The sequence below is a fragment of the Kocuria sp. UBA5001 genome, from assembly GCF_002398425.1.
In the GTDB taxonomy this organism is placed as follows: Bacteria; Actinomycetota; Actinomycetes; order Actinomycetales; family Micrococcaceae; genus Kocuria; species Kocuria salsicia.
Map to the genome: position 1 here is coordinate 170,026 of NZ_DGYR01000009.1, position 113,477 is coordinate 283,502.

A 113,477-nucleotide genomic window follows, 5' to 3' on the forward strand; every position below is an offset into this window, starting at 1 on the left:
CCCTCGTCCCGGATCAGCTTGGTGATCTTCTTGGCCTGGTCCTGGGCGATGCCCTCCTTGACGGTGGACTCGATGCGGTACTCCTTGCCGGAGGCGTAGGGCTCACCGGAGTCCAGGGACTTCAGCGAGATGCCACGCTTGACCAGCTTGGACTGGAAGACGTCCAGCACGGCCTCCGCGCGCTCCTGCGAGTTGGCTTTGATGAGGATCTTCTCCCCGGAGAAGTCGATGTCCGCGCCCACGCCGCGGAAGTCGTAGCGCTGGGAGACCTCCTTCTGCGCCTGGTTCAGGGCGTTGGAGACCTCCTGCTTGTCGACCTTGCTGACCACGTCGAACGATGATTCCGATGCCACTGTCCACTCCTTGGTTGCTGGGGTGCCGTCCCCGGAACACGGGCACCGCGTGCTCACGCGCTCCAGAACTCCTTGACGCGGTCCGCGAGCTGTTCCGCCTGTGCGAGACCGGCTTCGAACGAGGGTATCCGACGCGCAGGATCCAGGGGATTCCTGCCGAACGCCGCGCGGCTGGCGCCGTCTGCGGTGATGTGGAACGCGTCGCCGGTCTCCTCGATCAGCAGCAGCGACTCGTCCAGGGTGGGGCCGAAGGGGCTCGTGCGCGGTTCGGGGTTGCACGAGATCACCAGCACCTTGTCGTGTCCGGCCGCGAGGTCCGCGTTGGTTGCGGAGCGCATCCCACCGTCCATGTAGGCGTGGCCGTCGATGTGCACCAGGGGGAACACCGTGGGAACCGTGCAGCTTGCCGCCACGGCCTTTTCCAGGAGCACGCTGCTGCGGGCATTGAAGACCGTGAAGGCGCCGTCCGCGCTGTCCACGGCGGTGAGTGCAAGCTCGCCCGTCGGCCAGTCGCGCGGCAGCGTGTGACCGATGCGCGCGAGCCACGCCTCCTCGGTCATGACCGCGGTCGATGCCGTCGCCCGCGCCCCGAGCCGCGCGCGGGCATCCTGCGGACCCGTGGCGCTCTCGGCAGCCGTTCCCATCAGCTGCACGAACTTCTCAGCGTCGAACGGCGGTGCGGCCGGTGAGGAGACGGGTCCCTGCGCGTCCGCGCTGGCCTGGGGAGACTCCGTGCGCGGGAAATGCGTGGTGAGGGCGTTGGCGCGCAGCTGCACCGCCACGACAGACCCCGCAGACGTACCCACTACGAGGTCCGCGGCCCCGAGGTCCACCCCAGAATCCAGGAGACCCGCGAGGAGACCGCTCTCCCAGGCGATACCTGCCGTTCCGCCACCGCCGAGCACAACAGCGCGGGTGGTTGATGTGCTGTTCTGCATGGTGTTTTCCTCCTGGCGACGATTTTGGGGCCCAAAGGCTCACCGTGTACTGTTGAGGTGCTTCGTCGCACACAGTACGTGTGCGTTGGATGCCTCGGCAGGTTACCCGAGCGGCCAAAGGGGGCTGACTGTAAATCAGCTGGCAACGCCTACGGGGGTTCGAATCCCTCACCTGCCACCGCCGCCGGCGTGCGTGACACCGGCAAGAGTGAAGGAGCCTTCCCGGACCGAGAGGTCCGGGAAGGCTCCTTTCGTGTAACCGGGTCCAGCCCCAGGGACCGTGACAACGCGGCGTCGCCCGGGGTTGCACGCACCGGCATCTCGGCGGGTGCGCACCCGCCGCATCTTCGCTCGTCGCCGCGCGCACCGTGGCCTCGCCAGGTGGCGGGGACGACGACGTCGCCCCGCCTGCTCGCGGCGGCCCCACCGGGGGTCCTTGAGCCGGCAGTGAACGGTCTGGAGTGCTGGGGAGGCGGCGTCCTATCGTGGACGCATGGCTACTGTAGAGATCACCCAGGACACCCTGGGCCAGACCATTTCTGACAACGACATCGTGTTGCTGGACTGGTGGGCAGACTGGTGCGGACCGTGCAAGCAGTTTGCGCCCACCTACGAGACGGCCTCCGAGAAGAACCCGGACATCGTGTTCGGCAAGGTGGACACCGAGGCGGAGCAGGGCCTGGCTGCAGCCGCCCAGATCTCCTCGATCCCCACCCTCATGGCGTTCCGCGAGGGCATCCTCGTCTTCTCCCAGCCCGGAGCGCTTCCGGCGTCCTCCCTGGAGGAGGTCATCGGGGCGGTCAAGAACCTTGACATGGACGAGGTCCGTGCCGAGGTGGCCAAGCAGGCCGCCGAGGGCGGAGCAGAGCCCGAGGCGCCTCAGAACTGACAGTTCCCCGCGCTGGCAGGTCTCCGGCATCGGCCGGTTCGTGGCCCTGCCGCAGCACATGAGCGGGCCACACCGAGCCCGTGAAGGACACGAACGAGGGCGGCTCCCCATTGGGGAGCCGCCCTCGTTCTGTGTTCAGGCGGGGTGCGTCACGCGGCGGAGACGCCCAGCAGGGAGCCGATCAGGAACGTGACGGCCAGGGCGATGGCGCCACCCACGACCACGCGCGTGGCGGCGCGGGCAACGTGCGGGGTCTCGCCGAGGCGCGCCCCCAGGGTTCCCGTGAGGGCCAGGGCGATGAGCACCGCCACGAAGGTGACGGGAATCCGCCACTCGGGTGGCGGGAGGAGGATCGCGAGCACCGGAAGCAGCGAGCCGACGAAGAACGAGAGCGCGGAGGAGATGGCGGCGGCCCACGGGTTGGCGATGTCGTCCTCGTTGATGCCGAGCTCCGCATCCAGGTGGGCCTTCAGTGCGTCCTTCTCGGTGAGCTCGAGCGCCACCTGGTGCGCCGTGGCCTGGCTAAGGCCGCGCTCGCGGTAGAGCTCCTCGAGCTCCTCCAGCTCGGCATCGGGCATCTCACGCAGCTCCCACTTCTCCCTCTCGATCAGCGCCTCCTCGGAGTCCTTCTGGCTCGACACCGAGACGTACTCGCCCAGGGCCATGGAGAGCGCACCACCGATCACGGCGGCGGTTCCGGCGACGAGGATGGGCCCGGTTGAGACGGTGGCACCGGCCACGCCCACCACGGTGGCGGCCACAGAGACGATGCCGTCGTTCGCTCCCAGGACGCCTGCGCGCAGCTTGTTGAGCCTTTCGCCGGAGGCCTTGGCGTGGGGTTCTGGAATGGTGTGCTGTGACATGTTCCGTAGTCTGCGCCGGATCCGCAGGCGTCGCCAGGCAGGACAGCCATACCTCAACCATCCCAGTGGCGGTGGCCTCAGTGGTGGCGATGGTCCGCCGGGGTCATCCGGGGTCCGAACGACGGCTTGCGGTGGCCGCTGGCCTTGATGAGTCGCACCACGCGCTGGCGGTGGCCGCGCCACGGCTCGAGCAGCTCGAGCATGCGGGCATCGGATCCCGGGGCACCGTCGAAGAACCAGCACACGTAGTCCGCCAGGTGGTAGTCGTACACGCTCACTCCGTCCGGATCCGCGTGGGTGCACTGGGTGATCTCTGCAGCCGTCCACGGCCCGATCCCGTCGATCGACTGCAGCGCCTGCCTCACCCGCGCCGGATCCGTGTGCTCCGCCAGCCGCTCCAGCGCCGAAGCCCGGTGGACCACGCGCATCACGGTCGCTGAGCGCGCCGGGTCCACGCCGGCCCGGTGCCACTGCCAGGAGGGGACGCGGCGCCACTGCTGCGCACTCGGCGGCACGCGCATCCCGTGCGGGGCGGGTCCGGGGGCGTCCTCGCCCACCCAGCGCAGCAGAGCCCTGTGCGCGCGCACTGCCTCGATGGCCGTGACCCGCTGCTCCAGCACGGACACGACGGCGCGGTCCAGCACAGTGCCGGTGGCCGGCAGCCGCAGCCCTGGGTGCTCGTGCCGGGCCCGGGTCAGGGATGCGGGCAGCTGCCCGTACGCGGGGGAGGACTCGAACGCCGTCCAGTCGTCGGCGGCTCCCACCCAGCGAGGTGCGTTCGGCAGCCATGCGAGCGCCCCTGGTCCCCAGGCTTCCGCCAGCACGTCCCGCTCGAGCGGCTTCGTCTCGCGCTCCTGCGGTACCCGGGAGAAGCGTGCACTGACCGGCAGCCCCTTCCACCGGGCCGTGATCCACACGCAGTCCTCTCCGAGCACGCGCACGGTGGGGTCCTCCGCCCCGCGCGCGAGCACACGCAGGGTCTGGGCCAGGTGCACCGGTGCGGCCGGCGTCCAGCGCGCGGTGGCGGCAGGTTCCTCGGGAACTCCGGCGCGCGCCGTCGTCCTCCGGGCGGCCCTGGTGCTCACGTGCGTCGTCATGACCCCAGAATCCCACCGCCCTCCGACACGCACACCGCGCCGTCCCGGCGGCACGGGAAGCCGCTCGACACGTCCGGCAGCAGCAGCGACGGTTCGACGACCGCGCGGTACCTTGACCGGGGGAGGCCCCACCGCCCGACCCGTGCACCGGTCCGGCGCCGCACCGACTCCCATGACGCTCCGCCACCAGCAACGCCCTCTCAGCAACTGCCATCCCCAACACCGCACCCCAGCGGTACCGCACAGATCCCGGACGGAGAACCGGTGACCCCGCAGCGCACATCCCCCCTGCAACCCACCGGGTCCGCCCGCTGGCTCCCCGCCCTGGTGGGCGTGCTCGCGACGGCCCTGTACTGCGCGCTGTCCTGGAGCCAGTGGATCAACTGGGAGGTGCCGTCGTGGGACAACGCAATCTTCACGCAGCTGCTCTCCTCCTACGCCTCCGGCCGCGGCCCCGAGGTGGACCTCAAGGGCCACGGCTTCAACCTGCTGGGCGACCACTTCCACCCGCTGCTGATCGTGCTGGCCCCCGTCTACAAGCTCTTCCCCTCCGCCCTGACGCTGATGCTCGTGCAGGACGTGCTGTTTGGCATTGCGACGGCGGTGGTCACCCGTTGCGCCACCCGGGTGCTGCGCGCGGCCCCCGCGGCGGCCGTGGGGGTGGCCTGCGCGCTGAGCTTCGGGCTGCAGAACGCCGTGGCCGTCCAGTTCCACGAGATCGCCCTGGCCGTGCCGCTGCTCGCGCTCTCCCTGAGTGCGTGGCGGGAGGGCAGGTGGGGTGCGACCGCGCTGTGGGCCGCTCCCCTCGCCCTGGTCAAGGAGGACCTGGGGATCACGGTCGCGGTGATCGGCACCCTGCTGGTGGGCCGCGCGGTTCTCCCGTTCGCCCGGCGGTGGGCTCCGGAGGCACGACGCCGCCTGGCAGGCCTCACCGCCGCGCTGCGGCAGCCGGACGCGGCGGTCCCCGGCGGCCCGGGAACTCCGGGAACTCCGGGGACCACAGGAACCACAGGACCGGCAGAAACCCTGGGACGCACCGGGGGCAGCGTCGAAAACCGGGGAAGCGGCGTCGTCGTCCTCGACCGCGCCCAGTGGCGCAGCGACCTGCGCGGCCTGCGGCGCGATCCCGTGCTCCTGTGGGGCGCGGTGCTCGCCGTGTGGGGCATGGGGGTGTCCGCGCTCGCGGTGGGTGTCGTGCTGCCGGCGCTGAACCCGGCGGGGGAGTTCGCCTACGCGGACAAGCTGGACCCGGCCGGCTTCCTGCGGGATCCCGCGTCCGCCGTGATCCTGCTGGTGGTCCCGGTGCGCAAGCTCGTCACGTGGCTGCTCGCGCTGCTGAGCGGTGCGGTGGTCGCGGTGCGCTCGCCCGTGCTGCTCGTGGCGCTGCCCACCCTTCTCTGGCGCATGCTCTCGCCCAACGAAGGCTACTGGGGCCCCGGCTGGCACTACAGCGCCGTGCTGATGCCCGTGGTCTTCGTGGCGCTCGTGGACGCGGTCGCCCGGCTGCGCGGGGACGCGGACCGTGCCCGACGCCGCACGGGCGGCACTGCGCCCACCTCGCCGTCCGCGCGGTTCGAGGCGCCGGTGCTCACCGTCCTGGCGGCCGGGGCGCCGTGGGCGGCGCTCGTGATCGCGCTGGTGGTGGGGACGGTGCAGCCGCTCGCGCAGCTGGTCACGCCCGCCGCGTGGCAGCCGGACCCGCGCGGGGACGTCAAGGCCGCGGCGGTCGCGGAGATCCCGGAGGGCGCCAGCGTGGCCACGGACCTCTCCCTGATGAACGCGCTGGTCAGCCGTACGCGCGTGCACTGGATCGGCAACGGCGAGGATCCCGCTCCGGAGTACGTGGTGGTGGACCGCTCCGGAGGCACGTGGGGGACCACGCCGCCGCAGGACGTGGCCGGGTACGCGCAGGACGTCTACGGGCACCGCTACACCGTGGTCAGTGACGAGGCGAACATCGTGGTGGCCCGCGAATCGTCGTGAGGCGTGACCGCCGTGCGATAGGATGGGGGTTCATCATCCCGGTTCTCTGTCCTTGCAGCACCGTTTCGCCGTTACCGGCACGTCGGTCCTGGACATCAGCGGTCGTTCCGCTCGCACCGGTGCCAGTCACTCCATTCCACCGAAGCGAGGTTCTTCCGTGCCCACTGAATCCACCCCCGACGACCACACGAACGCCCACACCGTGGCTCCCGCGAGCGAGCCGGGCGAGACCCGGATCGTGACCGAGGACGACGCCGCCGCCGTTGCGGACGCCGCGCCGGCCACCGAGCCGGGCGACGTCGCCGACGCTGCAGAGCAGGCACCCGCCGTCACCGACGCCCCCGTGAACCACGACGTCGAGACCCGCGAGGTCAAGACCCAGGACGTCGAGACCCGGGACGCGAAGAGCCAGGACGCAAAGACCCAGGGCGAGCCGGAGAAGGACGCCCAGGCACCCGCCAAGGACTCCTCCGACGAGCCCCAGCTGCCCACCTTCGCCGAGCTCGGCGTGGACGGGCGCGTGCTGGCCGCCCTCGACGAGGTCGGCTACGAGTACCCCTCACCCATCCAGGCGGCCACGATCCCCGCGCTGCTCAGCGGCCGCGACGTCGTCGGCCTCGCCCAGACCGGCACCGGCAAGACCGCCGCGTTCGCGGTCCCGGCGCTGTCCAAGCTCGCGGAGCTCTCGGACCTGCACGGCCCGCAGCGCAGCACCCGCGTGCTCGTGCTGGCCCCCACCCGTGAGCTCGCCCTGCAGGTCGCGGAGGCCTTCGGCTCCTACGCCACCCACCTGGACGACTTCACCGTGCTGCCCGTCTACGGCGGCTCCTCCTACGGACCCCAGCTGGCCGGGCTCAAGCGCGGCGCGCAGGTGGTCGTGGGCACGCCCGGGCGCGTGATCGACCACCTCTCCAAGGGCTCCCTGAAGCTCGACGACATCGCCTACGTGGTGCTGGACGAGGCGGACGAGATGCTGCGCATGGGCTTCTCCGAGGACGTCGAGAAGATCCTCGCGCAGACCCCCACCGAGAAGCAGGTGGCGCTGTTCTCCGCCACCATGCCCAAGGCGATCCGCCGCATCGCGCAGCAGTACCTGCGTGACCCGCAGGAGATCACCGTCAAGGCGAAGACCACCACGGGCACCAACACCCGCCAGCGCTACATGCAGGTCATGGGCCCCCACAAGCTGGACGCCATGACCCGCGTGCTGGAGGTCGAGGACTACGACGGCGTGATCGTCTTCGTGCGCACCAAGGCGGCCACCGAGGAGATCGCGGACAAGCTCAAGGCGCGCGGCTACACGGCTGCGGCGATCAACGGCGACATCCCCCAGAACCTGCGCGAGCGCACGGTGGACTCCCTGCGCGAGGGCAAGATCGACATCCTCGTCGCCACGGACGTGGCCGCCCGCGGCCTGGACGTGGAGCGGATCTCCCTGGTGGTCAACTACGACATCCCCCACGACACCGAGTCCTACGTGCACCGCATCGGCCGCACGGGCCGCGCCGGTCGCAAGGGCGAGGCGATCCTGTTCATGACGCCGCGCGAGAAGTACCTGCTGCGCGCCATCGAGAAGGCCACGCGCCAGCCGGTCGAGCAGATGCGCGTCCCGTCCACGGACGAGGTGAACCAGACCCGCAAGGACAACTTCGCGCAGCAGATCGAGGAGACCATCGAGTCCGAGGACCTCACGCTGTTCCGCGAGCTGGTGGAGCGCTACGAGTCCGAGCACGACGTCGACGCGGTGGAGATTGCGGCCGCACTCGCCGTGATCGCGCAGAACGGCCGTCCGTTCCTCGTGCAGGACCTGCCGGAGGTGCCCCAGCGCAAGCGCGACCGGGACCGTGACCGTCAGGACGGCGGCGGGCCCCGCAACCGCCGCGCCCCGGGCGAGGAGGCCGGCATGCGCACGTACAAGCTCGCCGTGGGCCACCGCGACCGCGTGGTGCCCGGCTCCGTGGTGGGTGCGCTCACGCACGAGGGCGGGCTGAACGGCTCGCAGATCGGCGCGATCGACATCCGCCCCACGTTCACCCTCGTGGGCCTGCCCGAGAACCTGCCGGCGGGCACGCTGGACAAGCTCTCCAACACCCAGATCAACGGTGCACCCATCCGCATCCAGGAGGACCGCGGACCGGGTGGCGCCCGCAGCGGCGGCGGTGGCAACCGCTTCCGCGGCGGCGACCGTGACCGTGCACCCCGCAACGACCGTGGTGGCTACCGCGGTGACCGGGGCGGATCCCGGGACGACCGCGGTGGGTACCGCGATGATCGCGGGGGCTACCGCGACGACCGCGGCGGCGGACGCCCGCGCGGCGGCGGCTCCTCCTACCAGGACCGTCCCCGCAAGAAGAGCTACGGCAAGAACAACGGTGGCTACTCCGGGCGCTGAGCGCCTCCGAGCCAGCACGCGGCCCCTGCTTCGCTGAGAAGTGGAGGCCGTGTGCTGTTCCGGGCCAGCTCGTCGGGAGACCCCCGGGGCGACCAGCGGCGTCGCCGTCTGGGCGGGCAACCGATGACCCGGGACCGATTTTTGCGCGGGGCCGTGATCCTGTTAGAGTATTCCGCGTTGCCCCGATAGCTCAGTGGTAGAGCGCCATCTTGGTAAGATGGAGGTCCCGGGATCGATTCCCGGTCGGGGCTCTCATGATGAGAACCCGCGGTTCTTCGTGGACTGCGGGTTTCATCCATGATGTGGCGGTGTAGCTCAGCTGGTTAGAGCGCACGACTCATAATCGTGAGGTCGACGGATCGAGCCCGTCCACCGCTACCGTTCAGGCGCCGTTCCCCTCGGGGAGCGGCGCCTTTTCTCGTTCTGGCCGCGAGATGGTGCCGTGCGATGAGGACGACGACGGCGCCGGGCGCCCGCGGGTCCCCGTGGCCGCGGACGGGACGCTCGTGGCCGGGGACGAGACCGCCCTGCCTGCCATCGCGCACTGGCTCGAGGAGTGACCCAAAGGGGGAGCGGGGCAAGGTCCTCATCGAGGTGGGCAGCTCGAGCCACCGCCAGGAGCCCACGATGCCCGAGGGCGTGGAGCACACCTGGCTCTTGCGTCACGGGGCCGAGCCCGGCACCACCACGGTGCTCCAGGACGCGCTCACGAGCACCGAGTAGTGGCCCGGCACCCCGTTCGCGTAGGTGGCGGGAGGGGCCGCCACGCTCGCTTCCCTCCGCCGCTGGCTGCGCAACCGAGAAGGGCCTGGGCCGAGAGCAGATGGAGGTCACCGGGTACTTGAAGCGCCCATCCACGACGGCCTCCGCGGCCCTCGTTCTCCACGACGTCCTCGACGCGCACGGCAGCCCTGCGGCGTACGGCCTGAGAGAGCTCGGGCGCGAGCTGCTCGACGAGCACCTGAGCGAGGACCTGGACCTGGATGGCGCGGAGGCCTGGGAGGAGACCACGGCCAGTTTCTCCCTGCTCGCGGCGGTCCGCGGGGGCGACGGCGCCCGCTCGGCCAGGGCGCGGACCCGCGCGGACCGGGCGGCCCGCCTCGAGCTCGCGGAGCTCTTCGTCCGGGAGCAGCCCGAGCGGCGGGTCACGGTGCTCGAGGAACCCGCAGAGCTGGAGGTCCTGCGCCGTCGGCACGCGCCCCACCCCCGGATCGACCACGCACCCCTGCCGGGCGACGAGGAGTGCGGTTCCCACGGCGCACCGCAGGAGTCCTTCGACGCGGTGGTCCTGGCCATGGAGCTCACCCCCCGCACGGACGAGCGTGCGCAGCGGCTGCTGGACGCGCACCGACGGACGATTTCGCGAGCTCCTGGCCACGAACGGGTACGAGCTGGTCTCCTGCCGCAACGTGGGCTGGAGCGGGCAGCTCTACACGGGGCACCCCGCGGGCGCGACCGGCCGCACCGGCTGAGCACCGGACCTCCCCGGATCGCTGACGTCCCCGGGCACCGTCGCGACCAGAGACCAGAGACCAGAGACCAGAGACCAGAGACCAGAGACCAGAGACCCAGCCCGGCCACCGGATAGGCTGGGCCCGAAACCCCGTGAGGAATCGAGGAGAAGATGGCCGTATCCGCAGACGTGGTGGGCAGGACCTACCCGTCCATCGCCCCGTACCAGGTGGGTCGCGAGAAGATCCGTGAGTTCGCCGCGGCCGTGAAGGCCACGGACCCCGCCCACCACGACGTCGCCGCGGCACAGGCCGCCGGGTACGCGGACCTCGTGGCGCCGACCACGTTCGCGATCGTCGTCTCCCAGAAGGCGGACGCCGCCCTGGTCAACGACCCCGAGGCCGGGATCGACTTCTCCCGCGTGGTGCACGCGGATCAGCGCTTCACGCACCACCGCCCGATCGTCGCGGGGGACGAGCTGACCGCCGCCGTGACCGTGGACGCCGTGCGCCCGCTGGGCGGCGGGGCCATGGTCACCTCCCGCGTGGAGGTCACCACCGTGGCCGGTGAGAAGGTTGCCACCACCGTGTCGTCCCTGCTGGTGAGGGGTGAGGAGCAGTGAACGTGGGGTTCGAGAGCGTCGAGAAGGGCCAGTCCGTGGGGGAGCGCACCGTGAGGGTGTCCCGTGCGGACCTTGTGGCCTACGCCGGGGCCTCCGGGGACCGGAACCCCATCCACTGGAACGAGGAGTTCGCGCGCTCCGTGGGCCTGCCCAACGTGATCGCCCACGGCATGTTCACCATGGGTGCCGCGGTGGGTCTGGTGACCGAGTGGGCGGGTGATCCCGGGGCCGTGGTGGACTACCAGACGCGCTTCACCAAGCCCGTGGTGGTCCCCAACGCGTTCGACACCACCGTCACCCCGAGCACGGGACTCACCGTGAGCGGCGTGGTGGGAGCGGTCGACGCCGAGGCCCGCACCGCCCGCGTGGACCTCACCGTCACCGCACCGGACCTCTCGGAGCCGGACGCGGACCCCGCCACCGCGAAGCCACTCAAGGTCCTCGTGAAGGCCCAGGCGGTCGTGAGGTTCCCCGGATAGAGTTGCTTTCATGAATGCTCTGCGCCTGTCCGACCTCACGACCACCGCCGTGGGCGGACCCGCCGCGGCACTCGTGGAGGCGGGCTCCGAGGAGGAGCTGCTGTCCGCGGTTGCGGCCGCCGACGACGCCGCGCAACACGTGCTTCTCGTGGGCGGCGGGTCCAACATCCTGGCCTGCGAGCAGCCCTTCGAGGGGATGGTCGTGCACGTGGCCTCGCGCGGCGTCGTCGTCGTCGACGAAGCTGACAGCCAGGTGCTCGTGGAGGTTGCCGCGGGGCACCCGTGGGACGACGTCGTGCGCGAGACCGTGGCGCAGGGGCTCGCCGGACTGGAGACCCTCGCGGGGATCCCCGGCACCGCGGGCGCAACCCCCGTGCAGAACGTGGGCGCGTACGGCGCAGAGGTCTCCCAGACCATCGAGAGAGTGCGCACGTGGGACCGCGAGGAGCGGCGCGAGCGCACCTTCGGCTTCGAGGAGCTCGAGTTCTCCTACCGCGACTCGGCGCTCAAGCGCAGCATGAACGCGGGGTCCCCCCGCTACGTGGTGCTGTCCGTGACGTTCCGGCTGCGGCGGCAGGACGAGTCGTTGCCTGTGCGCTACGCGCAGCTAGCGACCGCCCTCGGTGTGGAGGCGGGGCAGTGCGCACCGCTGGAGCTTGTGCGCGAGACCGTCCTGCGGCTGCGCGCGAGCAAGGGCATGGTCCTGGACCCCGAGGACCGGGACACCTTCAGCACCGGGTCGTTCTTCACGAACCCCGTGGTGGCGCAGGAAGAACTGACCGACTGGATCCCCGCGGACGCCCCGCGCTACCCCGTGCTGGACGCCCGGGGCCACGAGGTGCCCGGTGCGGTGAAGTTCTCGGCGGCATGGCTGATCGACCACGCGGGCTTCGGCAAGGGCTTCGGCCTGCCGGGAACCCGCAACGAGCTGCTGGACCTGGACGGCGCTGCCGTGGCGGGGGGCCGGGCCTCGCTGTCCACGAAGCACACGCTCGCGGTGACCAACCGGGGCTCCGCCACGGGGGAGGAGGTCGCCGCCGTGGCCCGCACCGTGCAGCGCGGGGTGGCCGAGGTCTTCGGGATCACCCTGGTGCCTGAGCCCGTGCTGCTCGGGCTGTCCCTGTGACGCCGGTGGGCCGGCCGTGAGCTCCGGGCTGCACGAGGAGATCGAACGCGGCGAGCAGGGCGGTCTCGTCCACCAGTTCGTGCTGCGGATGCGCGTGGCCTCGGACCGGCACCCCGCTCTGCGGGTGCTCCACAAGGCCACGGTGATCGTGCTCGGCACGGTGTTCGTGCTCGCCGGGATCGTGATGCTCGTGACCCCCGGCCCGGGATGGTTGTCCATCTTCCTGGGGATCGGGATCTGGGGCACCGAGTTCGAGTGGGCGCACCGCCTCAACCTGCGCATCAAGCGCGCGGCCCTGCGCGTGTGGCGGTGGTGGACCAACCTGGTCGCGGAGCGGCGCTACCGCCGGGCCCGTGACAGGCCCCGCACACAGAAGCAGGGGCCCCGGCACCTGCGTGCCGAGACCCCAGAAGCCTCCTAGCCCCTCGCCTGACGACGCCGTCTCGACGCCGTGGCGCTCGTCGACGCCCCCGGCCCCGGTGCTGGCGCCGCTCGGAACTCCGAGGTGCCCACAGCGCCCTCGTCCCGGGCGCGGGGCGGGTCAGAGCGTTCCGGTCGCGATCTTCAGCATGCGGCGCACGGGCTCCGCAGCACCCCACAGCAGCTGGTCGCCCACGGTGAATGCGGAGACGTACTGTGGGCCCATGCTCATGGTGCGGATGCGGCCCACGGGGATCTGCAGAGAGCCGGAGGCTGCCACGGGGGTGAGGTCTCGCATGGAGTCCTCCTTGGTGTTGGGCACCACGGTGGCCCACTCGTTGTCCGCGTCGAGCAGGCCTTCGATCTCCGCCACGGGAACCTCGTCCCGCAGCTTGATGGTGAGTGCCTGCGAGTGGGAGCGCATGGCGGCGATCCGCACGCACAGCCCGTCCACCGGAATGGTGCTGTCTGCACCGCGACCCAGGATCTTGTTGGTCTCCGCCTGAGCCTTCCACTCCTCGCGGGACTGGCCGTTGCCGAGGTCGGCGTCGATCCACGGGATCAACGACCCGGAGAGCGGCACCCCGAACTGGGTGGCGTCCAGCTCGCCGCTGCGCTGCTTGGCGAGCACCGCGCGGTCGATCTCAAGGATCGCGGAGGCCGGGTCTGCCAGCTCGTCCGCCACGGAACCGTGGATGTCCCCGAACTGCTGGATCACCTCGCGCATGTGCCGGGCACCGCCGCCGGAGGCCGCCTGGTAGGTCATGGACGTGGCCCACTCCACCAGGTCGTTGCGGAACAGCCCGCCCAGGCCCATGAGCATGCACGAGACCGTGCAGTTGCCGCCCACGAAGTCCTTCACACCGCGCTCCAGGGCAGAGTCGATGACGTCCCGGTTCACGGGGTCCAGCACGATCACGGCGTCGTCGTTCATGCGCAGGGTGGAGGCTGCGTCGATCCAGATGCCGTCCCAGCCGCGGGCGCGCAGGTCGCCGTGTACGGCCTTGGTGTAGTCTCCGCCCTGCGTGGTGACCACCACGGGGAGCTTCTCCAGCTCGTCGAGGTCGTACGCGTCCTTCAGAATCCCGGCGTCCCCGGCGCCCTCGACCGTGGGCGCGGCGCCCCCGGCGTTGGACGTGGAGAAGAACACGGGGTCCAGGCCCGCGAAGTCGTTCTCGGTGCGCAGCCGGTCCATGAGCACGGAGCCCACCATGCCGCGCCACCCGATGATACCTACAGTGGTGGGTTGTGAAGTCATGCCCACCACTCTACCGGCGGCGCCGGCTCAGCCCCGGGCCCCCGGGCCGGAACTGGTGACCAGCAGGTCCCGGTAGCCGGGGAAGCGGTCCATGTAGTCCTGGACGTAGCTGCACGTGGCCCGGACTTTCACCCCGCGCTCGCGGTAGTCGTCCAGCACCCGGGTCACGAGCGTGCGCGCGTAGCCCTGGCGGCCGAACTGCTCGGAGATGATGGTGTGCTGCAGGTCCACGGTGCCGTCCTCCAGCAGCTCCACGCCCAGGAAGCCGATGTACTGCTCCCCGTCCCACAGCTCGTAGCGGGAGGCGTCGTGGTTGGGGACGATCCGCAGCTGCGGGCTCGGGTTGACCTGCGGGGTATTCTCGCTCGTCACGGTGGGGCCTCCGATCGTTCGGGTGTGTGGAAGATCACGCTATCCCATGGGCTCGCGGTCGTACTCGTCGATCCGGAACCGGGTGCCGTTGCCGGCCCGAGTCCACCCCTCGACCTGCGTGCGGTGCCACGCGTCGTCGAGCCCGGGGGCGTGGGTGTCCCCGGGGACGTCCATGTCCACTGTGGTCACGAGCACGCGGGTCAGAGGCAGCTCCGGGTGCGCGGCGGCCTCGCGCCACACGCCCGGCCCCCCGATCACCCAGATCTCCCGGGCGGGTTCGGGTGCGTCTGCTCCATCACCGCCGCGGGGGCCGACGACGCCGCTCGTGGACTTCGCGACCCGGCCCCCGCCGGGGGAGCGGGCGCCGTCGTGCCCTGCCAGGGGATCCTCTGTGAGGGACACCGCCAGGCGCAGCGCGGTGGCGTAGGAGTCCACTGCCCAGACATGCTCGCCGTCCGCGGGGACGGACTCCGGGCGGGACGTGACCACGATGTTGGGGCGCCCGGGCAGCGGCCGGAAGCGCTCCGGGAAGGACTCCCACGTGCGACGGCCCATGACCACGGGGTGGCCGATCGTGGTTCGCGCGAAGAACTTGAGGTCCTCCGGGAGGTGCCACGGGATCCCACCGTCCACGCCGATCACCCCGCCCGGCGTCTGCGCCCAGATCCCCCCGATCAGGGGCGACCGTGACGTGTCGTGCGCGCTCACACCGCCACCGGTGCCTTGATGCCGGGGTGGTGCTGGTAGTCGAGCACCTCGAAGTCCTCGTAACGGTAGTCGAAGATGGACTCCGGCCGCCGGGCGAGCCGCAGCCGCGGGTACGGGTAGGGCTCACGGGAGAGCTGAGTGGCCACCTGCTCCACGTGGTTGGTGTAGATGTGGCAGTCGCCGCCGGTCCACACGAACTCGCCGGGCACCAGGTCGCACTGCTGGGCCACCATGACCGTGAGCAGCGCGTAGGAGGCGATGTTGAACGGCACGCCCAGAAACAGGTCCGCCGAGCGCTGGTAGAGCTGGCAGCTCAGGGCGTCCGGGCCCTCTTCGCGGGGCTGCACGTAGAACTGGAACAGGGCGTGGCACGGGGGCAGCGCCATCTTCTCCACCTCCGCCGGGTTCCAGGCGGTGACCAGGTGGCGGCGGGAGTCCGGGGTGGTGCGGATGGACTCCACCACGCGCGCGATCTGGTCGATGCTCTCGCCGTGCCCGGCCGGCCAACTGCGCCACTGCACCCCGTAGACGGGGCCGAGCTCACCGTCCTCGTCCGCCCACTCGTCCCAGATGCTCACGCCGCGCTCCTGCAGCCACCGCACGTTCGACGAGCCGGAGAGGAACCACAGCAGCTCCAGCGCCACGGACTTGAAGTGCACCCGTTTGGTGGTCAGCAGAGGGAAGGACTCGGAGAGGTCGTAGCGGATCTGGCGCCCGAAAACGGACAGCGTGCCGGTGCCCGTGCGGTCCGTCTTGCGGGTCCCGTTCTCGAGCACGTCCCGCAGGAGGTCCTCGTACGGGGTGGGAATGGTGGGCATGGGTTTCCTTTCAGGACGACGACGCCGCGGTGGCCGGGTCAGTCGTCGAACGGAGAGATGACCTCGAAGGCCACGGCGGGGGAGCGCTGCGCGCCGCGGGGCATGTGCAGCACGATCATCTGCCCGGGACTGAGGTACGGGTCCGCGTCCGGGAGCTGCTCCGCGAGGGCGGGTGGCATGTGCCTGCCGAGCACCCTCAGCACGGTGGGCAGCACGGGGCGGTGGGTGCACAGCACCACGGGACGGTCCGTCTCGAAGAGCTGCTCGGTGACCATCGCGGCACGCTTGGGATGCCGCTTGTGGGTGGCCTCCGTGAGCTGGGCCCGCTCCTTGACCTTCACGCCGTGCTTCTTGGCGTAGGGCACCACGGTGGACATGCAGCGAAGCCACGGTGAGGTGACCACGCGCTGGGGCTGCCACGACGCGAGCAACCGGGTCACGGCCAGGGCCTGGCGCTTGCCGGTGGCCGCGAGCGGCCGGTCCCCCTCGGCGCGCTGCCACGAGGAGCGCGGCTTGGCCTTGGCATGGCGGATCACGATCACCGGGCGGGTGGCCAGGGACCCGCTCGAGTGCAGCCGGACCAGCTCGTCCAGGGGAGCGACGTCGTCCTTGTTCGTCAGCCACTTCCGGGCGCGCTGCGCGGTGACCCACTCCATGCGGTCCACCTCGTCGTCCTCCGGCGCGGCCTTGACGCCGGGGGCGACCTCCGCGGCCCAGTAGCGCACGAGCTTGAGGTTGCGGCGCACCTTGTAGACGGAGTCCGCGAGATGCACGCCCAGGCAGATCCGCAGCCCGGTCTCCTCGTGCAGCTCCCGCACCGCCGTCTCGGGGAGGGTCTCGCCGTCGTCCTGCTTGCCCTTGGGCCAGGACCAGTCGTCGTAGCGGGGGCGGTGGATGACGAGCACCTGCAGCTCGTCGTCCACGACCCGCCAGCACAGGCACCCCGCCGCGAGGATGTCGTACTTGCCCGGGGGGGAGTTCTTTGCCATGTTCCGTTCTCCGTCGTCCGAGACCCAACACCCCCGCCCGCGAGCCGCGGGCGGGGATTTCGGTAATGATGCTATCCGCGCTCAGCCGCGGTACATGACGTCCACGTGCCAGCGCTCGAAGCCCAGGGACTCGTACAGCGCCACCGCCGAGGTGTTCTCAGCGTCCACGTACAGCATGACCTCGTCCAAGCCTTGCTCCGCCAGGTGGTTGATGCCCGCGGCGGTGAGCGCGCGGCCCATGCCCGAGCCCTGCTGCTCCGGGGCCACGCCCACGGCGTAGACCTCTCCCATCGCGGCACCGTCCCCCGAGGCCGGGTGGACCTTGGTCCAGTGGAAGCCCAGCACGGTGTCCGGGTCCTCGGCGCGCACGGCCAGCAGGAAGCCCGCGGCGTCGAACCACGGGGCGTTCTCCCGCTCCTGCAGGTCCCCCAGGGTCAGCCGGCCCTGCTCCGGGTGCTGGGCGAAGGCCTCCGAGTTCACGCGCAGCCAGGCCTGCTCGTCCCTGCCCACCTCGAACGGACGGATCTGCACGCCGTCGGGCAGCGTCACGTCCAGGGGAACGTCCTGTGCCCCGGCGACGGCGCGCTTGTAGCGGTAGAGGTCGCGCACCGGGCTGAGGCTGTAGAGCTCCGCGAGGCGCTGGGCGGCGGGCTGGTTGCCGTGCGCCCACGCCTCCACGGTGCCGTCCACCATGGCGCGCAGCTGACCGCCGATGGCCGTGGCCACCCCGCGGTTGCGGTGCTCGGGGTCCACCACGAGCTCCACGGTGAACGTGGAGGCGGCGTCCGGCTGGGGGACCACAACGGCCGCACCCACCAGGGTGCCACCGTCCGTGGCGGTCACGCAGCTCACGCCGGCGCGCCCGGAACGGAGGTCCACGAGAGTCTGGTCCGAGAACGGCGGCTCGCCGTCCACGCTCTCGGCCCGCTGGGCGAGGGCAACGAGGTCCTCCGGATCGGGGACGTTCTCGTACGGGGTTACTGTCACGGCCATGGTTGTCTCCTCGTTGTGGCGGGCTCGCGTGGTCAGGGGGTCTGTTCCCGGCCCCCGGCGAAGCTGTAGCCCACGTTACGCACCGTGGTGATCAGGTGCTCGTGGTCGGAGCCCAGTTTGGCTCGCAGCCGACGGACGTGGACGTCCACGGTGCGGGTGCCCCCGTAGTAGTCGTAGCCCCAGACCTCCGAGAGCAGCTGGTGGCGGGTGAAGACCCGGCCCATGTTCTGCGCGAGGAACTTCAGCAGCTCGAACTCCTTGAACGTGAGGTTCAGGGGGCGCCCGCCCACCTTCACGGTGTAAGTGTCCTCGTCGATCAGCACGGAGCCGGCGCGGATCACGCTGTCGTCATGGGTGGCGGCGCCCGCCCCGCCCCCGGCGCTCACGAGCCGCAGCCGCGCCTCGACCTCGGCGGGACCGGCGGTGCTCAGCACGACGTCGTCCACGCACCACGACGCCGCCACGGCCGCCATCCCGCCCTCGGTCACGGCGAGCAGCACGGGCAGCGTGCGCTCGCGGGCGGACAGCGCCTGGGCCGCGTTGCGCGCGGCCACGAGGTTGTGCGTGCCGTCCAGGACCACGACGTCCGGGCGGCGCGGGCCGGTGAGGCTGCCCGTGGCCTCGAGGGGGTGGACGTCCACCCGGTGCGAGAGCAGCTCCAGCGCAGGCAGCGCGGTCGCCGCGGCGTCGGCTGCGGGGCTGAGCAGGGCGATGTGGGACACGGTGGGATCCGCTCGGACGGGGGTGGCCGGTCCCGCGCGGGGCCAGCCGAGGACCGCTCCAGTATAGGAGCGGTAGCACGTGCCACCCGGTCGCCGGTGGCTTGCACCGGCGGGCCCGCGTCCGGGCCGAGGTGCGGTCCGTGGAACCGGGTCTGCCCACGGCCACCACCCCAGCGACCGCCTGATTACCCGGGTTGGTCCGGGCGGGGCGCCTGGCCCGGTGCTGGAGGCGAGGCCGTTAGGCTGAGGTGCAGCACAGCAACCCGCCCCGGCCCGAAGGACCCCCGCACATGACGTACGCGCGCATCATTGTCGCCGCCGTGGTGGCGCTCGTCCTCGCGCTGGGCGCCGCGGTGCTCGGGTCGTGGGCCCCACTGGTGGTGTCCGTGGGCATGGCTGTGACGATTGGCTTCGGCTGGCCCGCGGCGGCCGGGATCCAGGCGCGACGCCGCCACAACGTGCTGATCGCCGCCGCCGGGACCCTCGCGTGCCTGCTCGTGCAGCTCTACCCCTCCCAGCGTCTTGTCTGGCTTCCCGCGATCATCGGCGTGTCCTTCATGGCCGCGTGCGTCGCGGAGCTCGTGCGCGGCGAGGGTGCCAAGTACCGGCTGGAGTCCGCCTTGGCCTCCGTGACGGGTGTGCTGGCGGCCGTGGCGTCCTCGGGCTGGATAGCCTTCGCGGGGGTTGCCCACGAGCGGGGGCTGACCGGCTGGCTCACCGTGGCCGGGGTGGGGGCGCCGCTCACACTGATCCTCGTGGTGGCGGGCGCGCGCGTGATCTCCGCGGCCCCGGAGAACCTGCCGCGCAGGGGCATGATCACCCTGGGCGTGACACCCGTGGCGCTGCTCGGAATGGTCGCCGTCTTCACCGGTCAGGTGCTCGCCGCCGTGGTAGCGTGAGCCCATGCTTGGTCTCGAAATCTTCTACCTCGTCCTCCTCGGTCTCGCGGGTCTGGCCATCCTCGGCATCTCGCTCAAGGTCATCTTCAGCCTGTTCAAGGGGCAGATGTAAGCCGTGCCGATCGAGATCCCGTCTGATCTGACACCCGAACTCGTTCCCTTCGCGTGGCTCCTGGGCACGTGGGAGGGCAACGGCTTCATGGGCTACGGGGACGCCGAGCAGCGCGCCTTCCGTCAGCGGGTCACGTTCGAGCAGACCGGTCTGCCGTTCCTGGTCTACCGCGCGCGCACCACGCTCCTCGACGAAGAGGGCGAGCCGCAGCGCGAGGCCACCTACGAGCAGGGCTTCTGGGAACTGGCGCGCCCGCGCGAGGACGGTGACATCGGCCCCGGCATGCTGCCCCCGGACCCCGTGCCGGTCATCACCTCCGCGGAGGACGTCGAGAAGCTGCGCAACGCGGACGGCGGCTTCGACATCTCCGTGACCATCTCCCAGCCCGGCGGCATCTCCGAGCTCTACCTCGGCCAGATCAAGGGCCCCCGCGTGGAGCTGACCACGGACGCCGTGATCCGCGCGCAGGGTGCCAAGGAGTACCTCTCCGGCACCCGTCTCTACGGCCTCGTCAACAACCACCTCATGTGGGCGTGGGACATGGCCGCCCAGGGGCACGAACTGGCCACGCACGCGTCCGCCGAACTCACCAAACTCGAACAGGTCGATCCCGAACAGTGACTGACGCAGCACCCTCGTACACCTCCGCACTCCTGCAGCACCACGGAGCCGTGGGCGCGGGTGGCCTGGATGCGGGGGTCGCGGCCCACTACGGCGATCCCGTGCGGGAGCAGCGGGCCCTCGCGAGCGGCCGGGCGGTCGTGGACGAGTCCCAGCGCGGCGTCGTGACCGTGGCCGGACCGGACCGGTTGAGCTGGCTGACCACCCTCTCCTCCCAGGTGCTCACCGGGCTGCAGCCCGGGCAGAGCACCGAAACCCTCTTTCTCAGCGTGCAGGGCCGTGTGGAGTTCGCTCCGCACGTGCTCGACGACGGCGAGACCACCTGGCTGATCGCGGAGGCGGACGAGGCCCCGGGACTGGCCGGCTGGTTGGACTCCATGCGCTTCGCGCTGCGGGTGACGGTCACGGACGTCAGCGCGGACTGGGCGGTGCTCGCCGCCACGCGCGATCTCGGCGAGCAGCTCGCCACGGCCCTGGGCGACGTCGACGGCGCCGCCCCCGCTGTTCTCGTGTGGCACGACCCGTGGCCGGGCGTGGCCCCCGGCGGCCACCCGTACGCGGACACCGAGGCGCACCCCGGTGAGGACCGCTCCTGGTACGAGCACCTGGTGCCGATGTCCGCGCTGCAGCGGGTCGTCGCGGCGCTGGGGGAGGCTGGCATCGACCTCGCCGGATCGTGGGCCGCCGAGGCCCTGCGAATCGAGGCGTGGCGCCCCCGGTGGGGAGCTGAGACGGACGAGAAGAGCATCCCCCACGAGCTCGACTGGATGCGTACCGCGGTGCACCTGTCCAAGGGCTGCTACAAGGGTCAGGAGACAGTGGCCCGCGTGCACAACCTGGGCCACCCGCCCCGCCGGCTCACGCTGCTGGACCTTGACGGCTCCCAGCACACCCTGCCGGAGGCCGGTGCCACTGTGGAGACGGGCGGCAAGGTCGTAGGCCGCGTGACAGCGGCGCAGCTGCACCACGAGGCCGGGCCAATTGCCCTGGCCGTGCTCAAGCGGTCGGTGGACCCGGCTGCGGTGCTCACCGTGCGCGACGTGGTCGCACCCGCCACAGACGGCGCGGAGGGCAGCGAGGCGGAACCCGCGGACCTTTCCGGTGCGGCCGCCACCCAGGAGCCCACCGCTGCCGGGGCGGCCCGCGAGGAGTGGGCCGCGTCCCAGACCGTGATCGTGCCCCCGGACGCCGGCTCCGTGGTCGGACGCGCGCAGGGACTCATGCGGGGCCCGCGCGGCGGCGGAATGCGCATCTGAGCACACCGTCATGGACCCCGGCGGGGCGGTGACAAACCGAATGGCGGGCTGCGTGTCCCCGGGCTCCGGACACGAGCAGGGCCGGCCCTCCGTGGAGGACCGGCCCGTGAGACGTCGTCGGAATCAGCGGCCGAAGAGCACCTTGGCCTCGTCGTAGCGGTCCTGCGGGACCACCTTGAGGCCGTCGAGGGCCTCGGAGAATTCCACGCGCACGAGGTCCGTGCCGCGCAGGGCGCACATCTTGCCCCACTGCTTCTCGGTGGCCATGGTCACCGCGCCGATGCCCAGGCGCGTGGCGAGGACCCGGTCGAAGCCCGTGGGGGCGCCGCCGCGCTGGATGTGGCCGAGAATCGTGTTGCGGGTCTCGATGCCCGTGATGTGCTCGATCTCCTTTGTGACGAACTCGCCGATGCCGCCGAGCCGTGGGCGGCCGGACGCCTCGGTGCCCTTGCCCGCGATGGCCTCCTTCCGGTCGTCCGGGACGAAGCCCTCCGCGACGACCACCAGGGGCGAGCGGCCGCGGTCGTGGACCTCGCGGACCCACTCGGCCACCTGCTCCATGTGCACGCGGAACTCCGGGATCAGGATCGCGTGGGCGCCGGCGGCCATGCCGGAGTGCAGGGCGATCCAGCCCACGTGGCGGCCCATGACCTCGGCGACCATGCAGCGGTGGTGGGACTCGCCGGTGGTGCGCAGCCGGTCCATGGCGTCCGTGGCGATCGAGACGGCGGTGTCGAAGCCAAAGGTGTAGTCCGTGGCCTGGAGGTCGTTGTCGATGGTCTTGGGGACCCCCACCACCGGCAGACCAGCGTCCGCGAGGCGCTTGGCCCCGGCCAGGGTGCCCTCGCCGCCGATGGCCACCACGGCGTCGATGTGGTGGCGCTCCAGCACCTTCGCGATGTTCTCGGGGCCGCCGTTGGGGCCGTCGAACGGGTTGGTGCGCGAGGTGCCGAGGATCGTGCCGCCCTGGCGCGCGAGACCGCGGACGCTCTGGCGGGGCAGCTCCATGATGTCGCCCTCCACCACGCCGCGCCAGCCGTCCCGGAAGCCGACGAAGTCGTGGTCGTAGGACTTGATGCCGTGCAGCACCGCGCCGCGGATCACCGCGTTGAGTCCGGGGCAGTCCCCGCCGCTGGTCATAAGCCCGATTCGCATGTCTACCTCAGTGCTCCTGTGTGGTTCCGGGTGGTGCCTGGCTCCTCCATTCTAGTGAGCCACGGGCCCGACGGCGCGGTGCCACGGGGTGTTCGCGGGTGCGGGAACGACGTCGCGGGGCGGGACACTCGCGGGGTGGCGCCCGTGCGCCGTCGGGGGAGGCGGGGAACTAAGATCGGGACCGAGAACAGTGAACGAGACGTTCGCTCCGCCAGGTCACCAGGAGGACGCCATGACCGCCCAGCAAGAACCGGCGCGGGAGAACCTGCGCGAGTTCATCGACAAGCTCGTGGACCAGGGCTACACGGTGCGGGACGGGCAGTCGCCGGACCCGGACCTGATCGATCCGGGTGGAAGCGCCGTGGAGACCTGGCGCGAGGGGTACCCCTACGACGAGCGGATGTCCCGGGAGGACTACGAGCTCGAGAAGTACCAGCTGCAGATCGAACTGCTGAAGTTCCAGTACTGGGGCCAGGACAACGACCTCAAGCACGTGATCGTCTTCGAGGGCCGCGACGCCGCGGGCAAGGGCGGGACCATCAAGCGCTTCACCGAGCACCTGAACCCCCGCGCGGCCCGCGTGGTGGCGCTGAACAAGCCCTCGGACCGCGAGCAGGGCCAGTGGTACTTCCAGCGCTACATCCAGCACCTGCCCACCAACGGGGAGATCGTGCTCTTCGACCGCTCCTGGTACAACCGCGGCAACGTGGAGCGCGTGATGGGCTTCTGCACGGACGAGCAGTACGAGAGCTTCATGCTGCAGGCGCCCGTGTTCGAGAAGATGCTCGTGGACTCGGGCATCCACCTCACCAAGTTCTGGTTCTCGGTGACCCAGCACGAGCAGCGCACCCGCTTCGCGATCCGCCAGATCGACCCGGTGCGCCGCTGGAAGCTCTCGCCCATGGACCTCGCCTCCCTGGACCGCTGGGAGGACTACACCGTGGCCAAGGAGGAGACCTTCCGCCGCACGGACACGGACCACGCCCCGTGGATCACCATCAAGTCCAACGACAAGAAGCGGGCGCGGCTCAACGCCATGCGCTTCTTCCTCAACCAGTTCGACTACGAGGACAAGGACACCTCCGTGGTGTACCCGCCGGATCCGCTGATCGTGCGCCGCGGCCGCGACGCCGTGGACGACTGAGCGCCAGCCCCATGCTGCGGGCCCACGTGGCGGCACCAGTCGCGGCGTTCGTCCTCCTGCGCCACTCCGAGGACGGCTGGTGGCGCCTCGTGGCGGCCGCCGTGCACGTGCTCTTCACCGCGGTAAAGCTGCTGCGCGCGGTGCTCGTGCCGTGGCACGCGCTGCGCCCCGTTCCCCAGGCCCATCTCCTGCCCCCGCGCACCTGGTCACCGGTGCGCGTCATAGCCCGACGAGGACCGCCCGCTCTCTCGATCTGAGCGGTCCATTCCCGGTGCCACCCCGGACGCACTGTCCCCGGGGTGGCACCGGTCCGTTCTCGTCGAGAGGTGATTCACCATGTCCACGACCCTGAACGCGCGAGCGTCCGCGCGGGCCCGCCCGCACCCCACCACTGCCTGGCTGCTGCGCCGCCTGCACGTCTGCACCGGTATCCTCGTGGGTCCTTTCCTGGTGGTCGCCGCGGTCACCGGCACCCTGTACGTGTTCACCCCGAAGTTCGGGAGAGCGGTCTACGCGGACGCGTTCACCAGCACCGTCTTCTCCGAGCCGCGCACTCTGGACCGGCAGGTCGAGACGGCGCAGCGGGTCGTGGGCACGACCGAGTCACCGGTGAACGTGCGTCCCGCATCCGGTGGCGGAACCACACACGTGATGTTCGCGGACCCCGCGCTGGGCACCGGGGAGTCCCGCGCCGTGTTCGTCGACCCCCGGCACGGGTCGCGTAAAAAGTGGCATGACCGAGTACGGCACCAGCGGCGCGCTGCCCTTGCGCACCACCATCGACCGGTGCACCGGGACCTGCTGCTCGGGGGCCCCGGCCGGCTCTGCAGCGAGCTGGCGGCCACCTGGTTGTGGGCCCTCGCCCTGAGCTGGACCACTCCCAAGGTGGCCACGGACCTGGGCGGCGGGTCCGGCGGTTCCGGCGCGGCCCCCGTGGACGAGCACGCCGAGCACCACCACGGCCACCACATGCCGGCCGCGGCACCCGGTTCCTTCGACGCTGTGCTCGCGACGGCGCGGCAGGAGGGGCTGGAGGCGCAGACCGTGGAGATCAAGCCGGCCGCCTCGGACGGCGCGGCGTGGACGGTCTCCGAGAACGAGCGCTCCTGGCCCACCCAGGTGGACAGCGTGGCCGTGGACCCGCACCACCTGCAGGTCACCGACCACGTGCGGTTCTCCGAGTGGAGCCTGCCGGCAAAGCTCGCGCAGTGGGCCGTGGCCGCGCACATGGGGCTGCTGTTCGGGCTGCCCAACCAGCTCGTGCTGCTCGCGCTCGCCGCGGCGATTGTCGTGCTGGTGGTGAGCGGCTACGCGATGTGGTGGCGCCGCCGTCCCACCCGTTCCGCGGCGGCGCAGCTCGGTCCGCTGCCTCCGCGCGGTGCACTGCGGGCGGCACCCGCGTGGCTGTGGCCGGTCCTGGTCCTCGTGACCGTGGCCGTCGGCGTGTTCCTGCCGCTGCTCGGGATCTCCCTGCTGGGGTTCCTCGCGGTGCACCTGCTGCTCGCCGCCCTGGCACGACGCCGCACGGGGGCCGCCGCGCGCGGCTGAGCGGCCTCCGCGTTCGGGCTCGGCCCGATGTGGCATGAACAAGGCCGTGGGCCCCACCGTCCGGTGGGGCCCACGGCCTTGTCGCGCAGGGGAGCAGCTCAGGCGGCGTCGGCGAAGTTGTGCCGGTCCACCAGTGCCCAGGAGGCCCCCGCGTTCACGGCGGTGACGGCCAGGACGGACGGCCACGCGCCCATCTTCTTGGCGAGCGGGTGGGAGAGCCCGAAGCCCGCGATGTACAGGGTGGAGAGCCCCGCGGTGGTCGCCGGTCCAGCGGAGGCCAGCCACGTGCGCCCCGCGGCCACGCCGCACGCGAGCAGCGCCACGCCGCCCAGCGAGCGGACCTTGGTCAGACGGGCCACGCCGTAGCCGCCGATCAGCCCGGCGGCCACGAGAACGGAGCTCGGCACGGCCACCGGCGAGGGCAGCGCGGCGTCGAGGTTCTTCAGGGTGTCGGTGGTGCTCATCTCAGTTGTTCCCTCCCAGGAAGTTCTGCAGTCGGGCGAGTCCCTCGGCGAGGTCGTCGTCGCCCAGGGCGTAGGACAGGCGCAGGTAGCCGGACGGTCCGAAGGCCTCGCCGGGGACCACGGCCACCTCCGCCTTCTCGAGGATCAGCTCCGCGAGCTCGGCGGAGGTCTGCGGGGTGACGCCGTCGAACTCGCGCCCCAGCAGCGCGGTGACGTCCGGGTACGCGTAGAACGCGCCGGTGGGCACGGGGCAGTTCACGCCGTCGATGGCGTTGAGCCCGTCCACGATGGTGCGACGACGCCGGTCGAAGGCCTCGCGCATGGCCTCCACCTGGTCCATGGGCCCCTCCAGGGCGGCCAGGGCGGCGGCCTGCGCCACGTTGTTGACGTTGGAGGACAGGTGGGACTGCAGGTTGGTCGCGGCCCTCACCACGTCCTTGGGCCCCACGAGCCAGCCCACGCGCCACCCGGTCATCGCATAGGTCTTGGCCACGCCGTTGAGCAGGATCAGGTTCTCATGCAGCTCGGGCACGGCCTGGGCCATGGAGACGAACTCCACGCCGTCGTAGGTCAGGTGCTGGTAGATCTCGTCGCTGATCACGAAGATGCCCTTGGCGGCGGCCCACTCGCCGATCGCCCGGGTCTCCTCCGCGGTGTACACGGAGCCGGTGGGGTTGGACGGGGAGCAGAACAGCAGGGCCTTGGTGCGCGGCGTCCACGCCTGCTCAAGCTGCTCGGGCGTGACCTTGTAGTCGTTCTCAGCACCCGCGAAGACCTCCACGGGGCTGCCGCCGGCCAGTCGGATCGCCTCCGGGTAGGTGGTCCAGTAGGGGGCGGGCAGCAGGACGTCGTCGCCGTCGTCGACGACGGTCTGGAAAGCCTGGTAGACCGCCTGCTTGCCGCCGTTGGTCACCAGCACCTGCGAGTCCTCGACGTCCCAGCCGCTGTCCCGCGCCGTGGCGCGCGCGATCGCCGCGCGCAGCTTCGGCTGACCGGCAGCGGGGGAGTAGCGGAAGTTCGCGGGGTCCTGCAGCGCCTGGACTGCCGCGGCCACGATGTCGTCCGGAGTGGAGAAGTCCGGCTCACCGGCGCCGAAGCCGATCACCGGCCGTCCCTGCGCCTTCAGCGCCTTGGCCTTGGCGTCCACGGCGAGGGTCGCGGACTCGGCGATCGCCCCGATCCGGCGCGAGATCCGCTGCTGCGATGGTGACATGGTGATCAACTCTCCTGGCTGGCTGGATGTCGGGCCGCGGTGCCGGACCCGGACGCTGCCTCCACTCTAGGTCGCCCACCTCCGGCTTTGCACGGAACGGGGCGTGCGCGTAGCATGACTGGTTGGTGCCGCCACCCGTGCGGTCATTTCCGCGCGGGACCGTCGCTCGGGCGAACGCCCCGGTGATAGGCTCAGGCACCGTGTTCCGAGCAGCGAGGCACTCGCGGTGCGGGCACTGAAGGGCAGTGGCGCAATTGGTAGCGCAGCGGTCTCCAAAACCGCAGGTTGCAGGTTCGAGTCCTGTCTGCCCTGCTTCACGACCTATCCACGGCACACACACCACCGCCGAGCAGCTGCTTCACGCAGGGGAGAGCCGATGTCGCACACCGCCACGGGACAGACCCCTGGCCAGCCCACCGATGCGGACCGCAGGCGCGGATTCTTCGGCAGGATCTGGCTGTTCTTCCGGCAGGTCGTGGGAGAGCTCAAGAAGGTCGTCACGCCCACCCGGCGTGAACTGGTCAACTACGTCCTGGTGGTCCTGGTCTTCGTGGCATTCATGATGGTGCTGATCTCCCTGCTGGACCTCGGCTTCGGCCAGGTGGCCATCTGGCTCTTCGGTAACGGCACCCAGGCCCAGTGACCCCCTCCAGCACTTCACAGACGTCCACAGAAAGCAGGAATCCCCAGTGAGCGATCACGAGCTCGAGAACGACGCCACTCAGCCCGCACAGTCCGACGCCCCCTCGGCTGACGCTGCGCAGGACGAGTCGACGGAGAGCGTGAGCGCGGCGGAGACCGCCGGAACGGACGACGTCCAGGACGCCACCCCGGAGGCCGAGGACACCACGGCCCCGGAGCCCACTGCCGAGCAGTCCGTCCAGGAGGCGGACCTCGACGTCGCCGAGGGCGCCGTGGAGCCCGTGGCCGTTCCCACCGAGACGGTGGAGGTCACCGAGGAGACCGTCGAGGACGACGTGGACCCGGTGGCCGAGTTCAAGGCCAAGCTGCGCCGCCAGGAGGGCGACTGGTTCGTCATCCACACCTACGCCGGCTACGAGAACCGCGTGAAGACGAACCTCGAGACCCGCATCCAGTCCCTCAACATGGAAGAGGACATCTTCCAGATCGAGGTGCCCATGGAGGAGGTCGTGGAGATCAAGAACTCGCAGCGCAAGACCGTGCGCCGCGTGCGGATCCCCGGCTACGTGCTCGTGCGCATGAACCTCACGGACGCCTCCTGGGGCGCGGTCCGCCACACCCCGGGTGTCACCGGCTTCGTGGGCCAGGACGCGTACAACCCGGCGCCGCTGCGTCTGGACGAGGTCTTCGACATGCTCGCGCCCACGTTCGAGACCCCCGAGAAGGCCAAGGGCGTCGGCGAGACCGCCGGCTCCGCGTCCGGTGCCCAGGGCGGCGCCGCCCCGCAGATCACGGTGGACTTCGAGGTCGGCGAGTCGGTGATCGTGAAGGAGGGCCCGTTCGAGACGCTGCCCGCCACGATCTCCGAGATCAAGGTGGAATCCCAGCAGCTCGTGGTGCTGGTCTCCATCTTCGAGCGCGAGACCCCCGTGACCCTCGGCTTCGACCAGGTCACCAAGATCTAGTCGCCACAGACTTCGGATCTCCCCGGATGCGCTTTGGTCCGGGGCACTTCCGTCCGGTCGCCGCGCCACGGCGACCACCCGCCGTCGTACGCTCCTGTGCGGCGGTACGCACAGCCAGAAAGAGGACCATCACATGGCTCCCAAGAAGAAGAAGGTCGCAGGCCTCATCAAGCTGCAGATCCAGGCGGGTGCCGCCAACCCGGCTCCTCCCGTGGGTCCCGCGCTCGGCCAGCACGGCGTCAACATCATGGAGTTCTGCAAGGCCTACAACGCGGCCACGGAATCCCAGCGCGGCAACATCGTGCCCGTGGAGATCACGGTCTACGAGGACCGCTCCTTCACCTTCGTCACCAAGACCCCTCCGGCCGCCCAGCTGATCAAGAAGGCTGCCGGCGTGCCCAAGGGCTCCGGTGTCCCGCACACCACGAAGGTCGGCAAGATCACCATGGACCAGGTCCGTGAGATCGCCGAGACCAAGAAGGAAGACCTCAACGCCAACGACATCGACGCCGCGGCGAAGATCATCGCCGGCACCGCCCGTTCCATGGGCATCGAGGTCAACTGAGTCCCTTCCGGACTCACCAGCACGTAGACATTCGTGGCAGGGCCGAGCGCGGTCCGCAGACCACAACTGCACAAGGAGAAGAAGCAGATGGCAAAGCGCAGCAAGGCATACCGGGCAGCTGCCGAGAAGATCGAGGCGGGCAAGTTCTACGCCCCCGCCGAGGCGGTCGCCCTGGCCAAGGAACTGGCCGAAGGCAGCAAGTCGGACCCCACCGTCGAGGTGGCCATGCGCCTGGGCGTGGATCCCCGCAAGGCGGACCAGATGGTCCGCGGCACGGTGAACCTGCCCAACGGCACTGGCAAGACTGCCCGCGTGGTCGTCTTCGCCACGGGCGACAAGGCCGCTGCGGCCGAGGCGGCCGGTGCGGACTTCGTGGGCTCCGACGACCTCATCGCCAAGATCCAGGGCGGCTGGACAGACTTCGACGCCGCCGTGGCCACCCCGGACATGATGGGCAAGGTTGGTCGCCTGGGCAAGATCCTGGGGCCCCGCAATCTGATGCCGAACCCGAAGACGGGCACCGTGACCATGGACGTCACGAAGGCAGTCAACGACATCAAGGGCGGCAAGATCGACTTCCGCGTCGACAAGCACTCGAACCTGCACTTCATCATCGGCAAGGCGTCGTTCGACGCGCAAAAGCTCGCCGAGAACTACGCGGCCGCCCTGGAGGAGGTGCTTCGTCTGAAGCCCTCCGCCTCCAAGGGCCGCTACATCACCAAGGCCACCGTGGCCACCACGTTCGGTCCGGGCGTGCCCGTGGACCCGAACGCCACCGAGGTGATCCCCCAGGCGTGACCCGGTGGGGAGCGGGCGCCCATCCCGGTGCCCGCTCCTTCCGATCGTGGCAGCAGGGCCCGTGCCGTCCCAGGCCGGGCCCTGTTTCCATGCCCGGGCGTCGCACCGAGCGTCGTCCCGGGCACCTGGGCGCCCCCTGGCGATCCCGCCCGGCACCCGGGGATGCCCAGGCAATCGTGATGTACTTGAGGCCGGAGTCCGTGCAGATCCGTTGCCGCGGTGCCGTTCGGGCTCGAGAACGGCAGTGAAGGAGAGCACTGTGACGCACCCGTCACCCGTACGCATCGAGCTGCTGCGCATCCCCGATGCCTTCGACGACGACGCCAGGCACACCCTCGGCGGCCTCGCCTCCCTGGTGCAGTCGTGCCGAGAGCACGTCTGGGGGACCAGCCAGCTGAGCAACGACGCGCAGGACATCTTCCGTGACCTCAAGGATCCCTACGAGCGGGTCAACATCCTGTGCGCGTTCCTGGGCGACCGCCTGGTGGGCCGCGCGGAGGTGCGCATGCCGCTGCTCGACGACACGGACATGGCCCAGATCGTGGTCCACGTGGACCCTGAGGAGACCTCGGAGGGCATCGGCCGGGGCCTGCTCGGTGCTGCCGAGCAGCTGGCGCACGGTGAATCCCGCCGTTTCCTGCGCCTCGTGACGGAGCACCCTGCCTCCGAGGCGCGGGATCCCCAGGGCCCAGGGGACGGCAGCGTGGACGGCACCACGGACGGCGGTGTGGAGACCGCCGGGCCCGTGCAGTGGCTTGAGGCCGCGGACGGTTCCGGCCGGCTGCCGGCGAGCCACCGCCAGACCCGCTTCGCCCAGCACGCCGGCTACGAGCTGCGCACCGTGAGCAGCTTCGCCCTGCTGCCCGTCCCACTGGCTGGGGACCGGCTGGACCGGCTGCACGACTCCCTGGCGGACACCCCCTTCGCGGACCACTACCGCATGCACACGTGGGTGGGGGAGGCCCCGGAGAAGCTGCTGGAGCCGCTTGCCCGGCTGCACGCGAAGATCCCCACCGACTCGTTCGTGCGCCCCCTGGTGACCGATCCCGATCCGTGGGACGGGCAGCGGGTGCGCCGCACCGAGCAGCTGCGCCAGGAGGACGGCGACCGCTCCCTCATGGCGGTCGTGGAGGACGTGCGCACGGGTGAGCTCGTGGGCATGACCGAGCTGATCCTGGCCCAGCACCAGCCCGCCCTCGCCCTGCAGGACGAGACGCTGGTGGTGCGCGAGCACCGCGGCCACCGGCTGGGCATGCGTCTCAAGCTCGCGAACCTCGAGCAGCTGGCGGTGGTGGCCCCGGAGGTCAGCACGGTCTACTCGTGGACCCACAGCGGCAACGACCGCATGAACTGGGTCAACGCCCGTCTCGGCTTCCGCGACGCCGGCCAGTCGGCCATCTGGGAGCAGGACTTCAGCATCGTCTGACCGGCGCGCTGAGGGTCACGACGCCACAGCCTCACCGGGCCGTGCCTCGTCAGGGCAGTGCGGCCCAGGTCGCACCCACCGGTCAGCACTCGCCGAGACGGCACCCACCGGAGCAGTCCCCGCCCGAGTAGCCCCCATCCGAGCAGCCCCGGCCCGGCCAGCACTCACCGGGTGGCAGTCGTCGAGGCCGTGCCTGCCCAGGCACCGCCTCGGGCGCGGTACTCACCAGGGCAGCGGCAGCGCCGTCGTCGTGCCACCCGCAGACAGTCCGCCGCGCGGCACGCACAGCAGCCCGTCAGCGGCGCTGAGGCCGCGCAGCATGTTGGAGCCCACGGACCGGCACGGCAGCCAGCCGCCGTCCTCCGCACGCGCGGGCACGAGCCGCTCCGCGCGGCCGCCGGTGATGTCCGCCCCGGCGGTGACCGGCACGCCCGCCGCGGGTGCGCGGCCGAGGAAACCGGCCGTGAACGCGCCGCCGAGCGCCGTCATCGCTACGACCGCCCCCAGGGGATTGCCGGGCAGCGCGAGCACCGCCGCGCGCTCCGCGGCCGCGAGCAGGGTCGGGTGACCGGGCTGCATGTCGAGCTGGTCCACGAGCAGCCGCGTGCGCCGTTCGAGGAGCGGCCGGACCAGATCGGCCCGCGATCGCGAGGTGCCGCCCGTGGTGACCACGAGGTCGTGCTCGGCGCCCAGCTCCCGCAGGGCCGTCTCGAGGGCCGCGGCGTCGTCGGGCGCGCGACGGATCTCCCCCACCTCCCCGCCCAGGCCGCGCACCACGTGCGGCAGGGACATGCTGAAGGCGTCCCGCACGCGGCCCGGGCCGGGAACGCCGTGACTCAGGACCTCGGAGCCGGTGAGCAGCAGGGCCACGCGCGGAGCGCCGCGCAGGGGCAGAGCGTCCAGCCCGGCCACCGCGGCGAAGGCGGCGTGCGCGGGGGAGAGCACGGTGCCCGCGGTGAGGATCGTTTCGCCCTCCGCGCACTCCGTTCCGGCCGGGCGCACATGACGGCCCGCGAGCTCGGAGCGCGGGGCGTCGTCGGCGAGCGCCACGAGCTCCCCGTCACTCCGCGCGTACTCCTCGCGCACCACGGTGGTGGCGCCCTCGGGGATCACGCCCCCGGTGACGACGACGACGGCGGTCCCCGGCTCCAGCGCCCCGGCGGACGCGGCGCTCGGCAGGGGTGCGGACCCCTCCGTCTCATGGGCGGCGCGGTCCCCGACCAGGCGCCAGGGGCCCTCGCCGTTCACGGCGTAGCCGTCCATCGCGCTGGAGGCGTAGTGCGGCACGGCGCACACGGCCTGGACGTCGCGGGCGAGGATCCGCCCCGGGGCCTGGTCGAGCGGAAGGTCCCGGCAGACCGCCTCACCACGGGACGTGGCAAGGGCCGCCCCCGTGCGGTGCGCGTGGGCCGTGGCGGCCTCCCGGGAGGCGTGGTGCAGGGTGTGGAGCTCCTGCGCCCACGGGGGATTCGGCGGAGGTGTCATCGGGGGCTCTCTTCTCGGGGGACTGTCGGCGGGCCCGTTCTCATCCCCCCGCGAAGGGCGGCAGCACGTCCACGGTGGCACCGGGGGAGACCGGGACCTGGGGATCGCGGGCGGCCACCGAGTCCACGAGCCACGAGCAGCGCGGCAGCACCTGCGCGAGCGCGGGCTCCCCGGCGGGCGGGACGGGGTGCAGGGACACGAGCAGCTGCTGCAGCTCGTCCCGGGTGACGGCGGTGTGCGAGGCCACGTGCTCCTCGGGAACCCCGGCGGCGGCTGCGGCGGCGGCGAAGTAGCGGACCAGCACGGCTCAGCCCCCGATCGCGCTCATGCTGCGGTCCGGCTGCACGTAGTCCCCGGAGTCCAGACCGGTGTGGTCCATGCCGTGGGCGCGCGGCTTGACCCACATGGCCTCGCGCCAGCGCTGGGCCACGGCGTCGTCGGACGCGCCCTCGCGCAGCAGGTGCATGAGGTCGGTCTCGTGGTGGGAGAACAGGCACGAGCGCACGTGGCCCTCGGCGGTGATGCGCGTGCGGGTGCAGTCCTCGCAGAACGGCTCGGTGACCGAGGCGATGATCCCCACCGTCCCCAGCACGGGCCCGCCCCCGAGCGCCCGCACGAGGTACTTCTCCGCCGGGGCGCCGGCGCGGGGCGCGGTGTCCTCGGAGAGGTCGAACTGCGTGGCGAGACGCTCCCGGATCTCGGCGGCGGTCACCATGTCCGTGCGCGTCCACCCGTGGTCCGCGTCCAGGGGCATCTGCTCGATGAACCGCAGGTCGCACGAGTTCTCGAGCGCCCAGCGCAGCAGCTCGGGTGCCTCGTGGTCGTTGATGCCGCGCATCAGCACGGCGTTGAGCTTCACGGGGCTCATCCCCGCCTGCTGCGCCCCGGCCACACCGGCCAGGGCCTCGGTGAGCTTTCCCCGGCGCGCCAGAGTCCGGTAGGTCTCCGCGCACAGGGTGTCGAGGGAGACGTTCACGCGGGTCATCCCGGCGTCCACGAGGCCCTGCGCGCGAGCGGCCAGCCCGATGCCGTTGCTGGTCATGGAGATGGGCAGTCCCGGCAGGCGTTCGTGCAGCGCGCCCACGAGCTCCTCGAGGTCCGGGCGGATGAGGGGCTCACCACCGGTGAGGCGGATCTCGCGGACCCCGAACTCGCGCACGGCGATGGCCGCGAGACGCACCACCTCCGAGGCGCTGAGCAACGACTCCCGCGGCAGCCACTGCATCCCCTCGGCGGGCATGCAGTACGTGCAGCGCAGGTTGCACTTGTCGGTGAGGGAGATCCGCAGGTCCGTGGCGGTGCGCCCGAAGCGGTCCGTCAGCGGACCCTGCGTGGGCACCCCGCGCGTGGGAAGGACCTGGGGACTACCGAGGAAGACGGACATGCTCCCAGTGTAGGAGGGCTGTCCAACGGGTCGGCCGGGCCCGGGCGGTGTGGGCGGAGGCGGCCGTGCGGTGGGTGGCTACCCTGGAGGCATGGCCCGCAGCATCGAATCCCACCAGCGCGCCCTGCGCGCTCTGCTCGCCCGGACGCACGGCCCGGGCGACGACGCCGTGGCGCTGCCGCTCGCGCAGGCGGCCGGCCGGGTGCTCGCCGAGGACCTCCTGGCGCCCCTGGACCTGCCCCCGCACACGAACTCCCAGATGGACGGCTTCGCCGTGCGGGTCGCGGACCTCGCCGCCACGCCTGAGAGCGGGACGGCACCTGGGGACGGGACCGAGCCCGGTGCTGGGACCGCGCGCGGGAACGGCACCGCGGCCGGGTCTGGGATCGAGGGCGGCGGCTCCGTGACCCTGCCCGTCCACGGCACGCGGGCCGCCGGCGCGGGGCCCGTGCACCACGAACCGGGCACGGCGACCGCGGTGATGACGGGTGCCGTGATTCCCGAGGGCGCGGACGCGGTGCTCCCCGTGGAGAGGGTGGACCCGCCGCGGTTCGACACCCCCACCATCACGGTTCCGGCCGGGCTGGCGGACACCACGGCCGAGGGGACCTTCGTGCGCCCGGTGGGCAGCGACGTCGCCCGGGGAGCCGTGGCGCTGCCCGCGGGCACCCGGCTCGGCGTGGCCGCGATCGGAGCGTGCGCCGCCCTGGGGCTCGTCGCGGACGCCACGGTGCTCGTGCGCCGCGGTCCGCGCGTGCTCGCGCTCAGCGGCGGGGACGAGGTGGTCCCCGCCGGCGCCGAGCTGAAACCGGGGACCCTCTACGACGCGAACGGTCCGCTGCTGGACGCGTGGCTGCGCGAGGCGGGCGCGGAGGACGTCGCGTGCCTGCGGGTCAGCGACGACCCCGCGCTGTTCGTGGAGCGCTTGGAGGAGGCCGTCCGCTCGTTGCGCCCGGACCTCGTGGTCACGAGCGGCGGCATCAGCGCCGGGGCCTTCGAGGTGGTGCGCCAGGGGCTCGAAGCACACGGCGAGGACGCGTGGTTCGGCCACGTGGCCGTGCAGCCGGGCGGTCCCCAGGGCCACGCCGTCTTCCGCGGGACTCCCGTGGTGTGCGTGCCGGGCAATCCCGTGAGCACGTGGGTCTCGTGCGAGGTCCTGCTGCGTGACGCGCTCGCGGCGGTCTGGGGCTGCTGCGAGGCACCGCGCTGGGGCACGGCGGTGCTCACCGAGGAAGTCCAGCCCCTCCCGGCGCGCACCCAGCTGCGGCGGGGCCGCGTGACGGGTCACGACGACGCCGGGTCGGCTCGCGTCGCCCTCGTGGGCGGGGCGTCCTCGCACCTGCTCACGGCCGCCGCGCGCGCGGACGTCCTGGTGCGCATCCCGCACGGGGAAGCGCCCCTGCCCGCCGGAGCCGCGGTGGCCGTGCTGCCCGTGGCGGGAGGCGTCCTCGCGCTGGGCGGTGCGGGCGAGCCGTGCGAGCCTGGCGGGGACACGACGAGACCACGCGCCCGGTGCGCGAGCCCCGGGCTGGACCACGACACCACGCGACGAGCAGACGAGAAGGACGAAGGAGACGACGAGTGAGCGAGAACGACCCCCAGCACGACCCCCGACACGACCCTCAGCACGGCACTGACCAGGCTCCCACGGAGGCAGAGCAGGAGAGTGGCGGGCAGCAGCGGCTGACCCACGTCCGCGAGGACGGCACGGCCCACATGGTGGACGTCACGGACAAGGCGGTGACGTCCCGGGAGGCCACGGCGCAAGCCGTGCTGGTGACCCGCCCGGACGTCGTCGACCTGCTGAGCACCGGGGAGCTGCCCAAGGGGGACGCCCTCGCGGTGGCGCGCGTCGCGGGAATCATGGCCGCGAAGCGCACCCCGGACCTCGTGCCCCTGTGCCACCCCCTGCCGCTGAGCAGGGTGAGCGTGGACCTCACGCCGGGCGGGGACCGCGTGATCATCGAGGCGACCGTGCGGACCCGCGGGGTGACCGGTGTGGAGATGGAGGCGCTGACCGCCGCGAGCGTTGCGGCGCTGACGCTGTACGACATGATCAAGGCGGTGGACAAGGCGGCCACGATCACCGACACCCGGGTGCTCGCCAAGTCCGGCGGCAAGAGCGGCGACTGGAGCAGGCAGTGAGCGAGCAGGCACGAGCACACGTGGGCAGCGAGCGCCCTCCCCACCGGCACGAGGACGGCGACTTCCACCTCCAGGGGCGGCGGGCCGTGGTGCTCATCGTCTCCACGTCCGCCGCGGCGGGGACCGCGCAGGACCGCTGCGGGCCGCTGCTGGCCGCATGGCTCGAACGCCGCGGCGTCCACGTCGCGGTGCGGGTGCTCCCGGACGGTCCCGACGTCCTCGCGACCCTGCGCGAGCTCACCGCGGACTCGGCCAGCGCGGACGCGTCGCGCTTCGTCATCACCTCCGGCGGCACGGGCTTGAACCTGGACGACGTCACCCCGGAGGCGACCGCCCGGGTGGTGGAGCGGGAGACCCCGGGGATCATGCACGCGCTGTGGAGCAAGGGGCTCGAGAAGACCCCCACCGCCGTGATGAGCCGCGGCGTGGCCGGCACGGTGGGCCAGACGTTCGTGGTGAACCTCCCGGGCTCGCGCGGCGGCGTCAAGGACGGCATGGCCGTGCTGGACCCGCTGCTGGACCACATCAGCGCCCAGCTCGAGGACGTCCACGGTCACGGAGAGGACCGCCGCGTGGCGCAGTCCGCGGACGAGATCGTCCCCGCCGGGCAGGCCTCGGAAGCGGCGGGTGATGGAGCGGCCAGCGACCGCGCCCCCTCCCCCCGTACGGCGTCCCCCGGGCCCGCTGCACTGAGCACGGGCGTCACCAGCGCAGCCGCAACCGGCACCCCGGCAGCCGGACGGGCAACGACGGCGGGCGTCGTCGTGCTCTCGGCATTGACGGCGGACCCGCTCGACGCGGAGAAGGCCCAGCGCGCCGTCGCCGATCCGGCCTGCGGCGCCGTGGTCGGTTTCAGCGGCGTGATCAGGGACCACGACGGCGGGCGCACGGGCGTCACGGGCCTGGAGTACACGGCGCACCCCACGGCGCAGGAGGTGCTGCGCGACGTCGTCGCCCTGGCCGCCGCGGCGCACCCCGGCACGCGCGTGTGGGCCGCCCACAGGATCGGCGCGCTCGCCGTAGGGGACAGCGCCCTGGAGGTGGCCGTGGCCGCCGCGCACCGTCGGGAGGCCTTCGAGGCATGCGCGGACGTGGTGGACCGGATCAAGGAGTCGGTTCCCATCTGGAAGCGCGAGAGATTCCAAGACGGCGCCCACGCATGGGTGGGTCTGGACGACTGATGGCTGCCCGGATCATCGTGCCCGCCCGGGTCCGCACGTTCGACGCCCACGGCGAGGTCGCCGCCGGACCGGACCGGCTCGCGGGGGAGGAGCCCCTGGAGGTCCGGCTGAACGGTGAACAGTTCACCGTGACCATGCGCACCCCCGGGGACGACTTCGAGCTCGTCACCGGGCTGCTGCTGAGCGAGGCCGTCATCACGCGGATCTCCCACGTGGTGAAGATGGACTACCGCTCAGGCGTGGACCAGGACGGGCACCGCACCTACAACGTGGTGGACGTCCGCCTCGCCCCGGATGCCCCCGGCCCGCAGCGGGGGGAGCAGCGGCAGGTCTTCACATCCTCCTCGTGCGGCGTCTGCGGGACGCCCTCGCTGGACAGCGTGCTCAAACCCTCCGCGCACCCCGTGGCCCCGTCGCGCCCTCTCGTGGCGGCCGCGCGGATCGTGGCGCTGCCGGACGAGCTGCGGGAGCACCAGCGGGTCTTCGACGCAACCGGCGGGGTGCACGCCGCGGCCCTCTTCCCCGCGGCCGGGGGCGAACCGCTCGTGGTGCGCGAGGACGTGGGGCGGCACAACGCGGTGGACAAGGTGATCGGCTGGGCGGTGCAGCGCGAGCTGCTGCCGCTGGGGGACACGGTGCTGCAGGTTTCCGCGCGGGGCTCCTTCGAGCTCGTGAGCAAGGCGGCCATGGCCGGGATCCCCGTGCTCTCGGCCGTCAGCGCGCCCTCGGCGCTCGCGGCGGAGCACGGCCGGCAGCGGGGGGTGACGGTCGTGGGGTTCAACCGCCGCGGCACGTGCAACGTCTACACCCACCCGGAGCGGATCACCGGGGACTGACCCCGCAGCGTCGTCGCTCCCGTCCGCCGGGCATTTGGTCCGCTCCGCGTGCCTGGGGTACTGTGAAACCACCAAAGACCGCCGGTCATCATGCGCGCCTCGGTGCGCGTGGTCGAAGAGGTTCCCGGAGACGGGATCCGTCCAGCGCAGGTGAACCAGCACGAATCCTTCATCCGGACCCACCATGCTCACGCGTGGACGGTCGGACGTGGTCGAGCCCCGGGCATCTGCGCGGGGCTTTTGTCGTGCCACCCCTCGGGGCGCGCGGAGCCGGCATCCACATGTAAGGAAGGAGCACCATGGCGAATCCTGAAAAGGCTGCCGCGGTTGCAGAGTTGAAGACGCTGTTCTCCAACTCGCACGCTGCTGTCCTGACGGAGTACCGCGGGCTCACCGTGGCTCAGCTGAAGACGCTGCGTCGCTCTCTCGGTGAGAACGCCGAATACGCCGTGGTGAAGAACACGCTCACCGCCATCGCGGCGCGCGAATCCGGGATCGACGCGTTCGAGGGCCAGCTCATCGGCCCCTCGGCCATCGCGTTCGTCTCCGGTGACGCCGTCGAGGCAGCCAAGAGCCTGCGTGACTTCGCCAAGGACAACCCCCAGCTGGTCGTCAAGGGCGGTTACCTGGACGGCGTCGCGATGGACGAGACCGAGATCGAGAAGCTCGCGGACCTCGAGTCCCGCGAGGTCCTGCTCGCCAAGGTCGCCGGTGCCGCCAAGGCATCACTGTCCAAGGCTGCCGCGCTGTTCCAGGCCCCGCTGTCCAAGACCGTCCGCACCGCGGACGCGCTGCGGGCCAAGCTGGACGAACAGGGCGAGAACGCCGCCTGATTCCCTCGGGGATCCACCGGGCCCCGGGTTCACCCCCGGGAAAGCGCCCGTGTTCTTCTCACCACGCACACCTCGCCGGGGCCACCAGCGCCGGCACCACGTACAAGTAAGGAGCCAATACCATGGCTAAGCTGACCACCGAAGAACTCATCGAGGCCTTCAAGGAACTGTCCCTCATCGAGCTCTCCGAGTTCGTGAAGGCGTTCGAGGAGACCTTCGACGTCACCGCTGCCGCCCCCGTGGCCGTGGCCGGTGCCGCTCCCGCCGCCGGTGACGCCGGTGCCGCCGAGGAGGAGAAGACCGAGTTCGACGTCATCCTCGAGTCCGCCGGTGACAAGAAGATCCAGGTCATCAAGGAGGTCCGCGGGCTGACCTCGCTGGGCCTGAAGGAAGCCAAGGATCTCGTGGACTCCGCTCCCAAGGCCGTGCTGGAAGGCGCCACCAAGGAAGCCGCTGACAAGGCCAAGGAGTCCCTCGAGGGCGCCGGCGCCACCGTCACCGTCAAGTGATTCCCGGCGCCCCAGGCGCCACCCGCGCAGCGTGAGCGTCCTCGGACGCCACCTCGCACCACTCCAGAACCCCGCACTGCACGGTGCGGGGTTCTGTCGTGCCCGGGGGCGCCCGTCGCGGTGGCGCCCGTCCTCGGTGTGATGTGCGAAACTGGCCCTGACCATCTGGCCGCCACGGTGCGGCGGGAGAGCATGGCGGGTCGGGGGCTGGGAGGTCCGCGGCGGCGCCATCGCCGAAGGAGCAAACCCTCCCCGGGAACCTCTCAGGCACCCGTACCGCCGCCCCAGGCCACTCTGGAGAGTCCGTGACCCGCGTGGTCGCGGACGCCGTCGGGGCAGGTCGGCGTGCGCGCAGTACCGCGCGTCGGCGAAAACTCTCAGGTTGTGGAACAGAGCGGGGAGGACACGCAGGGCCACCGTGCCCACGAGCAGCCCAGGAGACTTTGCATGTCCTTCCTGTCACGCCACATCGGTCCGGACGCCGATGACCTCGCCACCATGCTCCGCGCCGTGGGCGCGGAGGACCTCGACCAGCTGATCGACCGCGCCGTTCCGGAGAGCATCCGCTTCCGGGACACGCTGGCCCTTCCGGAGCCCCTCGACGAGCCGGAGGCCCTGGCCGCCCTGCGCCGGGTCGCCGCGCGCAACACCGTGATGCGCCAGCTGATCGGACAGGGCTACCACGAGACGGTCACGCCCGCCGCGATCCGCCGCAACATCCTGGAGAACCCGGGCTTCTACACCTCCTACACCCCGTACCAGCCGGAGATCTCCCAGGGCCGCCTGGAGCTGCTGCTCACGTTCCAGAACGCGGTGATCGACCTCACCGGCATGGACGTGGCCAACGCCTCCCTGCTGGACGAGTCCTCGGCCGTGGCCGAGGCGGTGCTGATGATGCGCCGCGCCAACCGCCGTTCCAAGAGCACGCGGGTGCTCGTGGACTCCCGTTCCCTGCCGCAGACCCTGGCCGTCCTCACGGGCCGCACCCGGGCCGCGGGGATCGAGCTGGTCACGGCGGACCTGGGCGATCCCCAGGAGGTCGCCCGCGCGCTGGCGGACGGCGAGTACTTCGGCGTGGTCGTCGCGCAGATCGGCGCGGACGGGGACGTCCTGGACACCACCGCCGTCGTCGACGCCGCGCACGAGGCCGGCGCCCTCGTCACCGTGAGCACGGACCTGCTGGCCCTGACCATGCTGCGCAGCCCCGGGGAGACCGGAGCGGACATCGCCGTCGGCTCCGCCCAGCGATTCGGCGTGCCCCTGTTCTTCGGGGGTCCGCACGCCGCGTTCATGGCGTCCCGCAAGGGCACCGAGCGTTCGCTGCCCGGCCGCATCGTGGGCGTCTCCACGGATTCCTCGGGTGCCCCGGCCTACCGCCTCGCGCTGCAGACCCGCGAGCAGCACATCCGACGCGAGAAGGCCACCTCCAACATCTGCACCGCCCAGGCGCTGCTGGCCATCGTGGCCGCCGCGTACGCAGTGCACCACGGCCCGGACGCCCTGCGCGCCCTCGCGCTGCGGCTGCACGGCCTCGCCGCGAGCCTGGCCGCCGGGCTGCGGGCGCGGGGGGTCGACGTCGTCCACGACCGCTTCTTCGACACCGTCACCTTCTCGGTACCCGGGCGCGCGGACGGCGTGGTCGCCGCCGCCGCGGACCGCGGGATCAACCTGCGCCGCGTGGACCAGGACACCGTGGGTGCGAGCTTCGGCGAGCCCCACACCGAGCGCGACGTCGAGGACGTCCTGACCGCGGTCTCCGAGGCCTGCGGCGCGGCCGACGCCGCCGCGACCGAGGACGTCTCGACCTACGACCTTCCGGCCAAGTGGCTGCGCACGGACGAGTACATGACCCACCCGGTGTTCCACACGCACCGCTCCGAGACCTCACTGATGCGCTGGCTGCGCGAGCTCTCGGACAAGGACCTGGCCCTGGATCGCACCATGATCCCGCTGGGCTCGTGCACCATGAAGCTCAACGCCGCCGCGGAGATGGAGCCCATCTCGTGGCCCGAGTTCGCGAGCATCCACCCGCTCGCCCCCGAGGACCAGACCAGGGGCTGGAGCGAGCTGATCGACCAGCTGCAGTCCTGGCTCGCGGAGATCACCGGCTACGCGGCGGTCTCCGTGCAGCCGAACGCCGGCTCCCAGGGCGAGCTTGCGGGGCTGCTCGCCATCCGCCGCTACCAGGTGGACCGCGGCGAGCACCAGCGCAAGACCATCCTGATCCCGTCCTCCGCGCACGGCACGAACGCGGCCTCTGCGGTGCTCGCAGACCTGAAGGTCGTGGTGGTGGCCACGGCGGCGGACGGCACGATCGACCAGGGGGACCTCGCGGCCAAGATCGAGTCCGTGGGGGACGAGCTCGCGGGCATCATGGTCACCTACCCCTCCACCCACGGCGTGTACGACACGGACATCACGCAGGTGTGCGCGGCGGTGCACGACGCCGGCGGTCAGGTCTACGTGGACGGCGCCAACCTGAACGCGCTGATGGGCCTCGCGCGCCCCGGGCGCTTCGGCGGGGACGTCTCCCATCTGAACCTGCACAAGACGTTCTGCATCCCCCACGGCGGCGGCGGACCCGGAGTGGGCCCCGTGGCCGTGGCCGAGCACCTGGTGCCCTATCTCCCCGGCAACCCGGCGGACGCGGACCTGGACGAGCGCGGTGCAGGCTTCCCCGTGGCCGAGGCACCCCACGGTTCGGCGGGCGTGCTGCCCATCACCTGGATGTACATCGCCATGACCGGGGCGCAGGGGCTCACCGAGTCCTCGCGCACCGCCGTGCTGGGCGCCAACTACATCTCACGGCAGCTCTCGGACGTCTTCCCCACCCTCTACACCGGGGACGGCGGGTTCGTGGCCCACGAGTGCATCCTGGACCTGCGTCCCATGACCAAGGCCTCGGGCGTCACCGCCGAGGACGTCTGCAAGCGGCTCGTCGACTTCGGCTTCCACGCCCCCACCCTGGCGTTCCCGGTGGCGGGCACGCTCATGGTGGAGCCCACCGAGTCGGAGGGCCTCGCGGAGCTGGACCGTTTCATCACGGCCATGCGCACCATCCACGCGGAGATGCAGCAGATCGCGGACGGGGAGATCGCCCTCGAGGACTCCGCAGTCCGCCACGCCCCGCACACCGCTCAGGTGCTCACGGCGGACGAGTGGGAGCGCGCCTACCCGCGCTCGCAGGCCGCCTACCCGGTCCCGTCCCTGCGCCGGGTCAAGTACTGGCCTCCGGTGGGCCGCGTGGACAACGCCGCCGGTGACCGCAACCTCGTGTGCGAGTGCCCGCCCATCGAGGCCTTCGACGCCGCCTACAGCGCGGCAGCGGAACAGGAGAAGTGATGAGCGAGCGGCACACCGCACTGCATGAGGCCCACGAGGAGCTGGGGGCCAGGTTCACCGACTTCGGCGGCTGGTCGATGCCCGTGCGCTACGCGAGCGACACCGCCGAGCACCACGCTGTGCGCCGCGGGGCCGGGATCTTCGACCTCTCCCACATGGGGGAGGTGGAGGTCACCGGTCCCCAGACGGGGGAGTTCCTGGACCACGCGCTCGTGGGGGTGCTCTCAGGCATCGGGACCGGCCGGGCCAAGTACTCCCTGATCGTGGACGAGCAGGGCAGGATCCTGGACGACCTGATCACCTACCGGCTGGGGGAGGAGCGGTACCTCGTGGTGCCGAACGCCGGGAACCAGGAGGCCGTGGTGCGGGCTCTGCAGGAGCGCGCCGAGGGATTCGACGTCGTCGTCACTGACCGCGGTCCAGGGACCTCGCTGATCGCGGTCCAGGGCCCGCGCGCCCTGGAGGTGCTCGAGGCCACCGAGCTGACCCCCGCACAGGACGTCGCTGCGCTGAAGTACTACGCGTGCGTCCCGGCCGAGTGCGCGGGGGTTCCTGCGCTCGCCGCCCGTACCGGGTACACCGGTGAGGACGGCTTCGAGCTCTACTGCGACAACGAGCACGCCCCGCAGCTGTGGAGCGCGCTGCTGGCCACCGCGGAGCGGCTGGGCACCGAGGACGCCCCCATCGGTCCCGCGGGTCTCGCCGCGCGGGACTCCCTGCGGCTCGAGGCGGGGATGCCCCTCTACGGCCACGAGCTCTCCACGGAGATCTCCCCGGTGGAGGCCGGGCTCGGCAAGCTCGTGGAGGTTGCTCTGCGGAAGAAGGGCGAGGCGGGCACCGTTACGGTGGGCGGGGACGCGCTCACCGCCATGCTCGAGACCGCACCTCAGCGCACCCTGATTGGGCTGCAGGGCCTAGGACGCAAGCCCGTGCGCGCCGGCTACACCGTGGTGGTGGGGGAGCGCACCGTGGGCGAGGTCACCAGCGGACTGCCTTCGCCTACCCTCGGCAGGCCGGTGGCCATGGCGCTGGTTGCCACCGACGCGCTCGAGGAGATCGCGGCCGGAACAGTGGGCGTCGTGGACGTCCGCGGCCGGGCGGTGGACGTGGAGCAGACCCCGCTGCCGTTCTACAAGCGGGGCTGAGCGCAGGGAACGGACCCCCAGGGGTGTGCCAGGAGCGGGTCTGCCGGGAGTAGCCTTCCTGTAGACCCGCTGTCACGTGCCGGCCCGTCCGGGGCTGGCCTGCGGGCCGCGGAGAACATCCGTGCGTCGTCGCGGACGCAGGGAGAAGGAGAACGCCGTGTTCGTACGAGACGTCGCCCCAGGGATCCACATGATCCAGAACCACCACGTCAACTGCTACCTGCTGGAGGACTCCAGCGGTCTGACACTCGTGGACGCGGGGCTGCCGCGCGTCTGGAACGAGCTCGGCCACGCGGTGCGCGAGCTCGGGCGCTCACCGCAGCAGATCAGGGCCCTCGTCCTCACCCATGCGCACTTCGACCACGTGGGTGTCGCCGCCAGACTCGTGGAGCGGCTCGGCGTCCCCGTGTTCGCCCACCAGAGGGAGCGCCACCTCGCGGCGCACCCCTACAGCTACGCGCACGAGAGCCCCACGGCTCTGTACCCACTGAGGCACCCCCGGGCCATTCCGGTGCTGGTGTCGATGCTCGCCGGGGGAGCAGCGGGTGTGAAGGGAGTGACCGTCACCCGGTCCCTCGCCGTGGGCCAGACGGTTCCCGTTCCAGGCAGTCCACGGGTCGTCCTCACCGCGGGCCACACCTACGGGCACTGCGCCCTGCACGTCCCCGACGCGGACGCCGTGCTCTCCGGGGACGCGCTGGTGACCCTCGACCCCTACACCGGGCTCACCGGGCCCCGGGTCGTGGCCGGCGCGGCCACCGCAGATGCGCAGATGGCTCTCACGTCCCTGGACGCGATCGCGGCCACCCGGGCCACGGTCGTGCTGCCCGGACACGGCGACCCCTGGCGCCTCGGGGCGCAGCGCGCGGCGTACCAGGCCCGCGCCAACGGCGTCGCCTGAGCGGCGGCCGGGCATCTTACGGCCCGGGCGGGCATTCGTCCAGCACGGGTGTGGACAACACGCCGGGAGTGCCCTAAGCTAGTACTTTGCGTTGTCCCTTATGCATGCGTGCCTTCATATAGCGGTGGGCGCCGCAGGGGCGGTTGTCGACAGTCCTCGTCACCGGCCCCTTTTTCTCTCCCCGGGAACCTCGCGTATTCACTGCATGTCTGTGGAAGGATCACATCTTGGTCGCCTCGAGCACCGATACGAACGTCTCCGCCAACCACCCCACGAGCGACAACATTCCTCGCCGGGTCTCCTTCGCGAAGATCCACGAACCACTGGACGTCCCCAACCTGCTCGCGCTGCAGACCGACAGCTTCGACCGTCTGGTGGGCAACGAGCGCTGGCAGGCCCGCGTGGTCGAGGCCCAGGAAACCGGTGACACCAGCGTGTCCACCACGTCCGGGCTCTCGGACATCTTCGAGGAGATCTCCCCGATCGAGGACTTCCAGGGCACCATGTCCCTCTCGTTCTCGGAGCCGGAGTTCTACGACCCGAAGTACACCACGGACGAGTGCAAGGACCGTGACGCCACCTACTCGGCGCCGCTGTACGTCAAGGCCGAGTTCATGAACAACAACACGGGCGAGATCAAGCAGCAGACCGTGTTCATGGGGGACTTCCCGCTCATGACCGACAAGGGCACGTTCGTGATCAACGGGTCCGAACGCGTCGTCGTCTCCCAGCTGGTCCGTTCCCCCGGCGCCTACTTCGAGAAGGGCCAGGACCGCACGTCCGACAAGGACATCTACTCCGCCAAGATCATCCCCTCCCGCGGGGCGTGGTTCGAGCTCGAGATCGACAAGCGCGACCAGGTGGGCGTGCGTCTGGACCGCAAGCGCAAGCAGTCCGTGACCGTGCTGCTCAAGGCGCTGGGCTGGACCGAGGCCAAGATCCTCGAGGAGTTCGGCGAGTTCGACTCGATCCGCGCGACCCTCGAGAAGGACGCCACCGAGACCCGCGAGGAGGCGCTGCTCGACATCTACCGCAAGCTGCGTCCGGGGGAGCCGCCCACGGTTGACGCCGCCCAGTCCCTGCTGGACAACATGTACTTCAACCCGAAGCGCTACGACCTCGCCAAGGTGGGCCGCTACAAGCTCAACCGCAAGCTCGGTCTCGACAAGCCCTTCACGGACGCGGATGCCTCCGTGCTGTCCCTCGACGACATCGTCGCCATGATCCGCTACCTCGTGACCCTGCACGACGGCCGCTCCACCATGCCCGGAACGCGCGACGGCGAGGCCCGCGAGATCCATGTGGACGTCGACGACATCGACCACTTCGGCAACCGCCGTATCCGCGCCGTGGGCGAGCTGATCGAGAACCAGATCCGCACCGGGCTCTCCCGCATGGAGCGAGTGGTGCGCGAGCGCATGACCACGCAGGACGTCGAGGCGATCACCCCGCAGACCCTGATCAACATCCGCCCCGTGGTGGCCGCGATCAAGGAGTTCTTCGGGACCTCCCAGCTCTCGCAGTTCATGGACCAGAACAACCCGCTCGCGGGCCTGACCCACAAGCGCCGCCTGTCCGCGCTGGGCCCCGGCGGGCTCTCGCGCGACCGCGCGGGCATGGAGGTCCGTGACGTCCACCCGTCGCACTACGGCCGCATGTGCCCGATCGAGACCCCTGAGGGCTCGAACATCGGTCTGATCGGCTCGCTCGCCACGTACGCGCGGATCAACCCGTTCGGGTTCATCGAGACCCCGTACCGCAAGGTCGTGGACGGCACCGTCACTGACGACGTCGTCTACCTCACTGCGGACGACGAGCGCGGGCTCACGATCGCGCAGGCCAACGCACCGCTGACCGAGGACGGCCACTTTGCTGAGGACGCCGTGCTCTCGCGCGCCTCCGACGGCTCCGGTGAGGCCGTGCTGGTGGCCCCCGAGGACATCGAGTTCATGGACGTCTCCCCGCGCCAGATGGTGTCGGTGGCCACGGCCCTGATCCCGTACCTCGAGCACGACGACGCCAACCGTGCCCTCATGGGCGCGAACATGCAGCGCCAGGCCGTGCCGTTGCTCACGTCCGAGGCCCCGCTCGTGGGCACCGGCATGGAGCGCTACTCGGCGCTGGACGCCGGGGACTCGGTGCTCGCCACCAAGCCGGGCGTGGTCGAGGAGGTCTCCGCTGACCTCGTGACCGTGCTCAACGACGACGGCACCACCAAGCTCTACCCGATCAACAAGTTCGTGCGCTCGAACCCGGGCAACACGTACAACCAGCGCGTGATCGTCTCCGAGGGCCAGCGCGTGGAGCCCCGCACGGTCATCGCGGACGGTCCCTCGACCGACCACGGCGAGCTGGCACTGGGCAAGAACCTGCTGATCGCGTACATGTCCTGGGAGGGCCTCAACTACGAGGACGCCATCATCCTCTCCCAGCGCATGGTCTCCGAGGACGTCCTGACGTCCATCCACATCGAGGAGCACGAGATCGACGCCCGCGACACCAAGCTCGGTGCCGAGGAGATCACGCGTGACATCCCGAACGTGTCGGAGGAGGTGCTCTCCGCACTGGACGAGCGCGGCATCATCCACATCGGTGCCGAGGTCCAGGCCGGCGACATCCTCGTGGGCAAGGTGACCCCGAAGGGCGAGACGGAGCTGACCCCGGAGGAGCGGCTGCTGCGCGCGATCTTCGGCGAGAAGTCCCGCGAGGTCCGCGACACCTCCCTGAAGGTGCCCCACGGCGAGTCCGGCACGGTCATCGGCGTGCGCGTCTTCGACCGCGAGGACGAGGACGACGACCTCCCGGCCGGCGTCAACCAGGTGGTCCGCGTCTACGTGGCGCAGAAGCGCAAGATCACGGACGGCGACAAGCTCGCCGGACGCCACGGCAACAAGGGCGTCATCTCCAAGATTCTGCCCATCGAGGACATGCCGTTCATGGAGGACGGCACCCCGGTGGACGTCATCCTCAATCCGCTGGGTGTCCCCGGCCGCATGAACCTCGGCCAGGTGCTCGAGGTCCACACCGGCTGGCTCGCCAAGCAGGGCTGGAACATCGAGGGCGACCCCGAGTGGCTGAAGGGTCTGAGCAACTTCCCGAAGAGCACCGGCCCCACCAACGTGGCCACCCCGGTGTTCGACGGCGCCCGCGAGGACGAGATCTTCGACCTGCTGGACCACACCAACCCCACGCGTGACGGTCAGCGCCTGATCGGGCGCTCCGGCAAGGCGAAGCTGTACGACGGCCGCTCCGGCCAGCCGTTCCCGGACCCGGTGTCCGTGGGCTACCAGTACATCTTGAAGCTCCACCACCTCGTGGACGACAAGATCCACGCCCGCTCCACCGGTCCGTACTCCATGATCACCCAGCAGCCGCTGGGCGGTAAGGCGCAGTTCGGTGGTCAGCGCTTCGGTGAGATGGAGGTGTGGGCGCTCGAGGCGTACGGCGCCGCCTACACCCTGCAGGAGCTGCTCACCGTCAAGTCCGACGACGTCCACGGCCGCGTGAAGGTGTACGAGGCCATCGTCAAGGGCGAGAACATCCCCGAACCGGGTGTGCCCGAGTCCTTCAAGGTGCTCATCAAGGAGATGCAGTCGCTGTGCCTGAACGTGGAGGTCCTCTCCGCGGACGGCAACACGGTGGAAATGCGTGATTCCGAGGACGACAGCTTCCGGGCTGCCGACGAGCTCGGCATCGACCTCTCCCACTCCGAGCCCAGCTCGGTCGAAGAGGTCTGAGAACCCGCTCGTCCATAGCACAGCTCGTCACACTTCAGGATTTTTAGAAAGAGGGACAGGACCTTATGTCCAACGATTCTTCACTGGGTCTCATGCAGATCGGCCTGGCCACCGCGGATCAGATCCGCGGCTGGTCCTATGGCGAGGTCAAGAAGCCGGAAACCATCAACTACCGCACGCTCAAGCCCGAGAAGGACGGCTTGTTCTGCGAGAAGATCTTCGGTCCCACCCGGGACTGGGAGTGCTACTGCGGCAAGTACAAGCGCGTGCGCTACAAGGGCATCATCTGTGAGCGCTGCGGCGTGGAGGTCACTCGCGCCAAGGTGCGCCGTGAGCGCATGGGCCACATCGAGCTCGCCGCTCCCGTGACCCACATCTGGTACTTCAAGGGCGTCCCCTCGCGTTTGGGCTACCTGCTGGACCTCGCGCCGAAGGACCTCGAGAAGGTCATCTACTTCGCCGCGTACATGATCACCTCCGTGGACGAGCAGGCCCGCCACGACGACCTGCCCAACCTGCAGGCCGCGATCGACCGTGAGAAGAAGCAGCTGGAGGACACCCGGGACGCGGACATCAACGCGATCGCCCGCGACCTCGAGAACGATCTCGCGCGCGTCGAGGAGGAGGGCGGCAAGGCTGCCGAGAAGCGCAAGCTGCGCGACTCGGCGGATCGCCAGATGGCCAACGTGCGCAAGCGCGCGGACCGCGAGATCGACTACCTGGAGAAGGTCTGGGACCGCTTCAAGAACCTCAAGGTCAACGACCTCGAGGGTGACGAGGCCCTGTACCGCCAGATGGTGGACCGCTACGGCATGTATTTCGAGGGCTCCATGGGCGCCGAGTCCATCAAGAAGCGCCTCGAGAGCTTCGACCTCGAGGCCGAGGCCGAGTCGCTGCGCGAGACCATCGCCACGGGCAAGGGCCAGCGCAAGACCCGCGCCCTGAAGCGCCTGAAGGTGGTCAACGCTTTCCTGACCACGGACAACTCGCCGCTGGGCATGGTCCTGGACGCCGTGCCGGTGATCCCGCCGGAGCTGCGTCCCATGGTGCAGCTGGACGGTGGCCGCTTCGCGACCTCCGATCTCAACGACCTCTACCGTCGTGTGATCAACCGCAACAACCGCCTCAAGCGGCTGCTGGACCTCGGTGCCCCCGAGATCATCGTGAACAACGAGAAGCGCATGCTGCAGGAGGCCGTGGACTCCCTGTTCGACAACGGCCGCCGCGGCCGCCCTGTCACGGGTCCCGGCAACCGTGCGCTGAAGTCGTTGTCCGACATGCTCAAGGGCAAGCAGGGCCGCTTCCGTCAGAACCTGCTCGGCAAGCGCGTGGACTACTCCGGTCGTTCCGTGATCGTGGTGGGCCCGCAGCTGAAGCTGCACCAGTGCGGTCTGCCCAAGCAGATGGCCCTGGAGCTGTTCAAGCCGTTCGTGATGAAGCGCCTGGTGGACCTGAACCACGCGCAGAACATCAAGTCCGCCAAGCGCATGGTCGAGCGCTACCGTCCCCAGGTGTGGGACGTGCTGGAAGAGGTCATCACCGAGCACCCGGTGCTGCTCAACCGCGCCCCCACCCTGCACCGTCTGGGCATCCAGGCGTTCGAGCCGCAGCTCGTGGAGGGCAAGGCCATCCAGCTGCACCCGCTCGTGTGCGGCGCGTTCAACGCTGACTTCGACGGCGACCAGATGGCCGTCCACCTGCCGCTCTCCCCGGAGGCGCAGGCGGAGGCCCGCGTGCTGATGCTGTCCTCGAACAACATCCTCAAGCCGTCGGACGGCAAGCCGATCGCCCTGCCGTCGCAGGACATGATCATCGGTCTGTACCACCTCACCACCGTGCGTGAGGGCTGGGCCGGGGAGGGCAACAGCTACTCCTCGGTGGCCGAGGCGATCATGGCCAACGACTCCGGCGAGCTGCACCTGAACGCCAAGTGCAAGATCGAGCTCGAGGACTTCGTGCCGTACGCCGGCTGGGAAGCTCCCGAGGGCTGGGAGCCGGGTCAGCCCGCCGTCGTGGAGACCACGCTCGGGCGTGTGCTCTTCAACGAGACGCTGCCCGAGGACTACCCGTGGGACGAGAACGTCGCGGACAAGAAGCACCTTTCCGCTCTCGTGAACGACCTCGCGGAGCGCTACCCGATGACACGCGTGGCCAAGACGCTGGACAACCTCAAGGACGCCGGCTTCCACTGGGCCTCGCGCTCCGGGGTCACCGTGGCGATCTCGGACATCGCGACGCCGCCGGAGAAGCCCGCCATCATGGAGGGCTACGAGGCACAGGCTGCGCGCATCCAGGGCCAGTACGACAAGGGTCTGATCGACGACGACGAGCGCCGCTCGGAGCTCATCGACATCTGGTCCAAGGCCACGGACGAGGTCGCGCAGGCCATGCGGGACAACCTCACGCCCACCAACACCATCAACCGCATGGTGTCCTCCGGTGCGCGAGGCAACTGGATGCAGGTCCGTCAGATTGCCGGCATCCGCGGTCTCGTGGCGAACCCGAAGGGTGAGATCATGCCCCGCCCGATCAAGTCCTCCTACCGGGAGGGTCTGTCGGTGCTGGAGTACTTCATCGCCACCCACGGTGCCCGCAAGGGTCTCGCGGACACGGCGCTGCGTACCGCCAACTCGGGCTACCTGACCCGGCGTCTGGTGGACGTGTCGCAGGACGTGATCGTGCGCGAGTCGGACTGCCAGACCGTTCGAGGCCTGGTCCTGCCGCTCGCGGACGTGACGGACACCGGTGTGCGCACCCTGCACGAGGACATCGAGAACACGGTGCACGGCCGCGTGCTCGCCTCGGCTGTGGCGGACGAGAACGGCGAGGTGCTGGCCGAGGCTGGTGCCGACATGTCGGACGCCATGATCAGCACCCTGTACAACGCGGGTGTGGACGAGGTGCGCGTGCGCTCCGTGCTCACGTGCGAGTCCGCGGTGGGCGTGTGCGCCGCGTGCTACGGCCGGTCGCTGGCCACCAACCAGCTGGTGGACATCGGCGAGGCCGTGGGCATCGTTGCCGCGCAGTCCATTGGCGAGCCCGGCACCCAGCTGACGATGCGCACCTTCCACACCGGTGGTGTGGCGTCCTCGGACGGTGACATCACGCAGGGTCTGCCCCGTATCCAGGAGCTCTTCGAGGCCCGCACCCCCAAGGGTGTGGCCCCGATCTCCGAGGTGGCCGGCCGGATCCGCATCGAGGACACGGACAAGTCCCTGAAGATCGTCGTGGTACCGGACAACGGTGACGAGGAGTTCGCCTACCCGGTGCTGCGTCGTGCCAAGCTGCTCGTGGCGGACGGCGACCACGTCGACGTCGGCCAGCAGCTCGTGACCGGCGCGGTGGATCCGAAGGAGGTGCTGCGCATCCGCGGTCCCCGCGAGGCGCAGAAGCACCTGGTGGACGAGGTCCAGGGCGTATACCGCTCGCAGGGCGTGGGCATCCACGACAAGCACGTGGAGGTCATCGTGCGGCAGATGCTGCGTCGCGTGACCATTATCGAGTCCGGCGACACTGCGCTGCTGCCGGGTGAGCTGGTGGACAATGTGCGCTTCCTCGAGGCCAACCGCGGTGCGGTGGCCGAGAGCAAGCGTCCCGCCGCCGGGCGTCCGGAGCTCATGGGCATCACCAAGGCCTCGCTCGCCACGGACTCGTGGCTGTCCGCCGCGTCCTTCCAGGAGACCACGCGTGTGCTTACGCAGGCCGCCATGGAGGGCAAGTCGGACCCGCTGCTGGGTCTGAAGGAGAACGTGATCATCGGCAAGCTGATCCCCGCCGGTACCGGTCTCGAGCGGTACAACAGCGTGGACGTGGAGCCCACGGAGGAGGCCAGGGCCTCGATGTTCACGGATCCGTCCGCGTTCTCGGACTTCAGCTACGCGGAGGAGAACTCCGGCGGGCTGGGTTCCGAGTTCCAGGCGATCCCCCTGGACGACTACGACTTCGGCGGCAACTGAGCCGGGTCACCCGCGTGAGCTGCCCCGCGGGGCGGCGGCGCGACGTCGCCCTCCGGTGACGTGATTGACAGCGCCCGGGTGGGCCCCCGAGAGGGGGCCACCCGGGCTTCTTCGTGCCCACCGCTCCTAGACTGGGCGCAGCGCGGCCCGCGGGACGCGCACCGTGGGAAAGGGAGGGTGGCTGTGGCGAACTCGGCGTCCGGGGAGTCGCTCATCGAGCGCTTCGACCGTGTCCTCAGCGCCTTCGGTCCCGCGCGGCCCGAGCTGGGCTTCCGGGAGATCTGCCGCGCCACGGGGCTGCCGCCGTCCACCGCCCACCGGATCTTGGGGGACATGAAGCGCACGGGGTGGCTGGAGGTCGGGTCCGCGCAGACCTACCGGGTGGGCACGCGCCTGTGGGAGCTGGCCTCACGCTCCGCCTCGGCGGAGAGCCTTGCCGCGGCGGCCATCCCGTTCATGTCGGACGTCCATGCCGTGCTGCGCCAGCACGTGCACGTGGGTGTGGTGGAGGGCCGGGACGTGCTGTTCGCGGAGCGGATCGCCGCGAGCGGGTCCACGGTTCCGCTGCGCTCGATCGTGGCGGGGAGGCTGCCGCTGCACCGCTCGGCCACCGGGCTGGCACTGCTGTCCCAGTGCTCCGCCGAGGTCGTCGCGCAGTACCACCGCGCGGCCTGGGTGCCCGACGCCGCCGGGGACCCTGCCGCGCTCACGGCCACTGCGGAGCGCTTTGCCGCGGATCTGGCCGTCTTCGCGCGGCGCGGGTACGCGGTCCAGCGCGAGCGCATCGACCAGGGGACCGGGGGAGTGGCCGTGCCCCTGAAGGTTCCGCCCGGACAGCGCGGCGCGGCGCTTGGAACCGTGCTCCCGCTGGCGGAGATGCGGGACGCGGACCTCCCGGCCATCGTGCAAACGCTTCGGGTTGCGGGACACGGCATCTCCCGCGCGCTCGGAGCCCTCTGACAACACCATCCGGTTGTTCTCCGGGCCCCAGGCGTGCCCGCGGCAGCCACGGACCGGGGCGGGCGTCGTCGTCGCGGCCGCCTCGTGCACGGAGCGGGCACGGTCGCCGCGCGAGTCCGCCAGACGGGGCGGCGGAAGACCCGCCGGGCCAAGGGCTCGGCAGCACAGGGGACAACATCCCGTTCAACGGAACAGATGTGATGCGCGCCATGGCCCGCCTTCATAATGAGAGCCGGACGTGCGCTAGGAGGACACATGCTCGAGGAGCGAACGGTCGTCGAGACTGACGTCGCGATCGTGGGGGCGGGCCCTGCCGGCCTGATGCTCTCGCACCTGCTGTCGCGTGCGGGCATCGACACCGTGGTGGTAGAGATGCGCTCCCGCGAGGAGATCGCTCGAACCCACCGGGCGGGCATCCTGGAGGCGGGCACGGTGGCCATGCTCACGGACTCCGGTGTGGCCGGCCGGGTGCTCAGTCACGGCCACGAGCACGAGGGTACGGTGCTGCGCTTCAACGGCGAGAGCCGGCGCATCGACTTCCGGGAGCTGGTGGGGGAGTCCGTGTGGCTGTACCCGCAGAACGAGGTGTTCACGGACCTGGCCGCCGCGCGCGAGCGGGACGGCGGCGTCGTCCACTGGGAGGTCTCGGGCACCCGGGTGGACGAGCTGACCACAGAGCACCCCACCGTGCGGTGCACCACCGCGGACGGCGAGGACCTCGAGATCCGCGCCCGGCTGCTCGTGGGGGCTGACGGTTCGCGGGGCGTGTGCAGACGGCAGATCCCCGAGGACGTGCGCACGGACAACTTCACCGAGTACCCGTTCGCGTGGTTCGGGATTCTGTGCGAGGCGCCGCCGTCGGCCCCCGAGCTGGTCTACGCCACATCGCCCCGCGGCTTCGCCCTGATCTCCCAGCGCAGCGACACCGTGCAGCGAATGTACTTCCAGTGCCCTCCGGACACGGACGCGGCCGAGTGGGACGACGAGCGGATCTGGGACGAGCTGCAGGCCCGGGTGGACGGCCCGGACGGGCTCACTCTGAAGCGGGGGCCGATCTTCGACAAGACGGTCCTGCCGTTCCGCTCCTACGTGTGCGAGCCCCTGCGGTACGGGAACATGTTCCTGGTGGGGGACGCCGGGCACACCGTGCCTCCCACGGGCGCCAAGGGGCTGAACCTCGCGTTCTGCGACGTCCGCGTGCTGGCCCCGGCGGTCGTTGACTTCTTCGAGACCGGCGACGACGCCGGACTGGTCGGCTACTCGGCCCAGGCGCTGGAGCGGATCTGGAAGGCGCAGAACTTCTCCTACTGGGTCACGAACCTCATGCACACCCCACCGGACGAGAACCCCTTCGCCGCGAAGCGCCGTCGTGGCGAGTTCGAGGCGCTGACCGGATCGGTCCACGGGTCGGCGTACTTCGCGGAGTCCTACACGGGCTGGCAGGACCGGACCTGACGACACACGACGCCCACCCCGCCACCCACCCGAGGAGATGACCATGACCGTCGAGAACGACGACACGTTCGAGCCCCTGTACGCCAAAGGCGCCGACGACGCCAAGGACACCCAGGCGCAGCTCATCGACGAGATGGCGCGGATCAGCACGCAGCACGAGGCCTCCGGGGCGGTCGAGAACCAGCCCCGCCTGGACTACGCACCGTACCGCAGCTCGATCCTGCGCCACCCCACCAAGGACCCGCGCCACACGGACCCGGAGACCATCGAGCTCCACGCCCCGGCCTTCGGCCAGCGGGACGTCCACTCCCTGGAGTCGGACCTGACCATCCAGGACGGCGGGGAGCCCATCGGCGAGCGGATCCGAATCTCGGGGCGCATCGTGGACGGCAGCGGCCGCCCGGTGCGCAACCAGCTCGTGGAGATCTGGCAGGCCAACGCGGCGGGGCGCTACATCCACAAGCGGGACCAGCACCCGGCGCCCATCGACCCGAACTTCACGGGCGTGGGCCGCTGCCTCACGGGCGACGACGGCTCGTACTCGTTCGTGACGATCAAGCCCGGGCCGTACCCGTGGAAGAACCACCTCAACGCGTGGCGCCCGGCGCACGTGCACTTCTCCCTGTTCGGCACGGACTTCACGCAGCGGATGATCACCCAGATGTACTTCCCTGGGGATCCGCTCTTCGCCCTGGACCCCATCTACCAGTCCATCGTGGATCCGAAGGCCCGCGACCGGCTCGTGGCCACCTACGACCACGACCTCTCCGAGCACGAGTGGCTGCTCGGCTACCGCTGGGACATCGTCCTGAGCGGTTCGAACCGCACCTGGACGGAGGACGACAGCAATGACTGAGAACACCGAGCGCCTGGTGCCCACACCCGGCCAGACCATCGGTCCCTTCTACGGCTACGCGCTGCCCTACGAGGGCGGGGAGTTCCTGGTGCCGCTGTCGCACCCGAACGCCGTGCGCCTACAGGGCACCGTGTACGACGGCCACGGCGCCACGATCCCGGACACGATGCTCGAGATCTGGCAGGCGGACGAGAACGGCAGGGTCTCGAAGGAGCCCGGGTCCCTTAAACGGGACGGCTACACGTTCACCGGTTTCGGCCGGGTGGCCGTGGACAACGCGGGCCACTACGACTTCACAACGGTGAATCCCGGACCCACCGAGGCCGGCAAGGCGCCGTTCATCCTCATGACGGTGTTCGGGCGGGGCCTGCTCAACCGGCTGTTCACGCGGATCTACCTCCCCGAGGACACCGAGGCGCTCGGGAACGACCCCCTGCTGAGCTCCCTGTCCGAGGAGGATCGCTCCACGCTGATCGCCCAGCGGCTCGAAGACGGCTCGCTGCGCTTCGACGTGCACCTGCAGGGCGAGCACGAGACCGTGTTCCTGTCCTACCCGGGGCTGGAGTGATCGAGGCGGGTCTGCTGCTGCCGGGAGCGCACCGGGCCGCGGCCCTGGCGGACGACCGTGCCGTGGCCCGCGCGATCCTCCGGGTGGAGGACGCGTGGGTCACGGCGCAGTCCAGGGTGGGCCTCGTCCCCGCCGTTGCAGCCGAGGCCGCTCACGCCGCGGTGGACCGGGTGCCGCTCGACGAGGCCGCGCTCACAGACCTGGCTGTGGCCTCCGAGGGTGGTGGCAACCCAGTGATCCCACTGCTGGCGGCCTACCGCCGTGCGGTCGAGGAGGAGCACGGCCGCCCCCTGGGCGCGGTGCACGCCGGTCTGACGAGCCAGGACGTGATGGACACGGCCCTGGCGCTCGTGGTCGAGGACGTGCGCGGGATGCTCCTGGAGGGGCTTGACCGCACAGGGGACGCCCTCGTGCGCCTCGTGGTGCGCCATGGGGGCACGGTCATGGTCGGGCGCACCCTGACCCAGCACGCCCTGCCGGTCTCCTTCGGACTCAAGGCCGCGTCGTGGCTCGCGGGTGTGGACGACGCCGCGGACGACGTCGCCGCGCGCGCCCACCTGCCCGTCTCCTTCGGCGGGGCGGCCGGGTCGCTCGCGGCCACCGTGGCCCGCTGCGCCCACCCCGGGGACACCGAGGAGCGCACGTGGCAGCGGGTGAAGGAGCTCCTCGGGTACTGGGCCGAGGAGCTTGGACTCCGGCTGCCCGACGGTGTGTGGCACACCAACCGCGTGCCGGTGCTGCGGGTCGCGGGGAGTCTCGCGGAGACCACCGCCGCGCTGGCCAGGATGGCGAACGACGTCTTGACGATGTCCCGCCCAGAGGTCGGTGAAGTGAGAGAGCCCGCCGCAGAGGGCCGGGGCGTGTCCTCGGCCATGCCGCAGAAGCAGAACCCCGTGCTGAGTGTGCTCCTCAAGCGCACGGGCATCGCAGCGACGGCACTGCTGGCCCAGGTGGCGGCGGGAGCGAGTGCCGCGGACGACGAGCGGCCGGACGGCGGCTGGCACGCCGAGTGGCCGGCGCTGCGCGAGCTCGCGGTGCTGACGGCCGCGGCGTCGTCGCACGCGGCGGAGCTGGCCGCGGGGCTCACCGTCCGCGAGGAGCGCATGGCCCGCAACCTGGCGGACGCTGGAACGGGCGTGATGGCCGAACGGCTGAACACCGCGCTGGCCCCCGTGCTGGGGGAGCGGGACGGGCGCAGCGCCAAGCAGCGCATCCAGGCCGCCGTGCGCGCCGAGCCACAGGACCCGGAGGTGCTCGCCGCCGCGCTCGCGGCGGAGGTGCGGGCGGGGGAGGACGTTGAGCTGCCCGAGGGGGTGGCCGCCTCCGAACTGACCGGTTGGATCCGCAGTCTGCTGGACCCGCGAGGATACCTGGGGGTGGCTCCGCAACTGTGCGAGCGTGCAGCCGCCCGGCACGACGAGAGGAAGAGACGATGACCGTTCCCGAATTGGGGCTCGTGGAGTTCACGCGCCTGCAAGACCTCCCCACAGACGCACGGCTCGTGGTGCTTGGGCCCGCGCTGGGAACCTCCGTGACGAACCTGTACGCCCCGCTCGTCCCCCTGCTCTCGGGCCGCTTCCATGTGGTCGGCTGGGACCTTCCCGGCCACGGCGTGAGCGCACCGGCGCAGGAGTTCACGGTTGCCGACCTCGCCGAGGGCGTGGCTCGCGCGGTCACGCAGCGCGTGGGGCCGGGAGCGTGGCACGCGATGGGGACATCGATCGGCGGGGCCGTGGTGCAGCAGCAGCTTGCCGCGGGCTCCTCCCACTTGGCGTCCGCCACGCTCGTCGCCACGGCCAACTACTTCCCGGACCCGGCCTCCTGGCGCGAGCGCGCCGAACTCGTGGCGAGTGCCGGGACTCCCACCCAGGTGGTCACGTGCGCGAAGGCCTGGTTCGCGGCTGACTTCCTGGCGCGGCACTCCGAGCTCTGCACGCCCCTGCTGCACGACCTCCAGGGCGCCGACCGCGTCAGCTACGCCGCCGCGTGCCGAGCGCTCGCGGACTACGACCTGCGCGGGGTGACGGCCCCCGCCGCCGTGCCGTGCGCCGTCGTCACCGGTACCGAGGACGCCATGGTGGGGCCCGACGTCGCCCGGCCACTCGCGCAGGCGCTGCGGGCTCGCTGCGAGATCGTCGACGGCGCCGCCCACCTGGTGCCCCTCGCAGCGCCGGAGCTGCTCGAGCGGCTCCTCACGGATCTGATCGCCGCCGCGCGCTGACGCGCCGCACCCTCCCGCCCGCGCAATGACGCGCGGCACTACGAAGCCGCACTATGACCCCGCACTCCGACCCGGCAGGCGCCGGTGCGCCGTACCCCGCGCACCGACTCGCCGCCCGTCCATCGACAGCAGAGCAGAGGACAGCATGAACCGACACCCCGAACGCACCGAGGCGCAGGCCCACGACGAGGGCATGACCGTGCGCCGCGAGGTCCTCACGGACGAGCACGTGGACCGTGCGGAGGCAGGCAAGACGGAGTTCACGGAGGATTTCCAGGACTTCATCTCGCGCTACGCGTGGGGCGAGATCTGGACCCGCCCGGGGCTCGACCGGCGGATGCGCAGCGCGTGCGTGCTCACGGCGCTGATCGCCGGGGCGCACTGGGAGGAGTTCGAGATGCACGTCAAGGCGGCCCTTCGCAACGGGCTGAGCACGGTGGAGATCAAGGAGGTCGTCATGCAGTCCGCGATCTACCTCTCCGTCCCCTCGGCCAACAACGCGTTCAAGCACGCCCAGAAGGCACTGTCCGAGGTGCGGGACTGAGCCGTGTTCGCCATGTGAACAAGTGTTCACATGGCGAACACCCCGGCATAGCCTGGTGAAAGCAGCCGGGTGTGCTGTACCAGGCACCGCGCACCCACACCCCGCCGGCCCCGACCGGTCGAACTCCCACGGTGAGGATTCCCATGAACCAGGCCTACGTGTACGACGCCGTCCGGACCCCGTTCGGCAAGCTCGGCGGCGCGCTGTCGGGGCACCGCCCGGACGATCTTGCGGCGCTCGTGGTGCGCACCCTCGTGGAACGCGCTCCCGCCCTGGACCCGGCGGCGATCGACGAGGTCTACCTGGGCAACGCGAACGGCGCGGGGGAGGAGAACCGCAACGTGGCCCGCATGGCCACCCTGCTCGCGGGACTGCCCGTGAGTCTCCCCGGCTCCACGGTCAACAGGCTGTGTGGCTCGTCCCTGGACGCCGCCATGATCGCCTCCCGCCAGATCGAGGTGGGGGAGGGGGACGTGCTGCTCGTGGGCGGCGTCGAGTCGATGTCCCGTGCCCCGTGGGTGCTGCCCAAGACGGACCGCCCGTTCCCGATGCAGAACCTGGAGCTTGCCAACACGACGCTGGGCTGGCGACTCGTGAACCCCGAGATGCCGGACGAGTGGACCGTCTCACTCGGTGAGGCCACGGAGCAGCTGCGCGAGAAGCACGGCATCACCCGCGAGGAGCAGGATGAGTTCGCCGCGCGCTCCCACAGGCTGGCCGCGAAGGCCTGGGACGAGGGAAGGTACGACGACCTCACGGTCCGCGTGGCACCCACCGGCAGGAAGGGCGTGGAGCTCACGCGGGACGAGACCATCCGCCCCGACTCCACGCCGGAGACCCTGGGGCAGCTGCGCACGGTGTTCCGCACCGGCGAGAACGCCACCGTCACGGCGGGCAACTCCTCGCCCATGAACGACGGTGCGTCCGCGGTATGGCTCGGCAGCGAGCGCGGCGCCGAGCTGCTCGGCCGCCAGCCCCTCGCCCGGATCGCGGGCCGCGGCGCCGCGGCCAACGAGCCCCAGTTCTTCGGGGAGGCGCCGGTGCGCGCCGCGGAGACTGCCCTGCGGCGAGCCGGGATCACCTGGGACGACGTTGCCGCGGTCGAGCTCAACGAGGCGTTCGCCGCGCAGTCGCTCGCCTGCCTGCGGCAGTGGGGTGTGGACCAGGAGATCGTCAACGCGTGGGGCGGTGCGATCGCGCTGGGCCACCCGCTGGGCGCCTCCGGCACCCGCGTGCTCGGCACCCTCGCGCGACGGCTGCAGGAGTCCGGGCGGCGCTGGGGAGTCGCAAGCCTGTGCATCGGCGTGGGGCAGGGCCTCGCGGTGGTGCTCGAGAACCAGGACGCCCGGGGCTGAGGCCCCGGTTCGACAGACGGAGGGACAGAGACCGTGCTCACCATTGCAGAGACCGCCGCGGCGGCCGTGGCACCCGTCCACGACGGCGCGTGCGTGATGATCGGCGGCTTCGGTGTCGCAGGACAGCCCGTGGAGCTCATCGACGCACTGATCGACAACGGGGCAACGGACCTGACCGTGGTCAGCAACAACGCCGGAAACGGGGACGTGGGGCTGGCCACCCTGATCCAGCTCGGGCGGGTGCGCAAGATCATCTGCTCCTTCCCCCGCCAGTCGGACTCGTGGCACTTCGACGAGAAGTATCGGGCCGGACAGATCGAGCTGGAGGTCGTCCCGCAGGGCAACCTCGCCGAGCGCATCCGGGCGGCGGGGGCGGGGATCGGGGCGTTCTTCACACCCACCGGCTACGGCACGCCCCTGGCGGAGGGCAAGGAGGTGCGGAAGCTGGACGGCCGTCACCAGGTGCTCGAGTACCCGATCCACGCGGACTTCTCCCTGACCAAGGCGCTGCGAGCGGACCGGGTCGGCAACCTGGTCTACCGCAAGACCGCGCGCAACTTCGGCCCCGTCATGGCAGCGGCGGCCACGCACTCGATCGTGCAGGTGGACGAGGTCGTGGAGCGCGGCGCGCTCGACCCGGAGGCCGTCGTGACGCCCGGGATCTACGTGGACACGGTGGTCCGCGTGGACCACCCCCGGCAGCAGGATTCTCGAGAGGAAGGTGCGGCATGAGCGTCCCGCAGAGCAGCGACCACCCGTTGTCCCCCGAGGAGCTCGCGGAGGTCGTCGCGCGGGACATCCCCGCCGGTGCCTACGTCAACCTGGGGATCGGTCAGCCCACGCTGGTCTCCAACTACCTGGGCCCGGAGGACGACGTCACCCTGCACACCGAGAACGGCATGCTCGGGATGGGCGGCGAGGCCCACGGGGACGAGGTGGACCCGGACCTCATCAACGCCGGCAAGATCCCCGTGGTGGAGACCGAGGGCTGCTCGTACTTCCACCACGCGGACTCCTTCGCCATGATGCGCGGCGGGCACCTGGACTGCTGCGTGCTGGGCGCGTTCCAGGTGGACCGCCACGGCAACCTGGCCAACTGGCACACGGGCAAGCCGGATGCGATCCCCGCCGTGGGAGGGGCCATGGACCTCGCCACCGGCGCCAAGCAGACGTTCGTGATGATGACCCTGAAGTCCAAGAACGGACAGTCCAAGCTCGTGGAGCGGTGCACCATGCCGCTCACGGGGGTGGGTTGCGTGTCCCGCGTCTACACGGACCTCGGGGTCTTCGTGGTCGAAGGCGGCCGGATCGTGGTGCGCGAGACGTTCGGCGTGGGCTACGACGAGCTCGTCGAGCAGCTGGACGTGACGCTCACCCCTGGGCGGTGACCGTCCCGACCAGTGGCAGTGCCGCCGGGGTGCCGAGGAGGACAGCCGTGACCACGAACGACGACGCCCGGACCGTTCCCGGGGACGGTTTCGTGCAGTCCCTGGCGCGCGGGCTCACGGTGATCGCGGCCTTCGACGCCGAGCACCCCGTCATGAGCTTCACGGAGGTCGCCCGCCGCACGGATCTCACCCGGGCGACGGCCCGCCGGTTCCTGCTCACGCTGGAGACACTCGGCTACGTGCGCAGCGACGGCCGCGGCTTCGAGCTGACCCCCAAGGTGCTCGGGCTCGGCCACGCGTACCTCAGCGCACTGTCGCTGCCCCAGCTCGCGCAGCCCCACCTGCGGGCGCTGTCTGCGGAGCTGGGGGAGTCGACGTCCCTGTCCGTGCTCGACGGGTCGGACATCGTCTACGTGGCCAGGGTCGCCACGAAGAGCATCATGAGCGTGAGCATCGCCGTGGGCACACGGCTGCCCGCATACGCCACCTCCATGGGCCGCGTGCTGCTCGCGGGCCTGCCGCCGCGGGAGCTGATGGCGCGGCTGGAGGCGGTCGAACCGCGACCGCTCACCGAGCGCACCCTCACGGACCGGGAGCAGCTGGGCGCGCAGATCGCAGCGGTGCGCCGCGCCGGCTGGGCGGTCGTGGACCAGGAGCTCGAGCTGGGCCTGCGCTCCGTGGCCGTTCCGGTCACGGACGCGCAGGGCACGGTGGTCGCAGCGGTGAACGCGTCCATGCGCGTGAGTCTGGGCACCGGCGACGTCGAGTCCCTCGACGAGCGCGTGGTCCCCGCGCTGCAGCGCTGCGCGCGGGCGCTCTCCGCGGATGTCGCGATCTCGGGACACACCGGTTTCCTCTCCAGCGGGGGAAGCTGATACGATAGGCCAGAATTGCTCGATTCCGGGCGATCTGCAATGAGATGGCACTTTGGACCCTGTCCACTGGTACGCACCTTGTACCTAGATGCCATCTTTCGTCATGCTTGCACACCGTTTCGCGGGCCTCTGGTCCACATGGCGGCGGCATGGCGCCCGGAATCACCGTCCCGTCACCTGCGGGCCCGGCACGCACCGGGTTCCGCTCCACCAGGAGGCACTGTGCCAACTATCCAGCAACTGGTCCGCAAGGGCCGGCACTCCAAGGTCGTGAAGACCAAAGCTCCCGCGCTCAAGGGCAATCCCATGAAGCGCGGCGTCTGCACCCGTGTCTTCACCACCACCCCCAAGAAGCCGAACTCTGCGCTGCGCAAGGTCGCCCGTGTGAAGCTCAACGGCGGCGTTGAAGTCACCGCATACATCCCCGGCGAGGGCCACAACCTGCAGGAGCACTCCATCGTGCTCGTGCGCGGCGGTCGTGTGAAGGACCTGCCCGGTGTTCGCTACAAGATCGTGCGCGGCGCGCTCGACACCCAGGGTGTCAAGGGCCGCCAGCAGGCCCGCTCCCGCTACGGCGCCAAGAAGGAGAAGAAGTAATGCCTCGTAAAGGTCCCGCTCCCAAGCGCCCCCTCGTCGTCGATCCCGTCTACGGTTCGCCCGTGGTCACGCAGCTGATCAACAAGGTCCTGCAGGACGGCAAGAAGTCCACGGCCGAGCGCATCGTCTACGGTGCTCTCGAGGGCGTGCGCAACAAGACCAATTCCGATCCCGTGGCCACCCTGAAGAAGGCGCTCGAAAACGTGAAGCCGGCCCTCGAGGTCCGCTCCCGTCGCGTTGGCGGCGCCACCTACCAGGTGCCGGTCGAGGTCAAGGCAGGCCGTGCCCAGGCGCTGTCCCTGCGCTGGCTCGTGGGCTACTCCAAGGCGCGTCGTGAGAACACCATGACCGAGCGTCTGCAGAACGAGATCCTCGACGCGTCCAACGGCCTCGGCGCCGCTGTGAAGCGCCGCGAGGACACCCACAAGATGGCCGAATCCAACAAGGCCTTCGCCCACTACCGCTGGTAAAATTCGGTAGTCCTGTCGGCCCCGCCCCGCGCGGGGCCGACACCAGGGCCCGGCACCACCTTTTACGAAGGGAACCATCGTGGCACTCGACGTGCTTACCGACCTCAAGAAGGTCCGCAATATCGGCATCATGGCTCACATCGATGCCGGTAAGACCACGACCACCGAACGAATCCTGTTCTACACGGGCATCAACCACAAGCTCGGCGAAACGCACGACGGTGCATCCACGATGGACTGGATGGCTCAGGAGCAGGAACGCGGCATCACCATCACGTCCGCCGCGACCTCGTGCTACTGGCACGACTACCAGATCAACATCATCGACACCCCGGGTCACGTGGACTTCACGGTCGAGGTCGAGCGCTCCCTGCGCGTGCTCGACGGCGCCGTGGCCGTCTTCGACGGCAAGGAGGGCGTGGAGCCCCAGTCCGAGACCGTGTGGCGCCAGGCCGACAAGTACGAAGTGCCCCGCATCTGCTTCGTCAACAAGATGGACAAGCTGGGCGCCGATTTCTACTTCACCGTGGACACCATCAAGTCCCGCCTGGGCGCGACCCCGCTCGTGCTGCAGCTGCCGATCGGTGCCGAGAACGACTTCGTGGGCGTCATCGACCTGGTGACCATGAAGGCTCTCGTGTGGGAGGGCGACTCCAAGGGTGACGTCTCCCTGGGCGCGAAGTACGAGACGCGCGAGATCCCCGAGGACCTCAAGGACCGCGCGGACGACTACCGCAACCAGCTCGTCGAGGCCGTCGCGGAGGCGGATGACGAGCTCATGGAGAAGTACCTCGGCGGAGAGGAGCTCACCGAGGACGAGATCAAGGCCGGCATCCGCAAGCTGACGATCACCTCCCAGGCCTACCCCGTGCTGTGTGGCTCGGCGTTCAAGAACCGCGGCGTTCAGCCCATGCTCGATGCCGTGGTGGACTACCTGCCCTCCCCGCTCGACGTGGAGGACGTGCAGGGCCACGCCATCAACGACGAGGAAGAGGTCATGACCCGCACCGCGGACGCCAACGGCCCCTTCGCGGCGCTGGCGTTCAAGGTCGCCTCGCACCCGTTCTACGGCCAGCTCACGTACATCCGCGTGTACTCCGGCAAGGCGAAGGCCGGCGAGCAGGTCATGAACTCCACCAAGGGCAAGCGCGAGCGCATCGGCAAGCTCTTCCAGATGCACTCCAACAAGGAGAACCCGGTGGACGAGATCTCCGCCGGTCACATCTACGCCGCGATCGGTCTGAAGGACACCACCACCGGTGACACCCTCTCGGACCCGAACAACCAGATCGTGCTGGAGTCCATGAGCTTCCCCGCTCCCGTGATCTTCGTGGCCATCGAGCCGAAGACCAAGGGCGACCAGGAGAAGCTGTCCACCGCCATCCAGAAGCTCTCCGCAGAGGATCCCACCTTCACGGTGTCCCTCAACGACGAGACCGGCCAGACCGAGATCGGCGGCATGGGCGAGCTGCACCTGGACATCCTGGTGGACCGCATGAAGCGGGAGTTCAAGGTCGAGGCCAACGTGGGCAAGCCCCAGGTGGCCTACCGCGAGACGATCAAGAAGGCCGTCGAGAAGGTCGACTACACCCACAAGAAGCAGACCGGTGGTTCCGGCCAGTTCGCCAAGGTGCAGGTCTCCTTCGAGCCGCTGCCGCTGGACGCCGAGGAGCTGTACGAGTTCGACAACGCCGTGACCGGTGGTCGAGTGCCGCGCGAGTACATCCCCTCCGTTGACCACGGCATCCAGGACGCCATGCAGCTCGGCATCCTGGCCGGCTACCCGGTCGTGGGCGTCAAGGCCACGCTGGTGGACGGTGCCTACCACGACGTCGACTCCTCGGAGATGGCGTTCAAGATCGCCGGCTCCATGGTCTTCAAGGAAGGCGCCCGCCGTGCCAACCCGGTGCTGCTCGAGCCGCTGATGGCCGTCGAGGTGCGCACTCCCGAGGAGTACATGGGCGACGTCATCGGCGACCTCAACTCCCGCCGTGGCCAGATCCAGTCCATGGAGGACGTCACGGGCGTCAAGCTCGTCTCGGCGCTCGTGCCGCTTTCCGAGATGTTCGGATACATCGGCGACCTGCGGTCCAAGACCCAGGGCCGCGCCGTGTACTCGATGCAGTTCGACAGCTACTCGGAGGTCCCCAAGGCCGTGGCCGAGGAGATCATCCAGAAGAACCGCGGCGAGTGAGCCACCGGGGTTCGCCCCTGCAATTTCAGTAAATTCGTTATCCAGAAGTAGACTTGCACAGGTTTCGACATGCGCAGCGCTTGCCGCGCTGTGGTCTTACGCTCCGTGGTCCGGAGCAGTCGAGCAAGTCTCACCTCAATGTTCTAGGAGGAACACACCATGGCGAAGGCCAAGTTCGAGCGCAACAAGCCGCACCTCAACATTGGCACCATCGGCCACGTTGACCACGGCAAGACCACGCTCACCGCTGCGATCTCCAAGGTCCTGGCCGACAAGTACCCGGACGTCAACGAGCAGCGCGACTTCGGTGCCATCGACTCCGCTCCGGAGGAGAAGCAGCGCGGCATCACGATCAACATCGCGCACATCGAGTACCAGACCGACAAGCGGCACTACGCCCACGTGGACGCCCCCGGTCACGCGGACTACGTGAAGAACATGATCACCGGTGCCGCTCAGATGGACGGCGCGATCCTCGTGGTCGCCGCCACCGACGGCCCCATGGCGCAGACCCGCGAGCACGTCCTGCTCGCCCGTCAGGTGGGCGTTCCCTACCTGCTGGTCGCGCTGAACAAGTCCGACATGGTCGACGACGAAGAGCTGCTCGACCTCGTCGAGATGGAGGTCCGCGAGCTGCTGTCGGACCAGGGCTTCGACGGTGACAACGCCCCCGTCGTGCGCGTCTCTGCTCTGAAGGCGCTCGAGGGTGACCCCGAGTGGGTCAAGTCCGTCGAGGACCTCATGGAGGCCGTGGACGAGAACGTGCCGGACCCGGTCCGTGACACCGACAAGCCCTTCCTCATGCCCATTGAGGACGTCTTCACCATCACCGGTCGCGGTACCGTCGTGACGGGTCGCGCCGAGCGCGGCACGCTGCCGATCAACTCCGAGGTCGAGATCGTGGGCATCCGCCCCGTGCAGAAGACCACGGTCACCGGCATCGAGATGTTCCACAAGCAGATGGACGAGGCGATGGCGGGCGAGAACTGCGGCCTGCTGCTGCGCGGTCTCAAGCGTGACGACGTCGAGCGTGGCCAGGTCGTGTGCAAGCCGGGTTCCATCACCCCGCACACCGACTTCGAGGCCAACGTCTACATCCTGTCCAAGGAAGAGGGCGGGCGTCACAACCCGTTCTACTCGAACTACCGTCCGCAGTTCTACTTCCGCACCACGGACGTTACCGGCGTCATCACGCTGCCCGAGGGCACAGAGATGGTCATGCCCGGTGACAACACCGAGATGACGGTCGAGCTGATCCAGCCGATCGCCATGGAGGAAGGCCTCGGCTTCGCCATCCGTGAGGGTGGTCGCACCGTGGGCTCCGGCCGCGTCACCAAGATCATCAAGTAGTTCCCCGATGATCACGCGGTGAGGCGCTGAGCCGAACCCTCCAGTGCCCCGCACTCCTTCGAGAGTGCGGGGCACTGTCGTTCCTTGCCGTCGCACCCGGGTTTGCGCCGGCACCGCGTTCTCTGGCACAATGGTCGCTGTTGTTCGCTCAGCGGCGCGAGAAATTGCGCGCTCAGCACGAACAGAGGTTCATCGCGAGAACCGGGTGCGGAGCATGTGTGCAGCCGAAGCAACCGCAATGCACCGACGCCCGCGTGACCGCGCCGCGAACAACCACTTTTCACCGGCACCGAGTCAATGTGTGTGGACCCGGCCGCGTCGCCCAGCGCGACACGCCCGAGTTCGGGTGCCGGAGCTCCGACAGGGTGAGGAACCCGGACTCGGTCCGGATTCAGTCTGTGCGGGGTGGCGGCAGAGACCGCCGAGCACAAGGAGTCATGGACTCCATACAGGGAAGTACTTGAAGAAAGAGAGTCACGACGCCATGGCGGGACAAAAAATCCGCATCCGGCTGAAGTCCTATGACCACGAGGTCATCGACGTCTCGGCCCGGAAGATCGTTGAGACGGTGACGCGCGCAGGTGCAACGGTGGTGGGACCCGTCCCGCTGCCCACCGAAAAGAACGTGTACTGCGTCATCCGCTCGCCGCACAAGTACAAGGACAGCCGTGAGCATTTCGAGATGCGCACCCACAAGCGGCTGATCGACATCATCGACCCCACGCCCAAGGCCGTCGACTCGCTCATGCGTCTCGATCTGCCGGCTGACGTGAACATCGAAATCAAGCTGTAAAAAGGATCGCACCCCAATGACTACCACTTTCGAACGCCAGATGAAGGGCCTGCTGGGCATCAAGCTCGGCATGACCCAGGTCTGGGACGAGAACGGGAAGTTCGTGCCGGTGACCGTGGTCAAGGCCGACTCCAACGTCGTGACGCAGCTGCGCAACGAGGACAAGGACGGCTACAACGCCGTTCAGATCGGCTTCGGTGCGATCGATCCCCGCAAGGTGACCAAGCCCCTGGCCGGTCACTTCGCCGCCGCAGGCGTGACGCCCCGCCGCCACGTCGTCGAGCTTCGTACTTCCGACGCCGCCGACTACGAGCTCGGGCAGGAACTGTCCGTGGAGCTCTTCGAGTCCGGCGCCAAGGTCGACGTCGTCGGCACCACCAAGGGCAAGGGCACCGCCGGCGTCATGAAGCGTCACGGCTTCTCCGGCGTGGGCGCCTCCCACGGTGCACACAAGAACCACCGCAAGCCGGGTTCCATCGGCGGCGCGTCGTACCCCGCACGCGTGTTCAAGGGCATGCGCATGGCCGGCCGGATGGGCAACGCCCGTCACACGACCATGAACCTGACCGTGCACGCGGTCGACGCCGAGAACTCCCTGCTGCTCATCAAGGGCGCCCTGCCGGGCCCCAAGGGGTCGGTCGTCCTCGTCCGTTCCTCCGTGAAGGGAGCTTGATACTCATGGCAACTGAATCCGTCAACGTCGAGCTGCCCGCTGAGATCTTCGACGCCCAGACCAATGTGGCCCTGCTGCACCAGGTCGTCGTCGCCCAGCTGGCCGCCGCCCGCCAGGGCACGCACAAGACCAAGACCCGCGCCGAGGTCTCGGGCGCAGGTCGCAAGCCGTTCAAGCAGAAGGGCACCGGCCGGGCTCGTCAGGGCTCCATCCGCGCCCCTCACATGACCGGTGGTGGCGTGGTGCACGGGCCCACGCCGCGTGACTACTCTCAGCGCACGCCCAAGAAGATGAAGGCCGCCGCCCTGCGCGGTGCCCTCTCGGACCGGGCACGCAACGGCCGCATCCATGTGGTGACCGATCTCGTGAGCGGCGACCAGCCGTCCACGAAGGCCGCCAAGGAGGCGCTGCGTTCGATTTCCGAGCGCAAGAACCTGCTGGTCGTGCTGGGCCGCGGTGAGGACACCGCCGCGCTGTCCGTGCGCAACCTGGTTGACGTGCACGCCGTGTACGCCGACCAGCTCAACACGTACGACGTGCTCGTCTCGGACGACGTGGTCTTCACCAAGACCGCCTACGACTCGTTCGTCGCAGCTGCGTCCGGTAGCAAGCAGGAGGACGCGAAGTGAGCGCCATCTACAACAAGGACCCGCGTGACGTCATCATCCGTCCCGTGGTCTCCGAGAAGTCCTACGGTCTGATCGACGAGGGCAAGTACACCTTCCAGGTGGATCCCTCGGCCAACAAGACCGAGATCAAGTTCGCGATCGAGCACATCTTCGGTGTGAAGGTCGCGTCCGTGAACACTCTCAACCGTCCCGGCAAGCGCAAGCGCACGCGCTTCGGCTGGGGAACGCGCAAGGCCACCAAGCGTGCCGTCGTGTCCCTCCGGGAAGGCTCCATCGACATCTTCGGCGGTCCGCTCTCCTGAGCGGAGACCACTTTAACGAGGAACTCAAAACATGGCTATCCGTAAGCACAAGCCGACAACCCCGGGCCGTCGCGGCTCGTCGGTGTCGGACTTCGTAGAAATCACGCGCACTACGCCCGAGAAGTCCCTGGTGCGTCCCCTGCCCAAGAAAGGCGGCCGCAACAACACGGGCCGCATCACCACCCGTCACAAGGGTGGCGGGCACAAGCGCCAGTACCGCGTGATCGACTTCCGTCGCCACGACAAGGACGGCGTGGACGCCAAGGTCGCGCACATCGAGTACGACCCGAACCGCACGGCCCGCATCGCGCTGCTGCACTACGTGGACGGCACGAAGCGATACATCATCGCGCCGAACCGCCTGAAGCAGGGCGACGTCGTGGAATCCGGCCCCAACGCGGACATCAAGCCCGGCAACAACCTGCCGCTGCGCAACATCCCGGTGGGCACCGTGCTGCACGCCGTGGAGCTGCGCCCGGGTGGGGGAGCCAAGCTGGCTCGTTCCGCCGGTGCCTCCGTCCAGCTCGTCGCCCGTGAGGGCAAGTACGGCCAGCTGCGCCTGCCCTCCGGTGAGATCCGCAACGTGGACGTGCGCTGCCGCGCGACGATCGGTGAGGTCGGCAACGCCGAGCAGTCGAACATCAACTGGGGCAAGGCTGGCCGCAACCGCTGGAAGGGCATCCGCCCGACCGTCCGCGGTGTGGTCATGAACCCCGTGGACCACCCGCACGGTGGTGGCGAGGGCAAGACCTCCGGTGGTCGTCACCCGGTCAACCCCAACGGCAAGCCCGAGGGACGCACGCGTCGCCCCAACAAGGAAAGCGACAAGCTCATCGTGCGTCGTCGTCGTACCGGCAAGAACAAGCGCTAAGGAGCCTGACTAATGCCACGCAGCCTCAAGAAGGGCCCTTTCGTCGATCAGCACCTCTTCGTGAAGGTCGCCAAGGAGAACGAGAAGGGCACCAAGAACGTCATCAAGACGTGGTCCCGCCGCTCGATGATCGTGCCCGACATGCTCGGACACACGATTGCCGTGCACGACGGACGCAAGCATGTCCCGGTGTTCATCACTGAGTCGATGGTCGGGCACAAGCTCGGCGAATTCGCCCCCACCCGCACGTTCCGCGGCCATGTGAAGGACGACAAGAAGGGCAAGCGTCGCTGACCCCTCGGGGTGAGAACGCTGCACTTCTTCGACAAGACGAGAGAAGGAAAGCAATGGAAGCCAAGGCATCTGCGCGCTACATCCGCGTGACGCCTATGAAGGCCCGGCGCGTCGTCAACCTGATTCGTGGCCAGCAGGCGAATGAGGCATTGGCGATTCTGAAGTTTGCCCCCCAGGCAGCTTCCGAGCCGGTGTTCAAGGTGCTCGAATCCGCCGTGGCGAACGCCCGGCAGAAGGCCGATCGCGAGGGTCTCGCGTTCAAGCCGGAAGACCTCGTGGTCTCCGCGGCCTTCGTGGACGAGGGTCCCACCATGAAGCGGTTCCAGCCGCGTGCCCAGGGCCGTGCGTACCGCATCAACAAGCGCACGAGCCACGTGACCGTGGTCGTGGCGACCCCGGAGAAGGAGGAGGTCCGCTAAGTGGGACAGAAAATCAACCCCAACGGATTCCGTCTGGGCATCACCACCGACCACGTCTCGCACTGGTACGCAGACTCCAACCAGCCGGGTCAGCGCTACAAGGACTACATCCGCGAGGACGTGAAGATCCGCGAGCTCATGTCAAAGGGCATGGACCGCGCCGGCATCTCCAAGGTCGAGATCGAGCGCACCCGTGACCGCGTCCGAGTGGACATCCACACGGCACGCCCGGGCATCGTCATCGGCCGCCGCGGCGCCGAGGCGGACCGCATCCGCGGCGAGCTCGAGAAGCTCACGGGCAAGCAGATCCAGCTGAACATCCTCGAGGTCAAGAACCCCGAGATCGATGCGCAGCTCGTGGCCCAGGGTGTGGCCGAGCAGCTGGCCTCGCGTGTCGCGTTCCGTCGCGCCATGAAGAAGGCCATCCAGTCCGCACAGCGTGCGGGCGCCAAGGGCATCCGCATCCAGTGCGCCGGCCGTCTCGGCGGCGCGGAGATGTCCCGCTCGGAGTTCTACCGTGAAGGCCGTGTGCCCCTGCACACCCTGCGCGCGAACATCGACTACGGGTTCTTCGAGGCCAAGACCACCTTCGGCCGCATCGGCGTGAAGGTCTGGATCTACAAGGGCGACCTGACCGACAAGGAACTGGCTGCCCAGCAGGCGGCGGCTCCGTCCTCGCGCGGACGCAACGACCGCCGCGGTGGCGGCGGTGCCGGCGAGCGTCGTCGTCGCCCGAATGACCGTAACGACCGTGGCGGCCGCCGTGAGCGCGACTCCGCCGCAGCCCCGCAGCAGAACACCGCTGCGGAGGCCAACAACGCAGAGGGTGGTAAGTAATGCTCATCCCACGTCGTGTGAAGTTCCGCAAGCAGCACCACCCGCGCCGTCGGGGAGAGGCCAAGGGCGGAACCCGAGTCACGTTCGGTGAGTGGGGCATCCAGGCTCTGAGCCCGGCGTACGTCACGAACCGTCAGATCGAGGCCGCGCGTATCGCCATGACCCGCCACATCAAGCGTGGCGGCAAGGTCTGGATCAACATCTACCCGGACCGTCCCCTGACCAAGAAGCCTGCCGAGACTCGTATGGGTTCCGGTAAGGGTTCCCCCGAGTGGTGGATCGCCAATGTCAAGCCCGGACGCATCATGTTCGAGATCTCCGGCGTGAGCGAGGAAGTGGCCCGTGAGGCGCTGCGCCTGGCAATCCACAAGCTCCCGATGAAGGCACGCATCGTGCGTCGCGAAGGCGGTGAATGATCAATGGCTATTGGATCCAAGGATCTGAACATGGACAACCTCGCGGCTCTTGACACCGGTGCCCTCACCGACCGGCTGCGCAAGTCCAAGGAAGAGCTGTTCAACCTGCGCTTCCAGGCGGCCACCGGCCAGCTCGAGAGCAACGGCAAGCTGAAGTCCGTCAAGCGAGACATCGCCCGGATCTACACCGTGCTGCGCGAGCGTGAGCTCGGGATCCGTGAGGACGTGGCGCCGGCTGCTGAGAAGACCGAGAAGAAGGCCTCGAAGAAGGCTGCCAAGTCCGAGGGTGATGCCAAGTGAGCGAGCAGGTCAACAACGAAACGGCCGCGGCCGAGCGCGGTGACCGCAAGTCCCGCCGGGGCTACGTGGTCTCCGACAAGATGGACAAGACCGTGGTGGTCCAGGTCGAGGACCGCGTGAAGCACGCGCTCTACGGCAAGGTTCTGCGCAAGTCCAAGCGCGTGAAGGCCCACGACGAGCAGAACTCCTGCGGCGTCGGGGACCTCGTGCGCATTGCCGAGACCCGTCCGCTGTCCGCCGACAAGAACTGGCGGATCGTGGAGATCATCGAGAAGGCCAAGTAGGACCTTCGCGATGCGAGTTCGATCGAAGGCCCCGTTCCGGTTCACGCCGGGGCGGGGCCTTCGGCGTACCCGGGCCCCCTGTCGACGATCTCCATGACGACGCCGCGGCGGGCAGGTGGGCCGATCCCGTGGCACTGCCGCAGGGGTACCGCTCGTGCGGTCCACGCCAGCACCCGAAAGGTCAGACGCTCGTGACCCAGGAGAACACGGTGGGGCCGTGTCCGCGGCGCCGCCCACCCAAGGTGCCGCGCCCGGATCCGGTCCCCAGGTCGGACGGTCCGTCCGTGCTCGCCTGGGAGGCCGCTCTCATGTCGAACGACTCGCGTGACGTGGCGAGGGCGCGCAGAGAGGTGGAGGCGGCCCTGGCCGCGGGCATGCCGCTGTGCGAGCACGCGGCTCCGGGTCCGGACGGGGCGGCCCGGCAGGTCGTGATGTTCCTCTGCGAGGACAGCGAGGCCTCGGAGGTCCTGCTGTTCGTCAACAGGCTCACGGACGAGTCCCGCCCGGAGGACTCCCTGATGCGGCGGCTGCCCGGCACGGATGTGTGGCACATCGGCTACCTCATGGGGACCAGCTGGCGCGCGTCCTACTGCTTCCTCACCGCCCGCCGGAACGCGGCGGCACCCTGGCGTGACGCCGCGGACCACGTGGACCTGCGCGCCGCCCTGGACGGGGGAGTGGCGGATCCCCGCAATCCGTCGTGGTGCCTGGGCCGCGGGGGGCTGCGGCTCAGCGTCGTCGCGCTCGAGGACGCGCCGGTGTCGCCGTGGCCGGTGCGGCCCGATCCCACCGCACGTGGACCGAAGTGGCTCGCCGCCCCCGGTGGTCACCGCGTGGCGATCGCGGCCTGTGGCGTGGCAGCGGGCGACTCGGCGCGCACGGCACCGGTGGTGCTGCTCTTCGACGGAGAGGTCTGGTGGCAGCACGGTGTCGTTGCCGCCGTCCGGGCCGCGGTCGCCGACGGTGCCCTGCAGCCGGTGCACCTGGTCCTGCTGGACTCCGGGGGCACGGAGCGTCGGTGGGCCGAGCTCGACGGCACAGGCGGGATCGAGGACGTGGTGGCGGACGAGCTGCTCCCGTGGCTCGCTCAGCGCCTGGTGTGGAAATCCGATCCCCGGCGGGTGGCCGTGGTGGGCCAGAGCCTCGGCGGGCTCTCGGCGATCCTGTGCGCACTGCGCCGCCCCGACGCCGTCGGGACCGCCGTCGCGCAGTCGGCCTCCCTGTGGCAGCCGCAGCCGGTGGACACGCTGCGGTCCCTGGTCTCGACCGACGGCGCCCGAGCGCTGGTCGGCACACGGCTCGTCCTGGAGGTCGGCGAGCAGGAGTGGGCACTCACCGGGCCCCACGACGAGTTCGTCGCCGAGCTCGCCCGCACCCCGGCCGAGGTGCACTACCGACGCTTCAACGGGGGCCACGACTACGCCTGCTGGCGCGAGGCACTGGTGCCCGCCCTGGTGGAACTCTTCCCCGGAGGCAGGCCGGTTGGTGATCCGCACGGAAGCGCGGTAGAGTAGGCCGGTACGCGTGTCGACGCACGTGTGCTCTCACTCTGACTTCGACCCTGCTGAGTCAGAATCACGTCCCACGGTGTGCACCCCGAGTGCGCGGGACGGAAGCAAGCCGCCGCGGTTCACCGCGGCCCGGCTCCCCGGCGCCCGGCGCCGCGAAGGCTGCACATCTTGCTCGTTGATTCTGCGCGAGGTCGCGAATCCGAGGGGAGCAGCACGGCGGAGTGATCCGCCCGAACACGTGCGGTCGTCCATCGCGTGCAAACTCCGCACACGCCCCGGGCCCCTCCTACGGCCACGGGGGCCACCGTGACGCGGAGCGTTCACACGACCACCGTTCCGCAAGGCTCGACATTCAGCAGGTTTGGATGAGAACCGGCGCGACGACAGGAGTATTCAGTGATTCAGCAGGAATCGCGGCTGCGGGTTGCCGACAACACGGGTGCGAAGGAAATTCTCACCATCCGTGTGCTCGGTGGATCCGGACGCCGTTACGCAGGCATTGGTGACGTCATCGTCGCCACCGTCAAGGACGCCATCCCCGGCGGCAACGTCAAGAAGGGCGACGTTGTCAAGGCGGTTGTGGTCCGTACCAAGAAGCAGAGGCGCCGTCCTGACGGTTCCTACATCCGTTTCGACGAGAACGCCGCAGTGATCTTGAAGAACGACGGGGACCCCCGCGGCACACGCATCTTCGGCCCCGTGGGCCGCGAGCTGCGCGACAAGAAGTTCATGAAGATCGTCTCGCTGGCTCCGGAGGTGCTCTGACATGACGAAGTTCAAGATCAAGACCGGCGACCTCGTGCAGGTCATCACCGGCAAGAACAAGGGCGAGCAGGGCAAGGTTCTGCGCGTGAACACCGAGACCTCCCGCGTGGTGGTCGAGGGTGTCAACGTGGTGACCAAGCACAAGCGCGCCAACGCCCAGGGCGAAGCCGGCGGCCTCGTCAAGGTCGAGGCTCCGATCCACATCTCCAACGTGATGCTCGTGGATCCCGAGACCGGCAAGCCGACCCGTGTGGGCTACCGCACCGAGACCGTGGAGCGCAACGGCAAGCAGAAGACCGTGCGCGTCCGCGTGTCCAAGAGCACCGGCAAGGATCTGTGATGAGCGAAACGACCGAAACCAAGTTCACCCCCCGGTTCAAGACCAAGTACCAGGAGACCGTGGCCCCGGCCCTTCAGGAGCAGTTCGGCTACTCGAACGTCATGGAGATGCCGCGCGTGGTCAAGGTCGTGGTCAACATGGGTCTGGGCGAGGCGGCCAAGGACTCCAAGCTGGTGGACAATGCCATCAAGGACCTCACCGCCATCACCGGCCAGAAGCCCGTGGTCAACCGTGCCAAGAAGTCCATCGCGCAGTTCAAGCTGCGCGAGGGAATGCCCATCGGCGCCCATGTCACCATGCGTGGCGACCGCATGTGGGAGTTCCTGGACCGCCTGGTCACGCTCGCGCTGCCGCGCATCCGTGACTTCCGCGGCCTCTCGGACCGTCATTTCGACGGCAACGGCAACTACACCTTCGGCCTGACGGAACAGTCCATGTTCCACGAGATCGACCAGGACCGGATCGATCGCGTGCGCGGTATGGACATCACCGTGGTCACGTCCGCCAAGACCGACGACGAAGGCCGCGCGCTGCTCAAGGCACTCGGCTTCCCGTTCAAGACCAACTAATTCCATCGACGCCAGAAGGTCCCTGCGGGCTGCAACCGGCAGGGAAACCGTGGCGAGGAAGGGCTGAAGCCCACATGACAATGACAGATCCCGTCGCAGACATGCTGACGCGTCTGCGCAACGCAAACTCCGCCTACCACGACACCGTGAGCATGCCGTACTCCAAGCTGAAGGCTCGGATTGCGGAGATCCTCAAGGCCGAGGGCTACATCGCGGACTGGAGCGAGGAGCCCGCGCGGGTCGGCAAGACGCTGACCCTGTCGCTGAAGTTCGGCTCCAACCGTGAGCGCTCGATCGCCGGTGTCCGCCGCATCTCCAAGCCGGGGCTGCGCGTGTACGCGAAGTCCACGAACCTCCCCAAGGTGTTCGGTGGCCTCGGCATCGCGATCCTCTCCACCTCCTCCGGACTGCTGACTGACAAGCAGGCCGGGAAGAAGGGCGTGGGCGGGGAAGTCCTCGCGTACGTCTGGTAACCGGTAGCACAGAAGAAGAAAGGAAGAAGACATGTCACGTATTGGACGTCTCCCGATCTCTGTGCCCGCCGGTGTGGAGGTCTCCGTGGACGGTTCCGTGGTGTCGGTGAAGGGTCCCAAGGGCTCCCTCACGCAGACCGTCGCGGCACCCATCACGGTGGTCGTCGAGGACGGCACCGTTCAGGTGTCCCGTCCCAACGACGAGCGCGAGTCCCGCTCGTTGCACGGTCTCACGCGTTCCCTGATCGCCAACATGATCCAGGGTGTGTCCGAGGGATACACCAAGCAGCTGGAGATCGTGGGCACGGGTTACCGTGTGCAGGCCAAGGGTGCGGACCTCGAGTTCGCTCTCGGTTACAGCCACCCCGTTCCCTTCAGCGCCCCGGAGGGCATCACGCTCTCTGTGGAGGGGAACAACAAGGTCTCCGTCTCCGGCATCGACAAGCAGCAGGTTGGCCAGGTCGCCGCGAAGATCCGCTCCCTGCGTCTGCCTGATCCCTACAAGGGCAAGGGTGTTCGTTACGCCGGCGAGCAGATCCGCCGCAAGGCCGGAAAGGCTGGTAAGTAATCATGGCTCTCGTAATCAAGGGAAAGTCGAAGACTGCTCAGCGGGCTCGGCGTCACCGCCGCGTGCGCAAGCACATCGCCGGAACCGCGCTGCGCCCCCGCCTGGTGGTCACGCGTTCCACCCGCCACATGGTCGCCCAGGTGATCGACGACGACAAGGGCTTCACCCTCGTCTCGGCCTCCACCATGGAGGACGCCCTGCGTGCGTCGTCCGACGACAAGACCGCCAAGGCCAAGCGCATCGGTGAGCTGATCGCCGAGCGCGCCAAGGCTGCGGGGATCGAGACCGTCGTGTTCGACCGCGGCGGCAACAAGTACCACGGCCGTGTGGCCGCGGTGGCCGAGGGTGCCCGTGAAGGAGGTCTGGCGCTGTGAGCGAGCAGAAGAACGAGAAGGAAACTCAGGTGAGCGAAGCCACCACCGGTTCCAACGAGACGGCCGAGTCCAACACCTCGTCCCGTCAGGGGACCGAGGAGAACCGCGGTGGACGCGGCGGTCGCAACGATCGCGGCGGACGCGGCGGCAATGACCGCGGCGGCCGTGGCAACGACCGTGGCGGCCGTGGTGGCCGCGGCGGTCGTGACGACGACAAGGACAAGTTCCTCGAGCGCGTCGTGACCATCAACCGCGTCTCCAAGGTCGTGAAGGGTGGTCGTCGCTTCAGCTTCACCGCTCTCGTGGTCGTGGGCGACGGCAACGGCATGGTCGGCGTCGGCTACGGCAAGGCCAAGGAAGTTCCGGCGGCGATCTCCAAGGGTGTCGAGGAGGCCAAGAAGAACTTCTTCCGGGTCCCCCGCGTCGAGGACCGCACCATCCCGCACCGTGTGCAGGGTGAGGCGGCGGCCGGCGTGGTCATGCTGCGCCCCGCCACCCCGGGTACCGGTGTGATCGCCGGTGGTCCGGTGCGCGCCGTACTGGAGTGCGCCGGCATCCACGACGTGCTCTCCAAGTCCCTCGGTTCGTCCAACCAGATCAACATCGTGCACGCGACCATCCAGGCGCTGCGTGAGCTCGAGGAGCCCGCGTCCGTGGCCGCCCGCCGTGGGCTGCCCATGGACGAGGTTGTTCCGGCGCCGCTGCTGCGTGAGATCCAGAAGGCAGGTGCCTGATGAACGGAAAGCGCATCCAGGCCACCGGCGCGACCCTGCGCGTGAAGCAGGTCCGCTCCGTGGTCGGTCAGAAGCAGAACATGCGCGACACGCTGCGTTCGCTCGGTCTCAAGCGTCCGGGCCACGTCGTGGAGCGCAAGGCCGATGCGGCCACCGCCGGCATGATCAACACGGTGTCGCATCTCGTAGAGGTTGAGGAGGCTTGAGCATGGCTGAGAACACCGAGAGCAAGCGCCACGCTCTGAAGGTCCACCACCTGCGTCCGGCCCCCGGCTCGCACCAGGCCAAGACTCGTCTTGGCCGCGGTGAGGCGTCCAAGGGCAAGACCGCCGGTCGCGGTACCAAGGGCACCAAGGCGCGCTACCAGGTCAAGGCCGGCTTCGCCGGCGGCCAGCTGCCGCTGCAGATGCGGCTGCCCAAGCTGCGCGGGTTCAAGAACCCGTTCCGCGTGGAGTACCAGGTGGTCAACCTGGACCGTCTGGGCGAGCTGTTCCCCGAGGGTGGCACCGTCACCGTCTCGGACCTGGTTGCCAAGGGCGCGGTTCGCAAGAACCAGCCCGTCAAGGTGCTGGGCAGCGGGGAGATCTCCGTGGCCCTGAACATCACCGCGGACAAGTTCTCGGCCTCTGCGGCCGAGAAGATCGCTGCGGCTGGCGGGTCCACGCAGAACGCGTGAGCGCAGACCAGCGTTCGGTTGTAGGGTGAATCCCTGAACTGAGGCGGGCCCCGTGCCGGATTCCCGGCACGGGGCCCGCTGCTTTACCAGGATGTTCGCACGGGGCCCGGCGCGGCCCCGTGCACGTCCTTGGCTAGACTTGCCCGGGGTCGGAACCGATCGGGCCACCACGCTTTTGAAGGAGGACCTGTGCTCAGTGCTTTCGCACGGGCGTTCACCACGCCGGAGCTGCGCAACAAGCTGCTGTTCACCCTCGGGATCATCGTGATCTACCGGCTGGGGACGTTCATCCCCGCACCCGGTGTGGACTACGGCAACGTCCAGCAGTGCCTGGCGCTCGGGAACACCACCGGCGGCGCGTACGACCTGGTCAACCTCTTCAGCGGTGGGGCCCTCCTGCAGCTGTCGATCTTCGCTCTCGGGGTGATGCCGTACATCACCGCGAGCATCATCGTGCAGCTGCTGCGGGTGGTCATTCCCCGATTCCAGGAGCTGCACGAGGAGGGCGCACAGGGCCAGACCAAGCTCACGCAGTACACGCGCTACCTCACGATCGGCCTGGCGGCTCTCAACGCCACCACCGTCATCTCCCTCGCACGCTCGGGGAACCTGCTGGGCAACTGCTCGCTGCCCATCATCCCGGACGACTCGCTGCCGGTGCTGGTCATCATGATCCTCACCATGACGGCGGGCACCACCGTGATCATGTGGCTCGGCGAGCGCATCACGGACCGCGGCGTGGGCAACGGCATGTCCCTGCTGATCTTCACGTCCATCGCCGCCACCTTCCCGTCCGCGCTCGGCGAGATCCTGCGTACCCGCGGCTGGGGCATCTTCCTGGGCGTGTGCGCGATCGGGCTGGTGGTCATCACCTGCGTGGTCTTCGTGGAGCAGTCGCAGCGGCGCATCCCCGTGCAGTACGCCAAGCGCATGGTCGGGCGGCGCACCATCGGCGGCACGAGCACCTACATCCCGCTGAAGGTCAACATGGCCGGCGTGATTCCCATCATCTTCGCCTCGTCCATGCTGATGCTGCCCACCATGATCGCGCAGTTCGCGATGCCCGACGACGGCAGCACCGTGCCGGGGTGGGTCACCTGGATCAACACATACCTGGCACGCGGGGACCACCCCGTGTACATGACCGTGTACTTCCTGCTGATCGTGGCCTTCACGTACTTCTACGTGTCCATCACGTTCAACCCGGAGGAGGTCTCGGACAACATGAAGCGCTACGGCGGCTTCATCCCGGGTATCCGTGCCGGGCGCCCCACCGAGACCTACCTGCGCTATGTCCTGACCCGCATCACGCTGCCGGGTGCGCTGTACCTGGGCATCGTCTCGATGATCCCGCTCATCGCGCTCGTGGCGTTCGGTGCCAATCAGAACTTCCCGTTCGGTGGCCCGTCGCTGCTGATCATGGTGGGCGTGGGTCTGGACACCGTCAAGCAGATCGACGCCCAGCTCCAGCAGCGCCATCACGAAGGCCTGCTGCGCGCCTGAGCCCCCGTTCCGCACGGGCGGTGAGCCGGGGCGCGCCCCGGACGCTGCGCCGTCGGGCCGGTAACATAGGTGAGGAAGTGCACGTTGACGCAAGGAGAGATCATGACCCGGATGTTGATCATCGGACCGCCAGGCGCAGGCAAGGGAACGCAGGCTGAGCGCATTTGTGACCGACTCGGCGTGCCCGCCATCTCCACCGGGGACATCTTCCGCGAGAACATCAAGCAGCAGACGGAGCTCGGCAAGGAGGCCCAGAGCTACACGGACGCCGGCAACCTGGTTCCTGACTCCGTCACCAACGGCATGGTGCGAGACCGGCTCGCGCAGCAGGACGTCGCGGACGGCTTCCTGCTGGACGGCTACCCGCGCACCGTCGCCCAGGTGGAGGAGCTCGACCGCATCCTGGCGGCCAACGGCGTGGCCCTGGATGTCGTCCTGCTGCTCACGGCGGACAACGACGAGCTCGTCACCCGCCTGCTGGGCCGCGCGCGCGACCAGGGGCGTACGGACGACACCGAGGACGTCATCCGGCACCGCCTGGACGTCTACGACGAGCAGACGGCCCCCGTGGTCGACGTCTACGAGCAGCGCGGCATCGTCTCGCGCGTGGACGGGCTCGGCAGCATCGACGACGTCACCGAGCGGATCATGAGCGTGCTGCCGCACTGACGTGACTCATCGCGCACCACCTCGAGCCCCCGGTCCGATGCGAGGCATCGCCCGGGGGCTCGGCATTCACCACACACCCCACCACGGAAGGACCCCAGGCATCGTGTTCGGACGCCGCAAGATCCAAGTGAAGTCGGACGCCGAGCTGGCACTCATGGCCAGGGCCGGCGTCGTCACCTCCCGGGCGCTCGACGCCGCTGTGGCCGCCGCCGTGCCCGGTGCCACCACTGCGGACCTCGACCGCGCCTTCCGCGCCGTGCTCGAAGACTTCGGCGCCGAGTCGAACTTCCTGGGCTACTACGGCTACCCGGCGACGGTGTGCACGTCCGTCAACGACGAAGTGGTCCACGGCATCCCGGGGCAGCGCGTGCTCGCGGACGGTGACGTCGTGTCCATCGACGGCGGCGCGATCGTGGCGGGCTGGCACGGTGACTCCGCGCGCACAGTGCTCGTGGGGGAGCACCACGATCCCGCGGACCTGGAGCTCTCCGACGTCACGCGTGCGGCCATGTGGCGCGGCGTGGCGGCGATGGCCACAGGCACGCACGTGGGGGACATCGGCCTGGCGGTCGAGACCTACGTCCGCGAGACGGTCGGATCGCGTCTGGGCATCCTGGAGGACTACGTGGGTCACGGCATAGGCACGGAGATGCACATGGCCCCGGACGTGCCGAACTACGCCGTGGGGCAGCGCACGCCCAAACTGGTGACGGGCATGGCCCTGGCGATCGAGCCCATGCTGGTGCGCGGCGGAATCGAGACCCGCGTGCTGGCGGACGACTGGACGGTCGTCACCGAGGACGGATCGCGCGCCAGCCAGTGGGAGCACACCGTGTGCCGCCACAGCGGGGGCGTGTGGGTGCTGACCGCCGAGGACGGCGGGGCCTCCGAGCTCGAGCCGCTGGGCGTCCACCCCGTTCCCGTCCCCGCGTCCTGAGGCGGGTCCGTCACCAGGCCCGCCACGGCCCGGATCCGCCACCCAGAGAACCCGTGGCCCCGCCACCCCCGAGAGCCTGAGAGCAGGCAGAGGAATCCCATGACTGCACAGACCGTAGAGATCACACCCCGCCCCGAGGCGGGCCAGCTCGTCTTCAAGCCCGCACGGCGGGGCAAGCCACCCGTGCACCTGGCCGACCTGGACATGGCCGGACGCAAGGAGCTGGTGAAGGAGGCCGGCTACCCGGCGTTCCGTGCCTCCCAGCTGTCAAAGCACTACTTCGAGCGCTTCGAGTCGGATCCCGCCGCGATGACGGACCTGCCCGTGGACCAGAGGGAGGAGATGGTGGCCAAGACCATGCCCCCGCTGCTGCGGACCGTGAAGCAGCTGCGTGCAGACCAGGGCATGACCGTGAAGTCCGTGCACCGCCTGTTCGACAACGCCATGGTCGAGTCCGTACTGATGCGCTACGACAAGCGCGTGACCATGTGCATCTCATCCCAGGCAGGCTGTGGGATGAACTGCCCGTTCTGCGCCACCGGCCAGTCCGGGCTCACGCGCAACCTCTCGGCGGCCGAGATCGTGGACCAGGTGGTCCAGGGCGTGCGGGCCCTGCGCGACGGCGCCGTGGGGGACCCGGAGGAGGCCCCGCAGCGGGTGTCCAACATCGTCTTCATGGGCATGGGGGAGGCCCTGGCCAACTACAAGGCCACCATGGGCGCGGTGCACCGGATCATCGACCCGTCTCCGGAGGGCCTCGGGATCTCCGCGCGCGGGCTCACCATGTCCACGGTGGGGCTGGTGCCCGGCATCCGGAAGTTCACGCGGGAGAAGCTGCCCATCACGCTGGCGCTGTCGCTGCACGCCCCGGACGACGAGCTGCGCGACGAGCTGATTCCCATCAACACCCGGTGGAAGGTGGACGAGGCGCTCGACGCCGCCCGGGACTACTACGACGTCACGGGCCGCCGGGTCTCGATCGAGTACGCCCTGATCCGGGACATGAACGACCAGGGCTGGCGCGCGGACCTGCTGGGGGAGAAGCTGAACGAGCGCGGCGCGGGCTGGGTGCACGTGAACCCCATCCCCCTCAACCCGACCCCCGGCTCCAAGTGGACGGCCTCGCGCCCCGGCGTGGAGCAGAACTTCGTGGAGCGCCTGCGCGCCCACGGCATCCCCACCACCGTGCGGGACACCCGCGGCTCGGACATCGACGGCGCCTGCGGCCAGCTGGCCACGGACGTCTGATCCCTGGGGGACGCGACGTCCGCCCGGGGCTGGACGCCGGGGCCTGGGCGCCCGGGCCCCGGCGCCGTCGTCGTCCCGCGCGGTCGGCGGGCGGGCCCGCCGCTCGGGTTGCGAAAAACAGCGTGAGCGCGTAGTGTCGTGCGTTGGTTGTTTGTGCTCGCTGATCGAGCCCTGCCCACCCACACCGACCCCCGCTACCACTCGTAGTGCGGGGTTGTTCGTCTGGTGGACGGGGAGCGGTACGGGCACCGCCGTCCGGATAGACAACCGGACCCCTCGAGAAGTTAGCGGAGGATATGGCCAAGAAAGACGGAGTCATCGAGATCGAAGGCACTGTGGTCGAGGCACTGCCCAATGCGTCGTTTCGTGTTGAGCTGACCAACGGTCACAAGGTGCTCGCCCACATCTCTGGCAAGATGCGCCAGCACTACATCCGGATCCTCCCCGAGGACCGCGTCGTGGTGGAGCTCAGCCCCTATGACCTTTCCCGAGGCCGGATCGTCTACCGCTACAAGTAGCATCCGCGCCCACGGTGGACGGTCGGGGAGACCCGGGCGAGCACGGTGGTGCGAGTGCATACGCCATTACTAGTACGCGAAGGAATGCGATGAAGGTCCAACCGAGCGTCAAGCAGATCTGCGACAAGTGCAAGGTGATCCGCCGCAACGGCCGGGTCATGGTGATCTGCGAGAACCCCCGGCACAAGCAGCGCCAGGGCTGACGGGAACACTCCCGCCCACGCAAGTGGATTGACAAGAACGGACACCGCAGCCGACGCCCCAGGGCGCGGCAACCCCCGGCACGGAGGCCGGAGACCGGTCGGAAGACGATCGGGACGCGATGTTCAAGACCTCCGGACACACAAGGAGAACCGCCACTATGGCTCGTCTCGCAGGCGTCGATCTTCCCCGTGAAAAGCGGCTGGAAGTTGCGCTGACCTACATCTACGGCGTGGGTCGTACCCGTGCACTCGAAACCCTGGAGGCCACTGGCATCTCCGGGGACATGCGCGTCAAGGATCTCACCGATCCGCAGCTCGTCGAGCTGCGTGACTACATCGAAGGCAACTACAAGGTCGAAGGCGATCTCCGCCGCGAAGTGGCCGCCGACATCCGCCGCAAGGTCGAGATCGGCAGCTACCAGGGCCTGCGCCACCGCCGCGGTCTGCCCGTCCACGGCCAGCGCACCAAGACCAACGCCCGCACCCGCAAGGGTCCCAAGCGCACGGTCGCCGGTAAGAAGAAGTAATCGTGGTCGCCACCGAACCGGTGGCTGATCAACGTCGAAGATCTTTGTAGGAGAATCCATGGCCCAGAAGACTCGCGCGACGGCCGCTCGCAAGCCGCGTCGCAAGGTGAACAAGAATGTGACCCAAGGTCAGGCTCACATCAAGTCCACGTTCAACAACACCATCGTTTCCATTACCGATCCCTCGGGTGCGGTCCTGTCGTGGGCCTCGGCCGGCGGCGTGGGCTTCAAGGGTTCGCGCAAGTCCACCCCGTTCGCCGCGCAGCAGGCAGCCGAGGCCGCCGCGAAGGGTGCGCAGGAGCACGGGATGCGCAAGGTGGATGTGTTCGTGAAGGGCCCGGGGTCCGGTCGCGAGACCGCGATCCGCGCCCTGCAGGCCACCGGGCTGGAGGTCGGCTCCATCCAGGACGTCACCCCGTCCGCCCACAACGGCTGCCGTCCCCCGAAGCGCCGTCGCGTCTGACACGTCTGCGCGGCCACCACTGCCCTCGCGGGCGGCGGTGGCCGCGCACCGACGCGGTGAACTCGCCAGCTCACCGCGTCATTCACCCATTTTGTTTTCCACCACCTGCGTGCGTCATATGGCGGAGGCACGCTGAAAGGAAACATCAGTGCTCATCGCACAGCGCCCCACCCTCACGGAAGAGGCTGTGGCCGAGAACCGTTCCCGGTTCGTGATCGAACCGCTGGAGCCTGGTTTCGGGTACACCCTCGGCAACTCTCTTCGCCGCACGCTTCTCTCCTCCATCCCCGGCGCCTCCGTGACCAGCATCCGCATCGACGGCGTGCTGCACGAGTTCTCCACGGTGGAGGGTGTCAAGGAAGACGTCACCGAGCTGATCCTCAACATCAAGAAGCTCTCCCTGTCCTCGGAGGAGGACGAGCCCGTCACGGCGTGGCTGCGCAAGCAGGGTCCGGGCGAGGTCACGGCGGCTGACATCTCCGCACCGGCCGGTGTCGAGGTCCACAACCCCGAGCTGCACATCGCCACGCTGAACTCGAAGGGCCAGCTCGAGATCGAGCTGACCATCGAGCGCGGCCGCGGCTACGTGTCGGCGTCGCAGAACAAGTCGGGTGACGCGGAGGTCGGCCGGATCCCGGTCGACTCCATCTACTCGCCCGTCCTGAAGGTGACCTTCCGCGTGGAGGCCACCCGTGTCGAGCAGCGCACGGACTTCGACAAGCTCGTGCTGGACGTGGAGACCAAGGAGGCCATCTCCCCGCGTGACGCGGTGGCCTCTGCCGGCACCACCCTGGTCGAGCTGTTCGGTCTCGCCCGCGAGCTGAACTCCTCGGCCGAGGGCATCGAGATCGGGCCCTCGCCCACGGACGCCGCCGCTGCCGCGGACATGGCGCTGCCGATCGAGGACCTCGAGCTGTCGGTGCGCTCGTACAACTGCCTCAAGCGTGAGGGCATCCACAGCGTGGGTGAACTGGTGGGGCGCTCGGAAGCGGATCTCATGGACATCCGCAACTTCGGTGCGAAGTCCATCGACGAGGTCAAGGACAAGCTCGGTGAGCTCGGCCTGGCCCTGAAGGACTCCCCTCCCGGCTACGACCTCGCCGCCCACGCGGCGTCCCTCGAGGACGAGGACGACAACAACAACCCGTTCGACGTCGACCTCGACTGACGCCCACACCACTTCCCGTGCCCCGCGGCCGCTGAGCGGCTCGCGCGGGCCCGAACACCAGGAGACCTACTATGCCTACCCCTACCAAGGGACCCCGTCTCGGCGCCGGGCCGACCCACGAGCGCATGATCCTCTCGAACCTCTCGCAGCAGCTGTTCGAGCACAAGCGCATCACCACCACCGTGACCAAGGCCAAGCGCCTGCGTCCCGTGGCCGAGCGCATGATCACGTTCGCCAAGCGAGGTGACCTCGCCTCGCGCCGTCGCGTCATGCGTCAGCTGACCGACAAGTCCGTGGTCCACGAGCTGTTCACCAGCATCGCAGCCGCCATGGAAGGCCGCGACGGCGGTTACACGCGCATCACCAAGATCGGCAACCGCAAGGGCGACAACGCCCCCATGGCGGTCATCGAGCTGGTCATGGAGCCGGTGGCCAACAAGGAGACCGTCGCGGAGGCCGAGCGCGCCACCGCCAAGGCTGCTCCCGCCCCGGCTGCTCCGGTCGACACTCCCGCGGACACCACCGCCGAGGACGTCAAGGCCAAGGAGATCCCCGCTGACGAGCAGGCGCCCGCCGTCGGCTCCAACGAGGCCGCCGAGGTTGCTGCGCAGAACAAGGACGCCGCAGAGTTCGCCGGTTCCCACGCTCCGCTCGAGTCTGGTGAGGCCCCCGAGGGCTTCGCCGTCAAGGGCAACCGCAACTCCATGAAGTACCACGTGCCCGGTTCGCGCTGGTACTCCGGGACCACCGCGGAGATCTGGTTCGACTCCCCGGCCAACGCCGAGGCAGCCGGCTTCCAGCCCGCGGGCGGCGCCGCTGCCCAGAAGATCTCCGAGTAAGCTCGGGTTCTTTGCCCGGTATGGTACCGGTCACGACGCCGCCGCAGGTTCCTGCGGCGGCGTCGTCGTATCCGCAGGTCTCCGTGGGAGACCGACAGGCGGCGTGGAAGGACGGACGTGATGGATGCGCGCACGGTGCGGCTGCGCATGGGGCTGGCTTACGACGGTGCCCCGTTCAGGGGGTGGGCGCGCCAGCCCGGGCTTCCCAGCGTGCAGGCCGCGGTGGAGGACGCCCTGGAGCTGGTGTTCCGCCACCCGTGCACGACTGTGGTGGCCGGTCGCACGGACACCGGGGTGCACGCGAGGCGCCAGACGGTGCACGTGGATGTCGGCGAGCAGGCCTGGCAGCGGCTGGCCGGCACCCACGCCCCGGAGCACGCGGCCGTCCGCAAGCTCAACGGTGCGCTGCGGCGGGTGCTCGGCAGGGACCGCGCCGAGCTGGGGTGGGAGCCGGTGGTGGGGGCGGTGGTCGTGAACGACGTCGCAGTGGCTGATCCCGGCTTTGACGCCCGGTTCTCCGCCCTGTCCCGCGGCTACACGTACCGCATCTGCGATGCAGTAACGGGCCACGACCCGCTCACCCGCAGCCACGCCTGGTGGCTCGACGCGGAATTGGACGTGGCGGCCATGGACGAGGCAGTGCGCGAGCTGCTCGGGCTCCAGGACTTCCTGAGCTACTGCAAGCCGCGCGAGGGGGCGACCACCGTGCGCGAGCTGCAGCGGGCATCGGTGCGACGGGACGAGCACGGGATGATGACCGTATCCCTGACCGCGGACGCCTTCTGTCACCACATGGTGCGTTCCATCGTGGGTGCCGCGGTGCGTGTGGGGGAGGGTCGCCAGCCCGTCGGGTGGCCGGGGGAGCGGCTGTGGGCCCGGGAGCGGGACGCCAGCGTGGTGATGGCCCCGGCCCACGGCCTGGTGCTGGAGTCGGTGCAGTATCCGGGGCCGGAGGGCCTGCGGGAGCGCGCCGAGCTGACGCGGGCCAGGCGCGCGACGTCGTGACCCGGGCGCCAGCACCCGGGTCCGCATCCGAGTGGCAACCCCGGCGGTCATCCGGTAACATGGAATGCTGTTGTGCGTGTTCTGCCCCGGTTCACGTGTACCCGCAGCGGTCGCTCATGTTGCAGAGCGCAGGGCCGTGCGGTGCACCGGGTTGTGGACGCACGGATGCCGCCCGGATCTCACCCGGGCCCCGAAGCACAACGGAACCGATCGACACGAGTATTCGTGTCTTCAGCAGACAAACGAAGGCAGATCAACGTGCGTACGTACACTCCGAAGCCCGGTGACGTCCAGCGTCAGTGGCACGTCATCGACGCCACCGACGTCGTCCTGGGTCGTCTTGCCAGCCAGACCGCAACGCTGCTGCGCGGGAAGCACAAGCCGACCTTCGCCCCCCACGTGGACACCGGCGATTTCGTCATCATCATCAACGCGGAGAAGGTGGCCCTGACCGGCGCCAAGCTCCAGAAGAAGCGCGCCTACCGCCACTCCGGCTACCCGGGCGGACTCAAGTCCACCAGCTACGCCGAGCTGCTCGCGAAGAACCCCACGCGCGCCGTGGAGAAGGCCGTCAAGGGCATGCTGCCCAAGAACAAGCTGGCCGCCCAGCAGCTGTCCAAGCTGAAGGTCTACGCCGGCGCCGAGCACCCGCACCAGGCCCAGCAGCCCAAGCCCTACGAGTTCACCCAGGTCGCCCAGTAATTCGGGCCAACGAATAACACATAAGGAGAATCGTGGCTCAGAACACTGAAGAGCAGATCACCGAGGACGTGGAGCTGACCAGCTACACCTCCGAGTCCACCGAGTCCGCCACGGGTGCCGCGCTGTCCGAGCGCCCGGCGCTGACCGTCCCCGGCCAGGCCGTGGGCCGCCGCAAGCAGGCCATCGCCCGCGTGCGGCTGATTCCCGGCTCCGGCAAGTGGACTGTCAACGGCCGCAGCCTGGAGGAGTACTTCCCCAACAAGCTGCACCAGCAGGAGGTCAACGACCCGTTCACGCTGCTGGAGCTGCAGGGCGGCTACGACGTCATCGCCCGCATCAGCGGCGGCGGCCCCTCCGGCCAGGCCGGTGCGCTGCGCCTTGGCGTGGCCCGTGCCCTCAACGAGATCGACGCCGAGCACAACCGCCCGGCGCTGAAGAAGGCCGGCTTCCTCACCCGTGACGCCCGCGTCATCGAGCGCAAGAAGGCAGGCCTCAAGAAGGCACGCAAGGCGCCGCAGTACTCCAAGCGCTGATCGACGCCACCCGGCCCTCGGCCGGAGGTTGTCACGCAGGGTCCCGTTCCCCGGTTTCGGCCGAGGACCGGGGCCCTGCGTTGTCTCTCCTGGACCACCGCTGCGGGTGTGGCAGAGGTAACAGGGCAGTGATGTGGGCGTAAAATCGCGGTTGAAGCACCGCCGCTTCCACCGCACCGTCACGAGAGGGCCCGCATGAGCAAGCAACCGGACCAGAAGCAGAGCACCGCACACGCCGGAAAGGCGAAGGACGAGAGCACCGCGACCGGTAAGCGCTCCGCCGTGGACGACGCCCTGACGAAGGAGCAGCACCGGGTCTCCGTGGTCGAGGACTACGCGGCGGAGCTGGACGAGATCGCAGAGCTCGGAAAGAAGCTGCACGACGACCGTGGCATCGAGAGCTCCTCGGCCTGGAAGATCGGCTATCCGTACGACGAGAAGCTCTCCCGCAAGGAGTACGAGCGCACCAAACGGGCCCTGCAAATCGAGCTGTTGAAGCTGCAGCTGTGGATCAAGGAGACCGGCCAGAAGCTGTTGATCATCTTCGAGGGCCGGGACGCCGCGGGCAAGGGCGGGTCGATCAAGCGCTTTACCGAGCACCTGAACCCCCGTGGCGCGCGTGTGGTGGCGCTCGAGAAGCCTACGGAGATCGAGCAGACCCAGTGGTACTTCCAGCGCTACGTGAAGCACCTGCCCTCCGGCGGGGAGATCGTGCTGATGGACCGTTCCTGGTACAACAGAGCCGGTGTGGAGCGGGTAATGGGCTACTGCACGTCGCAGCAGTACTACGAGTTCATGCGCCAGGCCCCGGAGTTCGAGCGGATGCTGGTCAACTCGGACACCCACTTGATCAAGTTCTGGTTCTCGGTGACCCGCGCCGAGCAGCTGGCACGATTCCAGTCGCGCCGCACGGACCCCGTGCGCCAGTGGAAGCTCTCGCCCACGGACGTGGCCTCGCTGGACAAGTGGGACGACTACACCGAGGCCAAGGAGGCCATGTTCTTCTACACGGACACGGGGGACGCCCCCTGGACCGTGATCAAGTCGAACGACAAGAAGCGGGCGAGGCTCGAGGCCATGCGCTACGTCCTCGCACAGTTCGACTACCCCAACAAAGACCATGCTCTCGTGGGCGCGGTGGACACCAACATCGTGGGCGGGGCCACGGACCTCGCTGACGACAACGGCGTCAACCCCGACGGCTTCCCGGTGGTCCGCCCCGGGAAGGACTGATCGGGATGCGTCGGATTTGTCCCCAGAGTGGCCGTAGGATGATCTGCGATGTCTAGAATTTTCGGAACGGACGGCGTTCGCGGTCTCGCGAACGGCCTCCTCACAGCAGACCTTGCCATGCAGTTGTCGCAGGCCGCGGCGATCGTCCTGGGCCACCGCCACGCGGCCGAGGGGCGCCGCCCCACCGCGGTGGTGGCCCGGGACGGACGCGCGAGCGGCGAGTTCCTGGGTGCCGCGGTCACCGCGGGGCTCGCAAGCTCCGGCGTGGACGTGTACGACGCAGGCGTGCTCCCGACGCCCGCCGCCGCGTACCTCGTGGGCGACATCGACGCCGACTTCGGCGTGATGATCTCTGCATCTCACAACCCGGCACCGGACAACGGGATCAAGTTCCTCGCCCACGGCGGCAAGAAGCTGCCGGACGCCGTCGAGGACGCCATCCAGCAGGTCTACGAGGCCGGGGACTTCCTGCGGCCCACGGGCGCGGAGGTCGGACGCGTGACGCGTCTGTCGGACGCCGAGGACCGCTACATCCTCCACCTCGTGGGGGCGATCCCCCGCCGCCTGGACGGGCTGTCGATCGTCCTTGACTGCGCGCACGGCGCAGCCTCGGGGGCCTCCCCGGACGCCTTCCGTGACGCCGGCGCATCCGTGCACGTGATCGGTGCAGAGCCGGACGGGCTGAACATCAACGACGGCGTGGGCTCCACCCATCTCGAGCCGCTGAAGCAGAAGGTCCGCGAGCTGGGTGCGGACCTGGGCATCGCCCACGACGGCGACGCCGACCGCTGCCTCGCGGTCGACCACACCGGCACCGAGGTGGACGGGGACCAGATCATGTGCATCATCGCGATGGCCATGAAGGAGGCCGGGCGGCTCAACCAGGACACCCTCGTGGCCACGGTGATGAGCAACCTGGGTCTGCAACTGGCCCTGGAGAAGGCGGGCATCAACCTGGTGCGCGCCTCGGTGGGGGACCGCTACGTCCTGGAGTCGATGGTGGCCAACGGCTACAACTTGGGCGGCGAGCAGTCCGGGCACGTGATCATGGCCGACTACGCCACCACGGGAGACGGGCTGCTCACGGGCATGATGCTTGCCTCCCGAGTGGCACAGACCGGGATGCCCCTGCAGGAACTCGCCACGGTCATGACCCGCATGCCGCAGGTGATGATCAACGTCAAGAACGTGGACAAGGCCGCGACGAGCACCAACCAGGCGGTGCTGGACGCCGTGGCCGAGACGGAGCAGCGGCTGGGCGAGGAGGGCCGGGTGCTGCTGCGTCCCTCCGGGACCGAGCCGGTGGTGCGCGTGATGGTCGAGGCGGCAACGGCCGAGGAGGCCCAGCGCGAGGCCGAGGCGCTGGTCGCCGTCGTCGAGGAGAACCTGAGCCTGTAGACCTGCGCCGCACGACGTCGGGGAACTTCGTGTCCCGACCTCGTGCCCCACCGGCGTGGGTCGGGCAGCCGGGCGACCGGTGACAATTCCGACGCGCACGACACCGGACAGGCAGTGCCACGAGACAGAGAAGGGCCCCGCATCCGTGAGGATGCGGGGCCCTTCTCGTGCGGACGGATGGACGGGTCAGACAGCGGAGTTGCCAGGGGCCTCGTGGCGACCCGTGGCGGCGCCGGGGGCCGCGGTGCCGGTGTGACCCGCGGTCAGTGCGTCACGGATCTCGGTAAGAAGCACGACGTTGGGATCGGCGGCCTCCTCGGCCGGCTCGATGCCCAGACGGCGGTTGCGGCGCTCGATCATCTTGTTCATGGGCATCACCAGGCAGAAGTACACGGCCGCGGCGATGAGCAGGAAGTTGACGATCGCGGTCAGCAGCACGCCGAACTTCAGCTCGTTGCCGCGCAGGGTGAGCACGGCGAAGCTGTCGAAGTTGGGAGAGCCGACGATCGCGGAGATCGCGGGCATGAGCACGCTCTCCACGAGTGCGTTGACGATTTTGGCGAAGGCGGCGCCGATGATGACGGCAACCGCGAGATCCATCACGTTGCCCTTCATGATGAATTCTTTGAAACCATTGATCATGGCGCTCACAGTACCCAGCGAGTGCATGAAAGATGAGGCCAACGGCCCGGAACATATCGGAGATCACAGGCCCGCGGCCGCAGCGGGTGAAAACGGCGGTGCTCCGGGCTCAGTTCTTGCGCAGCAGCACCCGTCGGATCTTGTGGTCGTGGTCCTTCGAGAGGATCAGCCGGGCCCGTCCGCGGGTGGGGCGCACGTTCTGCACCAGGTTGGGCTCGTTGATGCGGTGCCAGATGTCCGTGGCCACCTCACGGGCCTCGTCGTCCGTGAGGTTGGCGTAGCGGTGGAAGTAGGACTCTGGGTCCGAGAACGCCGAGGAGCGCAGGGCGCGGAAGCGGTCCACGTACCAGCGCTCGATGTCGTCCGTGCGGGCGTCCACGTAGATGCTGAAGTCGAAGAAGTCGCTCAGGGCGAGGGCCGTGCGCCTTCCGCTCTCGAGCTTCGCCGGGGCGAGCACGTTCAGCCCCTCCACGATCACGACGTCCGGCCGGGTCACCACGACTTCCTCGTCAGGGAGGATGTCGTAGGTGACGTGCGAGTACTTCGGGGCGCGCACCTCGGGTGCACCGGACTTGATCTCCGAGACGAAGCGCAGCAGGGCACGCCGGTCGTAGGACTCGGGGAAGCCCTTGCGGTCCATCAGCCCCCGGCTGCGCAGTTCTGCGTTCGGGTACAGGAAACCGTCCGTGGTCACGAGCTGGACGTTCGGAGTGGAGGGCCAGCGCGCGAGCATCTCGCGCAGCAGTCGGGCGGTGGTGGACTTGCCGGCGGCCACGGAACCGGCGATGCCGATCACGAACGGCGTGCGCGCGTGGTGCTCGCCCAGGAACGAGTTGGTGGCCGCGTTGAGCTGCGTGGAGGACATGTCGTAGAGGGTGAGCAGCCGGGAGAGGGGGAGGTAGACCTCCCGCACCTCGTCCACGTCCAGGCGGTCACCGAGACCGCGCAGGTTCTCGATCTCCTGAGCGGTGAGGGGGACGTCGATCTCCGTGGAGAGCCGGGACCAGGTCTGGCGGTCCAGCTCCACGAAGGGGGAGACGCGCTGGGAAGTGGGCTGTGTGCTCATGCTCGGACCAGTGTAGGCCCCCGTGTGACCCACGGGACGGAGGGCCGGGGACGTTTCCGCTAGAATGCATTTTCATGTGTGGAATTGTGGGATATGTGGGCTCAAAGGGTGCTGACGGCCGCCAGCACACCGCTCTCGACGTGATCCTCGAGGGGCTGCGCCGGCTCGAGTACCGCGGTTACGATTCCGCGGGTGTCGCCGTCATCGCGGACGGCACGGTGGAGTACCGCAAGAAGGCGGGCAAGCTCAGCAACCTCCTCGAGGAGCTCGAGGAGCACCCGCTGCCGGAGTCGAACATCGGAATCGGGCACACCCGGTGGGCCACGCACGGCGGGCCCACCGACGTCAACGCCCACCCGCACGTGGTGGACGGCGGCAAGCTCGCCATGATCCACAACGGCATCATCGAGAACTTCAGCGAGATCAAGCGCGAGCTGCAGGCCCAGGGCGAGACCTTCGTGTCCGAGACGGACACCGAGGTGGCCGCCGTGCTGCTCGCCCGCACCTACGACGCGCAGGACCCCGAGCACAAGGACCTCACCGTCGCCATGCAGGACACCTCCCGCCGCCTGGAGGGCGCGTTCACGCTGCTGGCCGTGCACGCGGACGTCCCGGACCGCGTGGTCGCCTCGCGCCGCAACTCCCCGCTGGTGATCGGGCTCGGCGACGGCGAGAACTTCCTGGGCTCGGACGTCTCCGGCTTCATCGACTACACCAAGCGTGCGGTGGAGATGGGTCAGGACCAGATCGTGACCATCACCGCGGACGACTACGCGATCGTCGACTTCGACGGCAACCCCGCCGAGGGCAAGCCCTTCGAGATCGAGTGGGACGCCGCCGCCGCCGAGAAGGACGGCTACCCCTCCTTCATGGAGAAGGAGATCCACGACCAGCCCTCCGCCGTGGGGGACACCCTGCTGGGGCGCCTGGACGAGAACGGAAGCCTCACGCTGGACGAGATCAAGATCGACGAGTCGGTGCTGCGCTCGATCGACAAGATCGTCGTGATCGCGTGCGGCACCGCGGCCTACGCCGGCCAGGTGGCGCGCTACGCGATCGAGCACTGGTGCCGGATCCCCACCGAGGTGGAGCTGGCCCACGAGTTCCGCTACCGGGACCCCATCGTGAACGAGAAGACCCTGGTGGTGGCCGTCTCCCAGTCCGGCGAGACCATGGACACCCTCATGGCCGTGCGCCACGCCCAGGAGCAGGGCGCCAAGGTGGTGGCCATCTGCAACACCAACGGCTCCACGATCCCGCGCGAGGCGGACGCCGTGCTCTACACGCACGCCGGCCCGGAGATCGCCGTGGCCTCCACGAAGGCGTTCCTGGCGCAGATCACGGCCGCGTACCTGCTGGGGCTGTACCTGGCGCAGCTGCGCGGCAACAAGTACAAGGACGAGATCGCCACGCTGCTCGCGGAGCTGGAGGCCATGCCCGCCAAGATCCAGCGCGTGCTGGACGAGGTGGAGCCGCAGGTCAAGGCGCTCGCCTCGAGCATGGAGGACGCCGGCTCGGTGCTCTTCCTGGGCCGTCACGTGGGCTTCCCCGTGGCCATGGAGGGCGCGCTGAAGCTCAAGGAGATCGCGTACATCCACGCCGAGGGCTTCGCGGCCGGTGAGCTCAAGCACGGTCCGATCGCGCTGATCGACCAGGGCCAGCCCGTGATCGTGATCGTGCCGTCGCCGCGCGGCCGGGACTCGCTGCACGCCAAGGTGGTCTCCAACATCCAGGAGATCCGCGCCCGCGGTGCCGAGACCATCGTGATCGCCGAGGAGGGGGACGAGGCGGTGCGCGAGTTCGCGAACCACGTGTTCTACGTCCCCGAGTCGCCCACGCTGCTCCAGCCGCTGCTGGCCACGGTGCCGCTGCAGATCTTCGCGTGCGAGCTCGCCGGGGCCAAGGGCTACGACGTGGACCAGCCGCGCAACCTCGCGAAGTCCGTCACGGTCGAGTAGACCGCGCAGGATCCCACCACGACGGCGGGTGACGCCTCCCACGGGAGCGTCACCCGCCGTCGTCGTGTCCGGAGGCGCCGCGGGGAGGGCACGTGCAGGGGGCGACGACGCCGTGCCCGGCCGCCCAGCCCGGGCACGGGTGCGCCGCGGGTGACCCAGCGCGCCGTGCGACCCGGGTGACCCCACGTGCTGGACGGGCACGTGTGATGCGCCCGTGCGGCGTCGTCGCCAGTGCCCGTCCGGGGGCGCCGGTAGGCTGGCGGCATGATCGTGGGCACAGGTGTGGACATCGTGGACATCGCGCGTTTCGAGCGGCAGGTGGCCCGCACACCGCGCCTGGTCGAGCGGCTGTTCGTGCCCCACGAGCGGGAGCTGCCGCCGCGCTCGCTCGCGGCGCGCTTCGCGGTGAAGGAAGCCGCGGCCAAGGCGCTGAAGGCACCGCCGGGGATGATCTGGCAGGACTGCTGGGTCACCAACGACGCGGACGGCGCCCCCCACCTGCACACCACCGGCACCGTGGCCGAGGAGCAGCGGCGCCGGGGAGTGCGGACGTGGCACGTGACGATCTCCCACGACGGCGGCATGGCCGTGGCGTTCGTCGTGGCCGAGGGACAGGAAGGTCATCCGCATGATTGAGGCGTACACCGGCGCGAGCATCCGCGCCGCAGAGCAGCCGCTGCTGGACGAGGGGCACGGTGACGCACTGATGCGCCGCGCCGCACGGGGACTGGCACGGGAGTGCGAGACGCAGCTGCGGCTCGCCGCCCGCGACGGCGTTCTGGCCGGAAGCTGCGCGGTGGTCCTCGTGGGACCGGGCAACAACGGCGGGGACGGACTGTGGGCGGGGTCGTTCCTGCGCCGCCGGGGCGTCACCGTGACTGCCGTGCTCACCGGCTCGCGCGCCCACGAGGCCGGACTCCGGGCGCTGCTGGCGGCGGGCGGCACCGCGCTGCGGCTCGGCGGTGGAACGGGGGAGGAGCCGTCCGCGCAGCTCTCAGGGCTGCGGACGGTGGACGTCCCGGACGCCGTCGGGCTGATGTCCGCCGCGGACCTCGTGGTGGACGCCGTGCTGGGTACGGGCGCGAGCGGTGGGCTGCGCGGCGCCCCGGCGGAGCTCGTCGAGGCGTTCACCGGCCGTGACCGCAGTGGGCCCGCCGCGGATGGACGGGGCACGCCGCGGATCGTGGCATGCGACCTCGTCTCCGGGCTGGACGCGAACACCGGCGAGGCCCCGCAACCGCTGCTGCGCGCGAACGCGACCGTGACGTTCGGCGCGGCGAAGACGGCGCACGTGGTCGCCCCCGGCGAGCAGGCCGGCGGCGCGCTCACCGTGGTGCCCATCGGCATCGAGGACCTGCTGGGCGCACCGGCGGTGCACCGCGTCCAGGGCGAGGACGTTCTGGCCGCGTGGCCGCGACCCGGTGCCACGGACACCAAGTACACGCGCGGGGTGCTCGGCGTGGTGGCCGGTGCTCCGAGCTATCCCGGTGCGGCCATCATGTGCACCCAGGCCGCCGTCCAGGCCGGGGCGGGCATGGTGCGCTTCCTGGGCGACTCGACCGCGCGCGGGATGGTGCTGGCGCGCAGCCCCGAGGTGGTCTGCTCGGACGACCAGCCGTGGGACGTGCACGTCCAGGCGTGGCTCGCCGGACCCGGTGTGGTGGGGGACGAGTCCCAGGCCGCGCGCGTGCAGGCCGTGATCGAGGCCGAGGAGCCCGCGGTGCTCGACGCGGGAGCGCTCGACGCCGCGGCGCGCTCCGTGGCGGACGGACCCCTGGGTGCCCACAAGGTCCTCACACCGCACGCCGGGGAGCTCTCCCAGATCTTCGAGTGGCTCGCGGGCTTCGGGCTGGCGCGGGCCACGGTGGAGCGCACGGAGATCGAGGCGAACCCCCTGCACTGGGCGCGGGAGGCGGCCCGGCTGACGGGGGCCACCGTGCTGCTCAAGGGCGCGACCACCGTGGTGGCCTCGCCGGTGGCCGGGGACGCGGCGTCGTGGGCCGGGGAGGACTGCCTGTGCCTGAGCGTGGGCGGGGCGAGCCCGTGGCTGGCCACCGCCGGCTCCGGGGACACCCTCGCCGGGATCCTGGGCACGGTGCTCGCGCACGTGGCCGAGCACCCGGACGCGCTTGCGGACCTGGGTCCGTGGGCCCGGGGCGAGGGCCGCTGGGCCGCGGCGGCCGCGCTCGGAGCGGGGCTGCACGCGCTCGCCTCGCGGGCCGGCGGAGAGGGGCCCGTGCCGCCGTCGGTGCTTGCGGAGCACGTGCGGGCGGTTCTCACCCGTCCGTGAGGCCGGGGGGAAGCGACTAGGGTTGGTGGTCCGCCGAGAACGGTGACCCGTGACCGGCCCCACCACACGCTGAGGAGAGAAGTACATGGAAGTTTGGCCAGGACACCCGTACCCGCTGGGCGCGACGTTCGACGGGACGGGGACCAATTTCGCGATCTTCTCCGAGGTCGCGGACCGCGTGGAGCTGTGCCTGTTCGACGAGGACGGCACGGAGACCCGCGTGGAGGTCACCGCCGTGGACAGCTACGTGTGGCACTGCTACCTCCCCTCCGTGCAGCCGGGCCAGCGCTACGGCTACCGCGTCCACGGTCCGTGGGACCCCTCCCGGGGGTTGCGGTGCAACCCGGACAAGCTGCTGCTGGACCCGTACGCCAAGGCCGTGGAGGGGGAGATCGACTGGGACGAGTCCCTGTTCTCCTACAACTTCGGCGACGAGGACTCCGAGAACCACCAGGACTCCGCCTCGCACATGATGAAGGGCGTGGTCATCAACCCGTTCTTCGACTGGGAGGGTGACCGCACCCCCCACACCCCGTACCACAAGTCGGTGATCTACGAGGCCCATGTGAAGGGCCTCACCAAGCAGCACCCGGAGATCCCGGAGGAGCAGCGCGGCACCTACGCGGGCGTGTCCCACCCGGCCGTGATCGCCCACCTCAAGAAGCTGGGCGTCACCGCGGTGGAGCTCATGCCGGTGCACCAGTTCGTCCAGGACTCCACCCTGCTGGAGAAGGACCTGCGCAACTACTGGGGCTACAACACCATTGCGTTCTTCGCCCCGCACAACGAGTACAGCGCGGCCTCCCACCTGGGCGGCCAGGTGCAGGAGTTCAAGGCCATGGTGCGCGCGCTGCACCAGGCGGACATCGAGGTCATCCTTGACGTGGTCTACAACCACACCGCGGAGGGCAACCACCTGGGCCCCACGCTGTCCATGAAGGGCATCGACAACAACGCCTACTACCGCACCGTGGAGGATGACCAGAAGTTCTACATGGACTACACGGGCACCGGGAACTCTCTGAACGTGCGCCACCCGCACTCGCTGCAGCTGATCATGGACTCGCTGCGCTACTGGGTCACGGAGATGCACGTGGACGGCTTCCGCTTCGACCTCGCGGCCACCCTGGCCCGTGAGTTCTACGACGTCGACAAGCTCTCCACGTTCTTCGAGCTCGTCCAGCAGGACCCGATCGTCTCGCAGGTCAAGCTGATCGCCGAGCCGTGGGACATTGGCCCCGGCGGTTACCAGGTGGGCAACTTCCCGCCGCAGTGGACCGAGTGGAACGGCAAGTACCGGGACACCGTGCGCGACTTCTGGAGGGGCGAGCCCTCGACCCTCGGCGAGTTCGCGTCCCGTGTCACGGGCTCCGCGGACCTCTACGAGAACAGCGGCCGCCGCCCGTTCGCCTCGGTGAACTTCGTCACCGCCCACGACGGCTTCACGCTGCGGGACCTGGTGTCCTACAACGAGAAGCACAACGAGGCCAACGGCGAGGACAACAACGACGGCGAGTCCCACAACCGCTCCTGGAACTGCGGCGAGGAGGGACCCACGGACAACGCCGAGGTGCTTGCCCTGCGCGCGCGCCAGCAGCGCAACTTCCTGGCCACCCTGATGCTCTCCCAGGGCACGCCGATGCTCCTGCACGGGGACGAGCTCGGGCGCACGCAGCGGGGGAACAACAACGCGTACTGCCAGGACAACGAGTTGACATGGATCAACTGGGAGAAGGTGGACGCACCCCTGGTGGAGTTCACCTCCGTGATCACGCACCTGCGCCACGAGCACCCCACGTTCCGGCGCTCGCAGTTCTTCGACGGCCGACCCGTGGAGATGGGTGAGATCACCGAGGGCGACGCCATGCCGGACATTGCCTGGCTGAACACGGACGGCACCCCCATGGTCCCCGCCGACTGGGACGAGCCGCTGGCCCGCTCCGTGGGCATGTGGCTCAACGGCCAGGGCATCGCTGGGGTGGACATGCGCGGCCGACGGATCACGGACGACAACTTCATCGTCTACTTCAACTCCAACCCGGAGGCTGTGGATGTCACGCTGCCCCCGGCCGAATACGGCTACCAGTGGGAGGAGATCATGGACACCGCCGGCAAGCACGGGGGTGGAGCGGTGCGCGAGCACTCGACCGTGCTGAGCATGGAGGGCAAGTCCACCGTGCTGCTGCGGGCGTGGGAGGAGCCGGAGGAGGAGCCCGATGCCTCCGTGGCAGCCTCGGTGGCCGCCTCTGCGGCGGTCTACGCCGCCACGGCGGACGAGGTCTGAGGACACCGGCCGACGTCTGAGCGCAGGCACGTGGAACGCGCCGTCCCAGGGTGGGCGGCGCGTTCCTCGCCCCCTGTGGCGGTGGTTCTCTCGCCCCGGGCGGACGGACTGGCACGAGCGGGCGGACTCGGCAAGACTGGAAGGGTGCTGACACCCACTTCCACGTACCGCCTTCAAATCACGTCCGGGCAGGACCTCCACCGCGCCGCGGAGCTGGTTCCCTACATCAGGCGCCTCGGCGCGGACTGGGTCTACCTCTCGCCCATCCTGCGTGCGACGAGTGGCTCCGACCACGGCTACGACGTGGTGGATCCCACCGAGGTGGACCCCGAACGCGGAGGCTCCGAGGGCCTGACAGCGCTCTCGGAGGCCGCCCACGCGGCGGGGCTGGGCGTCGTCGTGGACATCGTCCCCAACCACCAGGGCGTGGCCGCACCGGAGCAGAACCCGTGGTGGTGGGACCTCCTGGCCGAGGGCCGGGACAGCCGCTACGCGGACGCGTTCGACGTCGACTGGGCGGCCGGCGGGGGCAAGGTGCTGCTTCCGGTGCTGGGCGACGGGGACGAGGACCTCTCCGCGCTCACCATCGAGGACGGCACGCTGCACTACTACGACAACTTCTACCCCCTGGCTGAGGGCACCTGGCGCGAGGGAGAGGACCCCGCGGAGGTGCACGGTCGGCAGCACTACGAACTGGTCAACTGGCGCCGCGGGGACTCGGAGCTGAACTACCGCCGCTTCTTCACGGTGGCCACCCTGGCGGGCGTGCGCGTGGAGGACGGCGAGGTCTTCGATGCCTCCCACACCGAGGTCTCCCGCTGGTTCCGCGAGGGCCTCGTGGACGGGCTGCGGATCGACCACCCGGACGGCGTGCGGGACCCTCAGGACTACCTGGAGAAGCTCGCCGAGCTCACGGGTGGGGCGTGGACCGTGGTGGAGAAGATCCTCGAACCGGGGGAGTACCTCCCGGGCGGCTGGCGCACCGCGGGCACCACGGGCTACGACTCGCTGGGCTGGATCGACCGCGTGCTGACCGATCCGCGCGGGCACTATGAGCTCGCCTCCCTGGACACCCGGCTGCGCGGAGGGGAGCCCGTGCGCTGGGACGAGCTGATCCACGGCACCAAGCGCCGCATGGCGGACGCCGGGCTGGCCGCGGAGGTGCACCGGCTCGTGCGGGAGCTGCCTGAGGACGTCGGCCACGGGGACGAGGTGGCCTACGACGGGCTCGCCGAGATCCTCTCGAACTTCCCGGTCTACCGCACCTACCTCCCCGAGGGGGCGGAGCACCTGACCGAGGCCGTGGCCGCCGCACGGCAGGCCCGGCCCGAGCTCTCGGACGTCCTCACGGACCTCGCCCGGGTACTCGGCGCGGACGCGGCACACACCGAGAACCTCACCGAGGTGGCCCGGCGCTTCCAGCAGACCTCCGGCATGGTGATGGCCAAGGGCGTGGAGGACACCGCGTTCTACCGCTACACCCAGCTCACGTCCCTCACCGAGGTGGGCGGTGACCCCTCGGTCTTCTCCATGGCCCCGGAGACCTTCCACGAGGAGGCCGCCCGGCGGCAGCGCGAGAGCCCGCTGACCATGAACGCGCTCACCACCCACGACACCAAGCGGTCCGCGGCGGTCCGCGCGCGGATCACCGTGCTCGCCGAGGACACCCGCGCGTGGTCCGAGACGGTGGACACACTGGTTGCAACCGGTCGGGAGGCCGGTCTGACGCTGGCGGACGGGCCCGCCGTGAACCTCGTGCTGCAGGCCCTGGTGGGTGCGTGGCCCATCGAGCGGGACCGCGCCGTCGACTACGCCATGAAGGCCGTGCGGGAGGCGTCCGTCTCCACCGCGTGGGTGGACGGGGACGAGGAGTTCGAGGCGGATCTCACCCGGTTCATCGACCTCGTGCTCACGGACCCGGGCGCCCGCGGCGTCGTGGAGGGCTGCGTCGCGCGGCTCGAGGGGCCCGGATGGGCCAACGCGCTCGCGGCCACCGCGCTGCAGCTGACCCTGCCCGGCGTCCCGGACGTCTACCAGGGCCAGGAACTGTGGGAGCCCTCGCTCGTGGACCCCGACAACCGCCGTCCGGTGGACTTCGCCGCGCTCGACACCCTGCTCACGGAGCTCGACGCCGCCGCGCCGGGCACCGAGCACGCCACGCCGCCCGTGGACGGCACGGGCGCCGCCCGCATGCTGCTGACGTCCCGGGTGCTGCGGCTGCGCCGTGAGCGACCTGAACTCTTCGCGGACTACACGCCGCTGACCGTGCGGGGCGCGCTGGCCGAGCACGCCCTGGGCTACGACCGCGGCGGCGCGGCCACCGTGGTCACCCGTTTCCCCGCGACCCTCGCCGCAGCGGGCGGATTCACGGACGAGACCGTGGACCTGCCCGCAGGCACGTGGGAGGACATCCTCACCCGCCGCGAGTTCACGGCGACCCCCGGGAACGGGATCCATCTCGCCGACCTCCTGACCACCTACCCCGCGGCCATCCTGCGCAGGAAGGACGACTGACCCATGAGCTCAGACCACCGCTTCGACGTGTGGGCACCCCACGCCCGCACCGTGACCGTCCGCATCGAGGGCGAGGACCACCCCATGGTGGGTCTCGCGCAGCGCCCCGGCTGGTGGACGCTGCCCGACGACGACGCCGCCCCCCAGGGCACCGTGCGCTACGGCTACATCCTGGGCAAGGTCTTCGACGAGGGCACCCCCGAGGAGCGCGCGCAGGTCTCCCAGGTGCTGCCGGACCCGCGCTCGCGGCGTCAGCCTCAGGGCGTGCACGAGCTCTCGTGCACGTTCGACCCGGACGAGTACCAGTGGCACGACGCCGAGTGGCGGCCCCGTCCGCTCAAGGACTCCGTGCTCTACGAGCTGCACCCGGGGACGTTCACCCCCGAGGGCACGCTGGACTCGGCGATCGGGCGTCTCGACCACCTGGTGGAGCTGGGCGTCACCGGCGTGGAGCTGTTGCCCGTCAACGGCTTCAACGGGGACCACAACTGGGGCTACGACGGCGTCGCCTGGTACACCGTGGACGAGTCCTACGGCGGACCGGCGGCCTACCAGCGCTTCGTGGACGCGTGCCACGCCAAGGGCCTGTCCGTGATCCAGGACGTGGTCTACAACCACCTGGGCCCGAGCGGGAACTACCTGCCCCTGTTCGCGGACTACTTCAAGCCCGGGGCATCCAGCTGGGGAGACCTCATCAACCTGGACGGCTGGGGCGCGGACGGGGTGCGCGAGTACATCTTGGACAACGTGACCATGTGGTTGCGCGAGTACCACGTGGACGGCTTCCGTCTGGATGCCGTGCACGCCCTCGCGGACTCCAGCGCGAAACACATCCTCGAGGAGATCGCCGAGCGCGTGGCCGAGGAGGCGCAGCGCACCGGCAAGGACCTGGTGACCATTGCGGAGTCGGACCTCAACGACCCCCGCATGATCGCGGCCACGCACCGCCACGGTCTGGGCATGGACGCGCAGTGGCTGGACGACGTCCACCACGCCGCGCACACCGCGTTCACCGGCGAGACCCAGGGCTACTACGGGGACTTCGCGTCCCTGCACGCCCTCGAGAAGACGATGCACACCGCGTACTTCCACAACGGGACGTACTCCACGTTCCGCGGCCGCTCCCACGGCCGGGAGATCGACCCCGTGGAGCAGCGCCCCTACCAGTTCGTCACGTTCCTGCAGAACCACGACCAGGTGGGCAACCGGGCAGCCGGCGACCGCATGAACCAGTCCATGAGCGTGGACCGCGCGATCGCCGCCGCCACGTGGCTGCTGGCCCAGCCCTTCACCCCCATGCTGTTCATGGGGGAGGAGTACGGGGCGAGCACCCCCTGGCAGTTCTTCACCGCGCACCCCGAGCCGGAGCTGGGAGAGGCCGTGGCGAAGGGCCGCAAGGCGGAGTTCGCACAGATGGCGTGGGACCACGACACCGTCCCGGACCCCCAGGACCCAGCGACGTTCGAGCGCTCCAAGCTGAACTGGGACGAGGTGCACCGCGGGGACCACGAGCGGATCCTGCGGGCCTACCGGGACCTGATCGCGCTGCGCGGTGAGACCCCCGAGCTGACGGACCAGAACTGGGAAACCGCGGCCACCCAGGCGAGTGACTCCGAGCAGTGGTTCGTGCTCAAGCGGATGAGCGAGCCCGAGTCCGTGCACGGCGTCGTCGTCGCCATCAACCTCTCGGACGAGCCGAGGAACCTCCCGCTGATGGGCGGGGACGAGCCGCAGCTGCTCTTCGCGAGCGGCGCGCAGCCCGAGCCGGGCGCGGACGGCACCGTGCGGCTGGCCCCGGAGACGGCGGCCGTGCTGCGCGTCTGAGCTGACCGCGCCCCGCAGAGGACGCGGTGTGGCACCCTTCCGGGGCCGCGCGCCGTCGTTGTGCACGGGGCTGCCGCCGCAGTGGCACACTGGGAGCCATGCTGACATATGGTGAGGGCTCCGTGTGGACCGCGGCCGAGAACCGCTACGAGACCATGCCGTACCGGCGCGTGGGGGACTCCGGGCTGAAGCTGCCCGCGATCTCCCTGGGGCTGTGGCACAACTTCGGGGACGACAAGCCCGTGGCGGGGATGCGCGAGACGCTGCGCCGTGCCTTCGACCTGGGCATCACGCACTTCGACCTCGCCAACAACTACGGTCCGCCGGCCGGTTCCGCAGAGCTGAACTTCGGGCGCATCATACGCGAGGACTTCGCCCGCTACCGGCAGGAGCTCGTCATTTCCTCCAAGGCCGGCTGGAACATGTGGCCGGGCCCGTACGGGGGCGTGGGCGGATCGCGGAAGTACCTCGTGGACTCGCTGGACCAGTCCCTGCAGCGCATGGGCCTGGACCGGGTGGACATCTTCTACCACCACCGTCCGGACCAGGAGACCCCGCTCGAGGAGACGATGCGGGCACTGGACCACATCGTGCGCTCGGGCAGGGCGAGCTACGTGGGCGTGTCCTCCTACAGCGCGGACCTCACCCTGGAGGCCCAGCGCATCATGCGGGATCTGGGCACGCCGTTGCTGATCCACCAGCCCTCCTACTCCGTGCTCAACCGGTGGGTCGAGGAGCCCGTGGCCGGGGCGGGCGGAAAGAACCTGCTCGCGGCGCTCGCCGAGTGCGGCATGGGTTCCATTGCGTTCTCCCCTCTGGCCCAGGGCATGCTCACGGACAAGTACCTCAATGGCGTTCCGGAAGGTTCGCGGGCCGCCGCGCAGTCCTCGCTCAACCCGGAGTGGTTGACGCAGCAGACTCTGGAGAGCGTCCGCGAGCTGAACTCGATGGCACGGGACCGGGACCAGACCCTCGCGCAGATGGCCATTGCCTGGGTGCTCCGCCCGCAGGAGCAGGGGCAGGTCACGTCCGCGCTCGTGGGGGCGTCCTCCGCCCGGCAGCTCGAGGACTCTGCCCGCGCGGTGCGCAACCTGGCGTTCAGCGCTGACGAGCTGCGTCGCATTGACGAGCTCGTCACGGACGCGGACGTCAACATCTGGGGTGCGGCCACCGCGTCCAAGCACGCGTGAGCGGCGCGCAGTACGCCGCTCTGCTCGGGCTGTGGGTCGCCGGGATCGTGATCCCCGGTCCGGACATCTTCCTGATCCTGCGCAACGCCTTCCTCTCCACGCGGCGCAACGCGCTGTTCACGGCTCTTGGGATCATGGTGGGCAACGCCACGTGGATCACGCTCTCGCTCATGGGCGTCACGGTGCTGATCAGCGGCAACCACGTCCTCAAACTGGTCGTGCAGATCGCCGGGGCCCTGTTCCTCGCCCGGATGGGCTACGGTTCGCTGCGCGGCGGGCTGGCGGAGCGTACGGCGCGCGGGCATGCCGGGGACGCCGCCACGGATCCGATGCTCGCGGAGGACGCCGCCCTGCAGGAGGAGTTCGCGGAGCAGAGCCGAACGGTCGGCTTCCTGGGCACCTCAGACCTCACACCGTGGCGCGCGGCGGCGCAGGGCACGGTCACCAACCTGGCCAACGCCAAGGCGGTGGTGTTCTTCGTGGCACTCTTCGGCTCCGTGGTCCCCTCGGACATCCTGTGGTGGGAGGGCCTCGCGGTGCTGGGCCTGCTCGTGGCCGTGGGACTCGTGTGGTTCCTGGCCGTGGCCTGGGCCGGCTCGATTCCCCGGCTCGCCAGTCTCTTCAGGGAGCGCACCGTCGAGGTGGAGATGGTCTCGGGCATCGTGTTCCTGGTGGTCGCCGCGGGGCTGCTCGTGGAGGCGCTGCTCGCACTGTGAACCGACCCGGTTGCCCCCGCCGCGCAAAACCCATACGACGACGGTGCCCGTACGCCGACGGCGCCCGCCCCGTGCTAGGGGGAACGGGCGCCGTCGTCGTGGTGGTGCTCAGGCCCTGTCCTGGCCCGCGAGTCCGGCGCGGGAGATGACGTAGTCCACGAGCGGGTCGTAGAGGTGCGGCGCCACGTTGTCGTCCATGGGCACGACCACCCGCAGCTGGTCCTGTGCCTCGGCGACGAAGACCCCGGGGTCATTGCAGTCGCCGATGGCGATGGCGGGCAGGCCCGCCCGGGAGCCGGCCTCACCGGCCATGCCGTGGTCCGCGACCACGAGGTCCGGGGCCTCGCGCCCCTGCTCCTCGAGGTGCTCCAGCACGAGGCGCATGGGATCGGGGAAATGGGTGTGGCGCAAGCCGCCGTACTGCTCGACCATCACGACGTCCTCGACCTGCCGGACGTCCCCGTCCTCGAAGGGCAACGCCTCGTCCACGCGGATGACGCGGGCGCCGGAGGCCCTGGCCACGCGCGCGAGGCGGGCGTAGACGGGTGCGAGCCCGGCGGGGTGGCCGGTGGCGAAGAGCAGGCGCTTGCGGCCCTGCACGGCCTGGCTGAAGATCTCCGCGTACGAGTCCAGTGCGGCCACGCACAGCTGCGCGGAGATGGAGTCCTGACCCTCGGCGTAGGAGGGGTCTTCGTTGATGCCCACGCGCTCCCGCATGAGCTCGAAGACGGAGTCCCAGTCCCAGTCCCGGGTGCGCACCACACCCATGTACTGGTGCTGGTCCCCGTCCAGGAACCCCTGGATGTTGCGGAGGTTGGCCTCGCGGGGCGTGGCGACGGCCCCGGTGATGCGGGAACGGTCCAGGTAGCGGGCGAGGGCGTCACGGCTCAGGTACGCGGTGGTCACACGTGGGAGTTTAGGCGCTGGGAGCGGGCCGCGCACAGGCGAGGTACGTGCGGGCGTGAGCCGCGGCGACGTCGTCCCAGGTCAGCTCCTGCGCGCGAGCCTGCGCGGCGGGGGACATCGCCCCCCAGAGCCGCGGCTCGCTCGCCGCGCGGTGCATGGCTCTCGCCCAGTCCGCGGGGTCCCGGCCGGGCACGAGCCAGCCGGTTTCGCCGTCACGCACCGCGTAGCGCAGCCCGTCCACGTCCGTGGCCATGACGGGGGTCCCGCACGCCTGCGCCTCGACGGCCACGAGGCCGAACGTCTCGGACGAGGAAGGTACGGCGACGGCGTCCACCGCTCCCATGAGCCCTGCGAGCTCCGGGCGGGGCAGGGAGCCGAGGAACTGCACGGCGTCCGTCACGCCCTCCTCTGCCGCAAGCTCGTGCAGCCGGTCCAGAAACTCGGGCGCCCCCACCCCTGCGAGGACCAGCCGGACCGGGGACTCCGGGTGCTCGCGCCGCAGCAGCCCCAGGGCGCGCACGAGGACCTGCTGGCCCTTCAGCGGCTGGACCCGACCGGCGCACAGCACGGTGAAGGGGTGGGCGCGAGCAGCGGAGTCCCGGTCCGAGCCCCGCTCCGACGGGCCGGCGGCCGCATGGGCGGCGCCCGGGTGGAAGACGGTGGTGTCCACGCCCGGAGGGATCACGACCACCCGCTCGGGCCGCGCGCCGTAGAGCTCCACGACCTGCTCCCGCTCCGCGGGTGTGTTCACGATGGTGTGGCAGGCGCGGGCGACGAGATCCCGCTCGGAGTCCTCGCGCTCGCGGGGCTCGGGGACCTCGTCCGGCCCCGCGCGCAGGTTCTTGGCGGCGGCGGAGGTGTGCAGTGTGAGCACCACGGGGACGTCCCTGCCACGTGCGGCCTGGACTGCCGCCGCGGTCTCGAGCGCGGCGACCCCGGAGAGCCAGTAGTGGGCGTGCAGCACATCCGGAGAGGCCCCATCGCGGTCGTAGTGGGCGGCCAGCGCCCGGCCGAACCGCGGAGCGAACCCCGGCAGGCCGGACTTGGGGGTCCGCGCGGCACCGGGCAGGGCCACGGTGAGCAGCCGCACGCCGTCCGCCACCGTGGCGCTCCGGACTCCGGCGCCGTGGGCCGGGTCCCGGTCCAGGGTGGCCATGTCCACGCGCCAGCCCGCCTGGGCGAGGGCGCGCGCGAGGTGCCACACGTAGACGTTCAACCCTCCGGCGTCCCCGGACCCGGGCTGGTCCACGGGAGAGGTGTGCATGCTGAGCAGCAGGACGTGGCGCGGATCGGGGTGGGGCACGCGACCAGCCTACCGGCGCACCGTCCGGGCACGGCGTCGTCGCCCGTTGCACGGGCGGTCGAAGAATGCGGTCCGGTCACGGCAGGGCACAATGGGGTGCGTGAGTGTGATGACGTCGTGGCAGCCCCAGGAACCCAGCGAGCGCAGTGCCGTGGTGGATCTCTCCGCCGTGTGGCACAACGTGGTGAGGCTCACGCAGCTCGCCCGGGGCCGGAAACTGATCGCGGTGGTCAAGGCGGACGCCTACGGCCACGGTGCGCCGGAGGTGGCGCGCACGGCGCTCGCCGCGGGTGCGCACATGCTGGGCACGGCGCACGTCTCCGAAGCCGTGGCGCTGCGCGACGCGGGGATCACCGCGCCCGTGATCGCGTGGCTGCACACGATGTCCACGGACTTTGACGAGGCGCTGTACCGGGACGTCCGCCTGGGGGTGAGCGGCTGGGAGTTCGACGCCGTGCTGCAGGCGGCCCGGCGTACCGGGACCACCGCGGTGGTGCACCTGAAGCTCGACTCGGGACTCGGCCGCAACGGTGCCACCCCCGAGCAGTGGCCGGAGCTCGTGGCGCGCGCGGCCCGCGCCCAGCAGGAGGGCCTGCTCACCGTGGAGGGGGTCTTCACCCACCTTGCCGTGGCGGACGATCCGGGCCGTCCCGAGACGCAGGAGCAGCTCGACGCCCTCAACGAGGCGGTGAGAACTGCTCGCGGCGCCGGGCTCGCTCCCTCGCTCGTGCACGCAGCCAACACCCCCGGCCTGCTCTCCGCGGAGCAGCTCGCGGACCCGGACTCCATGCTCCGGGACGCCGTGCGCGTGGGCCTGGGCCTCTACGGCCTGAGCCCGTTCGAGGACCGCACGCCCCAGGACTTCGGGCTGATCCCCGCCATGACGCTGCGCGCCCGCGTGGCCAATGTGAAGGCCGTGCCCCGGGACAGCGGCGTCTCCTACGGGCTGAGCTACCGCACCGCCAGGGACACGCACCTGGCGCTGATTCCCCTGGGGTATGCGGACGGCGTGCCCCGCGTGGCCACGGGCGCCCCGGTGCGCATCGGCGGCCGGGTGTACCCCGTGGTGGGGCGGATCGCGATGGACCAGTGCGTGGTGGACCTCGCACTGGGGCGCGCGGTCACCCCGGAGGGCGTGCCCGCGGGGCAGCCGGTGCTCGACGAGGCCGTGGACCCGCTCGTGCACGTGGGGGACGAGGCCGTGCTCTTCGGCGCGGGCGACCACCCCTCCGTGACCGAGTGGGCGGACGCCGCGGGAACCATCAACTACGAGGTGGTCACGCGGATCTCCCCGCGCGTGCCCCGGGAGTACACGAGCCACAGCCACCTGACGCTGGGGGACGTGACGGTCTCCCGCAGCGCGAGCGCGCTGGCCGCCCACAGCCTGCCGCAGGACCCCCGCCCCACGCGCGTCTCGGGCGGGGAGGCCTTCGAGCAGCCCAACTGGACGCTCACCCTGCACCCGGGCGGTGCCGAGGACACCCGGGGGATCGCCGAGCGGCTCGCTCCGCACCTGCACGCGGGGGACCTCGTGATGCTCAACGGCGAGCTCGGGGCGGGCAAGACAACCTTCACCCAGGGCCTGGGCCATGGCCTGGGCGTGCGGGAGGGGATCATCTCGCCCACGTTCGTGCTCAGCCGGCGCCACCCCAACCTCCCGGACGGTCCTCGCCCTGGCGGCCCGGACCTCGTGCACGTGGACGCCTACCGGCTGGACACCGCCGCGGACATCGACACGATCGACCTCGAGGACACGCTGGACACGTGCGTGACGGTGGTCGAGTGGGGCACCTCCAAGGTGGAGCACCTCAGCGACTCCCGGCTGGTCGTGGACTTCGTGCGGCCGCAGGGCGTCCTGCCCGCGGTGGGGGAGCACCCAGCTGCGCCCGCACTGTCCTACCAGCAGCATGGGGGCGAGGTCGAGGGCGACCACGACGGCGACGTCGTGGACGGGGCCGTGGCGCAGGCGCTGCGGGCGCTCACCGACGAGTGGGATGGGGAGGAGCAGGACGGCGACGAGCCGCGCACCCTGATCCTGCGGGGCTACGGGCCCCGGTGGTCGGACCGTCTGGACCTCTGAACCGGACCGCGGCGCACCGCGCTCCGGCCCCGTGCCCGCGCAGTTCTCCGCGCCCCTGACGTGCCACAATGACGGCAGCGCCACCGCCCACCGCAGACGGTGCGACCCCAGGGGATCCGACGGCGTCGTCGTTGCCCCGAACTCGTCCGGACCCGTCGCGGACCGACCCGAGGAGGACCGCTTGTCAGCGACATCCACACCGCACATCAACCCGCAGGGCGCCCGATCGCCGAGAGGATCCTGCTTCCCGGAGACCCGCTGCGGGCGAAGTTCATTGCCGACACGTTCCTCGAGGACGTCGTGCAGTTCAACTCCGTGCGCAACATGCTCGGCTACACCGGGACCTACCAGGGGCGAGAGCTCTCCGTCATGGGCACCGGGATGGGGATCCCCTCCATCGCGCTGTACAGCTGGGAGCTGATCCACGTTTTCGGTTGCACCAGGCTGGTGCGCATCGGCTCCTGCGGGGGGCTCACGGAGGACCTGGCGCTCAACGACCTCGTGCTCGCGCAGGCGGCCTCCACCGACTCCAACTACCTGGCGCAGTTCGACCTGCCCGGCACGTGGGCACCCACCGGATCCTTCCGGCTGCTGAACCACGTGCACCGTGCCGCCGAGGACCGGGGGATCCCCGTCCACGCGGGCAACGTGGTCTCCTCGGACACCTTCTACCACGCGCAGGACGACACCACCACACGGTGGGCGCGAATGGGTGTGCTCGCCGTGGAGATGGAGACCGCGGGGCTCTACGCCAACGCGGCCGCGGCCGGCGTTGAGGCCCTGGCGATGTTCACGGTCTCGGACAACCTGGTGACTCACGAGAAGATGACGCCAGAGCAGCGCCAGACGGGCTTCGCGCAGATGATCGAGCTGGCCGCAACGGTGACGGAGCTGTGAACGAGATGAATCACCCCGAGAAGACTCCGGACCTCGCGTCGGGCGCCGGTCCCGAGAGCGCCGCCTCGACCCCGGCGGCCGCAGTCCCCGCCAACGGCACGCCCGCCGCGGCGGGTCGCCCCACGACAGGCGTGAATCCGCGCCGTGCCCGTCCTGCTGTTCCTGTTCATCTTCTGCCTGGTGGTGGACCAGGGCTTCAAGTTCACGTCCCAGCCCATGGCCGCGGCGCTGTCCCTGAGCGAGTCCACCGTGAGCCTGCAGGCCACCCTCACGGGCGTGCTGATCGGCATTGGTGCCGTGGTCTACTCCGCGCTCGCGGACTCCGTGGCCATTCGCAAGCTGCTGTACCTGAGCCTCGGGCTGATCGTGGTGGGCTCCGTGATCGGCTTCGTGGGATCCGCGTCCTTCGGCGTGGTACTCGTGGGCCGGGTGGTCCAGACGGCAGGCCTCGCCGCCGCGGAGACCCTCTACGTGGTCTACGTGACCAAGCACTTCCAGGGCGTGGAGCTGAAGAAGTACCTGGGCTTCTCCAACATGTCCTTCCAGCTCGCCTCGCTCATCGGGACGCTGGTCTCGGGCTTCCTGGCGACGTACGTGTCCTGGACGTGGATGTTCCTGATCCCGCTGCTGATCGTGCTCTCCCTGCCGTTCATCAGGACCCGCGTGCCGGACGATGTCGAGCACACGAGCTCCGGCGTGGACGTGTACGGACTGTTCCTGGTGGGTGTCATCGCCACCGGGCTGATCATGTTCATGCAGGACTTCACGTGGTGGTGGTGGATCCCCGTGGTGGTGGCCACCGTGCTGTTCGTGCACCACGTGCGCACCAACTCCCGTGCGCTCGTCGACGCCTCCTTCTTCACCAACCGGCCGTACATCAGCGCCCTGGTGATCGTGTTCATCATCTACTCGGTCAACCTGGCATTCGTGTTCCTGTTCCCCTTCGCGATCCACGGAGTGCACGGCATGGCCATGGACAAGGTCTCGCTGCTCACCATTCCCGGCTACGTGCTGGGCGCGTCCACGGCGGCGATGTCCGGTGCGGTGAGCCGACGGCTGGACTCCAGGCAGGCCGTGACCCTGGCGCTGTGCCTGCTCGCGCTCGCGCTCGCGGTGGCCGGGGTGTTCATCAACGTGTCCGTGGTGGCCATGGTGGTGGCGATGGCCATGTTCTCGGTGGGCTTCGGCCTGCTCTACGCACCGCTGATGTCCAGCGCGCTGCTGCTCATGCCCGCGGCGAAGTCCGGCGTGGCCGTGGGCTTCTACAACCTCGTGATCAACGTGGCCTTCCCGATCGGGGTGGCCTACACGGCGATGCTGATGTCCTCGAAGCCCACCTGGTTCGCGGGGCTGAGCGTGGGCGGTTCCGCCCAGGGGGACTACTTCTCCACCATCCTGTGGTTCCTGGTGGGCGTCACCCTCGTGGGTCTGGTGGTCTACCGCGTGCTGTTCGGTCTGATCGAG

114 protein-coding genes, 4 tRNA genes and 1 riboswitch (1 of these 119 running past the window's edge) are annotated in these 113,477 nt (G+C 69.9%); of the genes, 97 read left to right on the forward strand and 21 right to left on the reverse strand.

The features are described 5' to 3' along the window. On the reverse strand, positions 1–353 hold a 353-nt coding region (locus tag B3G12_RS04700), incomplete at its 3' end, for a DUF520 family protein (RefSeq protein WP_290499374.1). A gap of 53 nt (positions 354–406) precedes the next feature. Beyond that, positions 407–1,291: a patatin-like phospholipase family protein gene (locus tag B3G12_RS04705; protein ID WP_144941705.1), complete on the reverse strand. Its 885-nt coding sequence runs from the start codon at positions 1,289–1,291 to the stop codon at positions 407–409. A gap of 96 nt (positions 1,292–1,387) precedes the next feature. Between B3G12_RS04705 and B3G12_RS04710 the strand changes: the two genes are divergently transcribed. Together B3G12_RS04710 and B3G12_RS04715 are read left to right on the forward strand one after the other, a co-directional pair. Continuing rightward, positions 1,388–1,469 (forward strand) — tRNA-Tyr (locus B3G12_RS04710). Between the two features lie 315 nt (positions 1,470–1,784). After that, entirely contained in the window at positions 1,785–2,180 is a 396-nt protein-coding gene (locus B3G12_RS04715) for a thioredoxin family protein (RefSeq protein WP_126874630.1), read from the forward strand. Between the two features lie 149 nt (positions 2,181–2,329). Here B3G12_RS04715 and B3G12_RS04720 read toward each other — a convergent pair whose 3' ends face one another. Together B3G12_RS04720 and B3G12_RS04725 are read right to left on the reverse strand one after the other, a co-directional pair. Next, positions 2,330–3,043 (reverse strand): VIT1/CCC1 transporter family protein, encoded by a 714-nt coding sequence (locus B3G12_RS04720; RefSeq protein WP_126874631.1) that lies wholly within the window; start codon positions 3,041–3,043, stop codon positions 2,330–2,332. A gap of 77 nt (positions 3,044–3,120) precedes the next feature. Next, positions 3,121–4,140: a DNA-3-methyladenine glycosylase family protein gene (locus B3G12_RS04725; RefSeq protein ID WP_144941707.1), complete on the reverse strand. Its 1,020-nt coding sequence runs from the start codon at positions 4,138–4,140 to the stop codon at positions 3,121–3,123. Between the two features lie 264 nt (positions 4,141–4,404). Between B3G12_RS04725 and B3G12_RS04730 the strand changes: the two genes are divergently transcribed. The 10 genes from B3G12_RS04730 to B3G12_RS04775 all read left to right on the forward strand — a co-directional run bounded on the left by B3G12_RS04730 (position 4,405) and on the right by B3G12_RS04775 (position 12,615). Continuing rightward, positions 4,405–6,123 (forward strand): DUF2079 domain-containing protein, encoded by a 1,719-nt coding sequence (locus B3G12_RS04730; protein WP_144941709.1) that lies wholly within the window; start codon positions 4,405–4,407, stop codon positions 6,121–6,123. Between the two features lie 157 nt (positions 6,124–6,280). Then, complete coding sequence (locus tag B3G12_RS04735) at positions 6,281–8,515, forward strand: DEAD/DEAH box helicase (RefSeq protein ID WP_290499376.1); 2,235 nt, start codon at positions 6,281–6,283, stop codon at positions 8,513–8,515. A gap of 179 nt (positions 8,516–8,694) precedes the next feature. Then, positions 8,695–8,766, forward strand: a tRNA-Thr gene (locus B3G12_RS04740). Positions 8,767–8,819: 53 nt separating this feature from the next. Further along, a tRNA-Met gene (locus B3G12_RS04745) sits at positions 8,820–8,893 on the forward strand. A 56-nt stretch (positions 8,894–8,949) separates the two neighbouring features. Then, a complete protein-coding gene (locus B3G12_RS04750) occupies positions 8,950–9,075 on the forward strand; it encodes a hypothetical protein (protein ID WP_260983305.1) in 126 nt (41 codons plus the stop codon). Positions 9,076–9,356: 281 nt separating this feature from the next. Beyond that, the gene (locus tag B3G12_RS04755; protein WP_290499377.1) at positions 9,357–10,103 is read left to right on the forward strand and encodes a hypothetical protein; all 747 of its coding nucleotides are present in this window, start codon (positions 9,357–9,359) and stop codon (positions 10,101–10,103) included. Between the two features lie 36 nt (positions 10,104–10,139). Beyond that, on the forward strand, positions 10,140–10,589 hold the full coding sequence (locus B3G12_RS04760; RefSeq protein WP_144941713.1) for an FAS1-like dehydratase domain-containing protein: 450 nt from the start codon (positions 10,140–10,142) through the stop codon (positions 10,587–10,589). After that, complete coding sequence (locus B3G12_RS04765; RefSeq protein WP_144941715.1) at positions 10,586–11,068, forward strand: MaoC/PaaZ C-terminal domain-containing protein; 483 nt, start codon at positions 10,586–10,588, stop codon at positions 11,066–11,068. Before B3G12_RS04760 ends, B3G12_RS04765 begins: the two co-directional genes overlap by 4 nt. Positions 11,069–11,078: 10 nt before the next feature. Next, complete coding sequence (locus B3G12_RS04770) at positions 11,079–12,194, forward strand: UDP-N-acetylmuramate dehydrogenase (protein WP_144941717.1); 1,116 nt, start codon at positions 11,079–11,081, stop codon at positions 12,192–12,194. A gap of 16 nt (positions 12,195–12,210) precedes the next feature. Beyond that, the gene (locus B3G12_RS04775) at positions 12,211–12,615 is read left to right on the forward strand and encodes a PGPGW domain-containing protein (protein ID WP_144941719.1); all 405 of its coding nucleotides are present in this window, start codon (positions 12,211–12,213) and stop codon (positions 12,613–12,615) included. Positions 12,616–12,735: 120 nt separating this feature from the next. On the opposite strand, the gene asd is transcribed toward B3G12_RS04775, so the two are convergent. The 7 genes from asd to B3G12_RS04810 form a co-directional block, all read right to left on the reverse strand. Then, on the reverse strand, positions 12,736–13,872 hold the full coding sequence (gene asd / locus B3G12_RS04780; RefSeq protein WP_144941721.1) for an aspartate-semialdehyde dehydrogenase: 1,137 nt from the start codon (positions 13,870–13,872) through the stop codon (positions 12,736–12,738). A gap of 27 nt (positions 13,873–13,899) precedes the next feature. Then, on the reverse strand, positions 13,900–14,244 hold the full coding sequence (locus B3G12_RS04785) for a GNAT family N-acetyltransferase (protein WP_144941723.1): 345 nt from the start codon (positions 14,242–14,244) through the stop codon (positions 13,900–13,902). A 39-nt stretch (positions 14,245–14,283) separates the two neighbouring features. Further along, positions 14,284–14,952, reverse strand: coding sequence for a dihydrofolate reductase (locus B3G12_RS04790; protein ID WP_244944715.1), 669 nt, complete (start codon positions 14,950–14,952; stop codon positions 14,284–14,286). Then, positions 14,949–15,770: a thymidylate synthase gene (locus B3G12_RS04795; protein ID WP_055085589.1), complete on the reverse strand. Its 822-nt coding sequence runs from the start codon at positions 15,768–15,770 to the stop codon at positions 14,949–14,951. The genes B3G12_RS04790 and B3G12_RS04795 overlap by 4 nt, the downstream gene beginning before the upstream one ends. Before the next feature lie 38 nt (positions 15,771–15,808). Beyond that, entirely contained in the window at positions 15,809–16,759 is a 951-nt protein-coding gene (locus tag B3G12_RS04800) for an NUDIX hydrolase (RefSeq protein WP_144941725.1), read from the reverse strand. 81 nt (positions 16,760–16,840) lie between these two features. Then, complete coding sequence (gene mshD, locus B3G12_RS04805) at positions 16,841–17,752, reverse strand: mycothiol synthase (protein WP_055085594.1); 912 nt, start codon at positions 17,750–17,752, stop codon at positions 16,841–16,843. A gap of 32 nt (positions 17,753–17,784) precedes the next feature. Next, positions 17,785–18,474, reverse strand: coding sequence for a response regulator transcription factor (locus B3G12_RS04810; RefSeq protein WP_055085596.1), 690 nt, complete (start codon positions 18,472–18,474; stop codon positions 17,785–17,787). A 290-nt stretch (positions 18,475–18,764) separates the two neighbouring features. On the opposite strand from B3G12_RS04810, the gene B3G12_RS04815 reads away from it, so the two are divergent. From B3G12_RS04815 to B3G12_RS04825, 3 genes are all read left to right on the forward strand, one after another. Beyond that, entirely contained in the window at positions 18,765–19,373 is a 609-nt protein-coding gene (locus B3G12_RS04815) for a hypothetical protein (protein ID WP_094394968.1), read from the forward strand. A gap of 115 nt (positions 19,374–19,488) precedes the next feature. Next, the gene (locus B3G12_RS04820; protein ID WP_055085600.1) at positions 19,489–20,106 is read left to right on the forward strand and encodes an FABP family protein; all 618 of its coding nucleotides are present in this window, start codon (positions 19,489–19,491) and stop codon (positions 20,104–20,106) included. After that, complete coding sequence (locus B3G12_RS04825; RefSeq protein ID WP_290499385.1) at positions 20,103–21,362, forward strand: YgfZ/GcvT domain-containing protein; 1,260 nt, start codon at positions 20,103–20,105, stop codon at positions 21,360–21,362. Before B3G12_RS04820 ends, B3G12_RS04825 begins: the two co-directional genes overlap by 4 nt. Positions 21,363–21,485: 123 nt before the next feature. Here the strand turns inward: B3G12_RS04825 and B3G12_RS04830 are convergent, their stop codons facing one another. Beyond that, the gene (locus B3G12_RS04830) at positions 21,486–22,517 is read right to left on the reverse strand and encodes a 6-phosphofructokinase (RefSeq protein ID WP_290499386.1); all 1,032 of its coding nucleotides are present in this window, start codon (positions 22,515–22,517) and stop codon (positions 21,486–21,488) included. 232 nt (positions 22,518–22,749) lie between these two features. Between B3G12_RS04830 and ppk2 (B3G12_RS04835) the strand changes: the two genes are divergently transcribed. From ppk2 (B3G12_RS04835) to B3G12_RS04845, 3 genes are all read left to right on the forward strand, one after another. Then, positions 22,750–23,661 (forward strand): polyphosphate kinase 2, encoded by a 912-nt coding sequence (gene ppk2 / locus B3G12_RS04835; protein WP_172644385.1) that lies wholly within the window; start codon positions 22,750–22,752, stop codon positions 23,659–23,661. A 26-nt stretch (positions 23,662–23,687) separates the two neighbouring features. Next, a complete protein-coding gene (locus B3G12_RS04840) occupies positions 23,688–23,918 on the forward strand; it encodes a hypothetical protein (RefSeq protein WP_290499390.1) in 231 nt (76 codons plus the stop codon). A gap of 79 nt (positions 23,919–23,997) precedes the next feature. Further along, positions 23,998–25,209, forward strand: coding sequence for a PepSY-associated TM helix domain-containing protein (locus B3G12_RS04845; RefSeq protein ID WP_244944713.1), 1,212 nt, complete (start codon positions 23,998–24,000; stop codon positions 25,207–25,209). Between the two features lie 98 nt (positions 25,210–25,307). Here B3G12_RS04845 and B3G12_RS04850 read toward each other — a convergent pair whose 3' ends face one another. Together B3G12_RS04850 and B3G12_RS04855 are read right to left on the reverse strand one after the other, a co-directional pair. Further along, positions 25,308–25,673, reverse strand: coding sequence for a hypothetical protein (locus B3G12_RS04850; RefSeq protein ID WP_055086191.1), 366 nt, complete (start codon positions 25,671–25,673; stop codon positions 25,308–25,310). A 1-nt stretch (position 25,674) separates the two neighbouring features. Continuing rightward, positions 25,675–26,886, reverse strand: a complete 1,212-nt coding sequence (locus B3G12_RS04855) for a pyridoxal phosphate-dependent aminotransferase (RefSeq protein WP_290499394.1) — start codon at positions 26,884–26,886, stop codon at positions 25,675–25,677. A gap of 239 nt (positions 26,887–27,125) precedes the next feature. On the opposite strand from B3G12_RS04855, the gene B3G12_RS04860 reads away from it, so the two are divergent. The 6 genes from B3G12_RS04860 to B3G12_RS04885 all read left to right on the forward strand — a co-directional run bounded on the left by B3G12_RS04860 (position 27,126) and on the right by B3G12_RS04885 (position 31,282). Further along, positions 27,126–27,198: transfer RNA gene (locus B3G12_RS04860), tRNA-Trp, on the forward strand. A gap of 64 nt (positions 27,199–27,262) precedes the next feature. After that, complete coding sequence (gene secE, locus B3G12_RS04865; protein ID WP_055086193.1) at positions 27,263–27,529, forward strand: preprotein translocase subunit SecE; 267 nt, start codon at positions 27,263–27,265, stop codon at positions 27,527–27,529. Positions 27,530–27,575: 46 nt separating this feature from the next. After that, positions 27,576–28,493, forward strand: a complete 918-nt coding sequence (gene nusG / locus B3G12_RS04870) for a transcription termination/antitermination protein NusG (RefSeq protein WP_144941733.1) — start codon at positions 27,576–27,578, stop codon at positions 28,491–28,493. Positions 28,494–28,626: 133 nt separating this feature from the next. Continuing rightward, positions 28,627–29,058: a 50S ribosomal protein L11 gene (gene rplK, locus B3G12_RS04875; RefSeq protein WP_055086197.1), complete on the forward strand. Its 432-nt coding sequence runs from the start codon at positions 28,627–28,629 to the stop codon at positions 29,056–29,058. 87 nt (positions 29,059–29,145) lie between these two features. Then, positions 29,146–29,856 carry a 50S ribosomal protein L1 gene (gene rplA / locus B3G12_RS04880; RefSeq protein WP_144941735.1) on the forward strand — a complete coding sequence of 237 codons (711 nt, stop codon included), beginning with the start codon at positions 29,146–29,148 and terminating at the stop codon, positions 29,854–29,856. 259 nt (positions 29,857–30,115) lie between these two features. After that, positions 30,116–31,282, forward strand: coding sequence for a GNAT family N-acetyltransferase (locus tag B3G12_RS04885; RefSeq protein ID WP_290499398.1), 1,167 nt, complete (start codon positions 30,116–30,118; stop codon positions 31,280–31,282). Positions 31,283–31,504: 222 nt separating this feature from the next. Here B3G12_RS04885 and B3G12_RS04890 read toward each other — a convergent pair whose 3' ends face one another. Genes B3G12_RS04890 through moaA form a run of 3 tightly spaced genes read right to left on the reverse strand, consistent with a single transcriptional unit; the run spans position 31,505 to position 34,151 of the window. Beyond that, on the reverse strand, positions 31,505–32,767 hold the full coding sequence (locus B3G12_RS04890) for a molybdopterin molybdotransferase MoeA (protein WP_290499400.1): 1,263 nt from the start codon (positions 32,765–32,767) through the stop codon (positions 31,505–31,507). A 40-nt stretch (positions 32,768–32,807) separates the two neighbouring features. Further along, on the reverse strand, positions 32,808–33,071 hold the full coding sequence (locus tag B3G12_RS04895) for a MoaD/ThiS family protein (protein ID WP_290499402.1): 264 nt from the start codon (positions 33,069–33,071) through the stop codon (positions 32,808–32,810). Between the two features lie 3 nt (positions 33,072–33,074). Next, positions 33,075–34,151: a GTP 3',8-cyclase MoaA gene (gene moaA / locus B3G12_RS04900; RefSeq protein WP_055085299.1), complete on the reverse strand. Its 1,077-nt coding sequence runs from the start codon at positions 34,149–34,151 to the stop codon at positions 33,075–33,077. Positions 34,152–34,242: 91 nt separating this feature from the next. Between moaA and glp the strand changes: the two genes are divergently transcribed. The 62 genes from glp to glmM all read left to right on the forward strand — a co-directional run bounded on the left by glp (position 34,243) and on the right by glmM (position 92,343). After that, a complete protein-coding gene (gene glp, locus B3G12_RS04905) occupies positions 34,243–35,736 on the forward strand; it encodes a gephyrin-like molybdotransferase Glp (protein WP_055085302.1) in 1,494 nt (497 codons plus the stop codon). A gap of 98 nt (positions 35,737–35,834) precedes the next feature. After that, the gene (gene moaC, locus B3G12_RS04910; protein WP_055085421.1) at positions 35,835–36,296 is read left to right on the forward strand and encodes a cyclic pyranopterin monophosphate synthase MoaC; all 462 of its coding nucleotides are present in this window, start codon (positions 35,835–35,837) and stop codon (positions 36,294–36,296) included. Then, positions 36,293–37,477: a molybdenum cofactor biosynthesis protein MoaE gene (locus B3G12_RS04915; protein ID WP_290499414.1), complete on the forward strand. Its 1,185-nt coding sequence runs from the start codon at positions 36,293–36,295 to the stop codon at positions 37,475–37,477. Before moaC ends, B3G12_RS04915 begins: the two co-directional genes overlap by 4 nt. Further along, positions 37,477–38,313, forward strand: coding sequence for a formate dehydrogenase accessory sulfurtransferase FdhD (gene fdhD / locus B3G12_RS04920; RefSeq protein WP_094394952.1), 837 nt, complete (start codon positions 37,477–37,479; stop codon positions 38,311–38,313). The genes B3G12_RS04915 and fdhD overlap by 1 nt, the downstream gene beginning before the upstream one ends. A 299-nt stretch (positions 38,314–38,612) precedes the next feature. After that, positions 38,613–39,146: a 50S ribosomal protein L10 gene (rplJ, locus tag B3G12_RS04925; RefSeq protein WP_055085305.1), complete on the forward strand. Its 534-nt coding sequence runs from the start codon at positions 38,613–38,615 to the stop codon at positions 39,144–39,146. A 122-nt stretch (positions 39,147–39,268) separates the two neighbouring features. Next, positions 39,269–39,655 (forward strand): 50S ribosomal protein L7/L12, encoded by a 387-nt coding sequence (gene rplL / locus B3G12_RS04930; protein WP_068468040.1) that lies wholly within the window; start codon positions 39,269–39,271, stop codon positions 39,653–39,655. Between the two features lie 173 nt (positions 39,656–39,828). Next, a riboswitch (glycine riboswitch) is annotated at positions 39,829–39,944 on the forward strand. A gap of 158 nt (positions 39,945–40,102) precedes the next feature. After that, positions 40,103–42,997 (forward strand): aminomethyl-transferring glycine dehydrogenase, encoded by a 2,895-nt coding sequence (gene gcvP, locus B3G12_RS04935; protein WP_145009878.1) that lies wholly within the window; start codon positions 40,103–40,105, stop codon positions 42,995–42,997. Continuing rightward, the gene (gcvT, locus tag B3G12_RS04940) at positions 42,997–44,142 is read left to right on the forward strand and encodes a glycine cleavage system aminomethyltransferase GcvT (RefSeq protein ID WP_290499418.1); all 1,146 of its coding nucleotides are present in this window, start codon (positions 42,997–42,999) and stop codon (positions 44,140–44,142) included. Before gcvP ends, gcvT begins: the two co-directional genes overlap by 1 nt. Before the next feature lie 157 nt (positions 44,143–44,299). Beyond that, positions 44,300–45,043, forward strand: coding sequence for an MBL fold metallo-hydrolase (locus tag B3G12_RS04945; protein ID WP_094394944.1), 744 nt, complete (start codon positions 44,300–44,302; stop codon positions 45,041–45,043). A gap of 227 nt (positions 45,044–45,270) precedes the next feature. Next, positions 45,271–48,780, forward strand: coding sequence for a DNA-directed RNA polymerase subunit beta (gene rpoB, locus B3G12_RS04950; protein WP_094394943.1), 3,510 nt, complete (start codon positions 45,271–45,273; stop codon positions 48,778–48,780). A 65-nt stretch (positions 48,781–48,845) separates the two neighbouring features. After that, positions 48,846–52,736, forward strand: coding sequence for a DNA-directed RNA polymerase subunit beta' (locus B3G12_RS04955; protein WP_094394941.1), 3,891 nt, complete (start codon positions 48,846–48,848; stop codon positions 52,734–52,736). Positions 52,737–52,919: 183 nt separating this feature from the next. Beyond that, on the forward strand, positions 52,920–53,696 hold the full coding sequence (locus B3G12_RS04960) for an IclR family transcriptional regulator (RefSeq protein ID WP_290499421.1): 777 nt from the start codon (positions 52,920–52,922) through the stop codon (positions 53,694–53,696). 255 nt (positions 53,697–53,951) lie between these two features. Continuing rightward, positions 53,952–55,151, forward strand: a complete 1,200-nt coding sequence (locus B3G12_RS04965; RefSeq protein WP_290499423.1) for a 4-hydroxybenzoate 3-monooxygenase — start codon at positions 53,952–53,954, stop codon at positions 55,149–55,151. Between the two features lie 43 nt (positions 55,152–55,194). Further along, positions 55,195–56,007 carry a protocatechuate 3,4-dioxygenase subunit beta gene (gene pcaH, locus B3G12_RS04970; RefSeq protein WP_290499427.1) on the forward strand — a complete coding sequence of 271 codons (813 nt, stop codon included), beginning with the start codon at positions 55,195–55,197 and terminating at the stop codon, positions 56,005–56,007. Next, on the forward strand, positions 56,000–56,575 hold the full coding sequence (pcaG, locus tag B3G12_RS04975; RefSeq protein WP_290499429.1) for a protocatechuate 3,4-dioxygenase subunit alpha: 576 nt from the start codon (positions 56,000–56,002) through the stop codon (positions 56,573–56,575). Before pcaH ends, pcaG begins: the two co-directional genes overlap by 8 nt. Beyond that, entirely contained in the window at positions 56,572–58,011 is a 1,440-nt protein-coding gene (locus tag B3G12_RS04980) for a lyase family protein (protein WP_144941762.1), read from the forward strand. Before pcaG ends, B3G12_RS04980 begins: the two co-directional genes overlap by 4 nt. Then, entirely contained in the window at positions 58,008–58,796 is a 789-nt protein-coding gene (locus B3G12_RS04985) for an alpha/beta fold hydrolase (RefSeq protein WP_290499431.1), read from the forward strand. The genes B3G12_RS04980 and B3G12_RS04985 overlap by 4 nt, the downstream gene beginning before the upstream one ends. A 145-nt stretch (positions 58,797–58,941) precedes the next feature. Beyond that, positions 58,942–59,340, forward strand: a complete 399-nt coding sequence (locus B3G12_RS04990; protein ID WP_144941765.1) for a carboxymuconolactone decarboxylase family protein — start codon at positions 58,942–58,944, stop codon at positions 59,338–59,340. 143 nt (positions 59,341–59,483) lie between these two features. Next, entirely contained in the window at positions 59,484–60,695 is a 1,212-nt protein-coding gene (locus B3G12_RS04995; RefSeq protein ID WP_144941767.1) for a thiolase family protein, read from the forward strand. Between the two features lie 33 nt (positions 60,696–60,728). Further along, a complete protein-coding gene (locus B3G12_RS05000; protein ID WP_144941769.1) occupies positions 60,729–61,427 on the forward strand; it encodes a 3-oxoacid CoA-transferase subunit A in 699 nt (232 codons plus the stop codon). Then, a complete protein-coding gene (locus tag B3G12_RS05005) occupies positions 61,424–62,083 on the forward strand; it encodes a 3-oxoacid CoA-transferase subunit B (protein ID WP_144941771.1) in 660 nt (219 codons plus the stop codon). Before B3G12_RS05000 ends, B3G12_RS05005 begins: the two co-directional genes overlap by 4 nt. A gap of 47 nt (positions 62,084–62,130) precedes the next feature. Beyond that, positions 62,131–62,958 carry an IclR family transcriptional regulator domain-containing protein gene (locus tag B3G12_RS05010; RefSeq protein ID WP_144941773.1) on the forward strand — a complete coding sequence of 276 codons (828 nt, stop codon included), beginning with the start codon at positions 62,131–62,133 and terminating at the stop codon, positions 62,956–62,958. Positions 62,959–63,180: 222 nt separating this feature from the next. After that, positions 63,181–63,555 (forward strand): 30S ribosomal protein S12, encoded by a 375-nt coding sequence (rpsL, locus tag B3G12_RS05015; protein ID WP_012397684.1) that lies wholly within the window; start codon positions 63,181–63,183, stop codon positions 63,553–63,555. After that, positions 63,555–64,025 carry a 30S ribosomal protein S7 gene (gene rpsG / locus B3G12_RS05020; protein WP_012397685.1) on the forward strand — a complete coding sequence of 157 codons (471 nt, stop codon included), beginning with the start codon at positions 63,555–63,557 and terminating at the stop codon, positions 64,023–64,025. The genes rpsL and rpsG overlap by 1 nt, the downstream gene beginning before the upstream one ends. Positions 64,026–64,104: 79 nt before the next feature. Beyond that, positions 64,105–66,219, forward strand: a complete 2,115-nt coding sequence (gene fusA / locus B3G12_RS05025) for an elongation factor G (protein ID WP_144941775.1) — start codon at positions 64,105–64,107, stop codon at positions 66,217–66,219. Positions 66,220–66,378: 159 nt separating this feature from the next. After that, on the forward strand, positions 66,379–67,569 hold the full coding sequence (gene tuf, locus B3G12_RS05030) for an elongation factor Tu (RefSeq protein WP_144941778.1): 1,191 nt from the start codon (positions 66,379–66,381) through the stop codon (positions 67,567–67,569). 484 nt (positions 67,570–68,053) lie between these two features. Then, entirely contained in the window at positions 68,054–68,362 is a 309-nt protein-coding gene (gene rpsJ, locus B3G12_RS05035) for a 30S ribosomal protein S10 (protein WP_003803825.1), read from the forward strand. 16 nt (positions 68,363–68,378) lie between these two features. After that, positions 68,379–69,035, forward strand: coding sequence for a 50S ribosomal protein L3 (gene rplC / locus B3G12_RS05040; protein ID WP_055085346.1), 657 nt, complete (start codon positions 68,379–68,381; stop codon positions 69,033–69,035). Positions 69,036–69,040: 5 nt separating this feature from the next. Beyond that, on the forward strand, positions 69,041–69,664 hold the full coding sequence (rplD, locus tag B3G12_RS05045; protein WP_144941780.1) for a 50S ribosomal protein L4: 624 nt from the start codon (positions 69,041–69,043) through the stop codon (positions 69,662–69,664). Then, a complete protein-coding gene (gene rplW / locus B3G12_RS05050) occupies positions 69,661–69,966 on the forward strand; it encodes a 50S ribosomal protein L23 (RefSeq protein ID WP_055085350.1) in 306 nt (101 codons plus the stop codon). Before rplD ends, rplW begins: the two co-directional genes overlap by 4 nt. A 31-nt stretch (positions 69,967–69,997) precedes the next feature. Beyond that, positions 69,998–70,837, forward strand: a complete 840-nt coding sequence (gene rplB, locus B3G12_RS05055) for a 50S ribosomal protein L2 (RefSeq protein ID WP_144941782.1) — start codon at positions 69,998–70,000, stop codon at positions 70,835–70,837. Positions 70,838–70,849: 12 nt separating this feature from the next. Further along, positions 70,850–71,131 carry a 30S ribosomal protein S19 gene (gene rpsS / locus B3G12_RS05060; protein ID WP_035959716.1) on the forward strand — a complete coding sequence of 94 codons (282 nt, stop codon included), beginning with the start codon at positions 70,850–70,852 and terminating at the stop codon, positions 71,129–71,131. 53 nt (positions 71,132–71,184) lie between these two features. Beyond that, positions 71,185–71,550 carry a 50S ribosomal protein L22 gene (gene rplV, locus B3G12_RS05065; protein ID WP_055085353.1) on the forward strand — a complete coding sequence of 122 codons (366 nt, stop codon included), beginning with the start codon at positions 71,185–71,187 and terminating at the stop codon, positions 71,548–71,550. After that, the gene (rpsC, locus tag B3G12_RS05070; RefSeq protein WP_144941784.1) at positions 71,551–72,387 is read left to right on the forward strand and encodes a 30S ribosomal protein S3; all 837 of its coding nucleotides are present in this window, start codon (positions 71,551–71,553) and stop codon (positions 72,385–72,387) included. It begins immediately after the preceding gene. Continuing rightward, positions 72,387–72,803 carry a 50S ribosomal protein L16 gene (rplP, locus tag B3G12_RS05075; protein ID WP_055085357.1) on the forward strand — a complete coding sequence of 139 codons (417 nt, stop codon included), beginning with the start codon at positions 72,387–72,389 and terminating at the stop codon, positions 72,801–72,803. The genes rpsC and rplP overlap by 1 nt, the downstream gene beginning before the upstream one ends. Positions 72,804–72,806: 3 nt before the next feature. Then, entirely contained in the window at positions 72,807–73,103 is a 297-nt protein-coding gene (gene rpmC, locus B3G12_RS05080) for a 50S ribosomal protein L29 (protein ID WP_144941786.1), read from the forward strand. After that, a complete protein-coding gene (gene rpsQ / locus B3G12_RS05085; RefSeq protein WP_144941788.1) occupies positions 73,100–73,387 on the forward strand; it encodes a 30S ribosomal protein S17 in 288 nt (95 codons plus the stop codon). Before rpmC ends, rpsQ begins: the two co-directional genes overlap by 4 nt. A gap of 308 nt (positions 73,388–73,695) precedes the next feature. Next, positions 73,696–74,901 (forward strand): alpha/beta hydrolase-fold protein, encoded by a 1,206-nt coding sequence (locus B3G12_RS05090; RefSeq protein ID WP_144941790.1) that lies wholly within the window; start codon positions 73,696–73,698, stop codon positions 74,899–74,901. 393 nt (positions 74,902–75,294) lie between these two features. Beyond that, positions 75,295–75,663 (forward strand): 50S ribosomal protein L14, encoded by a 369-nt coding sequence (gene rplN, locus B3G12_RS05095; protein ID WP_012397698.1) that lies wholly within the window; start codon positions 75,295–75,297, stop codon positions 75,661–75,663. Between the two features lies 1 nt (position 75,664). After that, positions 75,665–76,003 carry a 50S ribosomal protein L24 gene (gene rplX / locus B3G12_RS05100; RefSeq protein WP_055085364.1) on the forward strand — a complete coding sequence of 113 codons (339 nt, stop codon included), beginning with the start codon at positions 75,665–75,667 and terminating at the stop codon, positions 76,001–76,003. Next, entirely contained in the window at positions 76,003–76,572 is a 570-nt protein-coding gene (gene rplE / locus B3G12_RS05105) for a 50S ribosomal protein L5 (protein WP_144941792.1), read from the forward strand. The genes rplX and rplE overlap by 1 nt, the downstream gene beginning before the upstream one ends. 74 nt (positions 76,573–76,646) lie before the next feature. Next, the gene (gene rpsH, locus B3G12_RS05110; RefSeq protein WP_055085367.1) at positions 76,647–77,045 is read left to right on the forward strand and encodes a 30S ribosomal protein S8; all 399 of its coding nucleotides are present in this window, start codon (positions 76,647–76,649) and stop codon (positions 77,043–77,045) included. 31 nt (positions 77,046–77,076) lie between these two features. After that, entirely contained in the window at positions 77,077–77,613 is a 537-nt protein-coding gene (gene rplF, locus B3G12_RS05115; protein WP_055085369.1) for a 50S ribosomal protein L6, read from the forward strand. Between the two features lie 2 nt (positions 77,614–77,615). After that, on the forward strand, positions 77,616–77,987 hold the full coding sequence (gene rplR, locus B3G12_RS05120; protein ID WP_055085371.1) for a 50S ribosomal protein L18: 372 nt from the start codon (positions 77,616–77,618) through the stop codon (positions 77,985–77,987). Next, entirely contained in the window at positions 77,984–78,721 is a 738-nt protein-coding gene (rpsE, locus tag B3G12_RS05125) for a 30S ribosomal protein S5 (protein WP_144941794.1), read from the forward strand. The genes rplR and rpsE overlap by 4 nt, the downstream gene beginning before the upstream one ends. Then, entirely contained in the window at positions 78,721–78,927 is a 207-nt protein-coding gene (rpmD, locus tag B3G12_RS05130) for a 50S ribosomal protein L30 (protein WP_055085375.1), read from the forward strand. Before rpsE ends, rpmD begins: the two co-directional genes overlap by 1 nt. 2 nt (positions 78,928–78,929) lie before the next feature. Then, the gene (gene rplO / locus B3G12_RS05135; RefSeq protein WP_055085377.1) at positions 78,930–79,397 is read left to right on the forward strand and encodes a 50S ribosomal protein L15; all 468 of its coding nucleotides are present in this window, start codon (positions 78,930–78,932) and stop codon (positions 79,395–79,397) included. 189 nt (positions 79,398–79,586) lie between these two features. Then, the gene (gene secY / locus B3G12_RS05140) at positions 79,587–80,900 is read left to right on the forward strand and encodes a preprotein translocase subunit SecY (protein ID WP_144941797.1); all 1,314 of its coding nucleotides are present in this window, start codon (positions 79,587–79,589) and stop codon (positions 80,898–80,900) included. A gap of 102 nt (positions 80,901–81,002) precedes the next feature. After that, on the forward strand, positions 81,003–81,569 hold the full coding sequence (locus B3G12_RS05145; protein WP_144941799.1) for an adenylate kinase: 567 nt from the start codon (positions 81,003–81,005) through the stop codon (positions 81,567–81,569). Between the two features lie 100 nt (positions 81,570–81,669). After that, positions 81,670–82,506 (forward strand): type I methionyl aminopeptidase, encoded by an 837-nt coding sequence (map, locus tag B3G12_RS05150; RefSeq protein ID WP_145010371.1) that lies wholly within the window; start codon positions 81,670–81,672, stop codon positions 82,504–82,506. Between the two features lie 99 nt (positions 82,507–82,605). Continuing rightward, entirely contained in the window at positions 82,606–83,754 is a 1,149-nt protein-coding gene (gene rlmN / locus B3G12_RS05155; protein WP_055085383.1) for a 23S rRNA (adenine(2503)-C(2))-methyltransferase RlmN, read from the forward strand. A gap of 296 nt (positions 83,755–84,050) precedes the next feature. Then, entirely contained in the window at positions 84,051–84,272 is a 222-nt protein-coding gene (gene infA / locus B3G12_RS05160; protein WP_012397711.1) for a translation initiation factor IF-1, read from the forward strand. An 89-nt stretch (positions 84,273–84,361) separates the two neighbouring features. Continuing rightward, positions 84,362–84,475 carry a 50S ribosomal protein L36 gene (gene rpmJ / locus B3G12_RS05165; RefSeq protein WP_012397712.1) on the forward strand — a complete coding sequence of 38 codons (114 nt, stop codon included), beginning with the start codon at positions 84,362–84,364 and terminating at the stop codon, positions 84,473–84,475. Between the two features lie 158 nt (positions 84,476–84,633). Next, the gene (gene rpsM, locus B3G12_RS05170) at positions 84,634–85,002 is read left to right on the forward strand and encodes a 30S ribosomal protein S13 (RefSeq protein ID WP_290499459.1); all 369 of its coding nucleotides are present in this window, start codon (positions 84,634–84,636) and stop codon (positions 85,000–85,002) included. A 58-nt stretch (positions 85,003–85,060) separates the two neighbouring features. Further along, a complete protein-coding gene (rpsK, locus tag B3G12_RS05175) occupies positions 85,061–85,465 on the forward strand; it encodes a 30S ribosomal protein S11 (RefSeq protein WP_055085385.1) in 405 nt (134 codons plus the stop codon). Positions 85,466–85,613: 148 nt separating this feature from the next. Continuing rightward, the gene (locus tag B3G12_RS05180; protein WP_055085387.1) at positions 85,614–86,633 is read left to right on the forward strand and encodes a DNA-directed RNA polymerase subunit alpha; all 1,020 of its coding nucleotides are present in this window, start codon (positions 85,614–85,616) and stop codon (positions 86,631–86,633) included. 71 nt (positions 86,634–86,704) lie between these two features. Continuing rightward, positions 86,705–87,472 carry a 50S ribosomal protein L17 gene (rplQ, locus tag B3G12_RS05185; protein ID WP_055085389.1) on the forward strand — a complete coding sequence of 256 codons (768 nt, stop codon included), beginning with the start codon at positions 86,705–86,707 and terminating at the stop codon, positions 87,470–87,472. A 120-nt stretch (positions 87,473–87,592) separates the two neighbouring features. After that, positions 87,593–88,477 carry a tRNA pseudouridine synthase A gene (locus B3G12_RS05190; RefSeq protein ID WP_145009851.1) on the forward strand — a complete coding sequence of 295 codons (885 nt, stop codon included), beginning with the start codon at positions 87,593–87,595 and terminating at the stop codon, positions 88,475–88,477. 258 nt (positions 88,478–88,735) lie between these two features. Further along, positions 88,736–89,179 carry a 50S ribosomal protein L13 gene (rplM, locus tag B3G12_RS05195; RefSeq protein ID WP_055085393.1) on the forward strand — a complete coding sequence of 148 codons (444 nt, stop codon included), beginning with the start codon at positions 88,736–88,738 and terminating at the stop codon, positions 89,177–89,179. Between the two features lie 32 nt (positions 89,180–89,211). Beyond that, positions 89,212–89,712 (forward strand): 30S ribosomal protein S9, encoded by a 501-nt coding sequence (gene rpsI, locus B3G12_RS05200; RefSeq protein ID WP_144941805.1) that lies wholly within the window; start codon positions 89,212–89,214, stop codon positions 89,710–89,712. 195 nt (positions 89,713–89,907) lie between these two features. Then, positions 89,908–90,945: a polyphosphate kinase 2 gene (gene ppk2, locus B3G12_RS05205; RefSeq protein ID WP_144941808.1), complete on the forward strand. Its 1,038-nt coding sequence runs from the start codon at positions 89,908–89,910 to the stop codon at positions 90,943–90,945. A gap of 48 nt (positions 90,946–90,993) precedes the next feature. Next, a complete protein-coding gene (glmM, locus tag B3G12_RS05210; protein ID WP_144941809.1) occupies positions 90,994–92,343 on the forward strand; it encodes a phosphoglucosamine mutase in 1,350 nt (449 codons plus the stop codon). A gap of 186 nt (positions 92,344–92,529) precedes the next feature. Here glmM and mscL read toward each other — a convergent pair whose 3' ends face one another. Together mscL and coaA are read right to left on the reverse strand one after the other, a co-directional pair. Then, positions 92,530–92,985, reverse strand: coding sequence for a large conductance mechanosensitive channel protein MscL (gene mscL, locus B3G12_RS05215; RefSeq protein ID WP_055085400.1), 456 nt, complete (start codon positions 92,983–92,985; stop codon positions 92,530–92,532). A gap of 109 nt (positions 92,986–93,094) precedes the next feature. After that, positions 93,095–94,051 carry a type I pantothenate kinase gene (gene coaA / locus B3G12_RS05220; RefSeq protein WP_055085402.1) on the reverse strand — a complete coding sequence of 319 codons (957 nt, stop codon included), beginning with the start codon at positions 94,049–94,051 and terminating at the stop codon, positions 93,095–93,097. A 74-nt stretch (positions 94,052–94,125) separates the two neighbouring features. On the opposite strand from coaA, the gene glmS reads away from it, so the two are divergent. From glmS to B3G12_RS05260, 8 genes are all read left to right on the forward strand, one after another. Then, positions 94,126–96,009 carry a glutamine--fructose-6-phosphate transaminase (isomerizing) gene (gene glmS / locus B3G12_RS05225; protein ID WP_055085404.1) on the forward strand — a complete coding sequence of 628 codons (1,884 nt, stop codon included), beginning with the start codon at positions 94,126–94,128 and terminating at the stop codon, positions 96,007–96,009. A gap of 264 nt (positions 96,010–96,273) precedes the next feature. Beyond that, positions 96,274–96,645, forward strand: a complete 372-nt coding sequence (locus B3G12_RS05230; RefSeq protein WP_094394911.1) for a holo-ACP synthase — start codon at positions 96,274–96,276, stop codon at positions 96,643–96,645. Then, on the forward strand, positions 96,638–98,299 hold the full coding sequence (locus B3G12_RS05235) for a bifunctional ADP-dependent NAD(P)H-hydrate dehydratase/NAD(P)H-hydrate epimerase (protein ID WP_290499472.1): 1,662 nt from the start codon (positions 96,638–96,640) through the stop codon (positions 98,297–98,299). The genes B3G12_RS05230 and B3G12_RS05235 overlap by 8 nt, the downstream gene beginning before the upstream one ends. An 85-nt stretch (positions 98,300–98,384) precedes the next feature. Continuing rightward, positions 98,385–100,583 carry a glycogen debranching protein GlgX gene (glgX, locus tag B3G12_RS05240; RefSeq protein ID WP_144941817.1) on the forward strand — a complete coding sequence of 733 codons (2,199 nt, stop codon included), beginning with the start codon at positions 98,385–98,387 and terminating at the stop codon, positions 100,581–100,583. Positions 100,584–100,727: 144 nt separating this feature from the next. Further along, positions 100,728–103,097, forward strand: coding sequence for a malto-oligosyltrehalose synthase (gene treY, locus B3G12_RS05245; protein WP_290499474.1), 2,370 nt, complete (start codon positions 100,728–100,730; stop codon positions 103,095–103,097). 3 nt (positions 103,098–103,100) lie between these two features. Continuing rightward, on the forward strand, positions 103,101–104,921 hold the full coding sequence (treZ, locus tag B3G12_RS05250) for a malto-oligosyltrehalose trehalohydrolase (RefSeq protein WP_144941822.1): 1,821 nt from the start codon (positions 103,101–103,103) through the stop codon (positions 104,919–104,921). A gap of 98 nt (positions 104,922–105,019) precedes the next feature. Then, positions 105,020–106,111 carry an L-glyceraldehyde 3-phosphate reductase gene (gene mgrA / locus B3G12_RS05255; RefSeq protein ID WP_290499477.1) on the forward strand — a complete coding sequence of 364 codons (1,092 nt, stop codon included), beginning with the start codon at positions 105,020–105,022 and terminating at the stop codon, positions 106,109–106,111. Then, positions 106,108–106,827: a LysE family translocator gene (locus tag B3G12_RS05260; RefSeq protein WP_290499479.1), complete on the forward strand. Its 720-nt coding sequence runs from the start codon at positions 106,108–106,110 to the stop codon at positions 106,825–106,827. Before mgrA ends, B3G12_RS05260 begins: the two co-directional genes overlap by 4 nt. Positions 106,828–106,935: 108 nt before the next feature. Here B3G12_RS05260 and B3G12_RS05265 read toward each other — a convergent pair whose 3' ends face one another. Further along, entirely contained in the window at positions 106,936–107,733 is a 798-nt protein-coding gene (locus B3G12_RS05265; protein ID WP_290499481.1) for a phosphatase, read from the reverse strand. 10 nt (positions 107,734–107,743) lie between these two features. Continuing rightward, positions 107,744–109,036 carry a glycosyltransferase gene (locus tag B3G12_RS05270; RefSeq protein WP_290499483.1) on the reverse strand — a complete coding sequence of 431 codons (1,293 nt, stop codon included), beginning with the start codon at positions 109,034–109,036 and terminating at the stop codon, positions 107,744–107,746. A 109-nt stretch (positions 109,037–109,145) separates the two neighbouring features. On the opposite strand from B3G12_RS05270, the gene alr reads away from it, so the two are divergent. The 3 genes from alr to B3G12_RS05285 all read left to right on the forward strand — a co-directional run. Further along, a complete protein-coding gene (gene alr / locus B3G12_RS05275; protein WP_290499713.1) occupies positions 109,146–111,116 on the forward strand; it encodes an alanine racemase in 1,971 nt (656 codons plus the stop codon). A 99-nt stretch (positions 111,117–111,215) separates the two neighbouring features. After that, positions 111,216–112,013 (forward strand): purine-nucleoside phosphorylase, encoded by a 798-nt coding sequence (gene deoD / locus B3G12_RS05280; protein ID WP_422653747.1) that lies wholly within the window; start codon positions 111,216–111,218, stop codon positions 112,011–112,013. Between the two features lie 144 nt (positions 112,014–112,157). Continuing rightward, positions 112,158–113,477 carry the 5' portion of an MFS transporter gene (locus tag B3G12_RS05285; protein ID WP_260983307.1) on the forward strand. 45 nt of this gene lie beyond the right edge of the window, so the window shows 1,320 of its 1,365 coding nt (coding positions 1–1,320); the start codon lies at positions 112,158–112,160; the stop codon falls past the right edge of the window.

What these genes read in the sequence shown, in the direction of transcription:
- gcvT (WP_290499418.1), top strand. Translation starts at nt 42,997, where the DNA reads ATGAGCGAGCGGCACACCGCACTGCATGAGGCCCACGAGGAGCTGGGG.
- glmM (WP_144941809.1), top strand. Translation starts at nt 90,994, where the DNA reads ATGTCTAGAATTTTCGGAACGGACGGCGTTCGCGGTCTCGCGAACGGC.
- rpmC (WP_144941786.1), top strand. Translation starts at nt 72,807, where the DNA reads ATGGCTATTGGATCCAAGGATCTGAACATGGACAACCTCGCGGCTCTT.
- rplE (WP_144941792.1), top strand. Translation starts at nt 76,003, where the DNA reads ATGAGCGAAACGACCGAAACCAAGTTCACCCCCCGGTTCAAGACCAAG.
- rplX (WP_055085364.1), top strand. Translation starts at nt 75,665, where the DNA reads ATGACGAAGTTCAAGATCAAGACCGGCGACCTCGTGCAGGTCATCACC.
- rplC (WP_055085346.1), top strand. Translation starts at nt 68,379, where the DNA reads ATGACTACCACTTTCGAACGCCAGATGAAGGGCCTGCTGGGCATCAAG.
- B3G12_RS04715 (WP_126874630.1), top strand. Translation starts at nt 1,785, where the DNA reads ATGGCTACTGTAGAGATCACCCAGGACACCCTGGGCCAGACCATTTCT.
- rplP (WP_055085357.1), top strand. Translation starts at nt 72,387, where the DNA reads ATGCTCATCCCACGTCGTGTGAAGTTCCGCAAGCAGCACCACCCGCGC.
- glp (WP_055085302.1), top strand. Translation starts at nt 34,243, where the DNA reads ATGGCCCGCAGCATCGAATCCCACCAGCGCGCCCTGCGCGCTCTGCTC.
- B3G12_RS04990 (WP_144941765.1), top strand. Translation starts at nt 58,942, where the DNA reads ATGAACCGACACCCCGAACGCACCGAGGCGCAGGCCCACGACGAGGGC.
- rplA (WP_144941735.1), top strand. Translation starts at nt 29,146, where the DNA reads ATGGCAAAGCGCAGCAAGGCATACCGGGCAGCTGCCGAGAAGATCGAG.
- rpmJ (WP_012397712.1), top strand. Translation starts at nt 84,362, where the DNA reads ATGAAGGTCCAACCGAGCGTCAAGCAGATCTGCGACAAGTGCAAGGTG.
- B3G12_RS05005 (WP_144941771.1), top strand. Translation starts at nt 61,424, where the DNA reads ATGAGCGTCCCGCAGAGCAGCGACCACCCGTTGTCCCCCGAGGAGCTC.
- B3G12_RS04725 (WP_144941707.1), bottom strand. Translation starts at nt 4,140, where the DNA reads ATGACGACGCACGTGAGCACCAGGGCCGCCCGGAGGACGACGGCGCGC.
- B3G12_RS04855 (WP_290499394.1), bottom strand. Translation starts at nt 26,886, where the DNA reads ATGTCACCATCGCAGCAGCGGATCTCGCGCCGGATCGGGGCGATCGCC.
- B3G12_RS05190 (WP_145009851.1), top strand. Translation starts at nt 87,593, where the DNA reads ATGGATGCGCGCACGGTGCGGCTGCGCATGGGGCTGGCTTACGACGGT.
- B3G12_RS04850 (WP_055086191.1), bottom strand. Translation starts at nt 25,673, where the DNA reads ATGAGCACCACCGACACCCTGAAGAACCTCGACGCCGCGCTGCCCTCG.
- pcaH (WP_290499427.1), top strand. Translation starts at nt 55,195, where the DNA reads ATGACCGTCGAGAACGACGACACGTTCGAGCCCCTGTACGCCAAAGGC.
- glmS (WP_055085404.1), top strand. Translation starts at nt 94,126, where the DNA reads ATGTGTGGAATTGTGGGATATGTGGGCTCAAAGGGTGCTGACGGCCGC.
- rplK (WP_055086197.1), top strand. Translation starts at nt 28,627, where the DNA reads ATGGCTCCCAAGAAGAAGAAGGTCGCAGGCCTCATCAAGCTGCAGATC.
- B3G12_RS04815 (WP_094394968.1), top strand. Translation starts at nt 18,765, where the DNA reads ATGACGTACGCGCGCATCATTGTCGCCGCCGTGGTGGCGCTCGTCCTC.
- glgX (WP_144941817.1), top strand. Translation starts at nt 98,385, where the DNA reads ATGGAAGTTTGGCCAGGACACCCGTACCCGCTGGGCGCGACGTTCGAC.
- rpsK (WP_055085385.1), top strand. Translation starts at nt 85,061, where the DNA reads ATGGCCCAGAAGACTCGCGCGACGGCCGCTCGCAAGCCGCGTCGCAAG.
- B3G12_RS04800 (WP_144941725.1), bottom strand. Translation starts at nt 16,759, where the DNA reads ATGGCAAAGAACTCCCCCCCGGGCAAGTACGACATCCTCGCGGCGGGG.
- B3G12_RS05090 (WP_144941790.1), top strand. Translation starts at nt 73,696, where the DNA reads ATGTCGAACGACTCGCGTGACGTGGCGAGGGCGCGCAGAGAGGTGGAG.
- rpsH (WP_055085367.1), top strand. Translation starts at nt 76,647, where the DNA reads ATGACAATGACAGATCCCGTCGCAGACATGCTGACGCGTCTGCGCAAC.
- fdhD (WP_094394952.1), top strand. Translation starts at nt 37,477, where the DNA reads ATGGCTGCCCGGATCATCGTGCCCGCCCGGGTCCGCACGTTCGACGCC.
- treZ (WP_144941822.1), top strand. Translation starts at nt 103,101, where the DNA reads ATGAGCTCAGACCACCGCTTCGACGTGTGGGCACCCCACGCCCGCACC.
- rplJ (WP_055085305.1), top strand. Translation starts at nt 38,613, where the DNA reads ATGGCGAATCCTGAAAAGGCTGCCGCGGTTGCAGAGTTGAAGACGCTG.
- B3G12_RS05145 (WP_144941799.1), top strand. Translation starts at nt 81,003, where the DNA reads ATGACCCGGATGTTGATCATCGGACCGCCAGGCGCAGGCAAGGGAACG.
- coaA (WP_055085402.1), bottom strand. Translation starts at nt 94,051, where the DNA reads ATGAGCACACAGCCCACTTCCCAGCGCGTCTCCCCCTTCGTGGAGCTG.
- moaA (WP_055085299.1), bottom strand. Translation starts at nt 34,151, where the DNA reads ATGTCCGTCTTCCTCGGTAGTCCCCAGGTCCTTCCCACGCGCGGGGTG.
- gcvP (WP_145009878.1), top strand. Translation starts at nt 40,103, where the DNA reads ATGTCCTTCCTGTCACGCCACATCGGTCCGGACGCCGATGACCTCGCC.
- ppk2 (WP_144941808.1), top strand. Translation starts at nt 89,908, where the DNA reads ATGAGCAAGCAACCGGACCAGAAGCAGAGCACCGCACACGCCGGAAAG.
- secE (WP_055086193.1), top strand. Translation starts at nt 27,263, where the DNA reads ATGTCGCACACCGCCACGGGACAGACCCCTGGCCAGCCCACCGATGCG.
- rplO (WP_055085377.1), top strand. Translation starts at nt 78,930, where the DNA reads ATGGCTGAGAACACCGAGAGCAAGCGCCACGCTCTGAAGGTCCACCAC.
- B3G12_RS04705 (WP_144941705.1), bottom strand. Translation starts at nt 1,291, where the DNA reads ATGCAGAACAGCACATCAACCACCCGCGCTGTTGTGCTCGGCGGTGGC.
- rplQ (WP_055085389.1), top strand. Translation starts at nt 86,705, where the DNA reads ATGCCTACCCCTACCAAGGGACCCCGTCTCGGCGCCGGGCCGACCCAC.
- rplF (WP_055085369.1), top strand. Translation starts at nt 77,077, where the DNA reads ATGTCACGTATTGGACGTCTCCCGATCTCTGTGCCCGCCGGTGTGGAG.
- B3G12_RS04770 (WP_144941717.1), top strand. Translation starts at nt 11,079, where the DNA reads ATGAATGCTCTGCGCCTGTCCGACCTCACGACCACCGCCGTGGGCGGA.
- B3G12_RS04845 (WP_244944713.1), top strand. Translation starts at nt 23,998, where the DNA reads ATGTCCACGACCCTGAACGCGCGAGCGTCCGCGCGGGCCCGCCCGCAC.
- B3G12_RS04890 (WP_290499400.1), bottom strand. Translation starts at nt 32,767, where the DNA reads ATGACACCTCCGCCGAATCCCCCGTGGGCGCAGGAGCTCCACACCCTG.
- rpsG (WP_012397685.1), top strand. Translation starts at nt 63,555, where the DNA reads ATGCCTCGTAAAGGTCCCGCTCCCAAGCGCCCCCTCGTCGTCGATCCC.
- B3G12_RS04830 (WP_290499386.1), bottom strand. Translation starts at nt 22,517, where the DNA reads ATGCGAATCGGGCTTATGACCAGCGGCGGGGACTGCCCCGGACTCAAC.
- rlmN (WP_055085383.1), top strand. Translation starts at nt 82,606, where the DNA reads ATGACTGCACAGACCGTAGAGATCACACCCCGCCCCGAGGCGGGCCAG.
- rplL (WP_068468040.1), top strand. Translation starts at nt 39,269, where the DNA reads ATGGCTAAGCTGACCACCGAAGAACTCATCGAGGCCTTCAAGGAACTG.
- infA (WP_012397711.1), top strand. Translation starts at nt 84,051, where the DNA reads ATGGCCAAGAAAGACGGAGTCATCGAGATCGAAGGCACTGTGGTCGAG.
- B3G12_RS04995 (WP_144941767.1), top strand. Translation starts at nt 59,484, where the DNA reads ATGAACCAGGCCTACGTGTACGACGCCGTCCGGACCCCGTTCGGCAAG.
- mshD (WP_055085594.1), bottom strand. Translation starts at nt 17,752, where the DNA reads ATGGCCGTGACAGTAACCCCGTACGAGAACGTCCCCGATCCGGAGGAC.
- B3G12_RS05235 (WP_290499472.1), top strand. Translation starts at nt 96,638, where the DNA reads ATGATTGAGGCGTACACCGGCGCGAGCATCCGCGCCGCAGAGCAGCCG.
- asd (WP_144941721.1), bottom strand. Translation starts at nt 13,872, where the DNA reads ATGACTTCACAACCCACCACTGTAGGTATCATCGGGTGGCGCGGCATG.
- B3G12_RS04985 (WP_290499431.1), top strand. Translation starts at nt 58,008, where the DNA reads ATGACCGTTCCCGAATTGGGGCTCGTGGAGTTCACGCGCCTGCAAGAC.
- rplD (WP_144941780.1), top strand. Translation starts at nt 69,041, where the DNA reads ATGGCAACTGAATCCGTCAACGTCGAGCTGCCCGCTGAGATCTTCGAC.
- rpsS (WP_035959716.1), top strand. Translation starts at nt 70,850, where the DNA reads ATGCCACGCAGCCTCAAGAAGGGCCCTTTCGTCGATCAGCACCTCTTC.
- B3G12_RS04795 (WP_055085589.1), bottom strand. Translation starts at nt 15,770, where the DNA reads ATGCCCACCATTCCCACCCCGTACGAGGACCTCCTGCGGGACGTGCTC.
- rpsM (WP_290499459.1), top strand. Translation starts at nt 84,634, where the DNA reads ATGGCTCGTCTCGCAGGCGTCGATCTTCCCCGTGAAAAGCGGCTGGAA.
- rplR (WP_055085371.1), top strand. Translation starts at nt 77,616, where the DNA reads ATGGCTCTCGTAATCAAGGGAAAGTCGAAGACTGCTCAGCGGGCTCGG.
- pcaG (WP_290499429.1), top strand. Translation starts at nt 56,000, where the DNA reads ATGACTGAGAACACCGAGCGCCTGGTGCCCACACCCGGCCAGACCATC.
- rpsJ (WP_003803825.1), top strand. Translation starts at nt 68,054, where the DNA reads ATGGCGGGACAAAAAATCCGCATCCGGCTGAAGTCCTATGACCACGAG.
- B3G12_RS05230 (WP_094394911.1), top strand. Translation starts at nt 96,274, where the DNA reads ATGATCGTGGGCACAGGTGTGGACATCGTGGACATCGCGCGTTTCGAG.
- tuf (WP_144941778.1), top strand. Translation starts at nt 66,379, where the DNA reads ATGGCGAAGGCCAAGTTCGAGCGCAACAAGCCGCACCTCAACATTGGC.
- B3G12_RS04965 (WP_290499423.1), top strand. Translation starts at nt 53,952, where the DNA reads ATGCTCGAGGAGCGAACGGTCGTCGAGACTGACGTCGCGATCGTGGGG.
- mgrA (WP_290499477.1), top strand. Translation starts at nt 105,020, where the DNA reads ATGCTGACATATGGTGAGGGCTCCGTGTGGACCGCGGCCGAGAACCGC.
- B3G12_RS04750 (WP_260983305.1), top strand. Translation starts at nt 8,950, where the DNA reads ATGGTGCCGTGCGATGAGGACGACGACGGCGCCGGGCGCCCGCGGGTC.
- mscL (WP_055085400.1), bottom strand. Translation starts at nt 92,985, where the DNA reads ATGATCAATGGTTTCAAAGAATTCATCATGAAGGGCAACGTGATGGAT.
- B3G12_RS04760 (WP_144941713.1), top strand. Translation starts at nt 10,140, where the DNA reads ATGGCCGTATCCGCAGACGTGGTGGGCAGGACCTACCCGTCCATCGCC.
- rplB (WP_144941782.1), top strand. Translation starts at nt 69,998, where the DNA reads ATGGCTATCCGTAAGCACAAGCCGACAACCCCGGGCCGTCGCGGCTCG.
- rpmD (WP_055085375.1), top strand. Translation starts at nt 78,721, where the DNA reads ATGAACGGAAAGCGCATCCAGGCCACCGGCGCGACCCTGCGCGTGAAG.
- alr (WP_290499713.1), top strand. Translation starts at nt 109,146, where the DNA reads ATGACGTCGTGGCAGCCCCAGGAACCCAGCGAGCGCAGTGCCGTGGTG.
- B3G12_RS04720 (WP_126874631.1), bottom strand. Translation starts at nt 3,043, where the DNA reads ATGTCACAGCACACCATTCCAGAACCCCACGCCAAGGCCTCCGGCGAA.
- B3G12_RS04955 (WP_094394941.1), top strand. Translation starts at nt 48,846, where the DNA reads ATGTCCAACGATTCTTCACTGGGTCTCATGCAGATCGGCCTGGCCACC.
- ppk2 (WP_172644385.1), top strand. Translation starts at nt 22,750, where the DNA reads ATGACCGCCCAGCAAGAACCGGCGCGGGAGAACCTGCGCGAGTTCATC.
- rplV (WP_055085353.1), top strand. Translation starts at nt 71,185, where the DNA reads ATGGAAGCCAAGGCATCTGCGCGCTACATCCGCGTGACGCCTATGAAG.